Here is an 81,140-nt window from a genome sequence, read left to right as displayed (position 1 = left end):
CTGCGTGGACTGGCAATCGCCCTAAACAACCGCGGCGTTTGCACAGCGCGCAATGGCCAGTGGCAAGTCTCTAACGTACGCAACATTTTGGCGCGGCACGCTTCCGCGAATTTGCTTTTATAGGCGGGAGTAACTAGCAGTTGCCGTACTTTCGACAATCTCTATTGGGGATTAGCCAAGCTCACTGCCGCGTACCCATCTGGGAAAACCCGCCGGCCATCTGCCCTGGTCTTGAACCTGGACAGGAATAAGAAGTGCCGCCGGTGAATGTTGCCGATACGGATCGTGTTTTTGATTACCAGTTTATCAATGACCCTGCTGCCCACTCAACCGGTTCATCGCCTGCCAGACTGGCCCGCGCGAGAGGTAAAGTTTTCGCTGTGGAACATCCTCTATCTCTCACAACCGCGAGCGCTCAGAACTGTTTCACTGTCTGAACGCATCGCGATGATTCTGAGCCGAACCAATCTGCTATTTTATTTCATGATGTTTGGCACTTCTGCGCCTCTCATGCGTTAGGGGGAGTTCAATAAGCGCGGCGCGGGCGATGGATCGTCATTGGACTGCCTCAGTAGCATCGGGTCTGTTCCTGCTGACGATCGGCTACGTCGAACAAAAAGCCTGGGCTCAGGCGGCCTGTCCTGTCGACCACAGCAAACTGCTGAGCGCGCTCAAGGGGAGCGTCAAGGCGAGCGGCGGCCCCGGCAATGGGGGTTTCGACACCCATGAATGGGCGGCGGTCGTGGCTCGCGACGGCGCAGTCTGCGCCGTCGCCTTCAGCGGTCCCACACCTGATGCCCAATGGCCGGGCAGCCGGCTGATTGCAGCCGAAAAGGCCAGTACGGCCAACGGCATCAGCCTTGCCAATATGGCCCTTTCGACCGCCAACCTCTACGCGGCGGTCCAGCCGGGGGGATCTCTGTTCGGCCTGCAGGCCACCAATCCTGTCAACCAGGCAGCCGCTTATGCCGGAAATCCGTCGACATTTGGAAGTCCCGATGACCCGCTGATGGGAAAGCCCGTCGGGGGAATAGTCGCATTCGGCGGCGGCTTGCCGCTTTACGATGGAAAAGGGATCGTCGGGGGACTTGGCGTGAGCGGCGATTCCTCCTGTGCCGATCACAATGTCGCCTGGCGCACACGCGCTGCGCTTGGACTGGACAAGGTGCCGGCCGGCGTCAATCCAAATCGCAAAGACGCCATCGTCCATGATCTCGACCCCGGTGGGAAAAGCGCTTCCGGCTGGGGCCACCCATTATGTGCCGGAAGCGAGGCGGACGTTGCAGCGGAGCTCGGCGCCGGGGTCGGCGGCTCGATGCACGAATGAGACAGGTGCAACAGGCGGCGGCCAAGGTTTGGGCGCCTGCCGGAGGGAGGACCGGGCGATGGCGAGGATAGATGGTCGGACCAAATCGAGGGTGATCGGCTGGACCTTGCTGGCGAGCTTCTCGCTCGCGGCCGGAGCCGTTGCCCAGCCGGCGGAGCCTGCAATTAGGCCGCCCGCTGCAGCCGCCCCATCCGACGATGGCCAGTGGACGATGCCGGCGAAGAACTATGCCTCGACCCGCTACAGCGAACTGGCTGAAATCACTGAAGACAACGTTAAGACCCTGCAGGTGGCCTTCACCTTCTCAACCGGCGTTAACAAGGGCCAGGAGGCTGCGCCGCTGGTTGTCGGCGACACGATGTATATCGTGACGCCTTTTCCCAATATCCTCTACGCGCTTGATCTCGCCAGACCCGGCGCACCGATGAAGTGGAAGTTCGAGCCCAATCCCGAACCTGCTGCGCAGGGAGTTGCCTGCTGCGACGTGGTTAACCGGGGTGCGGCTTTCTCCAACGGGCGAATCTTCTTCAACACGCTCGACGGACGCGCCATCGCGGTCGACGCGGCGACCGGCAAAGCCATCTGGAACACCCCTATCGGCAACATCAACATCGGCGAGACCATTACCATGGCGCCACTGGTGGTAGAGGGCAAGGTTCTGGTGGGCAATTCCGGCGGCGAACTGGGCGTGCGAGGCTGGATCAAGGCGCTTGACGCCGGTGACGGGCATGTCGTCTGGACTGCCTACAGCACCGGCCCGGATGCCGAGGTGCTGATCGGCCCCGACTTCAAACCGCATTACGATATGGACAAGGGCAAGGATCTCGGCGTCACATCATGGCCGCCGGACGCTTGGAAAATTGGCGGCGGCAATGTGTGGGGCTGGATTTCCTATGACCCCGATCAGGACCTTATCTTCCATGGCACGGGCAACCCCGGTCCGTGGAATCCCGACCTGCGACCGGGCGACAACAAGTGGACGTCCGGGATCTTTGCCCGGGATCCCGACACCGGCACTGCGAAATGGTTCTATCAGTGGACTCCGCACGATTTGCACGATTACGATGGCGTCAACGAGCAGGTGCTGCTGGATATGACCTGGCAGGGCAAGCCTCGCAAGGTGCTCGTCCGGCCGGAACGCAACGGCTATGTCTACTTGCTGGATCGCACGACGGGCGAGGTCCTGTCCGCGGTGCCATTCGGGCCAGTCAATTCCAGCAAGGGTGTCGACCTCAAGACGGGCCGGCTGATTGTAAATCCCGAGAAAGAGACCGGCACCGGCAAGGTCGTGCGTAACATCTGCCCGACCGCATCCGGCCTGAAGGATTGGCAGCCCTCGGCGTTCTCGCCCAAGACCGGCTTGCTCTACCTCCCGCACAACAATCTGTGCATGGACGAAGAAGGCGTAGAGGTCAACTACATCGCCGGCACGCCGTATGTGGGCATGAATGTCCGCATGATCCCGGGGCCAGGCGGACATCGCGGTGCGTTCACCGCCTGGGATGTCGCCGCCGCGAAGCCGGCGTGGGTCCTGAAGGAGAACTTTCCGGTTTGGAGCGGCGCCGTCGCTACAGCCGGCAATGTCGTATTCTATGGAACCATGGAAGGCTGGTTCAAGGCGGTGAGTGCCACGACCGGGAAACTGCTTTGGCAGTTCAAGACCTCTTCCGGCATCATCGGCCAGCCGATCACCTATCGCGGTCCCGACGGGCGCCAATATGTCGCGATCCTGTCGGGTGTCGGTGGCTGGGCAGGTGCCATCGTGTCGGGAGATCTCGACCCGCGCGACGCCACCGCGGCGCTCGGCTTTGCCAACGTCATGAAGGATCTGAAGGACGTAACCACGCCGGGAGGTACGCTGTATGTATTCCGGCTGCCTTGAAGCGATCGACGGGCCTGCGCGACGGGGGAGCATGCGTTCCCGACATTTTGTCGCGACAATCTGCGTACTGGCCATGTGTCTTGTTCCCGCCCTGGCGAATGCGCGCGAGCTGCGGGTGTGCGCCGATCCCAACAACATGCCCTTCTCCAACGCCCGCCGTGAAGGCTTCGAAAACAAGATCGCGGGGATTGTCGCCAAGGAACTTGGCGCAACCCTTTCCTATACCTGGTGGGCGCAGCGCCGTGGCTTCATCCGCAACACGTTGAAAGCCAACCTGTGCGATCTCGTGCCCGGCACTCCCGCCAACCTCGAAATTCTGCGCACCACCGCGCCATACTACCGCTCGTCCTACGTCTTCGTGACGCGCAAGGAGGCGCCGGAAGTCAGTTCGTTCAACGATCCCCGCCTGCGCGATCTGCGCATCGGCGTCCAGCTGATCGGTGACGACGGCGCCAACTCCCCACCCGCCCAGGCGCTCGGGCGCCGCGGGATCGTCGGCCATCTCATCGGCTTCCCGGTCTACGGCGACTATTCTGCGCCGAACCCTCCGGCGCGCATCATCGAAGCGGTCGCGAGCGGCGATATCGATATGGCCGTCGTCTGGGGACCGCTGGCCGGCTACTTTGCCGCCAGACAGAAGGTAGCGCTGAGAATTACGCCGGTTGAACCGCGGATGGACGGTCCGCAATTGCCGATGGTCTACGACATCTCAATGGGCGTGCGTCACGAGGATAATGCGCTGCGCGGCGAAGTGGACGCTGCCCTCGCAAAGCACCGCGCCGAGATCAAGGCGATTCTGGCGCAGTATGGCACGCCCCGGCTCGATACTGCCGGAGCGCCTTGAAATGAACCGCGGATTTCCCTTGCTGTTGTTCGCACTGCTCACCATTGTCGGATGCCAGCGCGAGGAACGCGACTCCCGCCCTCAGTCGGCGCTCGGCTCCGGCAAGCAACCGACGCCGGTCACTTCCCTTGTGCCAGGCGGCGAGCGGCCGTCTCTGTCCGACACCAAGGCAGCAGCGTTCCAGGCAAACGCGTTTCATCTTAGCCAGGGCAAACGTCTGTTCAACTGGTTCAACTGTTCCGGCTGCCATGCCCATGGCGGTGGCGGCATGGGACCAGCGCTCATGGACGAAAAGTGGATTTACGGCGGTTCGATCGAAAGTATTCACGCCACTATCAGAGACGGGCGCCCGAACGGGATGCCGAGCTTCCGTGACAGGGTCCCCGACGATCAGATCTGGGAACTTGCCGCGTTTGTCCGCTCGCTGAGCGGCAACGTACCCTCTTCCGCCGCGCCCGGGCGCAACGACGACATGATGGTGCGCCCATCCGAAAATCGCCTGCCAAATGCCGCGACGCTGGGGAAGTCGCCGTGAGACGGCTGGTTTGGGTGGTGTGCGGCGCCATTCTGCCCCTCGCAGGATGCAGCGGCTGGCAATCCGCCCTTGATCCGAAGGGGCCGGCGGCGAGCGAGCTCGCGTGGCTGATCTGGTTCTTCACCGCCCTCTGCACCGTGGTCTGGCTGCTGGTGATGATCGTGCTGACCATGGCCCTGATCCGGCAAGCACGACCGCTCAGCGATCCGCTTGTCCTCGACGCTGCTTCCGAGCGCCACAAGGCACACATTGTTTTTGCGGCGCTCGGGGCCACCACGGTGATCCTGATCGGGCTAACGCTGTTGAGCTTCTTCGCCAACAGGACGCTCGCTGCGATCGGCTCGGATACTGCGCTGACAATCCGCGTGACCGGGCATCAGTGGTGGTGGGAGGTGCGCTATGAAAACGGCCAGCCGAACCGCATTCTGACCACCGCCAACGAGATCCATATCCCGGCAGGCGAGCCGGTGCGGCTCATTCTGACCTCGACCGACGTCATCCATTCCTTCTGGGTGCCGAACCTGGCCGGCAAACTGGACCTCGTTCCGGGCGTCGAGAATGTTCTTGATCTCAAGGCGGACAAACCCGGCGTTTATCGGGGCCAATGTGCCGAATTCTGCGGTGCTCAGCACGCCAATATGAGCACCTTCGTTATCGCCGAGCACCGGCCCGTCTTCGACGCCTGGCTGAACGACCAGTTGAAGCCCGCCGCCCCGCCTGCCTCGCCTGAGGCGAAAGCGGGGCACGACTTGTTCATCAAGCGGCCCTGCGTGATGTGCCACAAGATCGGCGGCACCATCGCCGGCGGCACGGTCGCCCCAGACCTGACCCATGTCGCCAGCAGGCAAACGCTGGCAGCCGGGACGCTGACGATGAGCCGCGGCAACATTGCGGCATGGGTCGCCGATCCGCAGGGGATCAAGCCGGGCGCCCATATGCCGGTGGTGGATCTGAACGGCGACGAGTTGAATGCGATCGTCGCCTATCTAGAGGGCTTGCGATGAGCGGCGCCGACCTCGCTCACGAGGGTGACGCGACCCCAAACCGTGACGTGGCCTCAAAAGGGGATTTGCCCCCTGAGCGCGACGGCCCGCGCGACACCGACCTCGACGATGCCAGCCTTGACCGCTGGCTTGCGCGAACGTGGCAAACCGCACCTGGCATCATCGGCGCCCTTTCGACCGTCGATCACAAAATCGTCGCGCGGCACTACCTGATCACCGCGTTCGTGTTCCTGTGCCTCGGTGGGCTGAACGCGGTCGCCATGCGCATTCAACTGTCGGGCCCCGAGCGCGGGCTGATCGGGCCAGACCTCTACAACCAGTTGTTCACGATGCATGGCGTGACAATGATGTTCCTGTTTGCCGTGCCTATCGTGCAGGCGAGCGGCATCTACCTTGTGCCGCTGATGGTTGGCACCCGCAATATCGCGTTTCCGCGCCTTGTCGCCTTCAGCTTCTGGATCTTTCTGTCGGGAGGCATGTTCGCCTGGGTTTCGTTCGCGCTCAATATGGCGCCTGATGTCGGATGGTTCGCCTATGTGCCGCTGTCCGGTCCCGAATTCGGGCCAGGCAAGCGCGCCGACGTCTGGGCGCAGATGATTACCTACACCGAGATCTCTGCACTCGCCGTCGCGGTCGCAACCATAGTGACGGTTCTGAAACAGCGTGCCCCTGGCATGTCGCTTGACAAGATCCCGCTCTACGTCTGGGCGATGCTGGTCACCTCCTTCGTCGTCGTGTTCGCGATGCCCGCGGTCATGATCGCCTCGACATTCCTGATCCTGGACCGGCTGGTCGGCACCCACATCTTCAACCCCGCCGAAGGCGGAGACGCATTGCTCTTCCAGCATCTTTTCTGGTTCTTCGGCCATCCGGAGGTCTACATCATTTTCCTGCCGGCGACCGGGATGGTGTCCTCGATCATCGCCGCCTTCGCGCGGCGCCCGGTGTTTGGATATTTGGGGCTGGTGCTGTCGCTGATTGCCATTGGATTCCTGTCGTTCGGCCTTTGGGTCCACCACATGTTCACCACCGGCCTGCCTAAGCTCGGCGCAAGCTTCTTCACCGCATCGAGCATGCTGATCGCCATTCCGAACGGACTGCAGATATTCTGCTGGCTGGCGACGCTCTGGGACGGACGGCCGGTCATCAGGACGCCAATGTTGTTCGTGTTCGGCTTCTTCTTTATTTTCGTCGCCGGTGGCCTGACTGGTGTAATGCTGGCTTCGGTGCCGTTGGACCTGCAAGTTCACGACACCTATTTCGTAGTGGCGCATTTCCATTATGTGCTCATCGGCGGGTCGGTATTTCCCTTGCTGGGTGCCGCCTATTTCTGGTTTCCCAAGATCACCGGCCGGATGATGAACGAGCGCATCGGGCGCTGGCATTTCTGGCTTGCCTTCTTCGGCTTCAATACAGCGTTCTTCCCGATGCACATTGTCGGCATCTGGGGCATGCCGCGACGGGTATACACCTATCCGGCGGAGCTCGGCTGGGGTGACATCAACCTGTTCATCACCGCTGGCGCGGTCGTTCTGTTCGTGAGCTTCGCGCTTTTCACCATCAATCTGGTGCACAGCGCCTTGAGGGGCGCCCCGGCCGGCGACAACCCCTGGAATGCAGGCACATTGGAATGGGCAACGTCATCGCCGCCGCCGAGTTACAATTTCCTCCGCATTCCGGTCGTGATGCATGTCGAGCCGCTATGGGCCGAACGCGGAACGCTTGCGGTGGCGACGGGGCTTCGGGTCGACGCACGCGAACTGGTCACCTCGACAGTGGCGGATGCGCATCCCGACGTGCGCGAGAAATCGGCAACGCCGTCGGTCTGGCCGCTGCTCGCCGCACTCGCAGTCGGGGCTACCTTTCTCTACTCGATCTTCAGCCCATGGGCAGTGGTTTGGGGAGCGGGACCGATCGCCGTCGCTTTGATCGGCTGGTTTTGGCCGAAAGGCGATGCGGAGGACGAGGAATGAAGCAGCGTCCCGCCATGGATCTTTCCGAGCTCCCGACCTTCGGGCACGGGCCGCGTACCCCGACCTGGTGGGGCACTCTCGCCTTCATGGCGCTCGAAGGCATGGGATTCGCGCTTGCGGCGGGGAGTTGTCTCTACCTCGCCTATCTATCACCGCAATGGCCGTTGAGCGCTCCGGCGCCGAACCACTGGCCGGGCACGATCGTGACGCTTTTGCTGCTCGCCAGCCTGGTCCCCAACCACGTGTTGAAGCGCCAAGCCGAGGCGTGCGCGATGCTGCCAGTGCGCATTGCCCTCGTAACCATGTCGCTGCTCGGGATCGCGCCGCTTGTCGTGCGCTGGTTCGAGTTCCCAGCCCTCAACATCTATTGGGACACCAACGCCTACGGCTCGATGCTCTGGGTCTTGCTCGGCCTGCACACCGCGCACCTGATCACCGATGTCGCCGACACGCTGGTGTTGACCGTCTTGATGTTCACGCGCCACGCCAACAGTGGCCGTCGTTTCGCTGACGTCGGTGACAACGTCTTCTACTGGGACTTCGTCGTCGTGACCTGGATTCCGATCTATCTCTTGATTTATTGGATGCCGAGGCTTGATTGAGATGCGCGCGCTTCAGTCAGGGACCTCATGGGGCGGTCTCTTGTCGGGGCCGTTGGCCTGGGCCGTGTCGACGCAACTGAACTACGCCGTTGTGGAATGGCAGTGCGCCCACCGGATTCCTGTCATACCCTTCATAGCACTGGTGCTTGCCGTAATGTCTCTGGTTGGCGGAGCGCTATCGTGGCGGGCGCGGCAACAGGGCGGGGCATCCTTCAAACCAGAGCGCACGCGCGACACTGAGGCGTTTGTCGCCAATCTGGGCATGCTGGTCGCTGTGCTGTTTGCGCTGGTCATAATCATGCAAGGCGCCGCCTCGCTCATTCTCGACGAGTGCCTGCGATGAGCTTTGATGCGCCCTTCTCGGCCTCGATCTGCTATGGCGGCACCGCCCCAGGATGGACGCTGGCGCTGCCGATCACGCTGCCGTTGGCGACCATCGCATTGTTTTATGCGGCAGGCTCCGTTCGACTGTGGCGTAGGAGCCGGCGCAGCCGCCCGTTGCGATTGCGACAGGCCCTGCTGTTCGCTGCCGGCTGGGCCGTATTGGTGTCTGCGCTCGTCAGCCCGCTTCATGCTTTGGCTGAGCGCATGTTCACCGCACATATGATCGAGCACGAGTTGCTGATGGCGGTCGCAGCGCCTCTGCTGGTCGCTTCCCGTCCGGGGGCTGCAATGGTGTGGGCACTGCCGATCTGGCTACGGCACACGCTTGGCGCAGCCGGGCACGCGAAAATGCTTCGGGCCGTCTGGGCCTCGACCAGCAGTCCCATCGCCGCCACCATCCTGCACGCCATCGCGATTTGGGCGTGGCACGTGCCGGCGCTGTTCGAGGCTGCGCTCGAACACAGTTTCCTCCATTATGCCCAGCATGCCAGCTTCTTCGGCACCGGCGTCTTGTTCTGGTGGGCGATGCGGCCGCGCCCAGGCCATGAACAAGCCTATGGCAGCGCAGTTTTGCACCTCTTCTTCACCTCGCTGCACACCGGTCTGCTCGGTGTGCTGCTCCTGGTCTCGACGAGACTTTGGTACCCCGAAAATGCCGCCGGCGCGAAACTGTGGCACCTCAGTCCGCTCGAAGACCAGCAACTCGCCGGCCTGGTAATGTGGGTTCCGGCCGGCCTGATCTACGGCGGAGCTGCCTTGTTGTTGGCGGGCTTGTGGATCCGCTCGAGCGGACAGAGAAGCCGGGAGGCGTCGCTTGCATTCCAACCTGTCTAGGCTGATTTTCGCCACGAGCACCGTTGTTGCACTTGCAATTTTAGCGGCGCTGACATGGTGGTCGCAACGCACCGACAGGGTCGAACGGGAAGCGAACAATGCAACCGGTGGCATCGCTGCCCGTGCCATACCGATCATGATGGCCAATGGTTGCGCCGGTTGCCATACGATCACCGGCGTCCCCGGCGCACATGGGCTGGTTGGCCCGAGCCTGGACGCCACCCTGGCCACCAAGGTCTATGTCGGCGGGCTTTTGCCCAACAATCCGGAGAACCTGATCCGCTGGATTCGCGCCGCCAGACAGATCGTTCCACATACGGCAATGCCTTCGACCGGCCTTTCGGAGCAGGAGGCTCGCGACGTCGCGGCCTATTTGTATGCGCTCAGATGAAGCTGAAAGCTTGTCACCTACCGGCGGTCCTGAAACAGGAAGTCGACCTCGCGCGGATCTTCTCTGCAAAGCAGATTGAGGCCTTGTTCGCCGATCCATCAGGGCCAGCAGCTTCGACGGCTGCATGAACAGGCCGGACAGAAGACTGCACCCGACGTTCTTGCTCGTCCCACACGCCGGCCATGTAGTTTGCGATGTTCCGAGATGCGAGCGCTCCACGTTGGTTGTCAGATTGAGCCCCGACCTTCAGCCGATCGAACACGCGGCCCAACAACGCCAACTCAAAGGGGAGGAACGCAACACCCGCTCTCTCAGCTTGCTGATGGGTCGGCATTATAAGCCCCCTTCGCCCAGTGATTTTGTCCCTCAGGCGATCGTCGATTGCATGCTGGAGGCCGGCTGAGCGCGTGGGGAGATCATGCGCTCCCTACGCCGGCTGATCGCCGCCGACGACATGACGCAAAAGGAAAACGCCAAGGTCGAGGCGCAGATTGCGTTAGCACGCGCCAAGATGCGCACCGCCGGCCTTGACGGTAGCCAAGCCGGCGCCAGATGGGACGGATGAAGCGGATCAGGACCGACAACATCGGGACCGGCTGCAAAGGCAAGCCGCACGCTAGCCCCGCAGACGATGAATCGGAACACTTCATCTACTGGTCTGCCTGCAGGCGTTCGATGCGCGCGATGGCAAGTGTTCCATCATGCCAAGCCGCTACATCAGCCGCTTAATTGGGCAACTCGCAGGAACGCGCGCCTCCAAACTCCGCAACATGGCACATGGCTGAATCGCTAGCTTGCTAGGGAGAGGCATATGGGTTTAGTTTTTACGGGCGAAGATGGAACCACTGAGCGGTTCGAGTTGTGGCTTGAAGCCTTTGATGGAACAGAGCGTGTCCTGGTAGTGCATCGACCGAAGCGATCGAAGACTTCGGCTTGGATGCCGTCCGTGAAATGGCATCTAAAAAATACGATGAAGGGCAGTTGGACGAGATCGGCCGCGGTTAGAGTTCTGACTAGCGACCTGCAAGGTAGTAGCCCGCCACCGTGAGGCAGCGGGGCTTGTTCCATGGCGAGGCTGACCAAGAAGGAAAATCAGCTCCCTCAGGGAGCTGCCGCCTGTAAGTTAAATGAAAGAAGCAAACTCAAGCGCGCCATAGAAAGTACAAGCGAGCGATGGCGTACCCTACCAAGCCCAACATTGAGAGCGCATACAGAACCAGGAAAATCGGAACCACGGACGGCTGGCTGTCGAGGGCGGCGTCAGCTTCTTCCCATTCCTCAACCAGATTGCGTTCCCGCCTGGCCTCCGTGACCGCCAAACCGTCCGGCCCAATTTTACCGTCGATCTCTCTCGAAATTCTTTGCGTGATATCGGCTAGGATAACTGGATCCTCGGGCAGGTTGCCCGGAAACCCCTCAGGAATATTGTCGCCATCGTTCTTGTCCATGGCGCCAACAATGCTCTCTGCCTCACTTATGTTCCAAGTTTCTAATGTAAAATTTTGACCAAGACCCGAACCCCAACGGCGTGGGAAGGGAAACGGCGGCTGTCGCAACCGTCACCCAGCTACCCAGACCAGCAGTGCGACGCCGATGGCGTAGGGTACCAGAACAAGCGCCAGCGCGACCCAAAAGCCTGGATCTGCCAAAACGGCCATTTCGCTGAGAAGTTGCTTCATGCCGGCGAAACGCACACCCGCGCCTGATGTTCCGTGCGGGCAATAAAGCCCGCGCCCCATGAGGAAAGGACGCGGGCCGATCGGTGCATCGCCGATCTGCAGCCCATCGTTTGGAGGGAACAAGATTGCTGCACTGCCCGAACTTTCATCTCACGCATGTGTTCCAGAGAAAGCGAAAAATGCCTGGAAAGTGGAGCCATTGATCGCAACAAAACCCTCCCGCCGGCGTTCCGGTTCAATCCAAGTGCAAAAGGCTCACCATGGGCGAAGAAAAGTCCGAGCGCGACCAAATGACGGATTTCCAGGCGCAGTTCCTCGCCAAGGAAGCCGGAATAACTGAAGCTCAAGCGCGCGAACTGATCGAGTTGATCGGCACCGATCGTGCATCACTACTTCGGAAAGTGGCTGGATTGTGCGTCTCCAATCAGGATAACCTGCGCTACACACGCGGAGCAGCAGCGAGCCCGTGACCGAACGTCAGAATGACCTAGGCGGCACGTACAGGCAGATCGTAATGTCAGGGTTGCCAGATGGGAATTCACGATGCCGGCCTCCCGTTACTTTTTGGGCATGGCACCAATGAAAACGCATGTCGTGCGACTGACGCACCCTGCCGTCGGCGTAAGGCAGCAATTCGCCTGACGGCACCTTGAAGCCCTCGCTTGTTTCCCGAACGGCACCGTCTGCCATCTGCTCGCAATGCTGGTCATGGCAGCACTGTTTTTCGTACCAGTCATCATGTGCCGATGCCAAAGGAATTCCGAAAGCGCAGGCTGCGGCGATGCTAGCGCCTAACCCGAATGCGCAGCCGCGCCCCCTAAATGGCCAGATCATGAATTACATTAGGCTTATCTGATAGCGATGCCAGGCAGAAAGACTGTCGAACAGACACAGGCCGCATAAGCCACGCCGCAAAGCTGGACTCTGCTCCGCAATGGACGCATTCTCTCTTCGGGGAGAGCGGGCGTGGGCAAAGGCCACCGTTATCAAGGCGCCAATCAGGCTGACAGCTGGCGAAAGCGCGCCGGCAGAAGAATGCCGTGACGACGGCTGCCGCGACCGCTCTTAGGGCTGATCTTCCTCGGTGTCGGCACGCTTGCCGCCGCAGTCACCCAATTCGCGATCCAGCACCGCCGGCCAACAGAACACCTCTGGGCTCCAAAGCACGATAACAAACTGGACAGAACCATTGCCCGGCCCCATGAAAGGCCGCGCCTCCGTGCTCGATGGCGACACAGTAGAGATTGCAGGCCAAAGGATTCGTTTCAATCAGCCCCACGCGGCGAGGCTCCACCCGCGCGGCCAACCGCGTCTACATCGAGCGGGAGCTCGAGTTCGCGCGGCTGAAGCTATGATCTGCTAGAGTATCAAGATGGCATCCCGCATCCTACCCTCCAACGCCAGCGGGTTTGGGCGTGGTTGAATTACTCTTCTTCGTGCTCGTCTATCTCTTTGGCTTCATCCCATCGAAGCAGCCATGCATAGCGCTGCGGCTTCCATGGTGGATATGGGCACGCTGAGCGCGGCATGCCTAGGCAATAGGCGTCGAGGCCTTCGTCTCGAGGGTCGGTCTGATGCTCTGATTGCATGACCATAATCAGCTAGCTACACCGGCGTCATGATGAACGATCGCGTCCAGGATCGTCTCATAGGCGCTGCCGGTATCTTCCTCTATCTCCGTGGTGCTGATTCCGAGGGCCTTGGCGTCGGCGAATAGTTTTTGGGCCAATTCGCTAACCGAGATAATATCCGCCCCCACCGCCTCGGGCACGGTGTTCGCAAGCCATTGATGAAGAAAGTTTGTTCCGCGTGTGCTCATGGGCCAGATAAGTCGCACCGGATCAATTCGGTTCCATCAGCGCACGGCCATGTTAGCTCTCATCCCAGAAATCCTGCAGCGAGGCGTTCCGGAGGTTTGCCTCGCCCCTGAGGTGTTTCACGCGTTTTTGTGGATGTTCATCCGGTCCCTCCTTGGACTCTGAAGCTTCGACAACCTCAGCATCCTCGCTTCGGACCGGATGGACAACCTATTGAAAGCTCACAACTAGCTCACCGCCCCAGCGGCAGTTTGGAAACCGAGACAAGCTCGTCCTCATTGGTGATACCAGCCAAGTAGTTGGCAAGGATCCACATGTGCCCATCGTGATCATCGAGGCCGACAGAGCCGCGCCCAGCCGCGCGCCGGGCCGACAACACCGCACGGAGGCGCAACGAAGCGGTCTGTCCGCATCCATCGTGGCGCTTCCTCGCGGCAGTCGCACCATCGCCGACACCGGTCGCAAATCGAAATCCCCATAGCCCACCGCCCGTGGCCCGCGGGTTCCTTCCTCGGGGACTTTCGTACGCCTGCCGGCGCCCGAAACTCTTCACGAAAACGGAATGTCAGTTCCTGGCTCCAGATCTCGACAACCGGACATTGTCTAACACGAGGGTTCCGAAGCAAACGCGTATATCGAAGCACGCTGCGAGCGCTTTTTCGCCAGTTCAGTTTGTATTCTGCGGTGATATTGTAGAGCCGGCAATGGCTCATGGCCGTCCTTTGCCGGCGCCTGTAATGGGCGGTCATTCGCCTACCACATGAGGCAACGAGCGATGGATATGAAGCGCAGAGATCTGTTTGCCATTGGGCTTGCAGTCGTAGCAGTGCCCGCAATGTCAAGACAAGGCGCAGCAGCAACTCCTGGTGCGACAACTTATCCGGTCGGCGATTTCATGTTATCCCACACCAAAAATCGACTGAGCGTTTCGCATAAAAAAAACTTGGATCGCGTGATCTGGGCAACGCCATCGAATGGCGATTTCCTCGCGGCGCAGGAAGCGTTTGTACAGACAAAGGAATTTGGGTCCCCGGAGGGAACGTTCGAAATCAGCGACACGATAGCTGCACGCTACGATTCGCCGACCATCGACAATATTGAAGTCAATGGCAACAGAGCCACCGTTTCAGGAAGTCTTACCGGCGAAGCAGGCAACGTTGCCTATGCGTTCGCATTCGAAGCACTTTCAGAAACGCATCTACGCTTCGTGATCAAATTTTTCGGAGCTCAGGCGCCTTCGCTCAATCGAATTTTGCTTACTGTCGATTCCGCCAAGGACGAAGCTATTTTCGGCTGCGGTTCGCAACTCACCCATTTCAACCAGAAGGGCAAGCTTATCCCGATCCTTGTTGAAGAGCATGGTATCGGACGGGGCAAGCCGATCGTGACGGAACTGGTCGATATTTTAGATCGAAATAGCGGGGGTAACCCTTATCATACAGGCAATCCCGCGCCCTATATCATGACAAGCCGGGTTCGCTCCATGTTCCTGGAGAATTACGAATATAGCGCTTTCGACATGCGAAAGGCTGATGCGATCGAAATCAAGCTGTGGTCGAACATTATGACCGGTCGCATCCTCTACGGCGAAACCCCGGTCGACTTGCTCGGAGCCTACACCGAATACACAGGTCGCATGCGTAAGTTGCCGGACTGGGTGCACAACGGTGTCATTCTTGGCATCATGGGTGGCACAGAGAAGGTTCGGGAACGTCTGGCTCGCACAAGGGACGCGGGCGTTCCCGTTGCAGATCTTTGGTTGCAAGATTGGGAGGGTACTCACCCAACCAGTGCCGGAACCCAGCTCTGGTGGAATTGGTTTTTCGACAGCAGCTATTACCCTCATTGGCAGCAGCTGGTCGACGACATTGGGAAGAACGGCGGCAAGATACTGATCTACATCAATCCGTTTCTCGCCACGGTTCCCGGGCACGATCAGCTGTACCAGGAAGCAAAGACCAAGGGCTATCTTGTCCAGCGCGCTGACGGATCACCATACCTCATCCAAAACGCCAATTTCCAAGTTGGCATGATCGATTTGAGCAATCCCGACGCAAGATCCTGGATCAAAGGCGTAATGAAATTGAATATGGTGCCCCTGAATGTCGGGGGATGGATGCTTGACTTCGGCGAAGCATTGCCGCTTGACGCCAAACTCTATGACGGTGCTGATCCATGGGTCTGGCACAACAAATATCCGGAAGAATGGCAGCGCCTAAGCCGCGAAGTGATCGACGAAACAGGTCACGGCGATGGGATGGTCTTCTTTGCCCGGTCTGGCTTTACGCAGAGCCCCGGAATCTCCACGCTGTTCTGGCTTGGTGATCAATTGATGAGTTGGGATGAGTATGACGGCATCAAGACCGCCGTCGTCGGAATCCTGTCCGGAGGCATTTCCGGATTTAGTCTGATGCATAGCGATGTCGGCGGTTACGTGCTCCTCAAGATCGACATCGCCGGAACGGAAATCCCCGTCATCAATCGCACGGCCGAGTTGATGATGCGTTGGATGGAGCTTAACGCGTTCACAGCAGTTATGCGTACTCAAGAAGGGATCGTTCCCGAACTCGCGGTCCAGGCCGACAGCAACCCGGAGATGCTGGCTCATCTTAGCCGTTTTGGACGGATCTACCAAGCGCTCGCTCCCTATCGCAAGGCACTCGAAGTCGACGCAAATACCCGGGGTCTGCCGCTTGTCCGGCATCTGTTCCTTCACTATCCGGACGACGCCAACACCCATGATATTCGCTATCAGTTCCTTTTGGGCGAAGACCTCATGGTCGCGCCGGTTCTCGACAAGGGTGCCGATGAGGTCGACGCTTATTTTCCTCAGGGCAGCGCGTGGATTGATGCGTGGACCGGCAGCGACATAGCGTATTCAGGAGAATGGGCGCGTATGCCTGCGCCTCTGGGTAAACCGGCTTTGTTCATACGCAAAGGTTCGGCAAATGCGGCGGCTCTTGAGGGCTATCTAAAAGGCGCTGCTTCCGCGAACTGATTTCACTGTGATTGGTGCCCGGCGGAAATCGCGTTTAACCCAGCAGCTATCAAGTGTGTGTCTGCTTTGGGCGAGTGGACGCGACTGCAGGAATGACTGCCACCGGGGCGCGTTACGGTGGCTATTCAGTGCGGAGATCGCGGCATTGCGGGCAATAAGACTGAATCGGTGATGTCTCGCCCGCTGTTGCGACGCGCCCGCTCCACAGCGTCGTTAAATCCGGAAAGGAGATCTGTCAGGGACGGATCAGGAGGAACCTGAATACCGATCTCCGCGAGAGCGGCCTGGAAATCTGGGTCCTTGGCTGCCTGCGGAATTTTGAGCAGGAGCCAGAACCCTTCAACGAAAGCAGGGTCCTTCACCGCTTCCGCAAGTGACCTGTCGGCCGCTCGCTCCACGGCCTGGGCAATACAAGCGATGCGGGAGTCGCTTTCGTCGAGGAGCGCTACGACTTCTTTCCACTTCTTTGTGGTGGGCAGGTTCCCGAGACGAATATGACCCATGTCTGATCTGCGATCTTTGTATTCAAGCGCACTATGAGCTTAGATCGACTGTCTGAAAAAGGTACCTTGCCGGCGTGGTTAAGGCTTACTTGCCGGAGGTCATGCAGTTTTCGCTTTCCTGCGCGTTGATCACTTCTTCTTCGAGCCGTCTCTTTGATTTCCGGCCCCCGTGGCCGACCAGGCAGGGCATGAGGGCATTGTGTCGAAGCGTCTCGGTAGTCGATATCGCAGCGGCCCGACGTCGAACTGGCTGAAGAACGGTCGACGAGTTCGAATTGATGGGAGTCGAGCGCGAGCCTTGGCAAGGCAGCCTTCGCCCTTTTGGCTGAGCCAGGCGCCGGGAAGTATGTCGGTTCGGCGTTCATCAACCTGGGCCGCGACATGAAGGAGAGGCTGTTGAAGCGGGTTCGAGAGCACGCTGGACCGCCGCCGGAGGGCATGAAGAAACGGCCGGCGACGCAGTGGGTCGGGCCCGGCGTGAAGCTGCGGGTCAAGCATCTCCGTGGCGATCACAGCCTCATACGCCATGCTTCACTGCTGGGTTTCAGTGACGAGGAGTAGCCACTTCTGGGCGTTCGGTTAGCCGCTCGACAGTCTCAATAATCGCCTTGGCCAGGGCTTCGCCCTCGTGGACGGGTTCAGGCCCGTAGAGCAGCAGGACGGCTTCCTCGCTCGGCAGAACGCCGGCGGGACACGTCATTTCAATAGCCATGCGAACTAGCTGTAGACCGGCCCGTTCACCGCGATCGTTAGGGGCATTCTCCCTAATGCGCTCGCGGAGCTTCTCGGAAAAATCCCGTTCCGGCGTGCCCATTTGATCCTCCTGGCTGCGCGATCGTATCAAGCGCAACGTGGGCCAAGCGGATTTGTTTCTCCGATCCTGTGCCTAGAACGTCTTTCCTGCGCGCATCATGGCAAGCCACACAGTGAGTGAAGTCGGGCATCAAGGCCCGTAGCTCAGAGCGTTCACCGGGGCACTGCGGTGATCCGCGACCGCGGGCGATCTAGTAACAGTGCGGCCAGCCTTCACGAACTTTTCCTCGAGAAACGCCAGGCTCTGTGCAACGCAAGCGCGGCTGTTGTATCGCCGTAGCGTCAACCCGCTGAAGTCCTGCGGTGCCTTCTCAGCCGAGTGATCGCCGACTTGTCGACCGTAATTGCCCCGCCGCAGTCAATCCGCACAGTGAGTTTATTCGCTCCGCGATCTATGCGGGTGACGTCCCCAACAAGAACCACTCGGTCTCCGGCCCGGGCTTTGGGCGGCGGATCAATCGAATACGGATGGTCATATGACGGAATGCTCACTCTGGCGCGGCCGCTAGGGAGAATCGTGATAACGGTACTTGGCAGCGCAACCTCATCGCCGACCTCAAATTCCCGAGGCATGTTAACGTGGAGCATGGCCTTCCTCCCAATGCTTCCAAATTAATGCCTGGCAACCGGGTTGGTTGCTTGCAATCCGCTTCGTACGGTTCCGCACAGTTCCAAGCTTGAATGAGCCCTCCCATTGGCCCGGGATCGAAGTTGTGTGCGTCAACTTAGGCCGTATGATTTGCAAGGGTCCGGGACGCGAGAGCCTCACGTAGATGTTCCGAGTCGCCCTCCCTCTTGAGCCGAAGCCCGCCGCACATTTCGCCTCGCGGGCGAGACGACTCAGCGTAAGAAGTAGTCGCACGTGAGGTGCTCAGCATCTCACATCTGAGGCAGAGCGCTACATAGGGGCGGCGAGGATGGCGGAGCGGCGGTCGGCGCTCCCGCCGTATCTCATTACCTGACGTTCGTCCGACCGAGAGTGTCGTCCCGCCTCCTGCGGCCTGTTAGACCTGCCAGACCCAGTAGGCCGATAAGGCCCAACCAACCCCAGTCGAAGTCGTCGCGAGCGTCATCGGCTGCGGCAGGCGGTGTAGGTGTTGGCGTCTCTTGCGAAAGGGCAGGTACTGCTGTTGCAGTTAAGCTGATAGCCAGCATGAGGGCTAATAGAGATTTGGTGAGCATCGCAGTCTCCTGTTGTTCGAGGTGTGATCTAACAGGCGGACACGACCTTTGTTCCCGCGAGTGCACTAACGGTGACCCGCGCAACCAAAATCAGGCGCGATCATCGGACGCTGATATCAGCGACCGTGCTGAAGAGCGCGTCCCTGCCATAGCGCCTGATGAGGGCCGGCGCCTTGACCTCCGCATGGTGCGAGCAATTTCTGCACCAGGCCCGTAACATGTGCCATTTGCGGAGATCGCTCAGCGATACGTCCCGCCCGGCATGTATGCTGCCCTCTACGATGGTCTGCGGCGGCACTGTCGGCTCGCCGGGCGTGATGATCTTTTCCATCACATGCCGCTGTTGTAGTGGATCAGGAGCAGGCCGGGTCGACGCCGGATGGCGGTTTGCCAGGCCGCTTGGCTGACAAATGAGTCCGGCGATCGACAGATGGTCTCGATCAGCGTCTTCTCCTCCCGATCCCAAACCTCGATCCGGAAATTGTCTTCCCCCGTGTTTGCCATGGCTAGGGTCGGGCCTTGTGCCAGCCGCGAGAAAAGCCATTCGAGACTGCTGCCCGCGACAAGGCAAGTTCGCGCTCAAGTTCGACATTTTTGACGAGCACGTTCAGCAGGGCAATCACGGCATCGCCACCTGCCGCAGCTATGGCCTGATGAGCAAACAGTTCCAATTCGGACATTTCTTCGCCGGCCGGCTCGTTTTGGCGCTTTTTCATGGCCCTTTTCCTGGTCGATCCAGTCAGAAGTAAGGAACATATTCCTCGCCAGTCAAACCGGCGACAAGATCTATCACGTCCCCGGTCAGGAGTATTATGCGGAAACCCGCATCAGCCCTTCGAAGGGCGAGCGCTGGTTTTGCAGCGATGCCGAGGCGCGCGCGGCCGGCTGGCGTAAGGCAAGGCGATAACGTCAAACGATACCAATGCCATAGAGATGGCTCGAGGCGCGAAAATGACCGGAAATCAAGCTCGGAAAGTGGCGACACTAAGGTAGCGCGCCAACGCCGCCCAGTTCTGTGCTACATTGCAATTTCAACACGCACAGGAAGTGTGTGCCGAACACGGGCTGGAGCCGGAACTGCCGCCGTGCTTCCGTTACTGGATTGACCCGCGAGGAGGATCAAGCATGTCTGACCGCACCGACGTAGGCCCTCTGCATCTGGGCGAAACGGCGCCCAATTTCGTCCTCGACGCGATTACCCGCGAGGGCACAATCGCTATCGACGATTTCCGTGGCGAGAAACCAGTGCTGGTTGGGCTGTATCGAGGTCTCCATTGTCCTTTTTGCAGGCGTCATATCGCGACGATTTCGCAGCTCACCCCAGCCCTCGACGAGAAGGGCATCGAAAGCCTGACAGTGGTCAACACGCCCATCGAGCGGGCGCGCCTCTATCTCCGGTACCATCCGATGCTCGGCCTGCTCGCGGCATCCGATCCGGAGCGGACTTCACATCGCGCCTTTGGATTGCCGAATATGCAGATCACCGAAGACGAGAGCGCATGGCCGCAAAAGGTTTCGATGAGCGATGCGAAGTCGATGCGGGTCGACTTGCCGGGCGAGATGCCGGAGCCGATGGACCCGTTTGCGGCGCTCGAATATCTGAACAAGAAGGACAGCTACGATATCACGGAAGCGGATCAACAGATGATGGCCACCGGCATGGGGCAGCTCGTCGGCCAGTTCCTGCTCGACCGCGACGGTGTCGTTCGCTGGACCTCCACCGAGGTTCTCGATGGCGGCCTGTTCGGCGCTCCGAATATGCAGGAGCTAATGTCGGCAGCGTCGCACGTTGGTCAGTAGCGGCGCAGTTGCGGACATCGGCTGCACGGATAGCAGGTGTTATGCAAACCGATAGTTCGAACCGGGGTCGACGCGCTCGGCGCGAAGCATTTCACCCACTCGTCGATGCTGATTTGGCTAATCGGTGGTGGGTGTCCGGTATGGCTTCCTGCGGCGAGCAGGATGGCGACTAGTTCCCATTTAATCCGATAGATCATCGATCGTCTGCCGACATATCCGCGTCATTGCCTGGACCACCGCCAAGGCTGCCAATGTGCGTTTGGTCCTGCCTCCGTTGCGATAGTTGCCGTTCCACTTGCCCTCAGGTGCGCCACCGCCCGCACCGTGCATGCGACAGACTGCGCTGCCCCTCACCGCTGGCGATCGACACTGGCAACCCGTCCGCTTCGACCGAACATGACACCGAGGCGCTAGGTTCATGAGGTTGACGTTATTTTTTCCGTCACCCTGCCCCCGGTCTTCCTCGCCCCTTAAATGCTTCACATTGGCGGCGAAGGTGTTCCGGTCGATCGCGCTGCCATTATGCATTTTTGCCGATCAAACGGCCAAAGGCGCTGATGGATTGCGCGGCGGTCGAGCCGTATACTTTGTGTTATCGAGAGCAGCGGTGTGAAAATCTGATGGGCGGGCATCTGCCCGCTCCAGACTATGGTGCGGCCAGCCCCGCTGCGATCGGCAAACCGCCACCGGGGCGCAGCGCCCACGGTGCCACCACACCAGAGGATAAGACAATGTACGGACGTCACATTCGTGGCGCGGGTACTGCCGCGCGCTTGGTCGCTGCAATCACGGCGGCGGCCATTTCGGCCACCGCCGCGGCGGGTGGCTATGAGATCGCCGCCGAACCCGCCGCATCATCGCCTGGACCCGGTGAACCAAGTCTCGCCGAGGTCAAGGCGGCAACGGAACGGTTTAGAGACGTGAAAGTAGCCCTAGCAGAGGGCTACGTCCGAGATCCGCTGAACTTGTGCGACACGGCGGAGATGATGGGCTATACCGCCGAGCTCGGAGCCATGGGCATTCACTTTGCCCGTTTCGATCTGCTCGGGGTCTCAGCCCCGCCCAATCCCCGCGTGGATGGAAACGGCATACACACCAATTTTCTAATACCGTCGATTTTGATCTACGAACCACAGGCCGACGGCTCGCTCGAACTCGTGGCGGTTGAGAACCTGGTCTTCGCGCGCGTTTGGAAGGAGGCTGGGCACGACGCTCCGCCGACGTTCCAAGGCGTGCCGTATGACACCATGGCGGACGATCCCGCCACGCCGGCGGATGAGGCGCACCTCTTCGAGCCGCACCACGACCGGCATGTCTGGATCTATCGCGAAAACCCGAACGGCGTCTTCGCTCCGTTTAACCCTGCGGTGACGTGCAAGCACCACCGGAACGGCGCCGAGCATCCGCACCAAACCCAGCGGCGGGCAAGTCACGGCCGGCCTTAAGGACTTCACGGTTTGCGCTGGCCCGGCTGCGCCGGGCGCAACCGAGCCGCGGCGCCAACTGCGGCGCCCGCTGCAGTGATTCTTGGCCCATCGGCAGCAACAGGACGTGGCACCGTGGAGAAACAATCATGACCGTACAAATTCGCCTGGCTGCACCCTCCGACGCGGAGGCATGCGGCCACATCATTTACAAGGCTTTTCAAGGCATTGCAGCGCGGCACGGCTTCCCGCCTGATTTCCCAGCCGTTGAGGCCGGTATTGAACTGGCCCGAAGACTCACCACGAACCCATCGGTATTCGGGGTCGTCGCCGAAGAGGATGGTCGCGTGGTCGGCTCCAATTTCCTCTCGGAGGCGGATGCGATCCGCGGCGTCGGCCCGATCACCGTCGATCCGACTGCCCAGGGCGCCGGCATCGGACGGCAGCTGATGCAGGCCGTTCTTGACCATGCAAACGGCGCGACGGGCATCCGCCTGCTTCAGGACGCCTTCAATATGCGTTCGATCGCGCTCTATGCCTCGATCGGCTTCGAAGTTCGGGAACCTGTGCTTGTGATGACCGGCCGTCCGGCCGGGAAGCCGACAGCCGACGTCATCGTCCGCCGGATGCGCGAGCACGACCTGGACGCCTGCGACGCACTCTCTCGTCAGGTGCACGGCATCTCTCGGCACGGCGAGTTGGTGGAGGCGTTGCGATCTCTCACGCCTCTCGTCGCTGAGCGTGAGGGTCGCATCGCGGCATACATGACGGCGCCGACATTCTGGATTGCCAATCACGGCGTTGCAGAGAGCGAAGCCGGGATGACGGACCTCCTCCTCGGCGCTGTGGCCGCGCACTCCGAACCCCTCTCCTTCCTGCTGCCGATCCGGCAAACGGGACTGTTTCGGTGGTGTCTCGAACACCGCATGCAAACGGTGAAGCCGATGACGCTCATGTCGATCGGCAAATACCGTGCGCCTATCGGAACCTATATGCCGTCCGTCTTCTACTGACCGGGAAGGCAGCTCGGTGCCAAAGCTGACGAATGGATAAACGGCCACGAAGCCCGATATCTGGGCTGCGTCCAAGTTGAGGTTCCGATATGATCCGTACACCAGCAGCAGGCGGCCGGGATGCCGGACGCCAAGCTTTCTTCGGCACACGAAGCCGTCCGGCCACCGCAGGCTGAAACGCAGTCAGCGCAGGGTATAGTCGTCGTGGAAGCGTCCGATGACCCGTCAATCGACCGCGGTTTGTCGTACCTCCACACGTTGGAATCAGGGCCCGGCCAATGCCAACTACCCAATAGGGCAGGACGCTCGGCCCTCATCAACAATCGCTAGGCACGGTTGCCACCTGAGCGAGCAGGATAAGCGGTCCTCACGATCAGCTATCCGGGCAGTTATGCTGCTCAAGTGAGGCGGTCCGCGTCAACGGATCGGATGGACCCTGCTGACTCTGCGTCGGCAGAGGTTCTGCCGGCCATCACTGGTTGCTCCGCACTGGCGCGCGAGGGCCGCGTCTGGCCAAGTAGAAGAGCTCGATGCTTCGCGATCTCCTCCACCATGAAATCAAAGAACGCCCGGATCTTCGGCCGCGTGTGTAGGTCTGGATGCGTGAGGATCCAGAAGCCGCTGGTAAGCTCTGGCTGCGGATCGATGACGCGGACGAGGTCCGCTTCCGCATCGCCGATCTGACAGGGCAACAGCGTCAGCCCAAACCCCGATTGTACGGCCAACAGCAAGCCGAGAACACTATTGCTTCGGCAGGCGATCTCGCAATCAGGAGCCACGGCACGCAACCAGCGCGCCGGAGTAATGTCCTCGATCGAGCCTTCGAAACCGATCAGCCGATGAACATTGAGATCGTGGGGTTTCGTCGGGCTACCCCACCGTTCCACATAGCTGCGGCTCCCGTAGATCGCCCAGGATTGGTCTGACAATTTGCGCCCTACCAGCGAACCGTTGCCAGGGGGACCGGCGCGCAGCGCTATCTCGGCCTGCCCATCACTGAGGTCATTGTAGCGGTCCTCAATCAGCAGATGCACCCTTATTCCCGGATACTGGCGGTGGAACTCGTTGAGCAGTTGCGGCACGAGACCCAAAGCCATCCCCTCTGCTGTCGTCACTCGCAGGGATCCCGTGAAGGCGCTGTCCAAAGCGGCGGCGCGCCGGGTCAATGCCTGCACAGCCGCCTCCACGGCGGTTGCCTCTTGCAACAACGCTTCGCCTTCCGGCGTAAGGCGATAGCCGTCCCGCTTCCTGTTGAAGAGCCGAAGCCGGAGCGCCTCCTCCATGGCGGTTATGCGGCGGACCACTGTGGATTGATTTACGCCAAGGTGGCGCCCTGCGGCCGCCGTATTCCCGGCCGACGCAACCGCAAGAAAAAAGCGTAAGTCGTTCCAGTCAATCATCACGGTGATTATGCATTTCTGCCATCTAAAACGCCAGAAACAATGATGGGGGCGTAAGGCGACATGCGGTTATTTTTATCGATTGCGGAATCGGAAGGAGCGGGTTGATTTCTCGCAATAGGTATTCGAACCGGACGTCCGGGCCTCACGAGGCGTTTTCGGAGGTTTTGAACGTGCGCCCTTTCTCGATGATGACGCACGACCGGGACCGGCGCGCTGCGCTGATAAGCGCTTAACAGGCCGATCGAAACCGAGGGGCAGATTATGGATTAATTCGGACATCATACTAAGCGCTTGCGCACCTTCATCCGAATCGCCGAGTGCGGCAGTCTCGTCGATCGCATAGCGATGACGCGCCGATCTAGAGCGTGATCGGCGCTCCTCTCCGGCCTGCGTCCAACATGTGACGAGCTGATCATTCGGCCCGCCCTTCCGGCCAGCCCCGAAACTCGGTGTTAACGCCGTTGGCGGCTGAAAGGATGTCGGCCACAGGTCGAAAGTGTACTGTGCCGCCCGATCTCAAGTCGAGGAGGCGGAAATGAATTTGCTTCGGGTTGCGCTTTTGTGCACGGCCTTGATCGGCTTGGTAATGCCGGCCGTTCGCGCTGAGGATCAGCCTGTTCCGCCAAACGGCGACGCAGCGCCTGAGCAGCCGCCAGTTCATTGCGAGGGGCTAAACTGCCTCCCACCAGCCGACGACCCAGTCGAGGAATGCAAGGGGCAAGGTTGCACGCCGGCTCCGCCGGTTGACCCAGGTCCGCAGATTGAACACGTCGACTGAACAGCATCAGCCGAACACCCCGATTACGAAGGTGATCGCAAATCCGCGGAGAAGGTTGGATTTCAGGTCCTCTCCCTCTACCAAAACTCCTTAAATCATTGATATATCGAAAAAATCTATGCAAAATGGTAGCGCCTCCGTTTGAAACTGATCAAGAAGTAACGTGGCGCCCTCGTTTTCAAGCGCCAGGTGATTTCAGAGTCGAGGAAGAGCAGCACGCGTTTTACTCCTCCCTGAAAGCGCGCTTGATCCGATCAGCAAGGGCTGCACGATAAAAGACAACATCGTGCGCCTGCCGGTGGAAGATTTTCGCCGGCCGCTGGTGATCAGGCGGCGCCTTCCAGATAGCGCCTGTCGAAGACGCCTTCGGCAACATCGCACTTCGACTTGTCGAGCAGGTTCGCCCTGACCATCAGGTCGATCGTCGTCTTGAGCGCCTTGTCTGGCATGGCCAGGCCCTGCGGCCACATGCCCATGCCACGCATATATTCCAGGCCCCGTCGTGCCAGGGATTCGCTTTCGGGTGTGGTAATGCGCTGGAAGATCGGCAGGGTGATGCCATGGTTGGCCGCTTCATTCGTGACCGAATGCGCCTCGATCAGCGTCTTGAGGAAGCGGGCCACGAGATCCCGGTTCGCTGCGAGCCAGGATGCCTTGCCGATGACAGCGGTGAAGACGATCTCGGGGATTGCGGCGCTGACTTCCCCGAGCAGATTGTAGCCCTGGTTCTGCGCGAGGAAATTCCATGGTGCGGGCTGCGGAGCGCAGTCGATTTCGCCTGCCTGCAGCGCCTCCCACCGCTTGGTGTGAATGCCGGCCAGGGCAAACTCATAGTCGCCGGGATAGTGCAGCCCTCCCGCGGGCACGCTCGATCACGCGTGCGCCAAGTCCATTTCAGGACACCGTCGGCCTCGCGCATTGCAGCGTAAGGCCAACGGCTGCCTTAGAATGAACGGCGCAAATTGCTCAGCCAGTGCAGCGAAGCCTGAACTGGCCGTTCTCTGAATGTGGGGAAAGGCGGTAGCGCTCTCCGCTACCACCTTCAAAATTGCCCAACAATTCTCCGGCCCCTTCATGGCTCCCGGAAGCCCAGCGTTTGCGGGATGTGCGGCCGAAAGCTGGGGAGAGCGGAAACAACCTTCCCATTCAATCTGCTCTCCGAATGTCCATCATTCTCCGAAGCTGGGGAACCTTTTGGATCTTCGGTCCGGCCCACCCGCGGGCACAATCTTTGCGTTTTCGCCAACGGTTCCGCCAATGGCGTTTCTATGACTTGCCCGCAAGCACCGCCGCAACCTATAGGTTTGCAACTAGCCTTATGGTTTGCTAGCTTCACCGTAGGGATGAGGAGATGCGGATTTTGTACCGCCTTTGGAAGTGGCTCTTACGTCCGAAAGCACTGGGTGCCGGAGCGAACAGGGAAGAGCTTTCACCGAGTCATCCGTCCTCCATCAGCGAAGCGCGTCTCCTGGACTTTTTGGCGAACACGACTGATGGTGTGTCGTTCTATGATCAGGACTTCCGCCTGACGCACTACGCAACCAACCTCAAAAGCATCCACAGCCGCCCGCTGGTTGCTGGCGTCGCTCTGTGGGAGATTTATCCGAACGTCGACACTGAGCTCATCGAAAAACTTGTTCGCGTGCTGCGCGGCGGCACTCCAATAAATGTCAATCTCCAGCGATCGCTGGGGGAGGCGCCCCGTTCCGCCGTCGTTTTCGGCGCTGCGAATGGAATTGGAATCATTGAATCCAGAGAAAGGGAGCAGGGCGGGCGAGGCTCACCGGAAGAGCAAGAGCGTATGATGCTCCTTCATCAGGCGACGCACGACGCATTAACCGGATTGCAGAACCGGCGGCGGTTCAGCGAAAACCTGCAACAAGCTCTGTCGGTGGTCGATGAGCCAAATGCCACTGCTCTGCTGCAAATCGACCTTGACGGTTTCAAAGCGGTCAATGACACACTCGGCCATGGCACGGGCGATACGTTGCTTCAACTGGCAGCAGGCCGGATCCGGGACACGCTGCAGGACGGCGAACTCGCATACCGGTTAGCTGGAGACGAGTTCGCCGTCATTCAATCGCGTACGGGACAGCCCGCCGAAGCGGAACGCCTCGCGGGGGCGTTGATTGAAGCATTCAAGGCGCCGTTTATGATCAACGACATCCCCGTCTTCGTCGGCGCGAGCATCGGAATTGCATTCGGACCGGGACACGCGACCGAGGGCGAGCAGTTGATGAAGGCCGCGGATATCGCCCTTTATGCAGCCAAAAGAGACGGACGCGGCTGTGCGCGAATTTTCAATCGCTCGATGCAGCTCCTGCTCGAACAGCGTGAAAACCTGAGGCGCAGTCTTCGAATGGCGCTGGACCGGAACGAGCTTTATCTTGAATATCAACCGCTCGTTCGGGCTCCCGCATCGGTCGTGGGCTTCGAAGCGCTGCTGCGATGGCGGCATCCCGAAGTCGGGACTATTCCTCCGAGCGTGTTCATACCGATCGCCGAAGCCGACGGCCTCATGGACGAGATTGGACGATGGGTGATCGAAGAAGCCTGCCGCCAAGCAACGAGATGGCCGTCTTCACTGACGGTCGCCGTGAACCTGTCGCCGGCGCAGTTCCTGAGCGGTTCGCTCACGGACACGGTTGCTCAGATCGTCGACGCAGTCGGAATCCGCGCCGACCGGCTTGAGCTCGAGATTACCGAAACCGTTCTTCTCGAGCAAACCGTCGACAACATTGACACACTGAATACCCTGAATGTCCTCGGGATAAGGATCGCGCTAGACGATTTCGGCACCTACTACTCCTCGTTGAGTTACCTTAAGAACTTCCCGTTCGACACATTGAAGATAGACCGATACTTCATAAAAGACTTAGAAACCGATCGAAAAAGTCAGACGATCGTGCGATCGATCATAGGCATGGCGCACGGCTTGGGAATAAGCGTCACCGCGGAGGGAGTTGAAACGCCGGGACAGGCACAGTGGCTGATCAGGGAAGACTGTGATTACCTCCAGGGCGACTTCCTGGGACGGCCACTCGGAGCCGAGGCAACGCGCGATTTCATCAGGCGATCTTCCAAGGAACTAATACGCGAAAGTGGGGACGAAATCTGGCGATCCAGCATCCGGCCCCATGCATAGCGGCGTGGACGAAACTGAGGGGTCGCATCGCTCGACTAAAATGCAGCCAGAAACGAGTGAGGAACGCCGATGAATATTGCTTCTCATGACGAAGATGGCGAAGCAGTCTTTGAGACAATGATCCAGATCGATTTGGACGTCAAAACCTTTATGTCTGATTGGATACTCTGCGATCAACTCTCGACCTACTCGGCGCGAATGATCAGCCATAACAGACCTGACTCCGTACGGCATTCAAACCTCTTTTCCTCTGCGTTGAACGAATTATTGGAGGTCGCCTTTCGTACGCGGCATTACGGCGGTGAAATAGCCTGTAGGGTGTCCCGCCGGGGTGAGACGGACAGGATCGAACTGACATTCCCTTGCATGCCCGAAGAACGACAATTCTTTGGAGAAGCGGTGTTTCAAATTACGGGATCCGAGGCAATGGAGCGCTATCTCAACTCAGTGTCCGGAGACCTCGCGCCCAGTCGTGAAGTCGTTCTCTTGGAACTCGCCATCGACTACAACGCGACCCTTCGAGTCGAGCAAGTCGGCGCTGACATCATCACTCTTGTCGTCGATCTCCCGCTTGAGGGCATGCCAAGTTGAGCGCGTACAACCTTTTCCCGCGTTTCAGAGCGCAATACGATGTAAACGATCAGGAGTTCTCGATATCGGGAATACTGCGGCCCCAGTCGATCGATGAGCTTGCGCCCAGCATTGCCCTGTTGAAGGAATCAATCGCTCGTGTACGCGGTACCCTGTACGTGAACGTCAAACGATTGACGCAAATGAACAACACCGCATTTCATGCTTTCTCGCGGGTCATTATTGACGCCTGTCGCGCTCGACCAGATCTCAGGTTCGTACTCGTAACGTCAAGCGTTGTCGGGTGGACGACCAGAAAATTCGGGCGCCTGAACGGAATCGAAGCGAACATCACGGTTCAAGAGTATGACAGTGATTTCTATCCGGGGCAGAGCTTCCTCGAAGAAGGCGGGTTCATTCCGATCCTCCGCACACAGACGAAGATGACTTGGCGCCACGAGCGCACAATCTTGCCGCGACACGGCATGCAACCCGGTATCATCATGGCCGACATCTGTTGCGGAATTGGTGATTTCGCCGTACTCGTGCAGAAAGAATTTCAGCCGTCACGGATTGTCGCTCTCGACCATTCCAGATCAAGCCTTGCTTATGCGCGAAGCGTGGCTGCGGCGTTCGATATCGGCGGAATTGAATATGCCTATGGCGACGCGTCAGAAATGCTGCTCGACCAAGATCAGTTTGACTTGGTCACATGCCGACACTCCCTGCAGGTGTTCAACAAGCCCGAACTGATTCTCAAGGAACTCTTTCGCATCTGCAAGCCGGGCGGACGCGTCTACATCACGAATGAAAAGAACTCGCACTGTCTGGGCGAACCGCGCGCCGATAGCATCCAGTGGACCTATAATGAAGTCGCCAAGCTTTGGGCGCACTTCCAGATGGATATCGAGCTTGGCCCCAAAAGCCGTCGATACCTGGTCGAAGCGGGGTTCGAAGACATTCGAGTCGAGTCTTTCGTAGTCACCAACCACGACGGCGATCCGCAGGACTTCGCAGATGTCGTCGCGGCATGGGAGAACGTCTATGCAGGCGAGATGGCGACAAAGCGAGGTGACCCGCCGGCGTTCATCAGACGGTTCCGACAGGGTTTCCAGGATCACATTTTCGCTGCGCTCCACCCCAAGGGATATGCCGGCTGGCCAATCTGGGTTGCATCGGGACGTAAGCCACTGTGAGCGACCCGTATGCCATTTCCCCCAAACCCTGGTCCGTTTTCCGGCCTAACAGCTTCCGCGCGAAATTCATAATCGTTGTAGGCGGGGCGGTGCTCTTCGACCTCCTGGTCGGTGGGAGCGTCGCCCTTTGGAACGTCAACCGGCTTTCCCGCGACGCGACGTACCAGATCGAGAGCGGCCTCACCAAGGCGAGCCAGGAATACCTCCAGAATTATATCGAGACGACTGCTCTGCGCGCCGATCTCCTCTTCGACCAAATGCACTCCGAGGTTACCGCACTTGCGGGCTCCATGCAGAGACTGATCGATCATCCAGAGGCGAAGGAGGCAATCGGCAACGCGCTGGCGACGGACTCCTATTTCAATGCGCCGCTTATACATGATCCCAAGGGAAACTGGATGCAGAGCCCACAAGGGTCGCCTTCGGTCCTGAGTATCTGGGGATATCTTCTCTCCCCCGATGGCCGACCGAAGCCCGAAATTCTCCACAAAATTCAAGAGAGTGCGGCGTTCGACATTTTTGGCCCAAGCCAAATGGCAACAGGCGCCAGGAAGTTGCAGGTCTATTACGTTGGACCGAAGGCAGCACCTATCATGCGCACGACTCCTTACTCCGATCAGGCGCAAACCTTCGACAAGCTCTATCCGGGCCACAACAACGCAAATTTCTGGGATTTCTTCTTTCCTGGCGTCTATGAGGGCTGGCAGGGGTGGATCAGGGACCCGAATTCGCGCCCCGTAAAAGGCGATGACATCACGGCGACTGCCCCATATATCGATGCGATTACCGGCAAGCTCATAGTGAGTTTCTTCCATCCGCTCTGGACGAAGGACCGCAAGGATGTCGCCGGCATGGTCGCTTCCGACGTAACGCTCGATCAGCTCGCTGAGATCGTCGAAAGCGTGAAGGTCGCGGAGACGGGCTTCGGTTTTCTCACCATGTCGAATGGCAATGTGCTCGCGATCAAGCCCGAAGGCGAGAAAACGCTCGGGCTCAAGATTGCAAGCGGTGCGGCGGGTCAAGGCGTTACCGGACTCGATCGCTCGCTCAAAAAGAGTACGCATTCGGCCGTTGCGGCGCTCGAACTTCCTGCCGACGACAAGACGGTCATCAAGCATATTTCGATTGGGGAGGAGGATGGCGAAGCCGAACCTCACATCGTCGCGCTTCGCCGACTGGAGGCAGTCAATCTCTGGAACAGCACGGGGTCCATCACAGCCGAAAACCAGATGCTCGGCTTCGTCGTCCCGGAGCGGGAAATCTATGCTTCCCTGCTTGCAGCGCAACAGAGCATTTCCAGCGCGACCAACCGGATCCTGGTCTCCCAGATCATCGCAATTATCATTTCGCTCCTGATTGTCTTTGCGGCTGTCTTCGGGATCTCAAAGCGGATCACCGCAGGCCTCAGCGCGCTTGCAGCAGCCGCAAAGCGGCTCCAGGCACAAGACTATTCAGTTCGAGTAAGCATTCCGACGCATGACGAAGTGGGAGACGTCGGGGTCGCGTTCAACCGGATGGCGGAGGAGATTAGCTTCCATACGGAAAATCTCGAGCAAATCGTCGATGAAAGAACGAAGGAGCTTGAAGACGCAAATCAGGAGATTTCCGCCCTCAACAGCAAGTTGCGAGATGAGAACCTCCGCCTTGGTGCAGAGCTTGCAGTTGCCAAACATATCCAGATGATGGTTCTGCCGAGAGCCAGCGAACTCGAAGCCATCCACGGGGTCGAAATCGCCGCTTATATGCGGCCGGCCGACGAGGTCGGCGGCGACTACTACGACGTCTTGCAAGAGGGATCGCGGGTCAAGATCGGGATCGGCGATGTGACAGGCCACGGGCTCGAAAGCGGTGTGCTGATGCTGATGGTTCAATCCGTTGCACGCGCGCTGCAGGAGACTGGCGAGGACAATCCACGTCAGTTTCTCGATCGACTGAACAGAGCCATCTATAAAAATATCGAACGGACCAACACCGACAAGCATCTCTCGCTGGCCTTTCTTGACTTTGAGAATGGGAGGGTGACCCTGTCAGGGCAGCATGAGGAGGTTCTCGTCGTTCGTGCAAATGGAGAGATCGAGCGTATCGATACCGCCAACCTTGGTCTGCCGATCGGCCTCGAACGCAACATCTTGCCGTTTATCGCAACGCGCGACATTCCGTTCAACAGCGGCGATGTGATCGTGCTCCACACGGATGGTGTGACCGAGGCGGAAGATCAGGAGGGAAAATTGTTCGGTTTGATACGCCTCTCTAACAGTGCGCGCCACTATCATCGCAGGAGCGCCGAGGAGATCAAAACTGGAATTATTGAGGACCTAATGGCGCATATCGGAACACAGAAAATCCACGACGACATCACGCTCGTGATCATGAGGCACAAGTAGGAATGACAACACTGTTCGGAACAGCCGACTTTGCAATTGGAATGAGAGAGAGCGTCAGCCGCGTCCGATTGTTCGATGGACCTCTCGACCTGAGTTGGCATCATTGCGCTACTACTTCGGACTTCATCGCGGACGTTTTTGCCCTGCGCTTCCAGTCTTCTCGCAACGACTACAGGGAAGTGCGACACAGTATTGGCTATCTAGTCAACGAACTGATTGAAAATGCGGTCAAGTTTCGTGCGCCCGGCGAGATCACGATCGAGGCGGCCATAGAATCGGAAAGTTTTAAAATCAAGGTTTCGAATGTTGTTGACATCGAAACGACCGCTAAATTTCAAAATCTTCTGTCGGAGATCACAGCCGGCGATCCGGGTGATCTCCTGATCCAGCGAATCGAAGAGAATGCCGCGGACCCTCAGACAACAAATTCCGGTCTTGGATTGCTGACGTTGATGAGCGACTATGGCGCGAGCCTGGCTTGGGTCTTCAGCCCCGCCGACGAAAGGGATCAGGTTCGCCTGGAAACATATGCTTCAATTGTGGTATCATCAGAAACTTATAACTAAAACGAAATGAAGACAAAATCGTGGACATAACAACGACAAATTATCGCGTGTGGAACGAAGGAAGCGATGTTTATTTTGACGGCGTAATGAGGTTGTCCAGTTCTGAGGCCTATGCGCCTATTTTGCAGCTAATGATGAATGTCCTTACCTCCAATCCTACTACTATAACGATACATGTATCAGACTTGGAATTTCTTAACTCGTCGGGCATCAATTTATTGGCCAAATTTACCATAGAGGTCAGAAAGCATCCAGAGATCCAACTCATTGTCCGGGGAAGCTCGGAAATACCTTGGCAGTCGAAATCGCTGCCAAATCTCAAAAAACTGCATCCTGCGATGGTACTCTTCGTTGGCTGACAGGCGGTTTATCCAGGCGCCAAAGACCATTCGGCTACACTTTCCGGACGTCTGCCTTTTGAGATGAGAATCGAGGCTCCAAACCAGGACCGTTCCGTCCTTACGCTGCCTGCACGTTTTTCGAGATCTGCGCCCACTCCGGAATCCAGTCGCCGTGCGCGGCGAGCAGGTCGTCGACCAGCGACCAGATCTGGTCGAGATCGAGCTCAGCGGCGGTATGCGGATCCATCATCGCCGCGTGATAAAGATGCTCGCGGTTTTCCGTCATCAAGGCCGCGACAGTCAGTTCCTGCACATTGACATTGGTGCGGATGAGCGCCGTCAGTTGCGGCGGCAAGGCGCCGATGAAGGTCGGCTGGATGCCGGACGCGTCGACCAGGCACGGCACTTCGGCCGCGCAATTTTCCGGCAGCGAGGTGATGCAGCCATTGTTGCGGACATTGCCGTAAATAACTGAGGGCTCGCCGGTCCAGACCGAGTTCATGATCGAGGAAGCATATTCATGGCTCTCCTCGATCTCGATGTTCTCGGCGCTCCGGTAGGCGGCCGCCTGCCCTTTCCATCGCTCGATCTGCTCGATGCAGCGTTTGGGATATTCATCGAGCGGAATGCCGAACTTCTCGATCAGATCGGGCCTGCCGTCCTTGATGAAATAGGGCGTGTATTCGGCGAAATGCTCCGAGCTTTCGGTGACGAAATAGCCGAGGCGGGTCAGCACCTCGTAACGCACCTTGTTCGGGCAGCGCGGATTCCAGTGGCTGGGTTTCGGAAATCGCCCGTCGCGGTAGCCGCGCACGAGATCCGGATAAAGGTCGCGGTAGCTGCCATCGGCCTGCCGATGCTCGAATTTCAGGTAGAAGGCCATGTGGTTGATGCCGGCGGCACGGTAACGGATTTCATCGAGCGGGATTTCGAGATCTCGGGCGAGTTCGAAAGCTGTTCCCTGCACCGAATGGCAGAGACCGACCTGCTTGATGAGCGGATACTTTTCCGCAATCGCCCAGGTGTTGATCGCCATCGGGTTGACGTATTGCAGGAGGATGGCGTCGGGGCAGATTGCCATCATGTCTTCGCAGATTTTCCAGAGATGCGGCACGGTGCGCAAACCCCGCATGATGCCGCCAACGCCGAGCGTATCGGCGATCGTCTGGCGCAGGCCGTATTTCTTCGGCACCTCGAAATCAGTGACCGTGCAGGGCTCGTAGCCGCCGATCTGGAAGGCAACGACGACGAAGTCCGCGCCTTCCAGGGCCTTGCGCTGGCTGGAATGGGTCTCGATGGTCGCCGCAGAGCCAAGCGTCTTGACCAGCTTTCCGGCGACAATCTCACTTTCTTCGAGGCGCTGCGGACTGACGTCCATCAGCGCGATGGTAGCGCCCGAAAGAGACGGCCGCTGCAGCACATCGCCGATGACATTCTTCATGAAGACGGTGGAACCGGCCCCGATGAACGTGATTTTGGGTTGTCTCGTCATGAATTGCGCCTCTTGTCTGCGATTTATGCGGCTACCTCGAACGCGGCCTTGACGAGCCGTTCGGTGTAGGCGGTCCTCGGATTGGAAAGAACCTCGTCGACGGGTCCCTCCTCGACGATTTTACCGTGCTGCATCACCACGACCCGATGACAGAGCGCGCGTACGACCTTGAGATCGTGGGAAATGAAGAGATAGCTCAGGCCGCGCTCGTCCTGCAGTTTGCGCAGGAGGTCGATGATCTGGGCCTGAACGGAGAGATCGAGCGCCGATGTCGGCTCATCGAGCAGGATGAATTCCGGTCCGAGTGCGATTGCCCGCGCAATAGCGATGCGCTGGCGCTGTCCGCCGGAAAACTCGTGCGGAAAGCGCGACAGGATGTTGTGCGGAAGCCCGGCGCTGACAAGCGCCTGCTCCACGCGCTGCAACCGATCACTTTTGTTGTCGCCGAGCCGATTGACGATCAGCCCCTCCTCGATGATCTGGCCGACCGACATGCGCGGATTGAGCGAGGAGAACGGATCCTGAAAGACGACCTGCATGCGCGATCTGAGCGGCCGCATCTGGTCACGTGTCCTTGCGTGGATCGGTTCGCCGTCGAAGAAGATTTCGCCGCCGTCGGCCGTCAGAAGCTTCACCAGCGCCTGCCCGAACGTCGTCTTGCCGGACCCGGATTCGCCGACCAGCCCCAGCGTTTCGTACCGGTGAAGCTTTAGGCTGAGGCTGTCGACGGCGACGAGTTCCTTGAGCCGCGGCTTGAAGAACCCGCCATGCTTCAGCATGAACGATACCCGCACATTGCTGCCCTCGAGAATGACGGCTGAGTCCACCGGCGTCGGATTGGCCATGCCCTTTGGTTCGGACGCCAGAAGATGGCGCGTATAGGGATGCTGCGGGTTCTTGAAGAGCGCTTCAGTGGTGTTGTGCTCCTTCACCTCGCCCTGGCTCATGACATAGACGTAGTCGGAAAACTGGCGAACGACCGTCAGATCGTGAGTGATCAGGATTACCGCCATACCGAGCTTCTGCTGCAGATCACGGATGAGGTTGAGGATCTGCGCCTGCACGGTGACGTCGAGTGCCGTCGTGGGTTCGTCGGCGATGAGTACGTCCGGATTATTGGCGAGCGCCATGGCGATCATGACGCGCTGGCGCTGACCGCCTGAAAGCTGGTGCGGATATTGGTTGAAGCGGCTTTCCGGGTCCGGAATCTGCACCTGCCGCAACAGCTCCAGCGTACGCTCCGCTGCTTGCCTGCGGCTCATCTTCTGATGAACGCGGATCGCCTCGATGATCTGCGCGCCGACCGTGTAGACCGGATTGAGCGAGCTCATCGGCTCCTGGAATATCATCGAAATGCGGTCGCCGCGCAGCGCCCGGCGCTGCCGGTCGGAGAATTTCAGCACATTCTTCCCATCATATTCGATCCGCGAGTGCACGGCCACGGTGGCGCGCTTGGTGAGCAGGCCCATGACCGTGCGCGCCGTCACCGACTTGCCGGAGCCGGATTCTCCCACCACAGCGATGGTCTCGCCGCGATAGAGCTGAAACGAGACATCCTTGACCGCGTCGACGGTTCCGCCTTCTACCTTGAAGGTCACCGCGACATTGCGGGCGTCGATGATCGGACTGCCGGTCCTCACCGCATGATCGTGACGTTCGTCCGGCGCAATCGAGGTTTTTTCCGTCAGAGCCATGGTGCCGGCCTTCTCAATAGGGATCGACGGCGTCGCGAAGACCATCGCCCAGCGCATTGAACGCAAAGACGGTGACCAGCACGACACCCACGGGGGCAAGGATCCAGGGATAGGACCCAATGACGGAGTATGTCGCGGTATCCTGCAGCATCAGCCCCCAGGAGATCAGCGGCGGCTTCACCGCGAAACCGAGGAAGCCGAGGAAGGATTCAAGCAGCACGACATTGGGGATCGCCAGCGTGACGGCGACGATGACGTGGCTCATGACGTTGGGGAAAATATGCTGAAAGATGATCCGGCGGTCGGTTGCGCCGATCGCCATCGCCGCCCGCACATAGTCGATCCGCGCCAGCGCCAGCGTCTTGCCTCGAACTTCGCGCGACAGCTGTGCCCAGCCGAGCGCCGACATGACGACGATGACGAACGCGAGGAAGACATTGGTCGGCGCCGTCACCGGAATCAGCGAGGTGAGCGCGAGATAAAGCGGCAGTTGCGGAAAGGCGAGCACCAGTTCGACGAAGCGCTGTACCCATGCGTCGAACCTTCCGCCGAAATATCCGGACACCATGCCGACCGTCGTGCCGACTACCGTGATGATGAACACCACGGTCAGGGCGATCATCAGCGAAATGCGCGAGCCGTAGATGATGCGCGACAGCACATCGCGGCCGAATTTGTCGGTGCCGAGGAAATTGACCGGGCTTCCGTCGGTGGCGCCGAAGAAATGCCGCTGCGCCGGGATCAGTCCGAAAAGCCTGTATCCGAACCCTTTGACGAAAAAGCCGAGCGTCTGCGGGTTTTCGTAGTCGGGGCCTACGATCGGCTGGAACGTGACGGGGTCGAATTAATCTGTTTCACGAATCGGATAGCTGCGCGGCGGAAAGACGAAGTTCCCGCCCCGATCCGTCATGCTGATTGTCTGAGGCGGCGCGAAACCGACGCCGGTCAGCTTCGGATCGACGGGTGCGAAGAACTCCGCGAATATCGTCATGATCATCAGGAGGCAGACAAGGATCAGCCCTATCATGCCGGTCCAGGATCGCTTCAGACGGCGCCAGACAAGCGCGGTATAGGTTTCGTTGCCATTGCCTTTGGCCGGCGGCACGGAGGCGCAGATTATGGATTGGACGTCGGCTTTCATGCGGCGGCCCCTCCCCCAAGGCGAACCCGCGGGTCGAGCGCTGCAAGCAGCATGTCGGCGATGATGTTGCCGACCATCAGGGTCACCGACAGAACCAACATGAAGGTCGCCGTGACATAGACGTCGCCGATCCACATCGAGCCGACGATGGCCGGGCCGACCGTCGGCAGGGCGAAGATGATCGCGGTTTCGATCTCGCCGGTCAGCATGTAGGGCAGCACGACGCCCTGATACATGACGAGCGGATGCAGCGCGTTCGGCACAGCGTGGCGCATGACCACCGTGCGCTCGCTCAAGCCCTTGGCCCGAGCCGTTTCGACATATTGGGCGTTCAGCGTATCGAGAAGATTGCCCCGCATGACGCGCATGTTGTAGGCGAGCCCGCCCAAAGTGGCGATCGCGATGACCGGCCAGACATGCTTGACCAGATCGACGAACTTGCCCCACGACCAGGGCGCCCCGCCGTAGCGGGCGGAATGGAAACTGTTGATCTCAGTGACATTGAAGTGGAACACCAGGATATAGACGATGATCAGCGCCATCAGGAATCGCGGTACCGTCATGCCGAGAAACGAGATCCCCGACAGCACGCTGTCCACCCAGGAATATTGCCGGGTTGCCGCCAAAACGCCGAAGGTGATGCCGATCACCGATGCCAGGATATGGCAGACGAGCGCCAGCGCCAGCGTCCGGGGCAGACGTTCGCCGACCACATCGGCGACAGGCTTGTTGTAGAAGAGACTGTGGCCGAAATCGCCGCGGGTGACGATGCCGGTGATCCAGTTGACGTACTGGAGGGGCAAGGGCTTATCGAGGCCATGCGCGATCTTGTAGGCCTGCGCCTGGGCGTCGGCCTTTTCGAAGGATGCGCCACCCTGGTTGATCAGTTGCGAGCGCACATAGTCGCTGTAGTCGCCCGGCGGGGCCTGGATGATCGCGAACGTCACGACGCTCAGGACGAAGAGGACAGGAATCGCCGAGGCGATACGCACAAGCAGAAATCTGAACATGATCGTGTTTGCTTCTCTTGTGGCTCGTGGCGATCTGCTCCTTCACGAGGCGCGGTATCTCCACGGTTCAAATTCGCAACCTCCCCTCCGGCGGATGCTCGCCGGAGGGGAAATCGACTGCGGTCAGTTGATCGGACCGCCTTCACCGGGCTTGCCCGGAAGCTGCTCGGGGAACAGCTCGTAGTCGCCCTGCTTGTCGGCAGAGACGAAGACCCGTTCACGGATGATCGTGTCCTCCGCCCAATTGAACATGAAGATCGGCACGCCTTCCGGAATGTTGGAGAAGCGCTTGTTGATGATGAGCGCACCCGGATATTCTGTCAGGCCGATCGTATCGAGATTCGTCGTCGAGACCTTCTGGAACTGCTTCATCAGATCAGCCCGCTCGTCATTGTCGTTGCTGGAGATGAACTTGTTGACGACGTCCACGAGTTCCTGTTCGAACGGCATCAGATCGACCGTGCCGTCCGTTCCTGCCCTGTGATGCCAACTCGTGCGCGGACCGGTCGGGGCAAGCTGGGTCGTGTTCTGCACAACTGAGGTCTGTTCCTGCTCGTTGCGGCGAACAAGCCAGTCGAAGCGCCCGGCATACTGGGTTGCGTCGCGCTTCGCGCCATCGATTGTGTTGAGCACGACCTTGAGGCCAAGCTGTTCCATCTGGCCGACCAGACCTTCCGCGAGATTGCGATCGGTGCTGTAGTCGGAATTCACCAGAAGCACGATCTGTACGTCCGAGCCGCCAGCTGTACCGGCCGGGAAGTTGACGGCGCCGTTGCCGTCCGTGTCCTTCAACCCGACCTTCTCCAGCAGCGCCTTGGCGCCTTCCAGATCAAACGGGTAGTACACTGTCGAGGCGCGGTCGTAAAAGCTCGTGCCAGAGGAAATGCCGCCGGGATAGATCGCGGTGAAGGGTCCTTTGACGAGGGATTCGCCGAGTTTCTTGCGATCGATGGCCATGGTCACGGCCTTACGGAAATCGACGTTGCGGTTGAGCTCGCGTACGGCCTGCGCCCGCTCGTCCGGCTCGCCCCAGCCATTGGCTGAAAAGTTCATGCGCAGATTGTAGCCGATCAGCCGGGCGCCAAAGGCCAGCCGCGCGGGAGCCGTTTCCTGTGCGGCGCGCTTCAGCGATTCCACGAAATTTTCAGGTTGCTCCAGGTTCGAGATATCGCCGGACCCGGCGATCGCCTGCACGTCGCGATCGGCCCAGGTCGAAAGCTTGTAGTGCAGTTCGTTGAGATAGGGCAGCTGATTTCCCTCTTCGCCCCCTTCCAATAGTAAGGATTGCGGCGAAGCACGATGACGTCGTCCGAACGGTATTCGATAGGCACCCAGGCGCCCATGACGGGCATATTCAAGTATTCCGGCGGAAAACCGTTCTTGTACTCGTCGTAGGTGGTGCCTGCATATTTCGGATGCTTGGTCTTCAAAATGTGCGAGGGGCCAGGGCAGAAGGTTCCATAGGCCATCGCATAGAGATGCTGGCGCGGGAACGCGTCCTTAAAAGTCCATTCGATCGTATATTTGTCTACCGCCTTCAGGGTGGTGCCTTCTCCGAACGTTTCCGGTGTTGCACCGTTCAGCGGCGAGACGTTCGGATCGACGACATTGTCGTCCCAATAGAACATCACGTCATCGGCGTCGAAGGGATCTCCGTCGGACCACTTTGCGCCTTCGATCAACTTCATCGTCAGTGTGTGGCCGTCTTCCGACCACTCCCAGCTCCGGGCAAGATTGGGCAGCGGCTCGACGTCTTTGGCATCGACCTGGAAGAGCGGCGCGGTGCGCGTCAGGCATTCGAACATCGCAATGTCAATGCCGCCCCAGCCTTGCGTCTGCCCGGCACTGTAGTTCCAGCCTTCCGGCCGGCCGCCGACGACGTGGCGCATCGTGTCGCCATAGACGCCTATCCCGTCGGGCATGTTGCCTGTCTTGAAGACCATCGGCTCCTTCGGCAGCCGCTCGGCCAACGGAGGCAGTTTCCCGGTCTTGACGAATTTTTCGGTGACCCACTCCGGCTCGCGATACTCGGATAGCGCCTTGAATTCCAGAATTGAATCGCGCGGCACGTAATTGATCGTGCCTTGCGCCGGAAACGGCGGCTGTTCCGGCACGATCGTCGGCTCGGAGGCCACGGCCTGGATCACGAACGCCGATACACCAGACAGGAGCGCGGCGGCGGTTTTCATGCGGCCAAAAATGTTCATTGTCCTGGTCTCTCCCTTATGCTTCGGGCCTGCCGCGATGGCATGGCTCTCCTCCTACAAGCATCGAACGAAGCGGTATTCCGCTTTCTCAGAAGCGGTATTCCGCTTCTCGGATGACAGTGCCGCGCTGCCCGGGCGCATTCGCCGAGGCACGATCCTGTCCGCCCGGTTTTCCGGAACATTGGCTTATCGCAACCAATGTCTCAGCCGGCCGCGCGCAACTTCATGGCGTCCTTTTCAGCCCTGATCTCTTCGATCGAGCGAACCTCGCGGCGGGCGACGCCCTTCCATTCCCGCGTTTTTACCGTCGCGCGGCTCAGCCGCTCCTTGGCGCCGTCGATCGCATGGGCGAATTGCGGCAGCCATTGCGCTTGCGCCACAACCATCTCGTCGACCATCTGCCAGACCTCTTCCGGCGTGCAGATGGCGCCAACCAGCGGATCGTGCAGCACGGCCAGTTTCAGGAGGTCGATGTCGCCGGAGATTGCCGCATGGACGGACATGCGCTGGACATTAATCGACGAAATGCAGGTCGCGGCGCAGGCTTCCGGAAGCGTGATGCCGGCCACCATGTTGATGCCGAAGCGATCGACGAAACCAGGCGATTCGATGATTGCATCGGACGGAAGATTGGTGATGACGCCTTCGTTCTTGACGTTGAAGTGCCCGCGATAGACCCGACCGGTCTCGAGCGCCTCCAGTATGTGGCTGGCGTGCTCGTTCGAGCGGCGCCCGGGATCGAAGGGCTTTCCCGCATCTTCGAGGAATTGCGGGAACTCGGTTTCGAACCAGTTCCGGGTTTCGGTCGAATAGCGCAGATAACCGCCGGTTTCGCCGTGGATCCAGTCCGACATGTCGATCCACTTGGCGGTCTCCTCAGGCCGTTTGCGGTACCAGGGCAGATATTCCGACAGGTGGCCGTTACTTTCGGTCGAATAGACGCCGAAGCGCTTCAACACGTCGATCCTGAGTTTCTCCTGCCGCGAGAAGACCGGATGCGCCTCGAAGGCGGCGACGAGCTCATCCCTGCCGATCTTGCGGCCCTTGACGCGAACGTCGACGAACCAGGTCTGGTGGTTGATGCCGGAGCAGACAAAGTCGAGCTCGCCTTCCCCGGCGCCGAGGATCTCGGCAATCTGCTCGGCCCCATGCTGGACCCCATGGCAGAGACCGACCGTATCGACCTTGCCGAATTCGATCGCCGCCCAGGTGTTCATCGCCATCGGGTTGGCATAGTTCAGGAATTTCGCGCCTGGCTCGGCCAGTTCGCGAATGTCCTTGCAGAAATCCAGAATGACCGGGATGTTGCGCTGGCCGTAGAGAATGCCACCGGCGCAGATCGTATCGCCGACGCACTGGTCGACGCCATATTTCAAGGGGATGCGGATATCGTCGGCATAGGCGGCGAGACCTCCGACGCGCACACAGCTAATGATGTAGCGCGCGCCCTCGATCGCCTTGCGGCGGTCCGTCGTCGCGGTCACCCGTGCAGGAAGCTGGCTCGACTTGACGATCCGCAGGAGAATTGACTCGATCATCTTGAGATTGTGCTCGCTGATGTCGGTCAGTGCGAACTCGATGTCGCGCAGCTCCGGCACACACAAAATGTCCGTGAACAGCTTCTTGGTGAAACCGACGCTGCCCGCGCCAATGATTGCGATCTTAAATCTGCTCATTCGAACCTTCTCCGCAAGCGGATTGGACCGATAGGTAAAATCGGTTCGTGGAAATCCAGTCCAGGCGTGTTATTCGCAAGACACGCAACCAGGCGGCGTGCAACCGGGGTTTCATCCTCATCTCTTTTGTTTTTGGTCAATATGCGTAAGATCACGCCCCTCCGGTAGGGCGTAGATGTGCTTTGTAGGGTAATTTTGTGCTGCAAAAACTCGTCGACCTTGGACCGGTGATGAAGATGATTTCCCTGCCGCGCGCTCGGCAGCGATTGCACACCATGCCGACGAGCACCGGCTACGACGTGAGAACGGATGCCGGCTACAGCTGGGATGGCCGCAGGCGCGGGCAGACGCCGTTCACAGTGATGCAGCACACCATCAGCGGCACCGGAAACCTGCGTTACGGAACCAGGTCCTACCGCATCGCTCCGGGCGAGACGATGCTGTTGGTTGTTCCGCATTCGCACCGCTACTGGGTCGAAAAAGGCGGGCGCTGGGAGTTTTTCTGGATATCGATGCATGGGGCGGAAGCGTTGCGCATCCATAGAGAAGTCCTGGCAACGAAAGGACCGGTGTTCAGCCTTCGGGCAGCCACCGTCGATAATCTGGCCGACTGCGCCTACCGGCTGGTCAAAGGCGACGGCTCAACGCCGGCACGCGCCTCGGCAATTTCCTACGAGGCGGCCATGGCACTCTATGACGACGTGTTCCAACTACACGGAAATGACGTGGCGGAGAATTCGGTAGTGCGTCAGGTGACTGACTATATCGGTGCGCATCTGCATCTGCCGTTGCCGGTCGATGAACTGGCGCGGCTTTCCGGTCTCAGTCGCGCGCATTTCTCGCGTGTGTTCGCGGCGCATGAAGGTATTCCTCCGGCTGAGTTCGTCCTCAACAGACGCCTCGACCGCGCCGCAAAGCTACTGACCATGTCCGCCGACCTTCCGGTGAAGGATATTTCCGGCATGTGCGGCTTCGAAGATCCCAACTACTTCGCCAAGGTATTCCGACGTGGCTTCGGCGTCAGTCCGACAGAATTCAGAACCACTGGCATGTATGCAAGCGCCGGTTATCAGCAGGGGCAGATTTTGGACAGATGACAAATAGCGCTGACCTGTCATCCTTTGATGGCTGCTTTTAGCGCGAGAGAGACCGTCAACCTGGTCACTCGGACATCGGTTTTCAGGAGGCGGCAAAGCTGGCCTTGTAAGCAAAAGACGTCCCGAAAGGCGCCTCTCAATAGCTTGATTCCCTTGAGAGAACTTGGAGCGGATGAAGCGATTCGAAAGCTCGACCCCAACCTTGGAAACGTCTATTTCTGGCAACGCCGCCTTATCCGAATCTTGGCTGCCAATCCGAGATGATCAAGACCAGAAAATGATGCAGGTTCTCTGGACCAGCGTGGCAGCTGAGCAGACGCAGCTTCCTGGCTTCTGCATATGGACCCTCTTGGGTAATTGATAATTGCGCCGTCATGTTCCAAAACAGGTCGGCAGACCCGCGAGGATGGTTTCGTGCGGGGTCGTCCACGGTCCTCAGGCGAGAATTCCAAAAGACGTTCAACAATGACCCAGCACGTACAAAATGCTCGAATTCTCATGTACAGCCACGACACGTTCGGGCTCGGCCACTTGCAGCGCTGCCGGACGATCGCGCATTCGCTGGTCGAGGATTTCCGCGGACTTCAGGTGCTTATCATTTCGGGTGCGACTATCGCTGGCGCCTTCGACTACCGCGCCCGTGTCGACTTCGTGAAGATCCCCAGCGTCATCAAGTTGCGCAACGGCGAATACACCTCGCTGGAAAAGGATATCGATCTGCATGAGACGCTAAGGATGCGCCAGTCGATCATCCGCCACACAGCCGAGACCTTCCGGCCGGATATTTTCATCGTCGACAAGGAACCGCTCGGCCTGCGCGGTGAGATCGAGGACACGCTGTCCTACCTCAAGACGCGGGGCACCACGCTCGTGCTTGGCCTGCGCGAGGTGATGGACGCGCCGCATCTGCTCGAAGCAGAGTGGGCACACAGGGATGTGATGCGCAAGATAGGCCTGTTCTACGACAAGGTCTGGGTCTATGGTCCGCCGGATTTCTACGATCCGCTGATCGGTTTGGACGTGCCGCCGGCTGTCAGGGCAAAGATGAAGTTCGTCGGTTTCCTGCAACGGAGCCTGCAGAAGAACGAGTTGCCCGGCCACCGGCCCGACGGCGATTATATCCTCGTTACCACCGGTGGCGGCGGTGACGGCGGCGACCTGATCCACAGTGTCATCGATGCCTATCAGCAGGATCCGCAATTGCAGCATAGGGCGCTGATCGTGCTTGGGCCTTACATGCCGGCGCGCAAGCGCAACAAGCTGCTCAAGAAGGGGGCCAAGATCCCCTATATCAAGATCATCGAGTTCGACAACCGCATGGAAGATCTCATTGCCGGCGCCAAGGCGGTCGTGGCGATGGGCGGTTACAACACCTATTGCGAGATACTGTCTTTCGACAAGCCGGCGCTGATCGTGCCGCGCGTCAAGCCCCGCGAGGAACAACTGATTCGAGCACGGCGCGCAGCCGAACTCGGCCTCATTGAGATGCTTTTGCCGGAAGAAGCCGAGGATTCCCAGCGGTTTGCCAATGCGCTGGAGGTGCTGCCGGCCCGGCCCGGCCCATCGCAGAGCCATCCGCATCTGACGCTGGAAGGGCTGCCTCACATTTCTGAAATCGTCGCGGAACTGCTCGACCGGCGGGGCGGCCATCACCTTTCGGTCATTGAAGGCATGATCTGAGTTGCAACATCGCAAGATCGTCGTGGTTCTGAAGGGCTATCCGCGGCTGTCGGAAACCTTCATCGCGCAGGAACTGCTCGGTCTGGAGCGTGCGGGGTTCGACCTGATACTCTTCGCGCTCAGGCGGCCGACCGACGCAAAACGCCACCCCGTGCATGACGAGATCAAAGCGCCCGTCCATTATCTGCCGGAATATCTGCATGAAGAGCCGCTGCGCGTGGTTCGCTCGCTGTTTGCTTATCTGCTTCGGCTGGGCTTCTGGCGCGCGCTCGGATCGCTGGCTATCGACCTCGGCCGCGACTTTACGCGCAATCGCGCGCGCCGCTTCGGACAAGCGCTCGTGCTGGCGGCCGAATGGCCGGAAGACGCGGGCTGGCTGCACGCACATTTCGCGCACACTCCGGCATCGGTGACGCGCTATGCCAGCCAGCTTCGTGGCCTGCCCTGGAGCTGCTCGGCCCATGCCAAGGACATCTGGACTTCGGCGGACTGGGATCTGGCTGGCAAGCTTTCCTCGGCCCGCTGGACGGTCACTTGCACGAAAACCGGCTTCGACCGTCTGAAAAAACTCGCTAACGGCAACGCGTCTGTGCATCTGAGCTATCATGGGCTCGACCTTGATCGCTTCGGCAGTTTCGGCGAGGCGCGAAAACAGCATGACGGCTCGGCGCCGGACGAACCGGTTATCATTCTGAGTGTCGGGCGCGCCGTTGAAAAGAAAGGTTACGATACGTTGCTGGGGGCCCTTGCCCTCTTGCCTGGTGATTTGGCGTGGCGTTTCGAGCATATCGGCGGCGGCGAGGAACTGGAACGGTTCAAGGCGCTGGCGCAAAAGCTCGGCCTGGATGGCCGCGTCTTTTGGAAAGGCGCGCTTGCGCAGGAGGAGGTGCTTGAGCACTACCGCTGCGCCGACATCTTCGCCCTGGCCTGCAGGATCGCCGCAAATGGCGACCGGGACGGTCTGCCGAATGTTCTGGTGGAGGCGGCTAGCCAGCGGCTTGCCTGCGTGTCGACCGAAATTTCCGGCGTGCCGGAGCTTCTATCGCCGGATGAAACCGGGCTGCTGGTTCCGACGGAAAACCCAATTGCCCTGGCGCAGGCGCTGGAGCGCCTGATCCGTGATCCCGTGCTGCGCGCCCGCCTCGGCGACGCCGCAGAGCGGCGCGTGCGCGGTAATTTTGATCATTTGGCAAGCATTGGACAGCTCAAGGAACTGTTCGAGCGGGAGTGGCGGGCCGCCGAATGAAGCGGCTGCGCGCTTTCTTCTATGTCCAGCACCTGCTCGGTATCGGCCATCTCGCGCGCGCCAGCCGCATTGCGGCGGCTCTGGTCGATGACGGGTTTGACGTAACGGTCGTGACCGGCGGAGCGCCGATCGCGGGGTTTCCGGGAGTGGGTGTGAAATCTGTAACCCTGCCACCTGTCACCTCCGGTGATGAAGGATTTTCCGGACTTGTCGACCTGCGGGGCAAACCCATCGACGATGATTTCAAGAGATGGCGTTCAGAGATGCTGCTGCAGGCCTTCCGGGATTGCAGGCCTGATATCGTCATTGTCGAGGCGTTTCCATTTGGACGCCGGCAGATGCGTTTCGAACTCCTGCCGCTGATCGAGGCCATCGACGCGACGTCGCCCAGACCGCTGCTGGCGACGTCCGTCCGTGATATCCTTCAGCAGCGCGTCAAGCCGGGCCGAAACGAGGAAACGGTCGATCTGATCAACAGGCATTTCGACCTTGTCATGGTCCACGGCGATCCGGCTTTCGCAACCATCGACAAGACATTTCCACTGGCTGGGGCGATCAAGGCCGAGGTCACCTACACGGGGCTCGTTGCCGCGCCGCCATCGCCCGCGGCCTCCGAGCGCTTCGACGTTCTGGTGTCGGTTGGCGGCGGGGCCGCCGGGAAGAGCCTTGTCAGCTCCACCATCGCAGCGGCGCGGAATGCCAGCAACACCTGGAAATGGTGTTTGATCACCGGCCCCAACCTGCCGAAAGACGAGTTTGACGCGATCGCACGCGATGCCGCGCCGGTCCTGTCCATCTTCCGGTTCCGCGAGGATTTCGCCAGCCTGCTGACTGGCGCCCGCCTGTCGGTCTCGCAGGCGGGTTACAACACGGTCTGCGATGTCCTGCGCGCGGGTTGTCGCTCTCTGCTCGTTCCATTTGCAGCCGGCGGGGAAACCGAACAGACGGTTCGCACCCTGAGGCTCGAAGAACTCGGTCTTGCAACGGTGCTGATGGAGAAGGACCTGACGCCTGAAGGTTTGGCGCAAGCGATCGAACAGGCGCTTGCGGGACCGACGCCAGCCGCGCATCGTCTCGATCTGGAGGGCGCGCATCGCTCGGCGCAAATTCTGCGCCAGCGGTATCGAACATGGTCCCTAAAAGTGGGGCCTGGTTTCGGAGAAGTTCATGATCAAAACAGACGATAGATGCTAACGCGCGTCGCGTCTGGCGAGGTTCGTGCGACGCGCTTCAACCCCTCGTTTATGCATGTCGTTGTCCCAAACCGGGCGAAATGCGTCAAACAGTTCCAATCAGCATGAAGCGCGTATAATTTTTTGTCGGCAGTTCGCCGGAGAACCGCACCTCCTGTAACGCCGCCATTGCTTCGAAGGCTGCAAGCGAAGCCACGCAGTTGATGTGCGTCGGCTCGCTGAAATAATCGTTCGATTGCAGCAGTACAGTCGTGCCCCGCGGAAGCAGAGCAAGCCAGGCGCGCAGATCGGCTATGTGTTCGCAGCTCGTATTGACCATCAGGTCGGGCCGCCCGGCCGCATAGTCGAGTGCGTACATATCTGCCGTCAGTGCCCGGAAACGGTCGCCGGCTTCCCGGTTGAGGGTCCGGGCGACCGGCGCGACTTCGGGATCGATGTCGATGCTATCGACCGCCGCGATGTCGAAGCGAGCGTCGTTAAAAAGCATAGCCGGCAATACGCCGTACCATCCACCCAGAACCCATATGCGCCCGAACCGGCCGCCGCAGCTTTCGAACAGCCTGTCGAGCGCCCACATCTTGCAGGCGACCTGCTTGTGGTTGAAGGCGTTGGCGATATCGGCGTTCGGATGCCTGGTGATGACGCGCGCCAGCGCTGCCACCAGGGGGCACTTGACATAGGCAGCAATTCCCCGCGTCAGGTCAAAGGCTTGCTCGTGCCAGTCCATGCCGGCATTGCGTGGTTGCGTGACATCCATCATATTCGTCTTGTAGGTTGGGATTTCGGGCGACACAACGCAATCTTGCCTCCCGGAAGGCTGTTGATTCGCGGACGTGATTATGCTGGAAGCCGCTTCGCCATTGCCCGGTGCCGGAGAGAGCCTGTTGCATCTGTCCGGACCAGCGGCGTCCATTCGCCAGCACCAGCCGCGCAGCTGCTGCCTCGTGCTGCTCGGCTATTCGCCGAAACCCTACCGAAGCCGCGAACCGTTTGGCCAGCCGCATTCTTCGATGATCAGCAATGCCGATGTCGTTGTTATCGATCATGCGCCGGAACTGGATCGCGCCGCCTCGCATGTTCCTTCCATCGTTGAGCGCAGGACAATCTCCGTGCGCTGCAGCTTCGAGCTTGTCTTTGGCGACGAAGAAATTGCCGATACGCCATTCGCCAGCAGGTGCTTTTACATCCTGCATCGTTCCAACTGAAGGGTCCACAGCCGCATATGGAACCCAGCCTAGCCCGCTATATCTGGACGCACACCAAGAAGCAGCAGCTCTGGATATTGATGATCGTCGTGCTTTCGATGATCCCGTATTTCATGTCCTTCGACCTGCCGAAGCTGATCATCAACGGCCCGATCCAAGGTAGCGGGTTCGAGCAACCGGGCGCGACCCAGCCATTCATGAGGCTGCACTATAACCTGCCGTTCATCGGAGAGGTCCAGTTCTTCTCCGGTTTTCAGCTCGACCGCGTGGCGACGCTGTTTGCGCTGAGCCTTGTGTTCCTCTTGCTGGTCGTCATCAACGGCCTGTTCAAATTCTATATCAACACCTACAAGGGCCGCCTCGGCGAACGCATGCTGCGGCGTATCCGCTTCGATCTGGTCGATCGTGTGCTGCGGTTTCCGCCGTTTTACTTCAAGCGGGTGAAATCCGCCGAGGTGGCGACCATGGTGAAGGACGAGGTGGAGCCGCTGGGCGGCTTCATCGGCGATGCCTTCGTGCAGCCGGTGCTGCTCGGCGGCCAGGCGCTGACGGCCATGCTGTTCATCGTGGTCCAGAATTTCTGGCTCGGAATGATCGCGGCCGGGATCGTGGCGGTCCAGATCGTGCTCATCCCGCGAATGCGGCGGCGGCTGATCGTGCTCGGGCGCGAACGGCAGTTGACGGCGCGCGCGCTTTCGGGCCGGGTTGGCGAAATCGTCGACGGCATCGGCGCGGTTCACGTCCACGACACATCAAACTACGAGCGCGCCGACATAGCTGCCCGGCTCGGGCTCATCTTCAAGATCCGCTTCGATCTTTACCAATGGAAATTCATGGTGAAGTTTCTGAACAATTTTCTCGCGCAGCTCACGCCCTTTCTGTTTTACATGATCGGCGGGTATCTGGTCATCCAGGGGCGGCTGGACGTCGGTCAGCTCGTGGCCGTGATCGGCGCCTACAAGGACCTGCCCGGACCGATGAAGGAACTGATCGACTGGGATCAGGCGCGGCAGGATGTCCAGGTCAAATATCAGCAGGTCGTTGAACAATTCACCGTCGATCGGCTCATTGCGCCGAGGATCGGGGCATTGACGATCGACGATCCCGATCCGATGACCAAGCCCCTGTCTGCGATCGGTCTGTCAATAGCAGATGATGGCGGTGCAATGCTCCTCGACCGTGTCTCCCTCAAGATCAAGCCGGGTGAGACGGTGGCGCTGCTCAGTACCGCAACGGGTGGAGCCGAGGCGCTTGCAGAAGCCTTCGCAAGGCTGAACTGGCCGGACAGCGGAAGGGTCGCTTCGGGCGCCGACGACTTGCTTGAACTCCCCGAAGCAGTGACCGGCCGGCGCATGTCCTATGCCTCGTCGGATGTTTTCCTGTTCCAGGCAAGCCTGCGCGATAACCTGCTCTACGGGTTGAAGCATGCGCCGCTGACATCGGTGCCTTATGACAGTGCTGCGGCAGACCAGCACCGCTGGAACATGCATGAGGCGCGCCTGTCGGGCAATCCGGATCTTGATATCCACAGCGACTGGATCAACTATGTTTCCGCCGGCGCTACCGGCCCGAACGACCTCTTTGAAGCCGTGCGCCGGGTACTCGACGCGGTTGTTCTATCGCGCGATATCCTGGATCTTGGCTTGCGCTCTTCGGCCGATCTCACGCGTCACAGCGAGCTTGCCCGGCGGATCGTCGAACTGCGTGCGGCGCTGCGAACCCGGCTGGAACACGAAGGGCTGAGCGGACTGGTGGTTCCTTTCGAACCGGGCGCCTACAACAAGGAAGCAACGATCGGCCAAAACCTGCTCTTCGGCGCTGCCGCCGGCCCCGAACTGGCCGACAGGGCTCTGGCGGCCAATCCCTATTTTGCTTCTGTGCTGAGGCAAGCCGGCCTCGACCGCACGCTCTACGAAATGGGCATGGAGATCGCCGAACAGGCGATCGAGCTGTTTGCCGACCTGCCGCCCGATCACCCGTTCTTCCAGCAACTTGCCTTCATGAGCGCCGAGGAGATACCCACCTACGAAACCTTGCTGCAACGGCTCAAGAACCGTCCCCACGAGGCGGTTTCGGAGAGCGACCGCGCCATGATCGTCACCTTGAGCTTTGCCTATATCGAGCCCCGGCACCGCTTCGGCCTGCTGAGCGACGAACTGATGAGCAAGATCGTCGCTGCACGCAACCTGTTCCATGAAAACCTGCCGCCCGAGCTGCAGAATGCCATCGAACGGTATGATCCCGCCAAATACATTGCCGCGGCCACCGTCATGGATAATGTCCTGTTCGGGCGTGTGGGCAACAACCATCCCGACGCGCCGGATCGCATACGCTCCATCGTCTATGACATTCTTGACGAACTTGGGCTTTATGCCGAACTTCTGGATGTCGGCCTGGACTTCAACGTCGGCTCCAGCGGCAGGCGGCTGACCAGCGGACAGCGACAGAAACTCGATGTTGCCCGGGCCCTGCTCAAGCGTCCTGATTTTCTCATTCTCAACCGGCCGCTGTCGGCGCTCGACCAGCGCATGCAGGACAAGGTGCTGCGGAACGTGCTCGAGGAAGCCAGGCGCGACGGCCATTCGCCGGCAATTGTGTGGGTCGTGACGAACCCGGCGATGGCGATGATGTTCGATCGCGTTATCGTCTTCGATTCGGGTAAATTGGTGGAAGACGGAACACCCGAGACACTTTTGGCAGGGAACGGTACATTCAAGGGACTGTTGTCATAGAGCAGCGGACATTCAGATGGGATCATTCTGCCGGTGGGAATTTACTGCACGGTCAAGGGATTCGACGACGGGCGCAGCGAGGCCACATCCCGCCGAAACCCGAAGGGTTTGCCGCAGATTCATCCGGCTCTTCGAGTTTCCGGTTGGCGGACGCCATTGCCAGGTGGCATCGCCCGATCGCACGACATCGGGCTCGCCACCTTTCGCGCGGTTCGTCTCGCCATCCCGGAAACAGAATTCATTCCATCTGGGCGTCCATTGCTCTAGTCTGGCAAACGCGAATTTTGGGAAGGTTTGCGACAATGCTGCTCAAGGATGAAGTTGCAATGCTGCAACGCGTTCCTTTGTTCTCTGCCATCGACCCGACAAAGCTCAAGCTGCTTGCGTTCACATCCGATCGTGTGAGCTACAGCGCCGGCCAGATCCTTTTCCGGCAGGGCGACGAGGGAGACGCCGCCTATGTCATCCTTTCAGGCAGGGCGGATATTCTGGTCGATTCCGACAGCGGACCGATAAAAGTTGCCGAACTGGAGCCAAATTCGATTGTTGGCGAGATCGCCATATTGTGCAACAGCTCTCGCACCGCCACCGTCAGAGCGGCAAGTCCGCTGGAAGTCTTGAGGATCCGCAAGGATCATTTCCTGAGGCTTATGAGGGAGTTCCCGGAAATGACCATCGAGATATTGCGGGTTCTTGCCGATCGCCTAAGCCATACGACCGCGGATCTGATCGACGCACGAAGCACCAAATAAAGGATGACGTGCGCTCGATCCTCGCCGTCGCGATGGCACTGGCCTCTTGCTGAGAAGATTACCCCGGAGAAAACCTGTCTCGCCTAGCAGCAGTTGTTTGGCTACGATGGGCGACGGGGACTGGGAAGGGGTAGCATGGACTACGAAGTTTTCCTGGTCAGGTTTTGGGGCGTGCGCGGCAGCACTCCGGTATCAGGGCCAGAATTCTCTCGCTATGGCGGCAACACGAGCTGCATTGAGATGCGATGCGGCAAGCATACGCTTCTGTTCGACGCGGGCTCTGGCCTACGGCCTGCCGGCGCCGCGCTTCGGGCGTCAGGCGTGACCGATTTCGACCTGTTTTTCACCCACTGCCATTACGATCACATCATCGGGCTGCCGTTTTTTGCGCCGATCTATGACCGGAGCGTCAAGCTTACGCTTTGGTCCGGGCATCTTGCAGGACGCATGACGACCCGGCAGATGGTCGATGAGTTCATGCGGCCGCCGTGGTTTCCGGTGAAACTGGAGATCTGCAAGGCAAGTCTAGACTGCCGCGATTTCGTATCCGGAGAAGTGCTTCGCCCGCGCGAAGGGGTGGTGGTCCGAACCGGCAGTCTTATCCATCCGGGCGGCTGCATAGGCTACCGGGTCGAATGGGGCGGCCGGGTCGTGGCGGTGATCACAGACACTGAGCACGAGCCGGACAAACTCGATCAGGCGGTGCTCGCCCTGATCGAAGATGCCGACCTCGTCATTTACGATTGCACCTACACCGACCAGGAAATGAAACGCCGCCGCGGTAACGGGCACTCGACCTGGCAACAGGGCGTCAAGCTCTGTGAGGCGGCCGGTGCGCGGCGGCTTGCGCTGTTTCACCACGATCCGACACGCACCGACGAGCAACTGGACGAGATCGAGCAACTGGCCAAAGACAGGTTTGCCGGCGCTTTTGCCGCTCGGGATGGCCAGACGCTCGAATTTCCGGGCTCGTTGCACAAAAAGCGCTGAGCTATTTTCCTCTACTGGCGCTGCGCCCGATCAATGTCCCGATCGGAAGCCATGCGCAGGCTTCAGTCTGTGCGGTGACTGTGAACAGCCGTTCGAGGAACAGCCAGGCCGATTCATCATGTACGAGATGGTGGGTGAGCAGGCCGACCGGTTCGCCGCCGCCGATTGCACGCTGCAATTGCGCGATGATAGCCTGAACCAATAGGCCATGATCTCGGCAGCCGCGCGTGCCATGCCAATCCATGATGTCGACATTGCTGTTGATGACCGCCAGTGGAGCCGGCTCCGGCGGCCCATAGCCCGACAATGCCGCAAATCCTATCGATCCAAGGTTGGGTACCAAGCCGGCGTCGATCCTGTTCCAGGGTGGCACCAGCATCGGAACGGCACGTGAGCCGTGCAGGCCGGTTACGTGCGACAGCCCGCGAGCCAGATCATCGAGCACCGCCTCGCGTGGCCGATGCGCGCCGAGCTCCTGCTTTTTCTGGTCCTCGGGCGCATGATTTCGGTGCGCCCAGCCATGGATGGCGACCGCGGCATGCGGCGCCTCGTCAAGCCGGGCGACAAGCTTCTCGTCAGTCAGGGCCGGAATGACGGCCAGAGTGACCGGAACTGCGAATTCACCGGTGAGGTCGAGCAGCCGATCGAGCGCAGGCGTCGGATCCACGGCGTCATCGTCACGCAGCCAGAACTCTGCCTTACGGTCCGCCCGTTGCCGGCACGCCAGTTCTTCCACCAAGGGCTGCCAGATCCGATCGGATGTCATGAGACCGGGATCTTCGCAAGAAGTTCGGCCAGACGCCCCGCCGCAACACCGAGGGAGCGTTCTTCGAGGATGAAACGTCTGGCTTCCGCGGCCATGTTGGTTCTTTCGTCGTTACGGGTGAGAAGCCTTTCAATGGCAGAAGCGAACGCCGCCACATCGCCCGGCGGGGTGAGAAACCCGGTCTGGCCATCCCGCACGACCTCCGGCACGCCGGCGATGTCCTGAGCCACCACCGGAAGGCCGGCGGCCTGTGCTTCAAGATAGGCAACGCCATAGGCCTCGCCGTAACCCGGCCAGACGTAAATTCCCCCACTGTAGAGGACATCCGGTACGGCGGCCGGCTCAATCGCGCCAAGCCATACGATACGGTCGGCGGGCAAGCCGGCGAATTGCGCTTTGACCTCGTCACGGGCAGGCCCATCCCCGACGACGGACATGGTCCAGGGCAGGTGGCCGATCGGACCGAGCGCCTGCGCCAGCATGCGATAGCTTTCGACTTTGTCGCCCGGGCGCATCATGGCGACGGTAACGAGGCGCGTCGGACAACCCCGTGCCGGCATTTCCCCGAATGCCGAAGTGTCGATGAAGGGCGAAAGCATACCGAGAGCGGCGTCGGGGATCGCATCTGCCAGTCCCTGACGATCCCTTTGCGTGAAGCAGATGTTCAGCGCTGCCTGTTCGAGGGCTCGCGCCACCAACGCCTGCGTGTCGGCCCACAAACCGGCGTTGCGCCGCCTCGAGTAGGAGGCTTCCGCTGTCACACAGGGGATAGCAAAGGCCGACGCCAGCTCGGGTCCGATCAGGTCGGGCGCCTTGTAATAGGGATGATAGGAGAACCAGAGATCGGGCTTGCCGTCACGATCCCAAAGCTTTGTCAGCCGCGCGGCTTCCTCTCGGGCTTCGATCTTGAGCGCATCGAAAATTTTCGGAACCGGTTCACGTAGATAGAAGCGCAATTCGGATGCCAGTTCGACGCTATGCCCTGCATGCTCCAGCGCCTTGACCAGCGACCGTGCCATCTGGCGGTCGCCGGAGGCAACGGGATGATTGGGCGACTTCAGCGGCGCGTAGAAGGCAATTCGCATCGCCCGACCCTATCATCGGAAAGCCTGCGCAAGTCAATTTCGAAGCATGATCGACTCACTTTCAAGCAGTGGAATGTGGTATCTGATGCTCATGGAAACAGCTGCAGCGTCCGATCCGTTTGTCGCTTCCTTGCCGGTCTTCGCAAGGTTCGAAAGCGTTGCCGATATCGATAATTATCGGCCTCTCCCGGATGGCTGGGCGCTGGCCACCGCCGACATCGTCGGCTCGACCAAGGCGATCGACGCTGGGCGCTATAAAACCGTCAATATGGCCGGCGCCAGCGTTATCTCGGCGCTGCTCAATGCGCTGGGTCGGCGGGATCTTCCCTTTGTCTTCGGCGGCGACGGCGCGCTCGTGGCGTTTCCCGGCTCGGCACTGGAGATCACCCGCAGCGCGCTGGCCGCTGTCCAGAGATGGGTGGCGGACGAACTGGACCTGACCTTGCGTGCCGCAATCGTGCCGATAGAGGATATAAGAGCGCAAGGCCTCGACGTTCGCGTGGCGAGGTTCCGGGCCTCCGAAGCGGTCTTCTATGCCATGTTTGCGGGCGGTGGCGGCAGTTGGGCGGAAGCCGAGATGAAAGCGGGGCGCTACCGCATCGATCCTGCGCCAGCCGGCACACGGCCGGATCTTACCGGCCTCTCCTGCCGCTGGAACCCGATCGACGCCCGGCATGGCGAAATCGTCTCGATCATAGCCATCCCGGGGCCGTCGCGCGACTTGCGCGGTTTTCAGTCTTTGGCTTCCGACATCATCGCCCTTGCCGGGGGGCAGGAACGCGATGGCCACCCGTTGCCGCTAAACGGTCCGGCCTACAGTTTTTCGCCCGCCGGCCTCGATATCGAGGCGCGGGCCATGGCGCCGGCAGGATGGCGGTGGCTGTCGAAGCTGTGGATATTGTTCCAGCTGACGCTTACGGCTGTGTCAGATAGATATGGCTGGACGATCGGCAGCTTCGATCCGAAGATCTACAAACGCGACGTGGCCAGCAATTCGGATTTCCGGAAGTTCGACGACGGCTTGAAGATGACTATCGACGTTGACGCGGATGTGTTGCAACGGATCGAGAACCGGCTGAAACAGGCGGAAGAGGCGGGCATCTGCAACTATGGCCTGCACCGCCAGAAATCGGCCTTGATGACATGCCTCGTCGCCTCGCCGCTGCAGCGCGATCACGTTCATTTCATCGATGGCGCCGCCGGCGGCTATGCGATGGCCGCCGCAAGCCTGAAGGCGAAGGTGCCGGCCTGACGGCAGCTTGCGGAAATCGATTTTCCGCAATATGCGTCGGGGTTCCTGGGGAACCAGGTGAGCCTCGCCATGGGCACGGACGGCCTGTCAGAATTGACGGAAAGCAGATTTTGGACGCCTCACGATCGACATATGACCGTCTTCTAAACCTGATTTCGACGCGCACCGCGCAAGTCGGCGTGATCGGGCTGGGCTATGTCGGGTTGCCGCTGGCAGTTGCGATCGCACGCGCCGGCTTCCCGGTTTCTGGCTTCGACATCGAAGCCCAGAAGGTCGAGAGCCTGAACAACGGCCAATCCTACATTGAGGCGGTGACGTCGACAGCCCTTGCCGGCCAGGTGGCGAGCGGACGGTTCCGCGGCACTGCGGATTTTGCCGAACTGGCCGTCTGCGATGTCATCATCATCTGCGTTCCGACACCGCTGACGAAAAACCGTGAGCCGGACCTCTCCTTTGTCAGGAACACGGCAGGCACCGTCGCGAAGCATCTGCGTCCCGGCCAGCTGATCGTGCTGGAATCGACCACCTATCCCGGCACCACCGACGACGTGATCAAGCCGATACTGGAAGAAACCGGCTTGCAGTCCAAGATAGACTTCTTCCTCGGTTTCTCGCCCGAACGCGAGGATCCCGGCAACCGCAGCTTTGAAGTCGCGACAATCCCCAAGGTCGTGGCAGGCGACGGCATTGAAGCGGCGATACTCGTGCAGGCTTTCTACCAGGGCGTGGTCAAAACCGTCGTTCCGGTTTCCACCACGGCGACCGCCGAGGCGGTCAAGCTGACGGAAAACATCTTCCGCTCCGTCAACATAGCCCTGGTCAACGAGTTGAAGGTCGTGCTCGGTGCGATGGGCATCGACATCTGGGAGGTGATCGAGGCGGCAAAGAGCAAGCCCTTCGGCTACATGCCTTTTTATCCTGGCCCCGGACTCGGCGGACACTGCGTTCCGATCGATCCCTTCTACCTGACGTGGAAGGCGCGCGAATACGAAATGCCAACCCGCTTCATCGAACTGGCGGCAGAGATCAACACGGCCATGCCGCGTCATGTGATCGATGAACTGGCGAAGGCGCTGGACCAGCGCTGCGGCAAGGCGCTCAGCCGCTCGCGCATTCTCATCATCGGGCTCGCCTACAAGAAGAACGTGCCCGACATCCGCGAAAGCCCCTCGTTGCGGCTCATTGAACTCATCGAGGAATGGGGCGGCAAGGCGGAATTTCACGATCCGCATGTTACCGAGATCCCGGCCACACGAGAGCATATGACGATCAAGGGGCGGCGCTCGGTCGAATTGACCGAGGCGGCATTGAAGGATTTCGATGCTGTCGTCATTGCAACCGACCACGACGCGATCGACTATCAGGCGATCGCTGATCACGCTCTTCTGATCATCGACACACGCAATGTTTTTGGCCGCCTCGGGCTGGCCCGAGAGACGGTGGTGAAGGCCTGACCGCGTCTGAGCCGGCGAGTTTTTTTGCCTGGTGTCAGGATCGTGATTGCACTCCCCCGGCAGCCTCGCCACATAATGCCCCTCGCCGGCTTTTGCCCAAAGCCGGCTTCATTGACTTCGAGGGTCTTATCCCTGGGGTCGTTAGCGGAGCGTGTTGGGGCGGATCAAAGGAGAATGGCTCGTCTTCGACGGGTCTCAAGACAGCATGAGCACAGCGCAAGCAGAAATTTCCAGCATTCTCATGGACAAGGTTGCCGATTGGCTCACCCAATCGGCGCTGGCGGGCGACGCCCTGGAAACATTGGTAAAGGGTTTTTGTGAACGGCTGGCTGCTGCCGGCCTGCCGCTGAAGCGGGTGCATTTGAGCTTTTCGATGCTTCATCCGCTTTATGACGCGCTTGGCTTCACCTGGCTTCGCGGCCAGGGCATGGAAGTGGAAGGCTTCCGCAAAGAGGACGGCGCTCATTCTGACAGATTCCTGACCAGCCCATACTACCATCTGCTCAGCAACAAGCTCGACCATCTGCGGCGCCGGCTCGACCCGTCGGTACCGTCGGAATTTCCTGTTTTCGATGACCTCAGGCTTATGGGCGTGACCGACTACATGGCATTCGTGCATCCCTTCAACGGCAATACCAGTCAGGGCATGCTCGGGTCCTGGTCGACCGACAGCGCTGCAGGCTTCAGCGACAGCATGATTTCAGCGCTGCTGCGCATCCAGAACCATCTCGCTATCGCAACGAAGATGGCGGTGCTCACCAAGCTGGCCGACAACATGATGACCACGTATCTCGGCGGCGACGCCGGCAGGCGCGTGCTGGACGGCCAGATCAAGCGCGGCGAGGGCGACACAATCCGGGCCGCACTGGTCATGGCCGATATGCGCGGCTCGACAAGGCTTGCCGAAACTTCCGGCCGCGAAATCTACATCGATACGCTGAACCAGTTCTTCGATGCCATTGCTGCACCTTTCAATCGCAAAGGCGGGCAGATCATGAGTTTCCTGGGGGATGGCTTCATTGCCGTCTTCCCTTGCGAAAGGCACCGCTCGCAGTCCGAGATCGCCTGCCAGGCAGCTCTTGCGGCAGCGCACAAGGCCACGGCGCGCATGAAAGATCTCAATCTGCGCAGAAAGGAGCAGGGATTGGGCGACATAAACTTTGGCATCGGCCTGCATGTCGGCAATGTGATGTTCGGCAATGTCGGACTTACGGACCGGCTCACATTCTCTGTCTTCGGCTCGGCTGTAAACGAGGTCCAGCGCCTCCAGACCCTGACCAAGAAATATCCGCACAGCGTTCTCGCCAGCAAAGACTTCGCCAGCTATTGCGGCGCCAACAGCTGGCTGACGCTCGGCAACGAGGAACTGGCGGGCGTCAAACAGAAGCTGACGGTGCTTTCACCCGATCTGTCGGGTGCTCTCGCACTCGATGAAGACGGTGCGCTGGAGCCGATTCACGACCGAATATCCGACGCCGAGCAGGTCATGCTGCTTCATCGCGATGCAGCGCGGCTGTCGGCGGCCGACCGGAGGAAGCTCCAGTAACCGCCACGATCTGATCCGAACGCCTTTGGTGCGCAGTCCGGTCGCCGGTTCCGCCAGGGAACTGGCGACCGATTTCGAATCCAAGTTGCTCTGCGCTGCCAATGCGTTAGTCTCGCTTTCTGGGCCCGCCGCCCGGCGGGCTGCCAGAGTGGGGCTGGTGTGAGAATGAATTCGGGTGTTGATCTGCTGCGGATCGAGGATGTTGGCATCTCTTTTGCCATTATCGGCGGACCGTTGCATGCCGTCAGACGTGCAAATCTTCGCGTCTTGCCCGGCAAGGTCACTGCGCTTGTAGGCGAGTCCGGTTCCGGAAAATCGGTTCTCAGCCAGGCAGTGATGGGCATTTTGCCGAACACAGCCCATGTTCGCGGCCGTATCCTGTTTTCCGATCCTGAAAAGCCCGGCACGACGCAGGATATCCTGCAGATGCCGCGTGACGGACCCGAAATCCGGGCGTTGAGAGGCAGCCGCATCGGCAAGATCTTTCAGGAGCCGATGACATCACTGTCGCCGCTGCACACGGTCGGCAATCAGGTCAGCGAATCCCTGCAGATTCATACGCCCATGGCGCGGGCGGAGCGCAAGGCGCGGGCCGAGGAAATGCTCGACCTTGTCGGTTTTCCCAACCCCAAGCGCGCCTATGACATGTATCCGTTTGAACTTTCGGGAGGATTGCGTCAACGCGCCATGATCGCCATGGCGCTTATCTGCCGGCCCGCCCTGTTGATCGCCGACGAGCCGACAACGGCGTTGGACGTCACCATCCAGGCGCAAATCCTGCAATTGCTGCGCGGGCTTCAGGCCAAGCTGAACATGGCGATGCTGCTGATCACGCACGACCTTGGCGTGGTCGCCAATGTCGCCGACGAGGTGGTGGTCATGTACCATGGCGAGATCATGGAAGCGGGACCTGTCGAGGCGATATTCCGCCGGCCAGGCCACCCTTACCTGAAGGGCCTGATGGCAGCCGTTCCGCATTTCGACCTGAAGCCTGGCGAAAGGCTAAAGGCGCTCCGCGAGGTGCCGGTGAATGTCGGGAACCTGCTCGGCAAGCAGACGGCGCCGGCATCGAAGGGGCCGGACGACATCCTGCTGTCAGTCAGGGATCTGACAAAGACCTTCACCATCCGCAAGTCCGGATGGTTCGGCGGAGATCATCAAACCTCTGTTCGCGCCGTCGACGGCGTGAGCTTCGATATCAGGCGGGGTGAGTGTCTGGGTCTTGTCGGCGAAAGCGGCTCCGGCAAAACCACCGTCAGCAAAGTCCTCATGCGGGCTGTCACACCAAGCGGCGGCTCTGTGATCTTCAACGGCAGCGATGGTCCGATCGACGTCCTGGAAGCCGAGGGAGACGCCCTGCGCATGCTGCGCGCGAAAATCCAGATGGTCTTCCAGGACCCGGTTTCGTCGCTTTCACCTCGCATGACGGTGGAGAACATCTTGAGCGAGCCGCTGGAAATCCATCAACGTGGCAATGCCGCGTCCCGACTCGTCACGGTCAAGAGCCTGATGCAGGCAATCGGGCTCGATCCGCGCTTCATAAAGCGTTATCCGCACAGTTTCTCCGGCGGGCAGCGTCAGCGTATCGGCATCGCGCGCGCGTTGGCGCTGGGGCCTGAACTCCTGATCTGCGACGAGCCGGTTTCGGCACTCGATGTCTCCGTCCAGGCGCAGATCCTGAACCTTCTGAAGGACCTGCAGAAGGAACTGGGCCTGACCTACCTGTTCATATCCCACAACCTGGCGGTGGTGGACTACATGGCAGACCGCATCGCGGTGATGTGCGGCGGCCGTATCGTCGAGCTCGCGCCGCGCGAAATTCTGCTTAGGAAACCGGTCCACCCCTACACGCGCTCACTGGTCGCCGCAGTACCTTTCCCCGATCTCGACAGGCCGATGGACTTCAAAACGCTGAAGCTCGACGGCGCTTCCGACACCAGCGCATGGGGACCGCAATTCCGCGACGAGAGCGACAAGGATATGCTGTCGCCGCTCGACCTTGGCGGCGGCCACCTCGTGCTGGCCCGGCGTACGGCCGATGTCAGCGAGTTACGCCATTGATCAGCCGGCGCACCGTCCTTGGACTTATGGCTTCGGCATTTCTGCCGGGCACGTCGCGCGCCGGCGATCTGGAGCCGGAATTTCTTCAGCCGCAGCTGAAGGCCAAGGCGCTGCCGGCACTCGCCGAACGCTTGCCCAAGAGCCCGCGCGCGTTGAACCTCGCCGCGATGGGCCGGCAGCCCGGCCAGTATGGCGGCACGCTGCGCACGATCATCGGCAGCCAGAAAGATATCCGGATGATGACGATCTACGGGTATGCTCGCCTGGTCGGCTATGACGAAAAGCTCAACTTGCAAGCCGACATTCTCGAAAGTTTCGACGTAGCGGATGATCGCATCTTCACTTTCAAGATTCGGGAAGGCCATAAATGGTCTGACGGTAGCCTGCTGACGCCGGAGGATTTTCGCTATTGCTGGGAAGATGTCTGGCTGAACGATGAGCTTTCGCAAGGCGGGCTTGCCCCTGCCCTGCTGGCGAACGCCAAGCCGCCACGCTTCGAGATCGTCGATCCGTCGACGGTCCGCTATAGTTGGGATGCGCCCAATCCCGACTTCCTGCCCAAGCTTGCTGCTGCTTCGCCGCTATCGCTGGTTCTGCCGGCCACCTATCTCAAGCAGTTCCACAAGAAATACCAGGATCCATTTCGGCTCGCCGGCCTGATGAAGGAGAACCGGGCCAAGAAATGGACGCTCCTGCATATCCGCATGTCGCGGCAGTATCGCCCGGAGAACCCGGAACTGCCGACGCTCGATCCATGGCGGAACCGGACCAAGCCCCCGGCCGAGCAATTCGTCTTCGAGCGCAACCCGTTCTTTCATCGAGTAGACGAGAATGGCCGGCAAATGCCCTATGTTGACCGGTTTGTCATGAATGTCAGCTCGCCGGCGATCATTTCCGCCAAGACCGGTGCGGGCGAGAGCGACCTGCAAAGCATCGGAATTGACTTCACCGACTACTCCTTCCTGAAGGATGCGGAGAAGCGCTACCCGGTGAAGATGCATCTCTGGAAACGCACACAGGGTTCGCGGCTGGCGCTGCTGCCCAATCTGAATTGTGCCGACCAGGTGTGGCGTGGCCTTCTTCGTGACGTTCGCGTGCGCCGCGCCCTTTCGCTCGCTGTGGATAGGCGCGAGATCAATTTGGCCGTGTTCTACGGACTGGGGCAGGAAAGTGCCGATACGGTCCTGCCGGAGAGCCCGCTCTACCGGCCGGAATTCGCGAAAGCCTGGGTCGCCCATGATCCCGACCAGGCCAATGCCCTGCTCGACGAGGCCGGGCTTCAGACGCGTGACGATGAAGGCATGCGGATACTTCCCGATGGACGCCCTGCGCAGATCATAGTGGAAACGGCCGGCGAAAGCACGCTGGAAACCGACGCGCTCGAACTCATCACCGATCACTGGCGCAAGATCGGGATCGCCCTGTTCATCCGGACTTCGCAGCGCGATATCTTCCGCAGCCGCGCGCTTGGCGGCCAGATCATGATGTCGATGTGGTCGGGCATCGACAATGGCGTGCCGACCGCCGACATGAACCCGTACCAGTTGGCCCCAACTATGGACGACCAGCTGCAATGGCCGCTCTGGGGTGCTCACCACTTGTCTCATGGCAAGCTCGGTGAGGCGCCCGATCTTCCGCCTGTGGTCGAGCTGATGGCTTTGCTCAAGCGCTGGAAGGCATCGACCGAAGCCACGGAGCGTGCCGAAATCTGGAATTCAATGCTGTCGATCTACACCGATCAGGTGTTTTCGATCGGCACCGTGAACGGAACGCATCAGCCGGTTCTGGTGTCCTCGCGGCTGCGCAATCTGCCTGACAAGGCGCTCTACGGCTACGACCCGACCGCCTATTTCGGCGTCTACATGCCGGATACATTCTGGCTTGGAGAGTCCTGAGCGTGCTTCGATATTTTGTCTGGCGCATTGCCGTGATGGTTCCAACGCTGCTGGTCATATCGGCACTGGTGTTCACGATCATCGAACTTCCCCCTGGCGACTATTTCGACAGCTATGTTGCCGAGCTTCGGGCTCAGGGCGAAGCGGTGGATTCCGATCGCATCGAGATGATGCGCAAGGACTATGGTTTCGACCAGCCACCGGTCATTCGATACTTCTACTGGGTCGGCGGGATGCTGCGCGGCGATTTTGGCTATTCCTTCGAATATGAGCTGCCGGTCCGCGACGTCGTCGGGGACCGAATGTGGCTGACCGTGCTGGTTTCCTTCGTCACGATCATCTTTACCTGGCTCATCGCCTTTCCGATCGGCATGTACTCCGCCACGCATCAATACAGCTGGGGCGACTACGGCCTGACTCTCTTCGGCCTTCTCGGCCTTGCCATTCCGAACTTCATGCTGGCGCTGATCCTGATGTATTTCGCCAACATCTGGTTCGGCACATCCATCGGCCACCTCATGGACCAGCAATATCTCGGCGAGCCGATGAGCTGGGCCAAGGCGAAGTCGATCCTCGCCCATCTCTGGATTCCGGTCTTGATCATCGGCACCGGGGGCACGGCAAGCATGATCCGGCGGCTGCGCGCCAATCTCCTCGACGAGCTACACAAGCAATATGTCGTGACCGCGCGCGCCAAGGGACTTCATCCGTTCAAGGCGCTGGTCAAATATCCGCTGCGCATGGCGCTCAATTTCTTCATTTCCGACATCGGCTCTATCCTGCCGGCCATCATCTCCGGCGCCGAAATCACGGCGATCGTGCTGTCTTTGGAAACGACCGGGCCGATGCTGATCAAGGCGCTGCAAAGCCAGGACATGTACCTGGCAGGGTCGTTCCTCATGTTCCTCGCCTTCCTGACGGTCATCGGTGTCCTGATTTCCGACCTGGCGCTGGCGCTGCTTGATCCAAGAATTCGTTTGCAGGGCGGTAGCACCAAATGAGCACGCATTCGCCGCTGCCCGCTCCGGGTGCTCCGCTGCAACACTACGTTTCCACCGCGCCCTTTGACCTGGAGTCGGTCGAGGCGATGACGCCTGAGCAGTCGAAGGTCTTTCAGGCGTCGCAGTTGCGGCTGATGTGGTGGAAATTCCGGGAGCACCGGCTTGCCGTTATTTCAGGCATATTCCTGGCAGCGCTTTATTTCGGAATACTGATCTGCGAGTTCCTGGCCCCCTACAATCTGCACACGCGCAACATGGACTACATCTATTCGCCGCCGCAGCGGGTGCACCTGTTCCACAACGGCCAGTTCGTCGGGCCGTTCGTTTATGGCCGCCAGATGACGCTGGATATGGACACGCTCAAGCGGAACTACATCGAGAATCAAGATGATGTTCAGCGGATCCGTTTCTTCTGCAAGGGCGACAGTTATCGGTTCTGGGGCCTGATCGAAGGTGACAGGCATTTTGTCTGCCCTGCCGAAAACGGCCAGCTCTTTCTGGCCGGCACTGACAGGCTAGGGCGCGACGTGCTCTCGCGCATCATCTATGGCGCACGCATTTCACTGACAATCGGCCTCGTCGGCATCAGTTTCAGCTTCCTGCTCGGCATCGTCATCGGCGGACTGGCCGGCTATCACGGCGGTATATTCGACCTGATCGTTCAACGGATAATCGAAGTTCTGCAGTCAATCCCCAGCATTCCGCTATGGCTGGCTCTGGCGGCGATCATGCCGATAACCTGGAGTCCGATCCTGATCTATTTCGGCATCACCGTCATCCTTGGGCTGCTCGACTGGACCGGATTGGCGCGGGCCGTGCGTTCGAAGCTTCTAGCGTTGCGCGAGGAGGATTACGTTCTGGCCGCGCAATTGATGGGCGCCAGAAGCAGCCGCATCATCGGGCGGCATCTCATTCCCGGCTTCATGTCGCATCTGATCGCGACGGCGACGATCTCCATACCCGGCATGATCCTGGGCGAGACGGCGCTGAGCTTCCTCGGGCTCGGCCTGAGGGCGCCGATAACCAGCTGGGGCATCCTGCTCACGGAGGCGCGCAGCGTCAGCGTCATCGCGTTCTATCCATGGCTGCTTTTGCCGATGCTCCCCGTCATTCTCGTCATCCTGGCGTTCAACTTCCTCGGCGACGGCCTGCGGGACGCCGCAGATCCCTACAAGTGAGATCGCTATTCCGCCGCGCGCCGGGCCACCCGCTCCACCCGGTATGATCCTGTCGGCAGCCTGTTCGGTTATTGCAGGGTTCATCGTTCGCCTCTATACGTGCCGGGACGCGATCGGCGGTTCACATGTCGCCCTCGGGTTTCACCCGTGAACCGCTCTGGTCGCGGGCATTGCTGATCTCTTGAGCTGGTTTCAGGACACACACGCATATGACTCGCCTTGAGAATTTCATCAGCAGGATGACCGCACAGCGCGACATTCTCGATCAGGTTTGCCCCGAGGTGGCGAAGATGGAAGGGCCGGTGCTCGAGCTCGGCCTCGGCAACGGCCGGACGTACCACCATCTGCGCGAGCGCCTGCCCGGACGCCGGATCGTGGTGTTCGACCGTGAACTTAGCGCACACGCCAGCTCAATTCCCGACGCTGAAGACTTCGTGCTCGGCGAAATACGCGAGACGGCGAAGAGGTTCATTGGCATCGACGCGGCTCTCGTTCATGCTGACATCGGCACCGGCTATGACGATCGCGACGCAGTGACCTCTACCTGGCTTCCCGATCTGATCGCGCGCCTGCTTCGCGTCGGCGGCTTCGCGGTCAGCGGCACGCCCCTCGAGCACCCGCTGTTGCAACGCCTCCAGCCGCCGCCTTCGGTGCCCGCCGATCGTTATTTTGTCTGCAGGCGCGTGTGAGGGGCCGAGACGGCCCAAACATTTGGCGGCCAAATCTTCGGGGCCAAATCTTCAGGGGATCATAAATACTGCTATCTCCCGCTCGATGCCGCGCAGCGAGACCTCGTGGGGCACGGGCGTCAGCGCGTTCCTGTTCAACAGATCGGCGGTGAGATTGTCGCCGACCACGGCACGAGTGGCGAAGATCGCCTGTGCATTGGCAAGGTTCTGGACCCGCGAAGCAATGTTGACCGTCTGGCCGAAATAGTCCTGTCGCTCGTTCATGGACACGGCGATGCACGGGCCGGCATGGACTCCGATCTTGAGCAGCAGATCCTCGCGCCCGCTCTTGTCGTTGAGCTCACGCATGGCATCGCGCATCCTGAGGGCCGCAGCAATCGCACGATCAGGCGTCGCGAAGGTCGCCATCACCGCATCGCCGATCGTCTTGACCACCGCGCCTGCCTCCGCCGCAACGATCTCGTGCAGAACCTGGAAATGCACGCGCACGAGATCGAAGGCCGAAAGATCGCCCACCCGCTCGTAAAGCTCGGTCGATCCGCGCAGGTCGGTGAACAGGAAGGTCAGGCTGGTGATTTTCAGGCGCTGGTCGATGTCGAGCGTATCCGTGCGATAGAGATCGCGGAACGTCTGGTTGGTGAGCAGGCGCTTGGCGGTCAGGAAGGGCCGGCGTTTACCCAGGAGACCATGCAATTCCTGGCCGGCGATGAAGACCGTCGGCAGCACGCGTGTGTCGGTCCTGTTCTCCAGCGAAATGCGCAACGGGCCGGGTTGCATCTCCAGCGTCTGGTTCTGGACATGGTCGCGGTCGAAGACCAAAGAGAGGCTTCGGCGCTCTTTTGTTGGTTCGCCCTTCACGTCGATGAACTGTGCTGAATGGGTGACCGGCTCGAAGACGATGACGAATTCAGACGGAAGCTGTATGGGCAGAACCGCCTTTTCGCCGGGGGCAAGCTCGATATCCTCCAGCGAGAACGCTTCGATCTTTTTCGCGAAATCCTCTTCCGGCAGATCGACGCCGGACGCCCAGTAGATCTGGCGGTAATATTCCAGCAAGGGCAGTTCGTGTGGATTGTGGGCGGCAATCCTGCGCACGCGGGGACTGACGGTGAATGTCACCTCGACCATCTCGTCGAGGGTCGGCGAATAGCCCTCGGAGCACAGCGCGCAGGTGTATTCGTCCTTCTGCAGGGTTTTCAGCGTGGCGTTTGTGTCGAGCACGCCGCCACAGCCGGGGCATAGAACATTCCAGGAAATGTCGAAGATGCCTACCCGCGCCGCATGGAGAAAGGCGCTTATGGCGCGTTCCTCGTCGAGGCCATGCTTGCTGGCGAAGGCTGGCGCATTGATGCGGCAAAGTTCGCGGTCCTTGCCCTCCGCGATGGTTCGCTTGATCGCGTCAATTGCCTGCGGATCGACACCGGTCGACTGCCGCAGAAGCGAGAACAGATCCTGAGCTTCGTTCATCGTGCAGGCTCCGGAAAATGCGCCCCCGGAGGCGTCTTTGGTCCCAGTACTCCATCTTACTTCGAAACGCATCCTACGGCCAATCGAATAGATGGGCATGGTGACAGTTCAATTTCCATTCGGCGGATTTTCACCGGCCGCAAGCGGCACTATGATGGTCCATGGGGCATTCATCTTGGGGACTTTCTCCCATGCCGACATCCAACAACCCGCCATTTCCCGCGGCCCTGCGCCTATTCTCTGTGGTGGTCATCATCGTGCTGATCGTAGGCGCCGGCCTGTTTTTCGCGCCTGTGCTGGTCAAGCCGCGCTGGCCTTGGGCCGTCACGCCGTTCAATGCCCGCTTCCTCGGCGGCTTCTACACCGCCGAAATGGTCGTGATGGCGGCGCTGCTGGTCTGGAATCGCTGGTCGCCCGGCCGGCTCGTGCTCGTCATGGCCTTCATCTTCACCGTCATCGTGTCGCTGGCTTCGTTCATCAATCTCGGCTATTTCAACTTCGAGCGCAAAGCGCCCTGGCTCTGGTTTTTGGTCTATCTCGCTTCGGTCGCGGTATCCGGGCTGTTCCTGTGGAGGGCCAAGGCCCGTCCTTCTGCCAAAGGCGTGACCTTAAATCCGGCATGGCGCGGCTACATGCCGGTGGAATCGGCGATCCTTGGGCTCTATGGCCTAGGCCTGTTGCTGTTTCCCCTGACATTCGGCAGCCTCTGGCCATGGCCGATCGATGCCTTCCATGCTCAGGTCTACAGCGCCATCTTCCTGGCCGGTGCGGGCGGTGTATATCTCGTCTGGAGAAGCGCGCCGCGCGAGGAACTGCTGGTGCTCGGCCTGGCGCAGTTTCTGGTTGGCCTGCTTGCCATCCTTGGCCTCGTCATCACCGACGCTGCGGTGCACCGGATCGACTGGACAGCGATCAGGACATTGTGCTGGCTCGCCCTTTTCGGCTGGATCGGCATCAGCGGCGTCTTCAAACTCTACGCCGCCTCCCGGTATTTTAGCTCGCAACCGGCATCATAGGTTGCAGAGACGGCTGGATTTTCAGGTGACGTCCGGTGCATCGTGGCGGGCCGATTGCCTTCGCCGGGAAAGCCATGACCAGCATGACCTCGCCATCCCCAAAGAAAATCCAGCCGCAGCTCCGGTCCGTCCGGCCAAGCGATGCGGAGGCGCTTTGCGCTATCTTCAACATGCCGGGCTTCCGCTGGGGCACGCTCAGGATGCCCTTCGAGATGGTGGAGCAGGTGGAGCGGCGCATCGCCAAGTCCGGCCAGGAAACCACCTGGATCGTTGCCGAGTTGGACGGCAAGGTCGTCGGCCATGGCAGCCTGGTCGTGCAGGGTTCGCCGCGCCGTTCGCATATCGGCGAGATCAATATCGGGCTTGACGATGCCTTTGTCGGCAAGGGTATCGGCTCTGCCATACTTGGCGCGCTGCTTGACGTGGCCGACAACTGGCGCGCCCTGAAGCGGGTCGAATTGACCGTCTATGCCGACAACGAACCGGCCATCCGTCTCTACACAAGACACGGCTTCAAGGTCGAAGGCCGACATGTGAAGGCCGGTTTTACCGACGGCCAGTACCATGACCTCCTGAGCATGGCCCGGCTGCGGTTCTGAGATCCGCTATTTGGCCTGTCAATTTCGTCTCACACCATTTGGTCGCATCCAGCAAGTCTGGTCTCCCTTGGCGTTTGCACGGCAAGCGGCTAGACGGGACCAATGACCGCCGTCTTTGACCCATCCCCTACGCCTCCGGCGGAAATTCTGGCAGTGCTGTCGCTGCTCTGCCCGGAAGTCGTGCGCGACATCGAGCAGAACTGGAATGCACCGGTTTCCGATTACGCCCGCCATCTGTGGCGGCCAGTGGCAAGGCCTGCATCGGGCCCGGCGATCGCTGCCCGCTCGATCCTGCGCGAAGTCCTGCATCAGCGCCTTGGTGTGATCATGCAGCCTGAAGAGATCGGCAAGGTCCTCGACGAGTTCGAGTCCAGACCGGTGATTCAGTCCGGCCTGCACTGCCTGCTTCTGATGGACCGGATCACCTTCGATGCCCTCCTGCTTGCCTGGCTCGGCGCGGTCGAAAACGGGCTGTCGGCCTTCTTCAGCTTCATGGGAACGACGATGACCATGGAGACAATTGGCCGGGAGGGGCCGGGATGGCTCGATGTCGGTGACGACAAGGTCAACCTGTTTGGCATGGGGCGCCACAAACTGTGCCGCAAAAGCGCCTGCGTGGCCGGTCCCGTCACCCTCAACAAGCGCGCGCTCGAAGCGGTGGGCGACGAAACGGATGCCAGCCGCTGGCTGGGCACACTGCTTGCCAGCCAGCAGAAGGTGTTTGGAACCGCCGCCGATGCGCTGACGGCCCTCAACGAGGATCTGGTCGCCGATTGGGATCGTTCCGGCATGGCACAGCCGATTTTCATCGATGATCGGCTCGCCGCGGCTGCCATGGCGCGGCATCTGGAAAATGACGGCAGCCTTGTTTCCAGGCTGCTCCTTGAGCCCGCAAGGCGCCAGCGTCTCGAACGTGCCTTGCAAGCAGCCGCATCGAGCCCATTTGGCAGGTTCCTGCCCAATGCCACGGCCTATTTCTGGGGTATCCGCGAGGAGCGCGTGCGCAAGCTCGTCCTCGATAACGGGCACCTGATCGAGCCTGGCAGGCCGCATGGTCTTTCCATCCCGTTCGAGCGACCGCATCTCAGGCAGGCGCTGCTGGACGGCATGCTGCTGCCGAACTTGTTCCTGATGTTCCTGGTCCTTGCCATATTGCCGCGCGTGCGGGTTGTGGGCGGCCTGAGACAGATTGGTTATGTAGCGCTTTTCCACTCGATCCTGCTGGCTGCGCTAGATGAAAACGCGCCGGAAGAGCGCGATCTGGCTGCGGAGTTGCAGGTTCGGGAAAATGCCTGGGGCATGCGGGTCATCGACGAAAAGATCTCGGTCCGCGAGCAGCTTGCCGGCCTGCCGGAAGGGGCGGTCTTCCCGGACCTGCTCCGGCAATACCGTTTGCGGACGTTTGCCGAGGCGACCGACGACCTGAAGCTGGTTCGCGAAAACGCCCGATGGCGCAAGATCGGCCAGGCAGAGATCAAGGCGAACTGAGCCTACTTCAGGTTGATTTTCCGGTGCGCAACCGCGAGCGACGGCGATCTATCGGTGAGCCTCTGGCGTCTGATCCGGCCGCTTCCTTGAGGCTGATGCCTTTCGGGATTTCGACGACGGCTTCCGCCTCGATCGGCAGCGCTATGCCACCGGACCCACACGGATCGCTCGATGCCAATTTGCGCTGCCGCTTGCTGGTCGACGGCTATCGGTTCATTCTTGTGAACCTTGGCCGTGAAGTGCGTAGCGAGATCACGCCGTCACGGCCCCTAGTGAGGTCTTGTTCGATGGACTGCTCGGGCTGCGGTTTCGAGGTTGAGGGCGGTTACGCTTTCTGTCCGAGGTGTGGCAGGCGCCAGCCCGTGCCATGCGCCCGTTGCGGCTACCGCTGCGCACCTGATTTCGAGTTCTGTCCGAAATGTGGGGCAAGCGTCGGGGCGCCCGCAAAAGCCGTCGAACGGCCTGCTCCGACGCCAAGCCGGACCATTGTGCAGCCTTCTCGAACTCCGTCGCTGCTTCCGAACATCGAAAGCGAAGATGGGCTGTATCCCGTCTCTGACGCCGATCGCCGGACGGTAACGGTCCTGTTCGCCGACCTTTGCGGCTTCACGACACTCAGCGAGCAGCTCGACCCCGAGGTCATGCAAGCGCTGCAGAACGAACTGTTCAAGGAATTGACGGCGGCCGTGCGAAACTTTGGTGGTTTCGTCGACAAATTCATCGGCGATGCACTGCTCGCTTTGTTCGGTGCGCCAGTCGCGCATGAGGACGATCCGGAACGTGCGCTTCGCGCCGCTCTCGACATGATCGCCCGGACGGCGCGGCTCGGCGAAAGCACCCGCCACTCCGGCCCGCCTCTGTCACTCCATATCGGCATAAACACTGGTCCGGTCGTCACTGGCGGATTTGGCGTCGGCACGGCCAAATCCTATTCGGTGACCGGCGATACAGTGAATACGGCGCAACGCCTGCAATCGCTGGCCGCACCGGGTGAGGTGCTGGTAGGCGAGCTCACTCACAGGCTGACCCGGCATGCCTTCTCTTACGAGTCGCTGGGTGATGTCGTGCTTCGCGGCAAGGCTGGCAGTGTGCTCGTCCATCGGCTGGATGCACCGCTTGCGGCGCCGCGTGCAGCACGTGGGCTCGAGGTGCTCGGCCTCAGTGCGCCGATGATAGGTCGTGGTGCCGAGCTCAATAGAATGCTGGCCAGCCTTGACCAGGCGTGCGGCGGCTCGGCCCAACTTGTCCGCCTCGTCGGAGAAGCCGGTATCGGGAAATCGCGGCTGGTGAAGGAGTTCGTCGCCCGCGTCGGCGACGAGGATCGTTTTCGCAACGTCGCCGTGCGGCTGGCCACGTGCTCACCGCTGGGCGAACAATCATTTGGCGCCTTGGGCGCAGTGGTGCGCAGCGCTGCCGGGATGATGCAGAACGACAATGGGGACGAAATGCGGGGGAAGCTCGCAGGCTTGCTTGCGAATCTCGGCCTGGAGGGCGAGGAGGCGAAGCGGCTGATGCCTTTGCTCTACCATGTGCTCGGCCTTGGCGACCCCGATGCCACCTTGCAGCATGTCGAGCCCGAGCAGCTGCGGCGGCAAATTCTCTACGCAGTCCGCACAATCATCGAACGGCGGCTTGCGTTGTCGCCGCTGTTGATTGTCGTCGAAGACCTGCACTGGGCCGACGCCGTGTCGCTCGAGGCACTACGTTTCGTGATGGACAGGTTGGAACGGACGCGCTTGATGTTGCTGGTCACGCATCGTCCGGCGCCGGACAACGACCAGCTCGGCTCAAGCCGGGTCAGTCACACAGCGCTCAGGCTTTCGCCGCTCAACAATGATGAAGGTCGCAGCATGCTGGCGGCGCTTTTCGGCGAAAGCTGGGTAAACTCCGCAGGAGGGCTTCTCGACCAGATCCTCGAGCGCGCGGGTGGCAACCCCCTCTTTGTAGAGGAGATCGTCCGCGGCCTTATCGATCGCGGCGTACTGATGCGCGAGGGCCAGCGATGGCGGACTGCGGCAGGCGAAGTCGCAACCGGCATTCCCGCCACTATCCAGGCGATGTTGCTTGCTCGCGTCGACCGGCTGCCCCAAGAGGTGCGCCGGTTGGCCCAGGAAGCCGCGGTCATCGGCCCGCGCTTCGATGCCACAGTTCTGAAAGCCGTGACGTCCGACCCCGGCCGGCTGGAAGCCGGCTGCGAACTGCTTTGCGATGCGGAAATCATCGAGGAAGTTGCCGGATCAGGCTCGGTCTCGTCGCAAAGCTACCGCTTTACGCAAACATTGCTGCAGGATGTGATCTACCAGAACATGCTCCTGCAACGCCGGACCGACATCCACGGGCGGGTCGGTGCTGCCTTGGAGCAATTGTGCGGCGACAAGCCGGAACGGCTCGAGGATTTGACCGTGCTCGGTCATCATTTCGCACAGAGCGCCGAGCGGGAGAGAGGCGCGCATTACCTGCAGGCGGCGGGCGATCGCGCTCGCATGATATACGCCAACGACGACGCACTTCGTTTCTACGAGCGAGCACTGACTGCGTTGAGCGCGATCGGGCAAACACCGCTCAAACTGGAAATTGCAGAGCGCATTGCCGATTTGAGCGGGCCGATGGGCCGCCGCGAGATCGCGCACCGCCACTACGAAACGGTGTTGCAGGCATACCGCGAGTCAGCCAATCGTGTCGCGTCGGCGCGCGTTTTGCGAAAGATGGGTCGGCTGCTCTGGGACGTCGGCAAGCGGGACAACGCAGAATCCCGCTATGCTGAAGCGGCAGCGCTCCTCGATGGAGCGGATGCCCCGATCGAGCAGGCGCATCTCTGGCAAGAACGTGGCCGACAGGCGTTCCGTAGCGGAGATCACGCTCTCGCGGCAAAATGGGCAGACGCGGCGCTGGATTGCGTACGCTCTCTGACGACGGAGCATGTCTCCGAGGTAGGGTGTGATGCCACCCTTGTGACCGCCGAGGCACTTAATACCAAGGCTGTCGCGCTGGCTCGCCTTGGGCGAAACCGTGAAGCCGTGCGTCAGGTTGAGCGTAGCATTGAATTGGCCGAAGCCGCCGGTCTGCTGGGCGCGGCCTGCCGCGGCTACACCAATCTGGGCGTGCTTTACACGACCATCGATCCGGCACAGGCGATGGAGGTCTGTCGGCGCGGTCTTGAAGTGGCGCGCCATATTGGTGATTTGGGTTTCCAGGCGCGCCTCCTCGCCAATCTGGCGGTCGCTTGTTGTACTTTCACGGATCGCTGTCCAACGGAGGGCGTGCCTGCTGCCGAGAAGGCCATCGAAATCGACCGGGCGCTCGACCAGCGCGAGCACCTGCCGGTGCCGTTGATCGTGCTTGGGCAGATCCACCAGTGCAACGGCCATCCGGAACTAGCGGTTGGCTTGTTCCACGAAGCACTGGACGTAGCCCGCGAAACGGGCGAACCCCAACTGCTGTTTCCGTGCTATGATGGTCTCGCAACGCTCAATCTCGACCTCGACAATCTGGCCGAGGCCGAACGCTACTTTTCCTTGGCGCAGGGTATATGCGCCCAGCACGGGCTCGACCCGGAAGCGCTTGTGGTGCTGCCTTTTCTCGATTAACCGGGGTCGGAGGTTGGAAATGTCCGCGCGTAGCGACTTGGTACCGCTTCGACCGGGCGACCGTGCGCCGAACGTGGTACTCGACGCCATTACCCAGGAAGGCAAGATCGCGCTTGACGACTTTCGCGGACAAAAGCCGGTGCTGGTCGGCCTGTTTCGAGGTCTGCATTGTGCGTTTTGCCGGCGCCATATCGCCGCCCAGGCGCGGCTTGATCCGGAGCTGCGCGAAAAGGGCGTGGAGAGCCTGACGGTGGTCAACACGCCGATCGAACGGGCGCGTCTCTATTTCCGCTACCACCCGATGCCGAATCTGCTTGCGGCCTCCGACCCTGAACGCGCATCACATCGTGCTTTTGGACTGCCCAATCTCGAATTCACCGAAAACGAGACGAACTGGCCGTACAAGGTCTCGATGGCAGCGGCAAAGGATATGCGGGTCGACATACCAGGCGAGTTGCCTGGTCCTATGGATCCTATTGCGGCCAGCGAACTCCTCAACAAGAGGGACCATTACGAACTGACCGAAGCCGACGAGCAGATGATCGCAACCGGACACGGACAACTGGTCGGTCAGTTCCTGCTGGACCGGCAGGGGATCGTCCGCTGGAGCTTCACCGAGATTCCAGAGGGTGGGCGATACATGTTTGGGGCGCCAAACCCGCAGGAGCTGATGTCAGCCGTTTCCCAAGTCGCCCAATAGACTAGCGAACGAGGTAAACGGGCGGGACAAGTTCACCGCTCTTCGAGCACCGCCTCGACCCTGGCAACAAAGTCATCGAGTGAGCGATCCCCGCGAATTTCGATGCGCGGAAGGTCGATGGGATCGCAATCGAGGTCCGCCGGCCCGTGTCTGCCGCCGAAGCCGATCCGATAGCCGCACTCCTTGGCCAGCCGGCCAAGCCGTCGGTCGGTGACAGAGAAGGGTGCCGCGAACGCCGTGGTTGGCCGACCGGTCCACCGTTCGATGAACATGCGAGAGCGCAGGAGCTCGGCGGCCAAGTCAGAACTCGACAGACCATCGATGGCGCGATGCGTCGCCAGATGGCTTCCGAAGAACGCACCTTCGGCGGCGAGACGTCGCACCGTGCCGGCGTCCATAAGCGGCGTCGGCGGGCCGCTGTCGGCGTCCCACAGTGCACTTTCCCCCACCAGGTCCGTCACCAGGAACACTTCCGCGGTCAGGTCGTTGGCCCGCAAGATCGGCCAGGCATGGTCGGCAAAGTTCTGGAAGCCGTCGTCGAAGGTGATGAGCACTGGGCGGCCGGCGACAGGTTGACGGTTGGCGATGAACCGTTCCAGCTGCTCGGACATGATGGCGTGAAAGCCATTGGCGCGCAGCCATGCCATCTGGCCATGGAATGCGGCGGGCGCGAGCCGAAAACGGGCGAGCGCGGCCGGACCTTCGTCGGCGACGCTGTGATACATGAGGACAGGGATACGCTGCCGCCGCTCGCTACGCGCAACGTCGCGGCGCAGGGCCCGCGCCCCGCCCCAGACGATATTTCGCGCGACCCCGATTTCGAGGCGCGCGCGGATTGGCGCATGATCAATCATCGGTTCCGTCGCCGCCTCGTCCGGTGACTGGCGGCGGAAGCGGTCTACGCGATAGAGCTCGGTCTGGATCGATTGATCGAGGACGAGACCTTCGGTCCCTGCCAGCGTCTCTGAGATCGCTTGTGCACCGAATGTGTTCCAGTCGAAGCCGGTCCTTTCAACATTGTCACGTAAGACGAATGCGTGTGCGTTGATGAAACTGCCGCCAGGCGCCAATGCCTCAACGATTTTTTTGGCGAAGCGCCGCAGCTCGGCGAGATCATCCAGATAGTAGAGCACTTCCGAACAGACGATCAGGTCCATCTCACCAGGCAGCGTGTCCGCGCAAAAGTCCAATACGCCGAACTCGACATTCGGCTGATCGCTGCATCGCGCGCGCGCTCGCCCGATAGCTACGGCGGAGATGTCGGTTGCGGTCAAATGGCTTACTCGCGGCGCCAGCTGCCGCGTGAAGTGCCCCTCCGCGCAGGCCAGCTCAAGCGCTCGTCCGATCGGGCCGGCAGGCAGAATTTCGAGCTGCCGCTCATATTTTTCCTGCTCATAGGAGGAACCGTAGTTCCAGGGATCCTCGGTCGCGAAATAGCCATTCCAGAACGACGTGCGATCCATGTCGTGCCTGGGCCGTGCGCGGCGCGGCGCCGCAGGAAGCGCCGCAGCTTCGGCGCTCGACCGAACCAGCCTCCGCGCATCCGCGGCCAACCGCGCGAGTTTGCCAAAGTGGCTGTCCGGATCGGGTCCGCGTTCAGCTGTGGCTGACAATGCCTCGGCTGCGAGCGTGTTTGACGTGTCGGCGCCGGCGGCCTGTTGCGGTACAGGTGATCGTCTCGCAAACCTTGCCGCACTGTCTACAAGCCGCTCAGCGGCCACGACATTCTGGATCAATTCAATCCAATGGCGCCTTGTCACTTTCCCGAGTAAGCCGAACTGCACGACAGCCTCGATCTGGCTATCCATCATCAGATAGGCATAAATTTGATCGATTCCTTCCGGAACTTCGATCGAGGTCGGATTTCGAATATCGACGCGAATTCCAAGCGTCCGCGCCAGCCGGCGCGGCGCGGCAAGATCGTCGAAGTCGAGAAGCATTTCCTCAAGGTGATACTGGACGCGGCGACCCGCGACGGGATCGTCCCAGACCTTGCCGAGTTCGGTGATCAACTCGGTGAGGGAGCCGCCGAACCTGTCCCATCTGGCAGCCAATTGCGCTGGCACCGATAGGCTTCCTACCATAAGGCCATCGAAGGCCACCTTGGCGATCTCACGCGCCCACTTACGTCCTGCCGGGAGCGCGCGCAGGGTCTGCGGGCTGATCGAGCGGCGGCCGCTGCCGCAATCCGACGCGGCGTTCCACAACGCGAACCACGCGAGTGCTTCGGAAGCGGTGCGGCCGTTCGTTTCGATCGCACCATTGGCGTGAGCCGATGCTGGCTTTTTGACCCTGGGATCAGGAGAAAAGCCGCGGGCGATCACGATTTCCGCATCGGCCAGCATCTGTGTCGAATTGCGGGTGAGCAAGTTGGGACTGGTCCGATAGAAAGCGAGCGGTTCGTCGACCATCACCCAACGTTTGCCTAGACGTGCCAGGCGCTGCCACAGATCCCAGTCCTCGCAGGTGCGCAACGAAACATCGAAGCCGCCCAACTCGACAATTGTCTTCCGGTCGACGAGCAGCGCGTGAGTGTGGATGGGGCAACGGCGCGCGAATGTTTCGAAGGGCTGGATCGCAACCTCCGTCGGGATGCTCGACGGGGTGAGTTCGCCATCGGGCATCACGTGCCGGGAACCGCAATAGGCGGTGACCGCATCGGGCGCGGCTTCAAGTGCGGCCAGCATTTTCGCAAGGAAGCCGTCGTCCACCCAATCGTCCGCATCCAGGAACATGAGCCAGCGTCCGCGCGCTGTCGAAATCCCGCTATTGCGCGCGCCGGCGGCGCTATACGCAGAAGCGCTCAACGTCCGAAACCGGGCATCGCGCTCCACATAGCCGGCGATGATCGCGGCGGTAGCGTCCGTGGAGACGTCGTCGACGACGATCGCCTCCCAATCCACTATTTCCTGATCGACAAGGCAATCGAGTGCGCGCGGCAGCGTTGCCTCCGCGTTGTGCGCAGGAACCACGATTGAAACCAAGGGATTATGCGCCACGCCGTCTTACCCGCGCCTGATTCGAAGGTAGAACAAGAGTCCCGAAACATAGCCGGCGATTTCCTGCCAAAGGAAACGGTCCTCAGCGACACTGCGTCCAAACAGTCTCCTGCGAACGCTTCCGAGCCGCCGCGACGCCGCCATTTGGCTGCAGAGCGAGCTTGCTCCTGTCGTGCTACCGATGTTGGAAGCCGGGCGCAGCATTCGCATCCGTGCCGCCGAGCTTGGGCGCCAGCTGTCGCAGAGGGACGTCAAGGCCAAGCATGCCGCATACTCATGTCGTCGATCCCCGGAGTCGGCGCCATGACCACGAGCTGCGGTCCCTGGCATCGTGCGATAGCTATGGCAACCTGACGTCTTTTGCAATCGGGACGCAATAGATGCAAGCCCACTGAAGCGTTGGTGTGAATGACTGCAGTGATTGGGACTATTGCTCCCCTGCTATTGATCGAAACGCCTCGATTCCGAGGTGCATTCTCGAACAGCCATTCTCCGTGCGAAACAAGACCTTCCTTCTACCGTTGGGCCCGCACCGGAAGCTGATCGTCGCAGTATACAGCCGGGTGCGAGACAGTATGTGCACCGCCAGACCGGCTACTTTAGATACTTCTAATGAATATGCGCTACTTAATTGAGTTCCCAGTAGCTATAGATTGACATTGTATTACTCATTTCTATAGTAGATTGCGTCAAATGGTCGATTAGATTAGCCGGTTATGCCTGCTATCACGAAGAGATGTGCGAGCGGCGTAACTCGGAACCCGTTCATTTGCCACTAGTCAAGAGATGTAAAAGGGACCCACGAATTGGCTTAAGGCAAGAAGATTCCGGCTTGCGAGCCGGCTATTTTGCTGACATGTTTGGGCGTTTTTGAGTTTTGCACTGTGGCAGGTGTTCAAATGAAGGGGCATAAGGATGGCTAAGGAATCTTCGAGTACCGCTTCAGCAAGTAAAGCGGACGAAAATCTGATAGGTAATGCAGATGGAAACGGGCTGGCCTTCATGGGGGTCCAGGCCCGAGAGGCCGGCGTCTCCGGCGACGCTGTAGGTGTCGACAAGATACGTGATCTGCTGTTCGGCAACCAGATGCAGGACTACGACCGCCGTTTTTCCAAGCTTGAAGAACGGTTCTTGCAGCGCTTCAAGGATGTCGAATCCGAGGCCAAGCGCAATCTTGAAATGTACGAGTCGAATGCAAAGAAGCAGGTCGAATCGCTCGCGGCGCAATTGCGGAACGAAAAAGATGCACGAGCCGAAGCCGACAAGGAGATTGACCGGAATCTTCGCGAGCAAAATCAGGCGCTTGAAAAGCAGGTGCGCGCGTTGTCGGATCAATTGAGCGAGCTTGAGCGCGAAGTCGCGGACCGGATAAATCGAAGCGATCAATTGCTGCGTGAGGAAATCAAGCAAAAGAATGAAAGCATTCAGATGCTGATTGAGAAAATGTTTTCCGATCTCAGCAACGTCAAGACCGACCGAAATCTTTTGGCCGGCCTGTTTGTCGAGGTTGCAAAATGTCTAAATCAGGATCCCGTCGGCAGCAAGCACAACTCGGAACGCAACTGGAAAGTGAGTTGATCGGAACTTGACGTCGACCGTCGACCCAATCAGCCTTCCTCAAAGAGCAGCTTCGAACGATCCAGAGATTGATCGCGAGGCTCTGGCTAATCTTTTGGTCGAAATTGCCCGGAACGTCGATCCGGACTATCGTGCGCGTCTCTACGGAGTTCCAACCGCCGATCCTCGCATGGAGACGCTGCGCCAGTTGCTGGTCGGCCGCGAAATTTCGGAGCTTTCACGAGTTGCGCACCTGCTCGACGAACCTGAGCAGCTTGCGGCTGCAGTGGGGGGTGTTCTCCCCAGTGCAGCCGCACGTGCGCCTCATGCGCAACTCGGCGAGGCCCTTGCGCCAGCTGTCGAGAGGGCCGTGCAGCGGTCCATCCAGAAGAGCCCGCGCACGCTTACGGATATATTATACCCGGTGTTTCTGCCGGCAATTCGCAAGTCGATCGGGGAAAAGATCGATCAGACCTTTCAGTCGCTGAATGAAACTTTAAGACATATATTTACCTGGCACGGGCTGAAGTGGAGATTTGAAGCTTGGAGAACGGGTGCAAGCTTCTCAGAAGTTGTTCTTAAGCATTCTCTTGTCTACCGTGTAGAGCATGTCTTTCTTATCAACCGCAATTCCGGGATTTTGATAGCGCATGTAACTGCCGATAACGCAACGAGCGAAGATCCTCAACTCATTTCTTCGATGCTTAGTGCAATTCAAGATTTTGTGAAAGACTCATTTAACGAGAAAGAACAGAGCGGCCTGGACACTATCCGTTTCGGGGAGCTTCGTCTCTGGTCGGAAGTTGGACCGTTTGCGACCTTGGTCGCGGTGATCCGGGGAAATCCGCCAGAGGAATTACATGAAATCGTTCGCGATGTGTTGTTTCGCATCCATGATGAATACTCCCAGGCTTTAGAGCAGTTTGACGGCGACAGTTCGCAGTTGGTCGGCATAGAGACGCAGTTGCAATCCTGCGTTGAACTGAAGCAGGAGGACTCAAACCAGGGATTTCCGTGGCTGGTGGTGGCTGCAGTCCTGCTGGTTTTGATTCCGGCAGGCGGTTGGTTCTTTCTTTCCTGGCAATCCGGGCAACGCTGGCAGGCCTATGTGTCGCGGCTGAGTACCCAGCCGGGCATCATCGTTGCCGAACAAAAGATGCGCGATGGCCAATTCTATATTGCCGGCCTGAGAGACCCGCTTGCCGCCGACCCGCAGTCGCTGCTGTCCGGAACGCAGGTCGATCCCGCCCGCGTTCATTCACAGTGGCAATTCTATCAGAGCCTTGATCCGGAGTTC

At 60.0% G+C, this 81,140-nt stretch carries 65 protein-coding genes and 4 pseudogenes; 45 read left to right on the top strand and 24 right to left on the bottom strand.

Going from position 1 to position 81,140, the window contains the following annotated elements; translation table 11 throughout:
- Positions 1-547 precede the first annotated feature (547 nt).
- The 11 genes from AC0L3H_RS11695 (at position 548) to AC0L3H_RS11645 (ending at position 10,341) form a co-directional block, all read left to right on the top strand.
- The gene (locus tag AC0L3H_RS11695; RefSeq protein ID WP_473585542.1) at positions 548-1,327 is read left to right on the top strand and encodes a GlcG/HbpS family heme-binding protein; all 780 of its coding nucleotides are present in this window, start codon (positions 548-550) and stop codon (positions 1,325-1,327) included.
- A 58-nt stretch (positions 1,328-1,385) separates the two neighbouring features.
- Positions 1,386-3,209, top strand: a complete 1,824-nt coding sequence (locus AC0L3H_RS11690; protein ID WP_473490955.1) for a methanol/ethanol family PQQ-dependent dehydrogenase — start codon at positions 1,386-1,388, stop codon at positions 3,207-3,209.
- Positions 3,210-3,240: 31 nt separating this feature from the next.
- Entirely contained in the window at positions 3,241-4,053 is an 813-nt protein-coding gene (locus AC0L3H_RS11685) for a substrate-binding domain-containing protein (RefSeq protein WP_473585551.1), read from the top strand.
- 1 nt (position 4,054) lies between these two features.
- A complete protein-coding gene (locus tag AC0L3H_RS11680; protein ID WP_473491150.1) occupies positions 4,055-4,588 on the top strand; it encodes a c-type cytochrome in 534 nt (177 codons plus the stop codon).
- Positions 4,585-5,592 carry a cytochrome c oxidase subunit II gene (gene coxB / locus AC0L3H_RS11675; protein WP_473585541.1) on the top strand — a complete coding sequence of 336 codons (1,008 nt, stop codon included), beginning with the start codon at positions 4,585-4,587 and terminating at the stop codon, positions 5,590-5,592. The genes AC0L3H_RS11680 and coxB overlap by 4 nt, the downstream gene beginning before the upstream one ends.
- Positions 5,589-7,565: a cytochrome c oxidase subunit I gene (gene ctaD / locus AC0L3H_RS11670; protein ID WP_473585540.1), complete on the top strand. Its 1,977-nt coding sequence runs from the start codon at positions 5,589-5,591 to the stop codon at positions 7,563-7,565. Before coxB ends, ctaD begins: the two co-directional genes overlap by 4 nt.
- Positions 7,562-8,167 (top strand): cytochrome c oxidase subunit 3, encoded by a 606-nt coding sequence (locus tag AC0L3H_RS11665; RefSeq protein WP_473585539.1) that lies wholly within the window; start codon positions 7,562-7,564, stop codon positions 8,165-8,167. The genes ctaD and AC0L3H_RS11665 overlap by 4 nt, the downstream gene beginning before the upstream one ends.
- Position 8,168: 1 nt before the next feature.
- Entirely contained in the window at positions 8,169-8,510 is a 342-nt protein-coding gene (locus tag AC0L3H_RS11660) for a hypothetical protein (RefSeq protein ID WP_473491151.1), read from the top strand.
- Entirely contained in the window at positions 8,507-9,385 is an 879-nt protein-coding gene (locus tag AC0L3H_RS11655; RefSeq protein ID WP_473585538.1) for a cytochrome c oxidase assembly protein, read from the top strand. Before AC0L3H_RS11660 ends, AC0L3H_RS11655 begins: the two co-directional genes overlap by 4 nt.
- Entirely contained in the window at positions 9,366-9,776 is a 411-nt protein-coding gene (locus AC0L3H_RS11650; RefSeq protein ID WP_473490961.1) for a c-type cytochrome, read from the top strand. The genes AC0L3H_RS11655 and AC0L3H_RS11650 overlap by 20 nt, the downstream gene beginning before the upstream one ends.
- Positions 9,777-10,194: 418 nt before the next feature.
- The gene (locus AC0L3H_RS11645; protein WP_473585537.1) at positions 10,195-10,341 is read left to right on the top strand and encodes a hypothetical protein; all 147 of its coding nucleotides are present in this window, start codon (positions 10,195-10,197) and stop codon (positions 10,339-10,341) included.
- 577 nt (positions 10,342-10,918) lie between these two features.
- Here the strand turns inward: AC0L3H_RS11645 and AC0L3H_RS11640 are convergent.
- The gene (locus AC0L3H_RS11640; RefSeq protein WP_473585536.1) at positions 10,919-11,224 is read right to left on the bottom strand and encodes a hypothetical protein; all 306 of its coding nucleotides are present in this window, start codon (positions 11,222-11,224) and stop codon (positions 10,919-10,921) included.
- A 111-nt stretch (positions 11,225-11,335) separates the two neighbouring features.
- Positions 11,336-11,578, bottom strand: a complete 243-nt coding sequence (locus AC0L3H_RS11635; protein ID WP_473490964.1) for a hypothetical protein — start codon at positions 11,576-11,578, stop codon at positions 11,336-11,338.
- Positions 11,579-11,715: 137 nt separating this feature from the next.
- Between AC0L3H_RS11635 and AC0L3H_RS11630 the strand changes: the two genes are divergently transcribed.
- Positions 11,716-11,925: a hypothetical protein gene (locus AC0L3H_RS11630; RefSeq protein ID WP_473585535.1), complete on the top strand. Its 210-nt coding sequence runs from the start codon at positions 11,716-11,718 to the stop codon at positions 11,923-11,925.
- Positions 11,926-13,052: 1,127 nt separating this feature from the next.
- Here AC0L3H_RS11630 and AC0L3H_RS11625 read toward each other — a convergent pair.
- Entirely contained in the window at positions 13,053-13,274 is a 222-nt protein-coding gene (locus AC0L3H_RS11625; protein WP_473490966.1) for a DUF768 domain-containing protein, read from the bottom strand.
- A 773-nt stretch (positions 13,275-14,047) separates the two neighbouring features.
- Between AC0L3H_RS11625 and AC0L3H_RS11620 the strand changes: the two genes are divergently transcribed.
- On the top strand, positions 14,048-16,270 hold the full coding sequence (locus tag AC0L3H_RS11620) for an alpha-glucosidase (protein WP_473585534.1): 2,223 nt from the start codon (positions 14,048-14,050) through the stop codon (positions 16,268-16,270).
- A gap of 125 nt (positions 16,271-16,395) precedes the next feature.
- Here the strand turns inward: AC0L3H_RS11620 and AC0L3H_RS11615 are convergent, their stop codons facing one another.
- From AC0L3H_RS11615 to AC0L3H_RS11590, 6 genes are all read right to left on the bottom strand, one after another.
- Positions 16,396-16,773 (bottom strand): hypothetical protein, encoded by a 378-nt coding sequence (locus AC0L3H_RS11615; RefSeq protein ID WP_473585533.1) that lies wholly within the window; start codon positions 16,771-16,773, stop codon positions 16,396-16,398.
- A 544-nt stretch (positions 16,774-17,317) separates the two neighbouring features.
- A complete protein-coding gene (locus AC0L3H_RS11610; RefSeq protein ID WP_473585532.1) occupies positions 17,318-17,587 on the bottom strand; it encodes a hypothetical protein in 270 nt (89 codons plus the stop codon).
- A gap of 953 nt (positions 17,588-18,540) precedes the next feature.
- Positions 18,541-18,768, bottom strand: coding sequence for a WGxxGxxG family protein (locus AC0L3H_RS11605; protein WP_473490971.1), 228 nt, complete (start codon positions 18,766-18,768; stop codon positions 18,541-18,543).
- Positions 18,769-18,868: 100 nt separating this feature from the next.
- A complete protein-coding gene (locus AC0L3H_RS11600) occupies positions 18,869-19,099 on the bottom strand; it encodes a hypothetical protein (protein ID WP_473585531.1) in 231 nt (76 codons plus the stop codon).
- Entirely contained in the window at positions 19,099-19,272 is a 174-nt protein-coding gene (locus AC0L3H_RS11595; protein WP_473490972.1) for a hypothetical protein, read from the bottom strand. The genes AC0L3H_RS11600 and AC0L3H_RS11595 overlap by 1 nt, the downstream gene beginning before the upstream one ends.
- A gap of 2 nt (positions 19,273-19,274) precedes the next feature.
- Positions 19,275-19,484, bottom strand: a complete 210-nt coding sequence (locus AC0L3H_RS11590) for a hypothetical protein (protein WP_473585530.1) — start codon at positions 19,482-19,484, stop codon at positions 19,275-19,277.
- Between the two features lie 56 nt (positions 19,485-19,540).
- Between AC0L3H_RS11590 and AC0L3H_RS11585 the strand changes: the two are divergent.
- The 4 genes and pseudogenes from AC0L3H_RS11585 to AC0L3H_RS11570 form a co-directional block, all read left to right on the top strand.
- A pseudogene (locus AC0L3H_RS11585) lies at positions 19,541-19,675 on the top strand (sunset domain-containing protein); the annotation flags it as partial.
- Between the two features lie 218 nt (positions 19,676-19,893).
- Positions 19,894-20,568 (top strand): peroxiredoxin-like family protein, encoded by a 675-nt coding sequence (locus AC0L3H_RS11580; protein ID WP_473585529.1) that lies wholly within the window; start codon positions 19,894-19,896, stop codon positions 20,566-20,568.
- A 731-nt stretch (positions 20,569-21,299) separates the two neighbouring features.
- A complete protein-coding gene (locus AC0L3H_RS11575) occupies positions 21,300-22,013 on the top strand; it encodes a hypothetical protein (protein WP_473585528.1) in 714 nt (237 codons plus the stop codon).
- Between the two features lie 128 nt (positions 22,014-22,141).
- Positions 22,142-23,005, top strand: coding sequence for a GNAT family N-acetyltransferase (locus AC0L3H_RS11570; RefSeq protein ID WP_473585527.1), 864 nt, complete (start codon positions 22,142-22,144; stop codon positions 23,003-23,005).
- A 398-nt stretch (positions 23,006-23,403) separates the two neighbouring features.
- On the opposite strand, the gene AC0L3H_RS11565 is transcribed toward AC0L3H_RS11570, so the two are convergent.
- From AC0L3H_RS11565 to AC0L3H_RS11555, 3 genes are all read right to left on the bottom strand, one after another.
- Positions 23,404-24,405 carry a LysR family transcriptional regulator gene (locus AC0L3H_RS11565; RefSeq protein WP_473585550.1) on the bottom strand — a complete coding sequence of 334 codons (1,002 nt, stop codon included), beginning with the start codon at positions 24,403-24,405 and terminating at the stop codon, positions 23,404-23,406.
- Positions 24,406-24,820: 415 nt separating this feature from the next.
- The gene (locus AC0L3H_RS11560; protein WP_473585526.1) at positions 24,821-25,069 is read right to left on the bottom strand and encodes a hypothetical protein; all 249 of its coding nucleotides are present in this window, start codon (positions 25,067-25,069) and stop codon (positions 24,821-24,823) included.
- Positions 25,070-25,512: 443 nt separating this feature from the next.
- The gene (locus tag AC0L3H_RS11555; protein ID WP_473585525.1) at positions 25,513-26,052 is read right to left on the bottom strand and encodes an ABC transporter substrate-binding protein; all 540 of its coding nucleotides are present in this window, start codon (positions 26,050-26,052) and stop codon (positions 25,513-25,515) included.
- Between the two features lie 485 nt (positions 26,053-26,537).
- Between AC0L3H_RS11555 and AC0L3H_RS11550 the strand changes: the two genes are divergently transcribed.
- The 6 genes from AC0L3H_RS11550 (at position 26,538) to AC0L3H_RS11525 (ending at position 33,406) form a co-directional block, all read left to right on the top strand.
- Positions 26,538-28,331 carry a putative bifunctional diguanylate cyclase/phosphodiesterase gene (locus tag AC0L3H_RS11550; protein ID WP_473585524.1) on the top strand — a complete coding sequence of 598 codons (1,794 nt, stop codon included), beginning with the start codon at positions 26,538-26,540 and terminating at the stop codon, positions 28,329-28,331.
- A 69-nt stretch (positions 28,332-28,400) separates the two neighbouring features.
- Positions 28,401-28,922, top strand: a complete 522-nt coding sequence (locus tag AC0L3H_RS11545) for a ubiquinone biosynthesis methyltransferase UbiE (protein ID WP_473585523.1) — start codon at positions 28,401-28,403, stop codon at positions 28,920-28,922.
- Positions 28,919-30,097: a methyltransferase domain-containing protein gene (locus tag AC0L3H_RS11540; protein ID WP_473585522.1), complete on the top strand. Its 1,179-nt coding sequence runs from the start codon at positions 28,919-28,921 to the stop codon at positions 30,095-30,097. Before AC0L3H_RS11545 ends, AC0L3H_RS11540 begins: the two co-directional genes overlap by 4 nt.
- Positions 30,098-30,111: 14 nt before the next feature.
- On the top strand, positions 30,112-32,481 hold the full coding sequence (locus AC0L3H_RS11535) for a SpoIIE family protein phosphatase (RefSeq protein ID WP_473585549.1): 2,370 nt from the start codon (positions 30,112-30,114) through the stop codon (positions 32,479-32,481).
- Between the two features lie 2 nt (positions 32,482-32,483).
- A complete protein-coding gene (locus AC0L3H_RS11530) occupies positions 32,484-33,047 on the top strand; it encodes a slr1658 superfamily regulator (RefSeq protein ID WP_473585521.1) in 564 nt (187 codons plus the stop codon).
- A 20-nt stretch (positions 33,048-33,067) separates the two neighbouring features.
- Positions 33,068-33,406: a slr1659 superfamily regulator gene (locus tag AC0L3H_RS11525; protein WP_023797948.1), complete on the top strand. Its 339-nt coding sequence runs from the start codon at positions 33,068-33,070 to the stop codon at positions 33,404-33,406.
- 100 nt (positions 33,407-33,506) lie between these two features.
- Here AC0L3H_RS11525 and melA (AC0L3H_RS11520) read toward each other — a convergent pair whose 3' ends face one another.
- The 6 genes and pseudogenes from melA (AC0L3H_RS11520) to melA (AC0L3H_RS11495) form a co-directional block, all read right to left on the bottom strand.
- Positions 33,507-34,880: an alpha-galactosidase gene (gene melA, locus AC0L3H_RS11520; protein WP_473585520.1), complete on the bottom strand. Its 1,374-nt coding sequence runs from the start codon at positions 34,878-34,880 to the stop codon at positions 33,507-33,509.
- A 23-nt stretch (positions 34,881-34,903) separates the two neighbouring features.
- Entirely contained in the window at positions 34,904-36,574 is a 1,671-nt protein-coding gene (locus AC0L3H_RS11515) for an ABC transporter ATP-binding protein (RefSeq protein WP_473585519.1), read from the bottom strand.
- Between the two features lie 13 nt (positions 36,575-36,587).
- Positions 36,588-37,715: pseudogene (locus tag AC0L3H_RS11510) on the bottom strand (ABC transporter permease).
- Complete coding sequence (locus AC0L3H_RS11505) at positions 37,712-38,725, bottom strand: ABC transporter permease (protein ID WP_473585518.1); 1,014 nt, start codon at positions 38,723-38,725, stop codon at positions 37,712-37,714. The pseudogene AC0L3H_RS11510 and the gene AC0L3H_RS11505 overlap by 4 nt, the downstream one beginning before the upstream one ends.
- 123 nt (positions 38,726-38,848) lie before the next feature.
- Positions 38,849-40,914 (bottom strand): annotated as a pseudogene (locus AC0L3H_RS11500) (ABC transporter substrate-binding protein).
- Positions 40,915-41,135: 221 nt separating this feature from the next.
- The gene (melA, locus tag AC0L3H_RS11495; protein ID WP_473585517.1) at positions 41,136-42,608 is read right to left on the bottom strand and encodes an alpha-galactosidase; all 1,473 of its coding nucleotides are present in this window, start codon (positions 42,606-42,608) and stop codon (positions 41,136-41,138) included.
- Between the two features lie 230 nt (positions 42,609-42,838).
- Here melA (AC0L3H_RS11495) and AC0L3H_RS11490 point away from each other — a divergent pair, with 230 nt between their 5' ends.
- The 4 genes from AC0L3H_RS11490 to AC0L3H_RS11475 all read left to right on the top strand — a co-directional run bounded on the left by AC0L3H_RS11490 (position 42,839) and on the right by AC0L3H_RS11475 (position 47,818).
- Entirely contained in the window at positions 42,839-43,705 is an 867-nt protein-coding gene (locus AC0L3H_RS11490) for a helix-turn-helix domain-containing protein (RefSeq protein ID WP_473585548.1), read from the top strand.
- Between the two features lie 465 nt (positions 43,706-44,170).
- Positions 44,171-45,385 (top strand): glycosyltransferase family protein, encoded by a 1,215-nt coding sequence (locus AC0L3H_RS11485; RefSeq protein WP_473508194.1) that lies wholly within the window; start codon positions 44,171-44,173, stop codon positions 45,383-45,385.
- 1 nt (position 45,386) lies between these two features.
- Positions 45,387-46,631 carry a glycosyltransferase gene (locus AC0L3H_RS11480; RefSeq protein ID WP_473585516.1) on the top strand — a complete coding sequence of 415 codons (1,245 nt, stop codon included), beginning with the start codon at positions 45,387-45,389 and terminating at the stop codon, positions 46,629-46,631.
- The gene (locus AC0L3H_RS11475; RefSeq protein ID WP_473585515.1) at positions 46,628-47,818 is read left to right on the top strand and encodes a glycosyltransferase family protein; all 1,191 of its coding nucleotides are present in this window, start codon (positions 46,628-46,630) and stop codon (positions 47,816-47,818) included. The genes AC0L3H_RS11480 and AC0L3H_RS11475 overlap by 4 nt, the downstream gene beginning before the upstream one ends.
- A 91-nt stretch (positions 47,819-47,909) precedes the next feature.
- On the opposite strand, the gene AC0L3H_RS11470 is transcribed toward AC0L3H_RS11475, so the two are convergent.
- Both AC0L3H_RS11470 and AC0L3H_RS11465 read right to left on the bottom strand, forming a co-directional pair.
- Entirely contained in the window at positions 47,910-48,581 is a 672-nt protein-coding gene (locus AC0L3H_RS11470) for a methyltransferase domain-containing protein (RefSeq protein WP_473508368.1), read from the bottom strand.
- Positions 48,526-49,017 carry a hypothetical protein gene (locus AC0L3H_RS11465; protein WP_473585514.1) on the bottom strand — a complete coding sequence of 164 codons (492 nt, stop codon included), beginning with the start codon at positions 49,015-49,017 and terminating at the stop codon, positions 48,526-48,528. Before AC0L3H_RS11465 ends, AC0L3H_RS11470 begins: the two co-directional genes overlap by 56 nt.
- A gap of 29 nt (positions 49,018-49,046) precedes the next feature.
- Here AC0L3H_RS11465 and AC0L3H_RS11460 point away from each other — a divergent pair, with 29 nt between their 5' ends.
- The 3 genes from AC0L3H_RS11460 to AC0L3H_RS11450 all read left to right on the top strand — a co-directional run bounded on the left by AC0L3H_RS11460 (position 49,047) and on the right by AC0L3H_RS11450 (position 53,503).
- Positions 49,047-51,761 carry an ABC transporter transmembrane domain-containing protein gene (locus tag AC0L3H_RS11460; protein WP_473585513.1) on the top strand — a complete coding sequence of 905 codons (2,715 nt, stop codon included), beginning with the start codon at positions 49,047-49,049 and terminating at the stop codon, positions 51,759-51,761.
- Between the two features lie 302 nt (positions 51,762-52,063).
- A complete protein-coding gene (locus AC0L3H_RS11455; RefSeq protein WP_091594718.1) occupies positions 52,064-52,513 on the top strand; it encodes a cyclic nucleotide-binding domain-containing protein in 450 nt (149 codons plus the stop codon).
- Positions 52,514-52,648: 135 nt separating this feature from the next.
- Positions 52,649-53,503 carry an MBL fold metallo-hydrolase gene (locus tag AC0L3H_RS11450; RefSeq protein WP_473585512.1) on the top strand — a complete coding sequence of 285 codons (855 nt, stop codon included), beginning with the start codon at positions 52,649-52,651 and terminating at the stop codon, positions 53,501-53,503.
- Between the two features lies 1 nt (position 53,504).
- Here AC0L3H_RS11450 and AC0L3H_RS11445 read toward each other — a convergent pair whose 3' ends face one another.
- Both AC0L3H_RS11445 and AC0L3H_RS11440 read right to left on the bottom strand, forming a co-directional pair.
- Positions 53,505-54,269 (bottom strand): polysaccharide deacetylase family protein, encoded by a 765-nt coding sequence (locus tag AC0L3H_RS11445; protein ID WP_473585511.1) that lies wholly within the window; start codon positions 54,267-54,269, stop codon positions 53,505-53,507.
- Complete coding sequence (locus tag AC0L3H_RS11440) at positions 54,266-55,354, bottom strand: glycosyltransferase family 4 protein (protein ID WP_473585510.1); 1,089 nt, start codon at positions 55,352-55,354, stop codon at positions 54,266-54,268. Before AC0L3H_RS11440 ends, AC0L3H_RS11445 begins: the two co-directional genes overlap by 4 nt.
- Before the next feature lie 73 nt (positions 55,355-55,427).
- Here AC0L3H_RS11440 and AC0L3H_RS11435 point away from each other — a divergent pair, with 73 nt between their 5' ends.
- From AC0L3H_RS11435 to AC0L3H_RS11400, 8 genes are all read left to right on the top strand, one after another.
- Positions 55,428-56,606 carry a DUF3095 domain-containing protein gene (locus AC0L3H_RS11435; protein WP_473585509.1) on the top strand — a complete coding sequence of 393 codons (1,179 nt, stop codon included), beginning with the start codon at positions 55,428-55,430 and terminating at the stop codon, positions 56,604-56,606.
- 110 nt (positions 56,607-56,716) lie between these two features.
- On the top strand, positions 56,717-58,060 hold the full coding sequence (locus AC0L3H_RS11430; RefSeq protein WP_473585508.1) for a nucleotide sugar dehydrogenase: 1,344 nt from the start codon (positions 56,717-56,719) through the stop codon (positions 58,058-58,060).
- 205 nt (positions 58,061-58,265) lie between these two features.
- A complete protein-coding gene (locus tag AC0L3H_RS11425; protein ID WP_473516596.1) occupies positions 58,266-59,606 on the top strand; it encodes an adenylate/guanylate cyclase domain-containing protein in 1,341 nt (446 codons plus the stop codon).
- A gap of 165 nt (positions 59,607-59,771) precedes the next feature.
- Positions 59,772-61,667, top strand: a complete 1,896-nt coding sequence (locus AC0L3H_RS11420) for an ABC transporter ATP-binding protein (RefSeq protein WP_023797969.1) — start codon at positions 59,772-59,774, stop codon at positions 61,665-61,667.
- A complete protein-coding gene (locus tag AC0L3H_RS11415; RefSeq protein WP_473516594.1) occupies positions 61,664-63,562 on the top strand; it encodes an ABC transporter substrate-binding protein in 1,899 nt (632 codons plus the stop codon). Before AC0L3H_RS11420 ends, AC0L3H_RS11415 begins: the two co-directional genes overlap by 4 nt.
- 2 nt (positions 63,563-63,564) lie before the next feature.
- Positions 63,565-64,563, top strand: coding sequence for an ABC transporter permease (locus AC0L3H_RS11410; RefSeq protein WP_023797971.1), 999 nt, complete (start codon positions 63,565-63,567; stop codon positions 64,561-64,563).
- On the top strand, positions 64,560-65,741 hold the full coding sequence (locus AC0L3H_RS11405) for an ABC transporter permease (protein ID WP_091594734.1): 1,182 nt from the start codon (positions 64,560-64,562) through the stop codon (positions 65,739-65,741). Before AC0L3H_RS11410 ends, AC0L3H_RS11405 begins: the two co-directional genes overlap by 4 nt.
- A gap of 209 nt (positions 65,742-65,950) precedes the next feature.
- The gene (locus AC0L3H_RS11400; RefSeq protein WP_128173712.1) at positions 65,951-66,430 is read left to right on the top strand and encodes a class I SAM-dependent methyltransferase; all 480 of its coding nucleotides are present in this window, start codon (positions 65,951-65,953) and stop codon (positions 66,428-66,430) included.
- Between the two features lie 51 nt (positions 66,431-66,481).
- Here the strand turns inward: AC0L3H_RS11400 and AC0L3H_RS11395 are convergent, their stop codons facing one another.
- Positions 66,482-67,897 (bottom strand): adenylate/guanylate cyclase domain-containing protein, encoded by a 1,416-nt coding sequence (locus AC0L3H_RS11395; protein WP_023797974.1) that lies wholly within the window; start codon positions 67,895-67,897, stop codon positions 66,482-66,484.
- Positions 67,898-68,088: 191 nt separating this feature from the next.
- Between AC0L3H_RS11395 and AC0L3H_RS11390 the strand changes: the two genes are divergently transcribed.
- The 5 genes from AC0L3H_RS11390 to AC0L3H_RS11370 all read left to right on the top strand — a co-directional run bounded on the left by AC0L3H_RS11390 (position 68,089) and on the right by AC0L3H_RS11370 (position 75,287).
- Positions 68,089-68,913 carry a hypothetical protein gene (locus AC0L3H_RS11390; protein ID WP_473585507.1) on the top strand — a complete coding sequence of 275 codons (825 nt, stop codon included), beginning with the start codon at positions 68,089-68,091 and terminating at the stop codon, positions 68,911-68,913.
- 74 nt (positions 68,914-68,987) lie between these two features.
- Positions 68,988-69,512 carry a GNAT family N-acetyltransferase gene (locus AC0L3H_RS11385; RefSeq protein WP_473585506.1) on the top strand — a complete coding sequence of 175 codons (525 nt, stop codon included), beginning with the start codon at positions 68,988-68,990 and terminating at the stop codon, positions 69,510-69,512.
- A 102-nt stretch (positions 69,513-69,614) separates the two neighbouring features.
- Complete coding sequence (locus tag AC0L3H_RS11380) at positions 69,615-71,000, top strand: hypothetical protein (protein WP_473491000.1); 1,386 nt, start codon at positions 69,615-69,617, stop codon at positions 70,998-71,000.
- A 287-nt stretch (positions 71,001-71,287) separates the two neighbouring features.
- Entirely contained in the window at positions 71,288-74,587 is a 3,300-nt protein-coding gene (locus AC0L3H_RS11375; protein ID WP_473585547.1) for an ATP-binding protein, read from the top strand.
- Positions 74,588-74,606: 19 nt separating this feature from the next.
- The gene (locus AC0L3H_RS11370) at positions 74,607-75,287 is read left to right on the top strand and encodes a peroxiredoxin-like family protein (RefSeq protein ID WP_473491002.1); all 681 of its coding nucleotides are present in this window, start codon (positions 74,607-74,609) and stop codon (positions 75,285-75,287) included.
- 32 nt (positions 75,288-75,319) lie between these two features.
- Here AC0L3H_RS11370 and AC0L3H_RS11365 read toward each other — a convergent pair whose 3' ends face one another.
- A complete protein-coding gene (locus AC0L3H_RS11365; protein ID WP_473585505.1) occupies positions 75,320-78,286 on the bottom strand; it encodes a trifunctional glycosyltransferase/class I SAM-dependent methyltransferase/polysaccharide deacetylase in 2,967 nt (988 codons plus the stop codon).
- Positions 78,287-79,201: 915 nt separating this feature from the next.
- Between AC0L3H_RS11365 and AC0L3H_RS11360 the strand changes: the two genes are divergently transcribed.
- Positions 79,202-79,864 carry a hypothetical protein gene (locus AC0L3H_RS11360; RefSeq protein WP_473491005.1) on the top strand — a complete coding sequence of 221 codons (663 nt, stop codon included), beginning with the start codon at positions 79,202-79,204 and terminating at the stop codon, positions 79,862-79,864.
- Positions 79,865-79,871: 7 nt separating this feature from the next.
- Positions 79,872-81,140 (top strand): annotated as a pseudogene (locus tag AC0L3H_RS11355) (OmpA family protein); the annotation flags it as partial.

This window comes from Mesorhizobium sp. WSM4816, assembly GCF_055811535.1.
This window is presented reverse-complemented; position numbering and strand designations above follow the sequence as displayed.

What these genes read in the sequence shown, in the direction of transcription:
- AC0L3H_RS11695 (WP_473585542.1), top strand. Translation starts at nt 548, where the DNA reads ATGGATCGTCATTGGACTGCCTCAGTAGCATCGGGTCTGTTCCTGCTG.
- AC0L3H_RS11690 (WP_473490955.1), top strand. Translation starts at nt 1,386, where the DNA reads ATGGCGAGGATAGATGGTCGGACCAAATCGAGGGTGATCGGCTGGACC.
- AC0L3H_RS11685 (WP_473585551.1), top strand. Translation starts at nt 3,241, where the DNA reads ATGCGTTCCCGACATTTTGTCGCGACAATCTGCGTACTGGCCATGTGT.
- AC0L3H_RS11680 (WP_473491150.1), top strand. Translation starts at nt 4,055, where the DNA reads ATGAACCGCGGATTTCCCTTGCTGTTGTTCGCACTGCTCACCATTGTC.
- ctaD (WP_473585540.1), top strand. Translation starts at nt 5,589, where the DNA reads ATGAGCGGCGCCGACCTCGCTCACGAGGGTGACGCGACCCCAAACCGT.
- AC0L3H_RS11665 (WP_473585539.1), top strand. Translation starts at nt 7,562, where the DNA reads ATGAAGCAGCGTCCCGCCATGGATCTTTCCGAGCTCCCGACCTTCGGG.
- AC0L3H_RS11660 (WP_473491151.1), top strand. Translation starts at nt 8,169, where the DNA reads ATGCGCGCGCTTCAGTCAGGGACCTCATGGGGCGGTCTCTTGTCGGGG.
- AC0L3H_RS11655 (WP_473585538.1), top strand. Translation starts at nt 8,507, where the DNA reads ATGAGCTTTGATGCGCCCTTCTCGGCCTCGATCTGCTATGGCGGCACC.
- AC0L3H_RS11645 (WP_473585537.1), top strand. Translation starts at nt 10,195, where the DNA reads ATGCGCTCCCTACGCCGGCTGATCGCCGCCGACGACATGACGCAAAAG.
- AC0L3H_RS11640 (WP_473585536.1), bottom strand. Translation starts at nt 11,224, where the DNA reads ATGGACAAGAACGATGGCGACAATATTCCTGAGGGGTTTCCGGGCAAC.
- AC0L3H_RS11630 (WP_473585535.1), top strand. Translation starts at nt 11,716, where the DNA reads ATGGGCGAAGAAAAGTCCGAGCGCGACCAAATGACGGATTTCCAGGCG.
- AC0L3H_RS11625 (WP_473490966.1), bottom strand. Translation starts at nt 13,274, where the DNA reads ATGAGCACACGCGGAACAAACTTTCTTCATCAATGGCTTGCGAACACC.
- AC0L3H_RS11620 (WP_473585534.1), top strand. Translation starts at nt 14,048, where the DNA reads ATGGATATGAAGCGCAGAGATCTGTTTGCCATTGGGCTTGCAGTCGTA.
- AC0L3H_RS11615 (WP_473585533.1), bottom strand. Translation starts at nt 16,773, where the DNA reads ATGGGTCATATTCGTCTCGGGAACCTGCCCACCACAAAGAAGTGGAAA.
- AC0L3H_RS11610 (WP_473585532.1), bottom strand. Translation starts at nt 17,587, where the DNA reads ATGGGCACGCCGGAACGGGATTTTTCCGAGAAGCTCCGCGAGCGCATT.
- AC0L3H_RS11605 (WP_473490971.1), bottom strand. Translation starts at nt 18,768, where the DNA reads ATGCTCACCAAATCTCTATTAGCCCTCATGCTGGCTATCAGCTTAACT.
- AC0L3H_RS11600 (WP_473585531.1), bottom strand. Translation starts at nt 19,099, where the DNA reads ATGGAAAAGATCATCACGCCCGGCGAGCCGACAGTGCCGCCGCAGACC.
- AC0L3H_RS11595 (WP_473490972.1), bottom strand. Translation starts at nt 19,272, where the DNA reads ATGGCAAACACGGGGGAAGACAATTTCCGGATCGAGGTTTGGGATCGG.
- AC0L3H_RS11590 (WP_473585530.1), bottom strand. Translation starts at nt 19,484, where the DNA reads ATGAAAAAGCGCCAAAACGAGCCGGCCGGCGAAGAAATGTCCGAATTG.
- AC0L3H_RS11580 (WP_473585529.1), top strand. Translation starts at nt 19,894, where the DNA reads ATGTCTGACCGCACCGACGTAGGCCCTCTGCATCTGGGCGAAACGGCG.
- AC0L3H_RS11575 (WP_473585528.1), top strand. Translation starts at nt 21,300, where the DNA reads ATGTACGGACGTCACATTCGTGGCGCGGGTACTGCCGCGCGCTTGGTC.
- AC0L3H_RS11570 (WP_473585527.1), top strand. Translation starts at nt 22,142, where the DNA reads ATGACCGTACAAATTCGCCTGGCTGCACCCTCCGACGCGGAGGCATGC.
- AC0L3H_RS11565 (WP_473585550.1), bottom strand. Translation starts at nt 24,405, where the DNA reads ATGATTGACTGGAACGACTTACGCTTTTTTCTTGCGGTTGCGTCGGCC.
- AC0L3H_RS11560 (WP_473585526.1), bottom strand. Translation starts at nt 25,069, where the DNA reads ATGAACTGGCGGCTGCTCAGGCGCTGCGTCGCCGTTTGGCGGAACAGG.
- AC0L3H_RS11550 (WP_473585524.1), top strand. Translation starts at nt 26,538, where the DNA reads ATGCGGATTTTGTACCGCCTTTGGAAGTGGCTCTTACGTCCGAAAGCA.
- AC0L3H_RS11545 (WP_473585523.1), top strand. Translation starts at nt 28,401, where the DNA reads ATGAATATTGCTTCTCATGACGAAGATGGCGAAGCAGTCTTTGAGACA.
- AC0L3H_RS11530 (WP_473585521.1), top strand. Translation starts at nt 32,484, where the DNA reads ATGACAACACTGTTCGGAACAGCCGACTTTGCAATTGGAATGAGAGAG.
- melA (WP_473585520.1), bottom strand. Translation starts at nt 34,880, where the DNA reads ATGACGAGACAACCCAAAATCACGTTCATCGGGGCCGGTTCCACCGTC.
- AC0L3H_RS11515 (WP_473585519.1), bottom strand. Translation starts at nt 36,574, where the DNA reads ATGGCTCTGACGGAAAAAACCTCGATTGCGCCGGACGAACGTCACGAT.
- AC0L3H_RS11505 (WP_473585518.1), bottom strand. Translation starts at nt 38,725, where the DNA reads ATGTTCAGATTTCTGCTTGTGCGTATCGCCTCGGCGATTCCTGTCCTC.
- melA (WP_473585517.1), bottom strand. Translation starts at nt 42,608, where the DNA reads ATGAGCAGATTTAAGATCGCAATCATTGGCGCGGGCAGCGTCGGTTTC.
- AC0L3H_RS11490 (WP_473585548.1), top strand. Translation starts at nt 42,839, where the DNA reads ATGAAGATGATTTCCCTGCCGCGCGCTCGGCAGCGATTGCACACCATG.
- AC0L3H_RS11485 (WP_473508194.1), top strand. Translation starts at nt 44,171, where the DNA reads ATGACCCAGCACGTACAAAATGCTCGAATTCTCATGTACAGCCACGAC.
- AC0L3H_RS11475 (WP_473585515.1), top strand. Translation starts at nt 46,628, where the DNA reads ATGAAGCGGCTGCGCGCTTTCTTCTATGTCCAGCACCTGCTCGGTATC.
- AC0L3H_RS11470 (WP_473508368.1), bottom strand. Translation starts at nt 48,581, where the DNA reads ATGGATGTCACGCAACCACGCAATGCCGGCATGGACTGGCACGAGCAA.
- AC0L3H_RS11465 (WP_473585514.1), bottom strand. Translation starts at nt 49,017, where the DNA reads ATGCAGGATGTAAAAGCACCTGCTGGCGAATGGCGTATCGGCAATTTC.
- AC0L3H_RS11460 (WP_473585513.1), top strand. Translation starts at nt 49,047, where the DNA reads ATGGAACCCAGCCTAGCCCGCTATATCTGGACGCACACCAAGAAGCAG.
- AC0L3H_RS11455 (WP_091594718.1), top strand. Translation starts at nt 52,064, where the DNA reads ATGCTGCTCAAGGATGAAGTTGCAATGCTGCAACGCGTTCCTTTGTTC.
- AC0L3H_RS11450 (WP_473585512.1), top strand. Translation starts at nt 52,649, where the DNA reads ATGGACTACGAAGTTTTCCTGGTCAGGTTTTGGGGCGTGCGCGGCAGC.
- AC0L3H_RS11445 (WP_473585511.1), bottom strand. Translation starts at nt 54,269, where the DNA reads ATGACATCCGATCGGATCTGGCAGCCCTTGGTGGAAGAACTGGCGTGC.
- AC0L3H_RS11440 (WP_473585510.1), bottom strand. Translation starts at nt 55,354, where the DNA reads ATGCGAATTGCCTTCTACGCGCCGCTGAAGTCGCCCAATCATCCCGTT.
- AC0L3H_RS11435 (WP_473585509.1), top strand. Translation starts at nt 55,428, where the DNA reads ATGTGGTATCTGATGCTCATGGAAACAGCTGCAGCGTCCGATCCGTTT.
- AC0L3H_RS11425 (WP_473516596.1), top strand. Translation starts at nt 58,266, where the DNA reads ATGAGCACAGCGCAAGCAGAAATTTCCAGCATTCTCATGGACAAGGTT.
- AC0L3H_RS11420 (WP_023797969.1), top strand. Translation starts at nt 59,772, where the DNA reads ATGAATTCGGGTGTTGATCTGCTGCGGATCGAGGATGTTGGCATCTCT.
- AC0L3H_RS11405 (WP_091594734.1), top strand. Translation starts at nt 64,560, where the DNA reads ATGAGCACGCATTCGCCGCTGCCCGCTCCGGGTGCTCCGCTGCAACAC.
- AC0L3H_RS11400 (WP_128173712.1), top strand. Translation starts at nt 65,951, where the DNA reads ATGACTCGCCTTGAGAATTTCATCAGCAGGATGACCGCACAGCGCGAC.
- AC0L3H_RS11395 (WP_023797974.1), bottom strand. Translation starts at nt 67,897, where the DNA reads ATGAACGAAGCTCAGGATCTGTTCTCGCTTCTGCGGCAGTCGACCGGT.
- AC0L3H_RS11390 (WP_473585507.1), top strand. Translation starts at nt 68,089, where the DNA reads ATGCCGACATCCAACAACCCGCCATTTCCCGCGGCCCTGCGCCTATTC.
- AC0L3H_RS11385 (WP_473585506.1), top strand. Translation starts at nt 68,988, where the DNA reads ATGACCAGCATGACCTCGCCATCCCCAAAGAAAATCCAGCCGCAGCTC.
- AC0L3H_RS11380 (WP_473491000.1), top strand. Translation starts at nt 69,615, where the DNA reads ATGACCGCCGTCTTTGACCCATCCCCTACGCCTCCGGCGGAAATTCTG.
- AC0L3H_RS11375 (WP_473585547.1), top strand. Translation starts at nt 71,288, where the DNA reads ATGGACTGCTCGGGCTGCGGTTTCGAGGTTGAGGGCGGTTACGCTTTC.
- AC0L3H_RS11370 (WP_473491002.1), top strand. Translation starts at nt 74,607, where the DNA reads ATGTCCGCGCGTAGCGACTTGGTACCGCTTCGACCGGGCGACCGTGCG.
- AC0L3H_RS11360 (WP_473491005.1), top strand. Translation starts at nt 79,202, where the DNA reads ATGGCTAAGGAATCTTCGAGTACCGCTTCAGCAAGTAAAGCGGACGAA.